The organism is Mycobacterium sp. Root135 (genome assembly GCF_001426545.1).
In the GTDB taxonomy this organism is placed as follows: Bacteria; Actinomycetota; Actinomycetes; order Mycobacteriales; family Mycobacteriaceae; genus Mycobacterium.
Genome location: NZ_LMEZ01000007.1, coordinates 56,265 through 171,607 on the forward strand (window position 1 = coordinate 56,265; position 115,343 = coordinate 171,607).

Annotated in this window: 105 protein-coding genes, 1 tRNA gene, 1 pseudogene and 2 riboswitches (2 of these 109 cut by a window edge); of the genes and pseudogenes, 51 read left to right on the forward strand and 56 right to left on the reverse strand. The window is 67.5% G+C overall.

The features are described 5' to 3' along the window. On the reverse strand, positions 1-920 hold the 5' portion of the coding sequence (locus ASD37_RS20540; protein WP_056555746.1) for a serine/threonine-protein kinase. Its footprint begins 232 nt before the window's first position; the window shows 920 of its 1,152 coding nt (coding positions 1-920); the start codon lies at positions 918-920; the stop codon falls past the left edge of the window. Between the two features lie 97 nt (positions 921-1,017). Next, positions 1,018-1,223, forward strand: a riboswitch (cobalamin riboswitch). 128 nt (positions 1,224-1,351) lie between these two features. On the opposite strand from ASD37_RS20540, the gene metE reads away from it, so the two are divergent. Then, the gene (gene metE / locus ASD37_RS20545) at positions 1,352-3,622 is read left to right on the forward strand and encodes a 5-methyltetrahydropteroyltriglutamate--homocysteine S-methyltransferase (protein ID WP_056555749.1); all 2,271 of its coding nucleotides are present in this window, start codon (positions 1,352-1,354) and stop codon (positions 3,620-3,622) included. Positions 3,623-4,090: 468 nt separating this feature from the next. Here metE and ASD37_RS20550 read toward each other — a convergent pair whose 3' ends face one another. From ASD37_RS20550 to prpD, 3 genes are read right to left on the reverse strand one after another with little or no spacing between them, the layout of a single operon-like run. After that, the gene (locus tag ASD37_RS20550) at positions 4,091-5,224 is read right to left on the reverse strand and encodes a bifunctional 2-methylcitrate synthase/citrate synthase (protein WP_056555753.1); all 1,134 of its coding nucleotides are present in this window, start codon (positions 5,222-5,224) and stop codon (positions 4,091-4,093) included. After that, the gene (prpB, locus tag ASD37_RS20555; RefSeq protein ID WP_056555757.1) at positions 5,221-6,138 is read right to left on the reverse strand and encodes a methylisocitrate lyase; all 918 of its coding nucleotides are present in this window, start codon (positions 6,136-6,138) and stop codon (positions 5,221-5,223) included. The genes ASD37_RS20550 and prpB overlap by 4 nt, the downstream gene beginning before the upstream one ends. Then, a complete protein-coding gene (gene prpD / locus ASD37_RS20560; protein WP_056557405.1) occupies positions 6,135-7,640 on the reverse strand; it encodes a 2-methylcitrate dehydratase PrpD in 1,506 nt (501 codons plus the stop codon). Before prpD ends, prpB begins: the two co-directional genes overlap by 4 nt. A gap of 84 nt (positions 7,641-7,724) precedes the next feature. Here prpD and ASD37_RS20565 point away from each other — a divergent pair, with 84 nt between their 5' ends. Then, positions 7,725-9,200: a short-chain fatty acyl-CoA regulator family protein gene (locus tag ASD37_RS20565; protein WP_056555760.1), complete on the forward strand. Its 1,476-nt coding sequence runs from the start codon at positions 7,725-7,727 to the stop codon at positions 9,198-9,200. Here the strand turns inward: ASD37_RS20565 and ASD37_RS20570 are convergent. From ASD37_RS20570 to ASD37_RS20590, 5 genes are all read right to left on the reverse strand, one after another. After that, a complete protein-coding gene (locus ASD37_RS20570; RefSeq protein ID WP_056555763.1) occupies positions 9,176-10,069 on the reverse strand; it encodes a mycobacterial-type methylenetetrahydrofolate reductase in 894 nt (297 codons plus the stop codon). The genes ASD37_RS20565 and ASD37_RS20570 overlap by 25 nt on opposite strands. Before the next feature lie 141 nt (positions 10,070-10,210). Further along, positions 10,211-10,340: riboswitch (cobalamin riboswitch) on the reverse strand. Then, entirely contained in the window at positions 10,341-11,894 is a 1,554-nt protein-coding gene (locus ASD37_RS20575; RefSeq protein WP_056555766.1) for a succinic semialdehyde dehydrogenase, read from the reverse strand. It lies immediately after the preceding riboswitch. Positions 11,895-11,931: 37 nt separating this feature from the next. Continuing rightward, entirely contained in the window at positions 11,932-12,783 is an 852-nt protein-coding gene (locus ASD37_RS20580) for an SDR family NAD(P)-dependent oxidoreductase (protein ID WP_056555769.1), read from the reverse strand. Further along, positions 12,780-13,610 carry an SDR family oxidoreductase gene (locus ASD37_RS20585; RefSeq protein WP_056555773.1) on the reverse strand — a complete coding sequence of 277 codons (831 nt, stop codon included), beginning with the start codon at positions 13,608-13,610 and terminating at the stop codon, positions 12,780-12,782. The genes ASD37_RS20580 and ASD37_RS20585 overlap by 4 nt, the downstream gene beginning before the upstream one ends. Then, positions 13,607-14,311 (reverse strand): GMC oxidoreductase, encoded by a 705-nt coding sequence (locus tag ASD37_RS20590; protein WP_056555776.1) that lies wholly within the window; start codon positions 14,309-14,311, stop codon positions 13,607-13,609. The genes ASD37_RS20585 and ASD37_RS20590 overlap by 4 nt, the downstream gene beginning before the upstream one ends. Positions 14,312-14,370: 59 nt before the next feature. Here ASD37_RS20590 and ASD37_RS20595 point away from each other — a divergent pair, with 59 nt between their 5' ends. Both ASD37_RS20595 and pknB read left to right on the forward strand, forming a co-directional pair. Next, positions 14,371-15,432 carry an AraC family transcriptional regulator gene (locus tag ASD37_RS20595; protein WP_056555779.1) on the forward strand — a complete coding sequence of 354 codons (1,062 nt, stop codon included), beginning with the start codon at positions 14,371-14,373 and terminating at the stop codon, positions 15,430-15,432. A 49-nt stretch (positions 15,433-15,481) separates the two neighbouring features. Then, positions 15,482-17,305, forward strand: coding sequence for a Stk1 family PASTA domain-containing Ser/Thr kinase (gene pknB, locus ASD37_RS20600; protein ID WP_056555782.1), 1,824 nt, complete (start codon positions 15,482-15,484; stop codon positions 17,303-17,305). Positions 17,306-17,318: 13 nt separating this feature from the next. Here pknB and ASD37_RS20605 read toward each other — a convergent pair whose 3' ends face one another. Further along, positions 17,319-18,800: an APC family permease gene (locus tag ASD37_RS20605; protein ID WP_056555786.1), complete on the reverse strand. Its 1,482-nt coding sequence runs from the start codon at positions 18,798-18,800 to the stop codon at positions 17,319-17,321. Between the two features lie 225 nt (positions 18,801-19,025). On the opposite strand from ASD37_RS20605, the gene ASD37_RS20610 reads away from it, so the two are divergent. The 3 genes from ASD37_RS20610 to ASD37_RS20620 all read left to right on the forward strand — a co-directional run bounded on the left by ASD37_RS20610 (position 19,026) and on the right by ASD37_RS20620 (position 22,658). Further along, positions 19,026-21,428 carry an excinuclease ABC subunit UvrA gene (locus tag ASD37_RS20610; RefSeq protein ID WP_235568519.1) on the forward strand — a complete coding sequence of 801 codons (2,403 nt, stop codon included), beginning with the start codon at positions 19,026-19,028 and terminating at the stop codon, positions 21,426-21,428. 153 nt (positions 21,429-21,581) lie between these two features. Continuing rightward, a complete protein-coding gene (locus ASD37_RS20615) occupies positions 21,582-22,388 on the forward strand; it encodes a DUF4239 domain-containing protein (protein WP_056555793.1) in 807 nt (268 codons plus the stop codon). 102 nt (positions 22,389-22,490) lie between these two features. After that, positions 22,491-22,658 (forward strand): hypothetical protein, encoded by a 168-nt coding sequence (locus tag ASD37_RS20620; protein ID WP_156720998.1) that lies wholly within the window; start codon positions 22,491-22,493, stop codon positions 22,656-22,658. Between the two features lie 5 nt (positions 22,659-22,663). Here ASD37_RS20620 and ASD37_RS20625 read toward each other — a convergent pair whose 3' ends face one another. Continuing rightward, a complete protein-coding gene (locus ASD37_RS20625) occupies positions 22,664-23,155 on the reverse strand; it encodes a MarR family winged helix-turn-helix transcriptional regulator (RefSeq protein WP_056555800.1) in 492 nt (163 codons plus the stop codon). Positions 23,156-23,333: 178 nt separating this feature from the next. Here ASD37_RS20625 and ASD37_RS20630 point away from each other — a divergent pair, with 178 nt between their 5' ends. Both ASD37_RS20630 and ASD37_RS20635 read left to right on the forward strand, forming a co-directional pair. Beyond that, a complete protein-coding gene (locus ASD37_RS20630; RefSeq protein ID WP_056555803.1) occupies positions 23,334-25,367 on the forward strand; it encodes a toprim domain-containing protein in 2,034 nt (677 codons plus the stop codon). Positions 25,368-25,375: 8 nt separating this feature from the next. Continuing rightward, positions 25,376-27,514 (forward strand): DNA gyrase subunit A, encoded by a 2,139-nt coding sequence (locus ASD37_RS20635; RefSeq protein WP_056555806.1) that lies wholly within the window; start codon positions 25,376-25,378, stop codon positions 27,512-27,514. A gap of 20 nt (positions 27,515-27,534) precedes the next feature. Here the strand turns inward: ASD37_RS20635 and ASD37_RS20640 are convergent, their stop codons facing one another. Next, positions 27,535-28,347 carry an IclR family transcriptional regulator gene (locus ASD37_RS20640; RefSeq protein ID WP_056555809.1) on the reverse strand — a complete coding sequence of 271 codons (813 nt, stop codon included), beginning with the start codon at positions 28,345-28,347 and terminating at the stop codon, positions 27,535-27,537. Between the two features lie 43 nt (positions 28,348-28,390). After that, positions 28,391-29,620, reverse strand: a complete 1,230-nt coding sequence (locus ASD37_RS20645) for a M24 family metallopeptidase (RefSeq protein WP_056555812.1) — start codon at positions 29,618-29,620, stop codon at positions 28,391-28,393. Positions 29,621-29,859: 239 nt separating this feature from the next. Here ASD37_RS20645 and ASD37_RS20650 point away from each other — a divergent pair, with 239 nt between their 5' ends. Continuing rightward, complete coding sequence (locus tag ASD37_RS20650; RefSeq protein WP_082570305.1) at positions 29,860-31,365, forward strand: cytosine permease; 1,506 nt, start codon at positions 29,860-29,862, stop codon at positions 31,363-31,365. After that, a complete protein-coding gene (locus ASD37_RS20655; RefSeq protein ID WP_056555815.1) occupies positions 31,362-32,285 on the forward strand; it encodes a polysaccharide deacetylase in 924 nt (307 codons plus the stop codon). Before ASD37_RS20650 ends, ASD37_RS20655 begins: the two co-directional genes overlap by 4 nt. A 15-nt stretch (positions 32,286-32,300) precedes the next feature. Here the strand turns inward: ASD37_RS20655 and ASD37_RS20660 are convergent, their stop codons facing one another. From ASD37_RS20660 to ASD37_RS20670, 3 genes are read right to left on the reverse strand one after another with little or no spacing between them, the layout of a single operon-like run. Then, positions 32,301-33,680, reverse strand: coding sequence for an MFS transporter (locus ASD37_RS20660; RefSeq protein ID WP_056555818.1), 1,380 nt, complete (start codon positions 33,678-33,680; stop codon positions 32,301-32,303). Between the two features lie 32 nt (positions 33,681-33,712). Further along, on the reverse strand, positions 33,713-34,450 hold the full coding sequence (locus ASD37_RS20665; RefSeq protein ID WP_056555821.1) for an enoyl-CoA hydratase/isomerase family protein: 738 nt from the start codon (positions 34,448-34,450) through the stop codon (positions 33,713-33,715). A gap of 1 nt (position 34,451) precedes the next feature. After that, a complete protein-coding gene (locus tag ASD37_RS20670) occupies positions 34,452-35,987 on the reverse strand; it encodes an aldehyde dehydrogenase (RefSeq protein ID WP_056555824.1) in 1,536 nt (511 codons plus the stop codon). Between the two features lie 125 nt (positions 35,988-36,112). Here ASD37_RS20670 and ASD37_RS20675 point away from each other — a divergent pair, with 125 nt between their 5' ends. Then, on the forward strand, positions 36,113-36,808 hold the full coding sequence (locus tag ASD37_RS20675; RefSeq protein ID WP_082570306.1) for a GntR family transcriptional regulator: 696 nt from the start codon (positions 36,113-36,115) through the stop codon (positions 36,806-36,808). A gap of 127 nt (positions 36,809-36,935) precedes the next feature. Here the strand turns inward: ASD37_RS20675 and ASD37_RS20680 are convergent, their stop codons facing one another. Next, entirely contained in the window at positions 36,936-37,256 is a 321-nt protein-coding gene (locus ASD37_RS20680) for an EthD family reductase (protein ID WP_056555828.1), read from the reverse strand. Between the two features lie 372 nt (positions 37,257-37,628). On the opposite strand from ASD37_RS20680, the gene ASD37_RS20685 reads away from it, so the two are divergent. Next, a complete protein-coding gene (locus ASD37_RS20685; protein ID WP_200959953.1) occupies positions 37,629-38,207 on the forward strand; it encodes a DUF2165 domain-containing protein in 579 nt (192 codons plus the stop codon). 88 nt (positions 38,208-38,295) lie between these two features. On the opposite strand, the gene ASD37_RS20690 is transcribed toward ASD37_RS20685, so the two are convergent. The 4 genes from ASD37_RS20690 to ASD37_RS20705 all read right to left on the reverse strand — a co-directional run bounded on the left by ASD37_RS20690 (position 38,296) and on the right by ASD37_RS20705 (position 42,318). Continuing rightward, entirely contained in the window at positions 38,296-39,027 is a 732-nt protein-coding gene (locus ASD37_RS20690) for an alpha/beta fold hydrolase (protein ID WP_056555832.1), read from the reverse strand. 46 nt (positions 39,028-39,073) lie between these two features. Next, complete coding sequence (locus ASD37_RS20695) at positions 39,074-39,916, reverse strand: alpha/beta hydrolase (RefSeq protein ID WP_056555835.1); 843 nt, start codon at positions 39,914-39,916, stop codon at positions 39,074-39,076. Between the two features lie 214 nt (positions 39,917-40,130). After that, positions 40,131-41,090 carry a helix-turn-helix domain-containing protein gene (locus tag ASD37_RS20700; RefSeq protein WP_056555838.1) on the reverse strand — a complete coding sequence of 320 codons (960 nt, stop codon included), beginning with the start codon at positions 41,088-41,090 and terminating at the stop codon, positions 40,131-40,133. Between the two features lie 403 nt (positions 41,091-41,493). Beyond that, on the reverse strand, positions 41,494-42,318 hold the full coding sequence (locus tag ASD37_RS20705) for a TIGR03619 family F420-dependent LLM class oxidoreductase (RefSeq protein WP_056555841.1): 825 nt from the start codon (positions 42,316-42,318) through the stop codon (positions 41,494-41,496). A 91-nt stretch (positions 42,319-42,409) separates the two neighbouring features. On the opposite strand from ASD37_RS20705, the gene ASD37_RS20710 reads away from it, so the two are divergent. Further along, positions 42,410-42,817, forward strand: a complete 408-nt coding sequence (locus ASD37_RS20710; protein WP_235568490.1) for a MerR family transcriptional regulator — start codon at positions 42,410-42,412, stop codon at positions 42,815-42,817. Between the two features lie 20 nt (positions 42,818-42,837). Here the strand turns inward: ASD37_RS20710 and ASD37_RS20715 are convergent, their stop codons facing one another. The 7 genes from ASD37_RS20715 to ASD37_RS20745 are packed head-to-tail and all read right to left on the reverse strand — an operon-like array spanning position 42,838 to position 47,863. After that, entirely contained in the window at positions 42,838-43,173 is a 336-nt protein-coding gene (locus ASD37_RS20715; RefSeq protein WP_156720999.1) for a hypothetical protein, read from the reverse strand. A 26-nt stretch (positions 43,174-43,199) separates the two neighbouring features. After that, positions 43,200-44,243, reverse strand: a complete 1,044-nt coding sequence (locus tag ASD37_RS20720) for an LLM class flavin-dependent oxidoreductase (RefSeq protein WP_056555844.1) — start codon at positions 44,241-44,243, stop codon at positions 43,200-43,202. Then, a complete protein-coding gene (locus tag ASD37_RS20725) occupies positions 44,243-44,467 on the reverse strand; it encodes a tautomerase family protein (RefSeq protein WP_056555846.1) in 225 nt (74 codons plus the stop codon). Before ASD37_RS20725 ends, ASD37_RS20720 begins: the two co-directional genes overlap by 1 nt. 1 nt (position 44,468) lies before the next feature. After that, positions 44,469-45,962, reverse strand: a complete 1,494-nt coding sequence (locus ASD37_RS20730; RefSeq protein WP_235568491.1) for an aldehyde dehydrogenase — start codon at positions 45,960-45,962, stop codon at positions 44,469-44,471. Continuing rightward, on the reverse strand, positions 45,949-46,680 hold the full coding sequence (locus ASD37_RS20735) for an alpha/beta fold hydrolase (RefSeq protein ID WP_056555848.1): 732 nt from the start codon (positions 46,678-46,680) through the stop codon (positions 45,949-45,951). The genes ASD37_RS20730 and ASD37_RS20735 overlap by 14 nt, the downstream gene beginning before the upstream one ends. Before the next feature lie 14 nt (positions 46,681-46,694). Beyond that, on the reverse strand, positions 46,695-47,246 hold the full coding sequence (locus tag ASD37_RS20740) for an amino acid synthesis family protein (RefSeq protein WP_056555850.1): 552 nt from the start codon (positions 47,244-47,246) through the stop codon (positions 46,695-46,697). Beyond that, positions 47,243-47,863, reverse strand: a complete 621-nt coding sequence (locus ASD37_RS20745; RefSeq protein WP_056555853.1) for an amino acid synthesis family protein — start codon at positions 47,861-47,863, stop codon at positions 47,243-47,245. Before ASD37_RS20745 ends, ASD37_RS20740 begins: the two co-directional genes overlap by 4 nt. 276 nt (positions 47,864-48,139) lie before the next feature. Between ASD37_RS20745 and ASD37_RS20750 the strand changes: the two genes are divergently transcribed. The 14 genes from ASD37_RS20750 to ASD37_RS20815 all read left to right on the forward strand — a co-directional run bounded on the left by ASD37_RS20750 (position 48,140) and on the right by ASD37_RS20815 (position 62,135). Continuing rightward, positions 48,140-49,810: a BCCT family transporter gene (locus ASD37_RS20750; protein WP_082570362.1), complete on the forward strand. Its 1,671-nt coding sequence runs from the start codon at positions 48,140-48,142 to the stop codon at positions 49,808-49,810. Continuing rightward, positions 49,803-50,231, forward strand: coding sequence for an ester cyclase (locus ASD37_RS20755; protein WP_056555855.1), 429 nt, complete (start codon positions 49,803-49,805; stop codon positions 50,229-50,231). Before ASD37_RS20750 ends, ASD37_RS20755 begins: the two co-directional genes overlap by 8 nt. Beyond that, positions 50,231-50,734: a flavin reductase family protein gene (locus ASD37_RS20760; RefSeq protein ID WP_056555858.1), complete on the forward strand. Its 504-nt coding sequence runs from the start codon at positions 50,231-50,233 to the stop codon at positions 50,732-50,734. Before ASD37_RS20755 ends, ASD37_RS20760 begins: the two co-directional genes overlap by 1 nt. Before the next feature lie 18 nt (positions 50,735-50,752). Beyond that, positions 50,753-51,418 (forward strand): GntR family transcriptional regulator, encoded by a 666-nt coding sequence (locus ASD37_RS20765; RefSeq protein ID WP_142271049.1) that lies wholly within the window; start codon positions 50,753-50,755, stop codon positions 51,416-51,418. 178 nt (positions 51,419-51,596) lie between these two features. Continuing rightward, positions 51,597-53,015, forward strand: a complete 1,419-nt coding sequence (locus ASD37_RS20770) for an APC family permease (protein WP_156721000.1) — start codon at positions 51,597-51,599, stop codon at positions 53,013-53,015. After that, the gene (locus ASD37_RS20775; RefSeq protein WP_056555864.1) at positions 53,012-53,872 is read left to right on the forward strand and encodes a universal stress protein; all 861 of its coding nucleotides are present in this window, start codon (positions 53,012-53,014) and stop codon (positions 53,870-53,872) included. Before ASD37_RS20770 ends, ASD37_RS20775 begins: the two co-directional genes overlap by 4 nt. 17 nt (positions 53,873-53,889) lie before the next feature. Next, the gene (locus tag ASD37_RS20780) at positions 53,890-54,294 is read left to right on the forward strand and encodes a (2Fe-2S) ferredoxin domain-containing protein (protein WP_235568492.1); all 405 of its coding nucleotides are present in this window, start codon (positions 53,890-53,892) and stop codon (positions 54,292-54,294) included. Between the two features lie 76 nt (positions 54,295-54,370). Continuing rightward, positions 54,371-55,156: a TetR/AcrR family transcriptional regulator gene (locus ASD37_RS20785; RefSeq protein WP_162253293.1), complete on the forward strand. Its 786-nt coding sequence runs from the start codon at positions 54,371-54,373 to the stop codon at positions 55,154-55,156. Between the two features lie 56 nt (positions 55,157-55,212). After that, on the forward strand, positions 55,213-56,070 hold the full coding sequence (locus tag ASD37_RS20790; protein ID WP_162253294.1) for an alpha/beta fold hydrolase: 858 nt from the start codon (positions 55,213-55,215) through the stop codon (positions 56,068-56,070). A 179-nt stretch (positions 56,071-56,249) separates the two neighbouring features. Beyond that, on the forward strand, positions 56,250-57,101 hold the full coding sequence (locus ASD37_RS20795) for a transketolase (protein WP_056555873.1): 852 nt from the start codon (positions 56,250-56,252) through the stop codon (positions 57,099-57,101). Beyond that, complete coding sequence (locus ASD37_RS20800; RefSeq protein ID WP_056555877.1) at positions 57,098-58,093, forward strand: transketolase family protein; 996 nt, start codon at positions 57,098-57,100, stop codon at positions 58,091-58,093. Before ASD37_RS20795 ends, ASD37_RS20800 begins: the two co-directional genes overlap by 4 nt. Next, on the forward strand, positions 58,086-58,895 hold the full coding sequence (locus ASD37_RS20805; RefSeq protein ID WP_056555880.1) for an SDR family NAD(P)-dependent oxidoreductase: 810 nt from the start codon (positions 58,086-58,088) through the stop codon (positions 58,893-58,895). The genes ASD37_RS20800 and ASD37_RS20805 overlap by 8 nt, the downstream gene beginning before the upstream one ends. Next, positions 58,892-59,890: an alpha/beta fold hydrolase gene (locus ASD37_RS20810; protein ID WP_056555881.1), complete on the forward strand. Its 999-nt coding sequence runs from the start codon at positions 58,892-58,894 to the stop codon at positions 59,888-59,890. The genes ASD37_RS20805 and ASD37_RS20810 overlap by 4 nt, the downstream gene beginning before the upstream one ends. A 607-nt stretch (positions 59,891-60,497) precedes the next feature. Continuing rightward, the gene (locus ASD37_RS20815) at positions 60,498-62,135 is read left to right on the forward strand and encodes a 3'-5' exonuclease (RefSeq protein ID WP_056555883.1); all 1,638 of its coding nucleotides are present in this window, start codon (positions 60,498-60,500) and stop codon (positions 62,133-62,135) included. A 143-nt stretch (positions 62,136-62,278) separates the two neighbouring features. On the opposite strand, the gene ASD37_RS20820 is transcribed toward ASD37_RS20815, so the two are convergent. From ASD37_RS20820 to ASD37_RS20850, 7 genes and pseudogenes are all read right to left on the reverse strand, one after another. Beyond that, positions 62,279-62,809 (reverse strand): hypothetical protein, encoded by a 531-nt coding sequence (locus ASD37_RS20820; RefSeq protein WP_056555885.1) that lies wholly within the window; start codon positions 62,807-62,809, stop codon positions 62,279-62,281. Between the two features lie 694 nt (positions 62,810-63,503). Further along, on the reverse strand, positions 63,504-64,535 hold the full coding sequence (locus tag ASD37_RS31585; RefSeq protein ID WP_156721001.1) for a hypothetical protein: 1,032 nt from the start codon (positions 64,533-64,535) through the stop codon (positions 63,504-63,506). A gap of 252 nt (positions 64,536-64,787) precedes the next feature. Beyond that, a tRNA-Met gene (locus ASD37_RS20830) sits at positions 64,788-64,861 on the reverse strand. 51 nt (positions 64,862-64,912) lie between these two features. Further along, a complete protein-coding gene (locus ASD37_RS20835) occupies positions 64,913-66,271 on the reverse strand; it encodes an FAD-binding oxidoreductase (protein WP_156721002.1) in 1,359 nt (452 codons plus the stop codon). A gap of 90 nt (positions 66,272-66,361) precedes the next feature. Further along, positions 66,362-69,787, reverse strand: a pseudogene (locus tag ASD37_RS20840) (BTAD domain-containing putative transcriptional regulator). A 29-nt stretch (positions 69,788-69,816) separates the two neighbouring features. Next, positions 69,817-72,825 carry a UPF0182 family protein gene (locus tag ASD37_RS20845; protein ID WP_056555892.1) on the reverse strand — a complete coding sequence of 1,003 codons (3,009 nt, stop codon included), beginning with the start codon at positions 72,823-72,825 and terminating at the stop codon, positions 69,817-69,819. Between the two features lie 74 nt (positions 72,826-72,899). Beyond that, positions 72,900-73,922 (reverse strand): PDZ domain-containing protein, encoded by a 1,023-nt coding sequence (locus tag ASD37_RS20850; RefSeq protein ID WP_056557420.1) that lies wholly within the window; start codon positions 73,920-73,922, stop codon positions 72,900-72,902. A gap of 103 nt (positions 73,923-74,025) precedes the next feature. On the opposite strand from ASD37_RS20850, the gene ASD37_RS20855 reads away from it, so the two are divergent. Both ASD37_RS20855 and ASD37_RS20860 read left to right on the forward strand, forming a co-directional pair. Beyond that, positions 74,026-75,402, forward strand: coding sequence for a zinc-dependent metalloprotease (locus ASD37_RS20855; RefSeq protein ID WP_056557422.1), 1,377 nt, complete (start codon positions 74,026-74,028; stop codon positions 75,400-75,402). 35 nt (positions 75,403-75,437) lie between these two features. After that, a complete protein-coding gene (locus tag ASD37_RS20860) occupies positions 75,438-76,280 on the forward strand; it encodes a hypothetical protein (RefSeq protein WP_056555894.1) in 843 nt (280 codons plus the stop codon). Here ASD37_RS20860 and ASD37_RS20865 read toward each other — a convergent pair. Genes ASD37_RS20865 through rpmB form a run of 3 tightly spaced genes read right to left on the reverse strand, consistent with a single transcriptional unit; the run spans position 76,259 to position 77,266 of the window. Then, the gene (locus ASD37_RS20865; RefSeq protein WP_156721003.1) at positions 76,259-76,663 is read right to left on the reverse strand and encodes a hypothetical protein; all 405 of its coding nucleotides are present in this window, start codon (positions 76,661-76,663) and stop codon (positions 76,259-76,261) included. The genes ASD37_RS20860 and ASD37_RS20865 overlap by 22 nt on opposite strands. Further along, positions 76,644-77,030: a hypothetical protein gene (locus ASD37_RS31105; protein WP_082570311.1), complete on the reverse strand. Its 387-nt coding sequence runs from the start codon at positions 77,028-77,030 to the stop codon at positions 76,644-76,646. Before ASD37_RS31105 ends, ASD37_RS20865 begins: the two co-directional genes overlap by 20 nt. Then, positions 77,030-77,266: a 50S ribosomal protein L28 gene (gene rpmB / locus ASD37_RS20875; RefSeq protein ID WP_056557427.1), complete on the reverse strand. Its 237-nt coding sequence runs from the start codon at positions 77,264-77,266 to the stop codon at positions 77,030-77,032. Before rpmB ends, ASD37_RS31105 begins: the two co-directional genes overlap by 1 nt. 117 nt (positions 77,267-77,383) lie before the next feature. Here rpmB and mrf point away from each other — a divergent pair, with 117 nt between their 5' ends. Together mrf and ASD37_RS20885 are read left to right on the forward strand one after the other, a co-directional pair. After that, positions 77,384-78,580 (forward strand): ribosome hibernation factor-recruiting GTPase MRF, encoded by a 1,197-nt coding sequence (gene mrf, locus ASD37_RS20880; RefSeq protein ID WP_056557428.1) that lies wholly within the window; start codon positions 77,384-77,386, stop codon positions 78,578-78,580. 39 nt (positions 78,581-78,619) lie between these two features. Beyond that, positions 78,620-79,960 carry an AarF/ABC1/UbiB kinase family protein gene (locus ASD37_RS20885; RefSeq protein ID WP_056555898.1) on the forward strand — a complete coding sequence of 447 codons (1,341 nt, stop codon included), beginning with the start codon at positions 78,620-78,622 and terminating at the stop codon, positions 79,958-79,960. Between the two features lie 37 nt (positions 79,961-79,997). On the opposite strand, the gene ASD37_RS20890 is transcribed toward ASD37_RS20885, so the two are convergent. Then, positions 79,998-80,285: a WhiB family transcriptional regulator gene (locus ASD37_RS20890; protein WP_056555900.1), complete on the reverse strand. Its 288-nt coding sequence runs from the start codon at positions 80,283-80,285 to the stop codon at positions 79,998-80,000. A gap of 432 nt (positions 80,286-80,717) precedes the next feature. After that, positions 80,718-82,850, reverse strand: a complete 2,133-nt coding sequence (locus ASD37_RS20900) for an ATP-dependent DNA helicase UvrD2 (protein ID WP_162253295.1) — start codon at positions 82,848-82,850, stop codon at positions 80,718-80,720. 124 nt (positions 82,851-82,974) lie between these two features. Here ASD37_RS20900 and ASD37_RS20905 point away from each other — a divergent pair, with 124 nt between their 5' ends. After that, positions 82,975-83,226 (forward strand): mycoredoxin, encoded by a 252-nt coding sequence (locus tag ASD37_RS20905; protein WP_056555906.1) that lies wholly within the window; start codon positions 82,975-82,977, stop codon positions 83,224-83,226. A gap of 1 nt (position 83,227) precedes the next feature. Here the strand turns inward: ASD37_RS20905 and nudC are convergent, their stop codons facing one another. Further along, complete coding sequence (nudC, locus tag ASD37_RS20910; RefSeq protein WP_056555908.1) at positions 83,228-84,160, reverse strand: NAD(+) diphosphatase; 933 nt, start codon at positions 84,158-84,160, stop codon at positions 83,228-83,230. A gap of 11 nt (positions 84,161-84,171) precedes the next feature. Next, positions 84,172-85,251, reverse strand: a complete 1,080-nt coding sequence (locus ASD37_RS20915) for a TrkA family potassium uptake protein (RefSeq protein WP_056557430.1) — start codon at positions 85,249-85,251, stop codon at positions 84,172-84,174. Between the two features lie 45 nt (positions 85,252-85,296). Here ASD37_RS20915 and ASD37_RS20920 point away from each other — a divergent pair, with 45 nt between their 5' ends. Then, positions 85,297-85,698 (forward strand): hypothetical protein, encoded by a 402-nt coding sequence (locus ASD37_RS20920; RefSeq protein WP_056555910.1) that lies wholly within the window; start codon positions 85,297-85,299, stop codon positions 85,696-85,698. On the opposite strand, the gene ASD37_RS20925 is transcribed toward ASD37_RS20920, so the two are convergent. After that, complete coding sequence (locus ASD37_RS20925; protein ID WP_082570363.1) at positions 85,670-88,957, reverse strand: ATP-dependent helicase; 3,288 nt, start codon at positions 88,955-88,957, stop codon at positions 85,670-85,672. The two genes, ASD37_RS20920 and ASD37_RS20925, sit on opposite strands and share 29 nt — an antisense overlap. Then, a complete protein-coding gene (locus tag ASD37_RS20930) occupies positions 88,954-92,064 on the reverse strand; it encodes an ATP-dependent DNA helicase (RefSeq protein ID WP_056555913.1) in 3,111 nt (1,036 codons plus the stop codon). Before ASD37_RS20930 ends, ASD37_RS20925 begins: the two co-directional genes overlap by 4 nt. A 63-nt stretch (positions 92,065-92,127) precedes the next feature. On the opposite strand from ASD37_RS20930, the gene ASD37_RS20935 reads away from it, so the two are divergent. Beyond that, positions 92,128-92,910 carry an alpha/beta fold hydrolase gene (locus ASD37_RS20935; protein WP_056555916.1) on the forward strand — a complete coding sequence of 261 codons (783 nt, stop codon included), beginning with the start codon at positions 92,128-92,130 and terminating at the stop codon, positions 92,908-92,910. Positions 92,911-92,913: 3 nt separating this feature from the next. Continuing rightward, entirely contained in the window at positions 92,914-93,210 is a 297-nt protein-coding gene (locus ASD37_RS20940) for an MGMT family protein (protein ID WP_056555920.1), read from the forward strand. 9 nt (positions 93,211-93,219) lie between these two features. On the opposite strand, the gene ASD37_RS20945 is transcribed toward ASD37_RS20940, so the two are convergent. The 3 genes from ASD37_RS20945 to ASD37_RS20955 form a co-directional block, all read right to left on the reverse strand. Next, a complete protein-coding gene (locus ASD37_RS20945) occupies positions 93,220-94,074 on the reverse strand; it encodes a TIGR02569 family protein (protein ID WP_056555923.1) in 855 nt (284 codons plus the stop codon). A gap of 36 nt (positions 94,075-94,110) precedes the next feature. Continuing rightward, positions 94,111-95,289 carry an adenylyltransferase/sulfurtransferase MoeZ gene (gene moeZ, locus ASD37_RS20950; RefSeq protein WP_056557434.1) on the reverse strand — a complete coding sequence of 393 codons (1,179 nt, stop codon included), beginning with the start codon at positions 95,287-95,289 and terminating at the stop codon, positions 94,111-94,113. 154 nt (positions 95,290-95,443) lie between these two features. Next, a complete protein-coding gene (locus ASD37_RS20955; protein ID WP_056555926.1) occupies positions 95,444-96,505 on the reverse strand; it encodes a DUF3152 domain-containing protein in 1,062 nt (353 codons plus the stop codon). A 179-nt stretch (positions 96,506-96,684) separates the two neighbouring features. Here ASD37_RS20955 and ASD37_RS20960 point away from each other — a divergent pair, with 179 nt between their 5' ends. Further along, on the forward strand, positions 96,685-97,362 hold the full coding sequence (locus tag ASD37_RS20960; protein ID WP_056557437.1) for a TetR/AcrR family transcriptional regulator: 678 nt from the start codon (positions 96,685-96,687) through the stop codon (positions 97,360-97,362). Here ASD37_RS20960 and ASD37_RS20965 read toward each other — a convergent pair. Further along, positions 97,359-97,619, reverse strand: a complete 261-nt coding sequence (locus tag ASD37_RS20965; RefSeq protein ID WP_056555929.1) for a DUF3107 domain-containing protein — start codon at positions 97,617-97,619, stop codon at positions 97,359-97,361. The two genes, ASD37_RS20960 and ASD37_RS20965, sit on opposite strands and share 4 nt — an antisense overlap. A gap of 243 nt (positions 97,620-97,862) precedes the next feature. Between ASD37_RS20965 and ASD37_RS20970 the strand changes: the two genes are divergently transcribed. Further along, positions 97,863-98,783 (forward strand): hypothetical protein, encoded by a 921-nt coding sequence (locus ASD37_RS20970; RefSeq protein ID WP_056555932.1) that lies wholly within the window; start codon positions 97,863-97,865, stop codon positions 98,781-98,783. 17 nt (positions 98,784-98,800) lie between these two features. Here the strand turns inward: ASD37_RS20970 and ASD37_RS20975 are convergent, their stop codons facing one another. Next, complete coding sequence (locus ASD37_RS20975) at positions 98,801-99,493, reverse strand: ferritin-like fold-containing protein (RefSeq protein ID WP_056555936.1); 693 nt, start codon at positions 99,491-99,493, stop codon at positions 98,801-98,803. A gap of 237 nt (positions 99,494-99,730) precedes the next feature. Between ASD37_RS20975 and ASD37_RS20980 the strand changes: the two genes are divergently transcribed. Continuing rightward, positions 99,731-101,332 carry a DEAD/DEAH box helicase gene (locus ASD37_RS20980; RefSeq protein ID WP_082570313.1) on the forward strand — a complete coding sequence of 534 codons (1,602 nt, stop codon included), beginning with the start codon at positions 99,731-99,733 and terminating at the stop codon, positions 101,330-101,332. Between the two features lie 21 nt (positions 101,333-101,353). Beyond that, positions 101,354-102,589, forward strand: coding sequence for a PQQ-binding-like beta-propeller repeat protein (locus ASD37_RS20985; protein WP_235568493.1), 1,236 nt, complete (start codon positions 101,354-101,356; stop codon positions 102,587-102,589). On the opposite strand, the gene ASD37_RS20990 is transcribed toward ASD37_RS20985, so the two are convergent. Further along, complete coding sequence (locus ASD37_RS20990; RefSeq protein ID WP_056555942.1) at positions 102,590-103,384, reverse strand: ParA family protein; 795 nt, start codon at positions 103,382-103,384, stop codon at positions 102,590-102,592. It lies immediately after the preceding gene. A gap of 84 nt (positions 103,385-103,468) precedes the next feature. Here ASD37_RS20990 and ASD37_RS20995 point away from each other — a divergent pair, with 84 nt between their 5' ends. The 3 genes from ASD37_RS20995 to ASD37_RS21005 are packed head-to-tail and all read left to right on the forward strand — an operon-like array spanning position 103,469 to position 105,677. Next, positions 103,469-104,080 carry an acid phosphatase gene (locus ASD37_RS20995; RefSeq protein ID WP_056555946.1) on the forward strand — a complete coding sequence of 204 codons (612 nt, stop codon included), beginning with the start codon at positions 103,469-103,471 and terminating at the stop codon, positions 104,078-104,080. Positions 104,081-104,097: 17 nt separating this feature from the next. Continuing rightward, the gene (locus tag ASD37_RS21000) at positions 104,098-105,168 is read left to right on the forward strand and encodes an isochorismate synthase MenF (protein ID WP_056557440.1); all 1,071 of its coding nucleotides are present in this window, start codon (positions 104,098-104,100) and stop codon (positions 105,166-105,168) included. Beyond that, the gene (locus ASD37_RS21005) at positions 105,165-105,677 is read left to right on the forward strand and encodes a GNAT family N-acetyltransferase (protein ID WP_056555948.1); all 513 of its coding nucleotides are present in this window, start codon (positions 105,165-105,167) and stop codon (positions 105,675-105,677) included. Before ASD37_RS21000 ends, ASD37_RS21005 begins: the two co-directional genes overlap by 4 nt. Here ASD37_RS21005 and ASD37_RS21010 read toward each other — a convergent pair. Next, a complete protein-coding gene (locus tag ASD37_RS21010; protein WP_056555951.1) occupies positions 105,659-106,051 on the reverse strand; it encodes a hypothetical protein in 393 nt (130 codons plus the stop codon). The genes ASD37_RS21005 and ASD37_RS21010 overlap by 19 nt on opposite strands. A gap of 53 nt (positions 106,052-106,104) precedes the next feature. On the opposite strand from ASD37_RS21010, the gene ASD37_RS21015 reads away from it, so the two are divergent. Both ASD37_RS21015 and whiB1 read left to right on the forward strand, forming a co-directional pair. Next, entirely contained in the window at positions 106,105-107,064 is a 960-nt protein-coding gene (locus ASD37_RS21015; RefSeq protein ID WP_056557442.1) for a diacylglycerol kinase family protein, read from the forward strand. Positions 107,065-107,321: 257 nt separating this feature from the next. After that, entirely contained in the window at positions 107,322-107,576 is a 255-nt protein-coding gene (gene whiB1, locus ASD37_RS31110) for a transcriptional regulator WhiB1 (protein ID WP_079923542.1), read from the forward strand. A 103-nt stretch (positions 107,577-107,679) separates the two neighbouring features. Here the strand turns inward: whiB1 and ASD37_RS21020 are convergent, their stop codons facing one another. Together ASD37_RS21020 and ASD37_RS21025 are read right to left on the reverse strand one after the other, a co-directional pair. Continuing rightward, positions 107,680-109,179 carry a sensor histidine kinase gene (locus tag ASD37_RS21020; protein WP_056555954.1) on the reverse strand — a complete coding sequence of 500 codons (1,500 nt, stop codon included), beginning with the start codon at positions 109,177-109,179 and terminating at the stop codon, positions 107,680-107,682. Between the two features lie 26 nt (positions 109,180-109,205). Next, on the reverse strand, positions 109,206-109,421 hold the full coding sequence (locus ASD37_RS21025; protein ID WP_056557444.1) for a biotin/lipoyl-binding carrier protein: 216 nt from the start codon (positions 109,419-109,421) through the stop codon (positions 109,206-109,208). Between the two features lie 123 nt (positions 109,422-109,544). Here ASD37_RS21025 and ASD37_RS32750 point away from each other — a divergent pair, with 123 nt between their 5' ends. Beyond that, a complete protein-coding gene (locus ASD37_RS32750) occupies positions 109,545-109,637 on the forward strand; it encodes a 50S ribosomal protein bL37 (protein ID WP_142271271.1) in 93 nt (30 codons plus the stop codon). Here ASD37_RS32750 and rsrA read toward each other — a convergent pair. Both rsrA and ASD37_RS21035 read right to left on the reverse strand, forming a co-directional pair. Beyond that, on the reverse strand, positions 109,634-109,897 hold the full coding sequence (gene rsrA / locus ASD37_RS21030; RefSeq protein ID WP_200959972.1) for a mycothiol system anti-sigma-R factor: 264 nt from the start codon (positions 109,895-109,897) through the stop codon (positions 109,634-109,636). The genes ASD37_RS32750 and rsrA overlap by 4 nt on opposite strands. Before the next feature lie 44 nt (positions 109,898-109,941). Further along, complete coding sequence (locus ASD37_RS21035) at positions 109,942-110,589, reverse strand: sigma-70 family RNA polymerase sigma factor (protein ID WP_162253305.1); 648 nt, start codon at positions 110,587-110,589, stop codon at positions 109,942-109,944. Between the two features lie 213 nt (positions 110,590-110,802). Between ASD37_RS21035 and ASD37_RS21040 the strand changes: the two genes are divergently transcribed. From ASD37_RS21040 to ASD37_RS21050, 3 genes are read left to right on the forward strand one after another with little or no spacing between them, the layout of a single operon-like run. Further along, the gene (locus ASD37_RS21040; RefSeq protein WP_156721004.1) at positions 110,803-111,297 is read left to right on the forward strand and encodes a YbaK/EbsC family protein; all 495 of its coding nucleotides are present in this window, start codon (positions 110,803-110,805) and stop codon (positions 111,295-111,297) included. A gap of 9 nt (positions 111,298-111,306) precedes the next feature. Next, the gene (locus tag ASD37_RS21045) at positions 111,307-112,152 is read left to right on the forward strand and encodes an NAD(P)-dependent oxidoreductase (protein WP_056555965.1); all 846 of its coding nucleotides are present in this window, start codon (positions 111,307-111,309) and stop codon (positions 112,150-112,152) included. Further along, positions 112,152-112,919 (forward strand): class I SAM-dependent methyltransferase, encoded by a 768-nt coding sequence (locus ASD37_RS21050; protein WP_056557446.1) that lies wholly within the window; start codon positions 112,152-112,154, stop codon positions 112,917-112,919. The genes ASD37_RS21045 and ASD37_RS21050 overlap by 1 nt, the downstream gene beginning before the upstream one ends. On the opposite strand, the gene ASD37_RS21055 is transcribed toward ASD37_RS21050, so the two are convergent. Beyond that, complete coding sequence (locus ASD37_RS21055; protein WP_200959955.1) at positions 112,916-113,686, reverse strand: SOS response-associated peptidase; 771 nt, start codon at positions 113,684-113,686, stop codon at positions 112,916-112,918. The two genes, ASD37_RS21050 and ASD37_RS21055, sit on opposite strands and share 4 nt — an antisense overlap. A 45-nt stretch (positions 113,687-113,731) precedes the next feature. On the opposite strand from ASD37_RS21055, the gene aroA reads away from it, so the two are divergent. Beyond that, positions 113,732-115,036 (forward strand): 3-phosphoshikimate 1-carboxyvinyltransferase, encoded by a 1,305-nt coding sequence (gene aroA, locus ASD37_RS21060; RefSeq protein WP_370073073.1) that lies wholly within the window; start codon positions 113,732-113,734, stop codon positions 115,034-115,036. Positions 115,037-115,052: 16 nt separating this feature from the next. Then, on the forward strand, positions 115,053-115,343 hold the 5' portion of the coding sequence (gene rsgA, locus ASD37_RS21065) for a ribosome small subunit-dependent GTPase A (protein WP_056555974.1). Its footprint extends 690 nt past the window's final position; 291 of the gene's 981 nt are visible here — the first part of the coding sequence; the start codon lies at positions 115,053-115,055; its stop codon lies off the right edge, out of view.

Sequence of the window (115,343 nt, forward strand, 5' to 3'; positions counted from 1 at the left end):
ACCCCGATCGTCGTCAGGATGGTCCGCCGCCGCGTCCACGATCGCGCGGGGCGCGCCGGGTACCCGCTCGACACGACCGGAGCGAACGGGGCAGTAAACACCCGCGTCACGGGCCGCGGCCCCGCCAGGGCCGCTCGCATCTGATCGGCACTGGTGAAACGCGCACGCGGATCGTGTGCGATGGCGCGTTCGATCACGGCGGCGAGGGCGGGGTCGACGCCGATTACCGACGTGAGCGGCACGTGCTGACCGTTCAGGATCGCAAAGGCAAGCGCCTGAACGTCGTTCTGCGGGAACGGCACCCGCCCGGCAACCAGCTCGTAGCCGACCACGCCCACCGCGTACAGGTCGTCGGCCACCGATGACGGTGCCCCGGTCAAGCGCTGGGGACTCGCGTACGCCATGGTCCCGACCAGTTGACCCGTGGCGGTATGCCCGGCGTCACCGGTCTTGGCGATGCCGAAGTCGGCGACCTTGACGCCTCCCCCAGGACCGGAGGTCAGGATGTTGGCTGGCTTGATGTCGCGGTGGACGACGCCGGCGGCGTGCGCGACCGACAGCGCGGCGAGGACCTCGTCGAGAATCGTGCGCACCCGCATCGGCGGTAGCGGACCCCGCGCGATCTCGTCCAGAAGGGTGCTTCCCGGCAGCCGCTCCATCACGATGTACGGGGTGCCGCCGTGGTGTCCGTAGTCGTGCACGGCAACGATGTTGGGGTGCGAGAGGCGCGCCGCGGCACGGGCCTCATCCTCGAACCGGGCCCGCGCGTCTACCTGGGCACCGAGCGCGGGATGCAGCAGTTTCACGGCGACCGCGCGACCCAGCCTGGTGTCCCAGCCGTCGCGGACCTCGGCCATCCCGCCGACGCCGAGCACGCCCCTGAGCTCATAACGCCCGCCCAGCCCGTCACTGCCGGCCACGAGACCAACGATAGCCTGGCGCGGACGACCCGATGAGGCAGGCGCGTACTCTGATCCACGCAACTGGTCTGTCGGTCACCTCCTCGTTCGCGAGGGAGCGTCCGGCATCGAGTGCGGCATGCCGAAAGGCGTACGGCACGAGAGGGAACCCGGTGAGATTCCGGGACTGTCCCGCAGCGGTGAGCAGGAACGACCGCCGTCATCAGCACTGGCCCGTCATGGGCTGGGAAGCGACGGCCAGTAGGAGCACGAATACGTGCGCGCCTGTGAGTCCGAAGACCTGCCAGGTGTACCGAGCGCGCCGCGTTCGGTGGTTCATCGCCTCGTGGAATGGGCGGCGGCCGAAGCGCAGCACTCGTAGTGACGAATGCTGCCATCGGTTCGACGCCCACTGGTGATGGCCATCCCGCCGTATCACGTAGGACGTCGACATGACCGCAACACCATTCACCGCAACCATTCTCGGATCGCCCCGCATCGGACCCCGCCGGGAGCTCAAACGGGCGACCGAGAGCTACTGGGCTGGCCGGACCGCCCGGTCGGAACTCGAATCCGTCGCCGCCGGGCTTCGCCACGACACGTGGAAGGCGCTGTCGGAGGCCGGAATCGACTCGGTTCCCGTCAACACCTTCTCCTACTACGACCAGATTCTCGACACCGCCGTCCTGCTCGGCGCGCTGCCGCCGCGGGTCGCCGGCATCGAAGACGACCTCGCCAGGTACTTCGCGGCCGCCCGCGGGACCGACGACATCCAGCCACTCGAGATGACCAAGTGGTTCGACACGAACTATCACTACCTCGTACCCGAGATCGGGCCCGAGACCCGATTCGCCTTGAACCCCGACAAGGTACTTGGTGAGCTGAAAGAAGCTCAGGCTCAGGGTATTCCCGCTCGTCCGGTCGTCGTCGGACCGCTGACGTTCCTGGCCCTGAGCAAGGGCGTCGACGGTGCCGCCGCTCCGATGTCGCGGCTCGACGAGGTCGTCGGGCTCTACGCGGATCTGCTCGGCGCGCTTGCCGACGCGGGTGCGGAGTGGGTACAGATCGACGAGCCCGTCTTGGTCACCGACATCGTGGACAACGGCGCCGAACTCGCCGAACGCACCTACGGTCTCCTCGGTGGTCTCCAGAACCGGCCGGCGATCTTCGTCGCCACCTACTTCGGCGCACCGAACGGGTCGCTGGCCGCACTGGCCCGTACTCCGATCGAGGCCGTCGGCGTCGACCTGGTGGCCGGCGGCAGCCACGCCGTGGGCGCCGTTCCCGAGCTCGCAGGCAAGACAGTGGTCGCGGGTGTGGTCGACGGCCGGAACGTCTGGCGCACCGACCTCGACGCCGCGCTGAGGACGTTGGAAGGTCTGCGCGAATCCGTAGGCGCTCTCGCGGTGTCGACGTCGTGCTCGACCCTGCACGTCCCCTACACCCTCGACGCGGAACCCGACGCGGACGTGGCGCTTCGCAGCTGGCTGGCCTTCGGCGTCGAGAAGGTAACCGAAGTGGTCGGGCTGGCACGAGGTCTGCGCGACGGACGCGATTCCGTCGCCGACGCGATCACCGCGTCCAACGAGGCCGTCGCGTCACGTCGTGCCGATGCGCGGCTCGACAACGGCGACGTGCGGGCGCGTCTCTCGTCGATCGCCGCTGCCGGCATGACGCGGGGTCCCGCCGAAGCCAGGCGTGAGGCTCAGAACGACCGGCTGCACCTACCTGTGTTGCCGACGACGACCATCGGGTCCTACCCACAGACCACCACGATCCGCAAGGCGCGGGCCGCTTTACGGGCCGGCGACATCGACCAGGTCGAGTACACCAAGGACATGCGTGCCGAGATCGCCTCGGTCATCAGGTTGCAAGAAGAGCTCGGCCTCGACGTCCTCGTCCACGGTGAGCCCGAGCGCAACGACATGGTGCAGTACTTCGCCGAACAACTCGACGGCTTCCTTGCCACCCAAAACGGATGGGTGCAGTCCTACGGAAGCCGATGCGTCCGGCCCCCGATTCTGTTCGGGGACGTCAGCCGGCCGCACCCGATGACCGTCGAGTGGGCTACCTACGCGCAGTCGCTGACCCGAAAGCCGGTCAAGGGCATGCTGACTGGGCCGGTGACGATCTTGGCGTGGTCATTCGTCCGCGACGATCAGCCGTTGGCCGACACCGCAAATCAGATCGCGTTGGCCATTCGCGACGAGACCGTGGACCTCCAGACCGCGGGCATTTCGATCATCCAGGTCGACGAACCCGCCCTGCGCGAACTGCTTCCGTTGCGGTCCAAGGACAAGGACGACTACCTGTCGTGGGCGGTCGGCGCCTTCAAGCTGGCCACCTCCGGGGTGGCCAACTCCACGCAGATCCACACCCACCTGTGCTACTCCGAATTCGGTGAGGTGATCGGCGCCATCGCCGACCTGGACGCCGACGTCACGTCCATCGAAGCGGCACGTTCGCACATGGAGGTGCTCGACGATCTCAACGCGATCGGCTTCGGCAACAGCGTGGGCCCCGGCGTGTACGACATCCACTCCCCGCGCGTGCCGGCCACCGCGGAGATAGTCGAGTCCCTGCGCGCCGCACTGAAAGCCGTTCCCGGCGAGCGGCTCTGGGTGAATCCCGATTGCGGGTTGAAGACCCGCGGCACCGAGGAAGTGACGGCATCCCTGCGCAACCTCGTCGCCGCGGCCCACCAGGTACGCGTCCGGGGCTAAGCAGTTCAGCCCGGGGCGCGCAATTGGCGCGCCCCGGGCTCCCGTCCGTGAGCAACCGCACCGATCTCCTACCAACCGATGGGATCTACGACGGTGGCATTGGACCAGACCAAGCCGACGGTCACCGTCTGCCGCGGATGCTGCTGCGGCACGACGAAGAAGCACCCGATGACCGACCACGGCGCCAGGCTGGCTGACCTGCGAAGGCTCGTCGAGGGCATCGGACCGTGCGAACGCTCCAATGTCGTGGTGGTTTCTCCGTCTGGACGCGGGCATAGGGCCGGCGGCCGACCCACGTGGCCCGGCTTCGTCCTGGACGCACGCACCGAAGCCGACATCGTCAATTGGCTTCGTTACGGTGGGCCAGGTCTTGCACCGCGGCCAGAAGCACTTACCCCGCATCGCTTTCGACCGGGATCGTCGAAGGCGACGAGCTCCCGCCTGGACTAACGCGTCACGGTCACGCGCTCAGACAAGGGCGCGCTGGGGTTGGCCGGAGTACTCGCTGAGCGGCCTGATCAACGCGTTGGACGCGGCCTGCTCCATGATGTGTGCCGTCCATCCGGTGATCCGGCTCATCACGAAGATCGGGGTGAAACTCGGGATGTCGAAGCCCATCAGGTAGTACGCGGGACCGGTCGGAAAGTCGAGATTGGGCTTGATTCCGGTGGCTTGGGCCATCCCGTCTTCGAGTACCTCGTAGATGTCGAGCCAGTCTCGCCCGTCACGGACGGCGGCGAGGCGTTCCAGCGCCGCCTTCATGGCGGGCACCCGGGAGTCACCGTTCTTGTAGACGCGATGACCGAAGCCCATGACCTTCTCCTTGCGAGAGATCTTGCCGTCCAACCAGTCCGACGCCCGGTCTGCGCAACCGATGTCGATCATGTCGTGCATGACCGCCTCGTTGGCACCGCCGTGCAACGATCCCTTCAACGCGCCGATGGCTGCGGTGACCGCGCTGTAGATGTCGGACTGGGTCGACGTCACGACCCGGGCTGCGAAGGTCGACGCGTTGAAGCCGTGCTCGGCGTATAGCGTCATCGACTGTTCGAACACGTCGACGACGACGGGCTCCGGGACCTGACCGAAGCACATGTTCAGGAAGTTCTGCGCATACCCGAGTTGGCCGTCGGGTGCGATCGGTGCCAAGCCGCGGCGACGGCGCATGTCGGCCGCGACTATCGTCGGGAGCGCCGCAAACATGCGGAGGGACTTGGCGTAGTTCGCGGCCTCGGTGCTGTCGTCCTCGTCGGGGTCCTCGGCCCCCAGATAGCTGATCACCGTACGCACCACGTCCATGGGGTGACAGTTGTCGGGCAGCTTGGCGAGCAGGGAGTGCATCGAACGGTTGAGTCCGCGGCTGGCGCGTTCCCGCGCGCAAAACTGCTGCAACTGAACGTCGGTCGGCAACTCGCCGTGCCACAGCAGATAGGCGACCTGCTCGAAGCAGCACTCCCCGGCAAGGTCTTGGACCGGGTAGCCGCGATAAGTCAACGAGTTGGTCTCGGCCACCACCTTGGAGATCGCCGTGGTGTCGACGACGACACCTGCCAAACCCTTGAAGATGCGCGGCTTCTCGGCCGCCGCGGCGATGAGCGTCATGGTGTCACTCCCTGCAGTGCGAAATCGTAGACGTCGGAGTCGAACTGGTTGTAGTCCTGATACCGGAGCAACTCGTAGAGTCTGCTGCGGTGCTGCATCTGATCGATGAGGCCGGCTTGCATTCCCGCCGAGTCGATCTCGCGGAGTCCGAGCTCGACGGCGAGCATGGCCAGCCGCAACGTGCTGACCGGATAGATCACCACGTTGTAGCCGATGTCCGAGAGTTGCTTGGTGGTAAGGAGTTCGGACTTGCCAAACTCGGTCATGTTGGCCAGCAGCGGTGAGTCGACCGCCGCCCTGAATCGTTCGAAGTCGGCCGGCCCTGCCAGCGCCTCGGTGAAGATCATGTCGGCCCCCGCGTCGGCGTAGGCGCGAGCCCGTTCGACGGCCGCCGGCACCCCCTCGATGCCTGCAGCGTCGGTCCGCGCGCAGATGACGAAGTTCGGGTCCCGCCGGGCAGACACCGCCGCACGCAGCCGCTTGACCATGTCGTCGGTGGGCACGACGGCCTTGCCGTCCAGATGACCGCAACGCTTCGGGTTGACCTGGTCTTCCAGATGACACCCGGCCAGGCCGGCGTCCTCCAAGAGTGTGACGGTGCGCGCCGCGCTCATCGGCTCCCCGAAGCCGGTGTCGGCGTCGATCAGCGTGGGCAGGTCGGTGACCGACGCAATCTGCGCGCCCCGGCCAGACACCTCGGTGAGCGTCGTCAGCCCGATGTCGGGGAGCCCCAGGTCCGCCGACAGAACGGCACCGGAGACGTACACACCCTCGAACCCGATGTCGGCGACCAGCTTGGCGACCAACGGCGAGAATGCTCCCGGGAAGCGTTGCAGCTGACCCGATTCGAGCTTTCTACGAAAGTCGGCGCGTTTCTCGGCGGCCGAGGAGGCTGCCGCGAACAGGCCCGTCACCGGAAGATACCCGACGGCACCGTAGGGGCCTTGTCGAGCACACGCGGGTCGACCCTGACGTTGAGCGTGCCGAGGGCACCCGGTTTGAGGCTGCTTGCGTCGCATGCGGCGGACAGGAACCGTCGCCGTTCCTCGGCGTCGACGACACCGTCGGCCAACTCGGTGAACTTCGCGACGTACTGATCGCGTCCGAACGGTCTGGCGCCCAGCGGGTGGGCGTCGGCGACGGCGAGCTCGTCGACGACGGTCTCACCATTCGTCAACGTCACGACCGCCCTGGCGCCAAAGGCCTTCTCGCCGGGGTCCGTCGAGTGGTAGCGACGCGTCCACTCGGCGTCCTCGACGGTGGAGACCTTGCGCCACAGCGCGACCGTGTCGGCTCGGTGGGCACGTTCGGGGTCGTAGGACGACTCGTGATGCCAGGTGCCGTCCTGCAGCGCGACCGCGAAGATGTACATCACCGAGTGGTCGAGCGTCTCGCGGGACGCGTCGGGGTCGAACTTCTGCGGGTCGTTGGACCCGGTGCCGATCACGACATGGGTGTGATTGCTGGTGTGGAGCACCACCGAGTCGACCTGCTCGAGATCGCCGATGCGGCTGCGCATTCGGCGCGCCAGGTCGACGAGTGCCTGGCTCTGGTACTCCGCGGAGTGCTCCTTGGTGTAACTGTCCAGGATGGCGCGCTTGGGCTCGCCGGGGGCGGGCAGCGGCACCCGGTAGGTGTGCTCGGGTCCGGCGAGCAACCACGCGATCACACCGTCCTCGCCTTCCCAGATCGGTGCCGGCGCGCCCTCGCCCCGCATGGCGCGGTCGACGGCCTCGATCGCCACCTTGCCCGCCCACGCCGGCGCGAACGCCTTCCAGCTGGAGATCTGCCCCTTGCGCGACTGGCGCGTCGCGGTGGTCAGGTGCAGCGCCTGACCGATCGCGGAGTAGATGGTCTCCGGGTCGAGTCGCAGCATCGTCCCGAGGCCTGCTGCCACCGACGGGCCGAGGTGCGCGACGTGGTCGATCTTGTGCTGGTGCAAGCAGATTCCACGGGCCAGGTCGATCTGCACCTCGTAGGCCGTGGCGATGCCGCGAATCAGGTCTGAGCCACGGATGCCCAGCTGTTGTGCGACGGCGACCAAGGCCGGGATGTTGTCCCCGGGATGCGAGTACTCGGCGGCCAGGAAGGTGTCGTGGAAGTCGAGTTCGCGGACGGCGACCCCGTTGGCCCACGCCGCCCACTCGGCCGACACGGTGCCCTCGACGCCGAAGACGTTGGCGCCGTTGCGGGTCCGGTGGGCCAGGGCTTGAGCCCGAGCCACGGTGACCGGCCGTCGGATCACCGATGCCGCCGACACGGCGGCGTTGTCGATGATGCGGTTGACGACCATCGCCTCGGTTTCCGGTGGTACCGGCACCGGATCGGCCGCGACCTGGGCGATCTTCCAGGCCAGGTGTGCGGAGCGGGGGAATTCGTCGGCGCTGCGCCGTGTCATGACGTCGTGTTCGAGCATGATCCGCACGGTACGCAGCACCGCTGGGGACCGAAACCCCCTGTAACTGCGTAATCCAGTGTCCTTAGCCGACCCATCTTGCGAATGTTGTGTAAGCCGCTGGCGGTAGAGTTTCGATCGGTGGCTAAGACGTTCGCGGGAGCCCGCCTGAGACGGTTGCGGGATGAAAAGGGCCTCACACAGGTCGCGCTGGCACGCGCCTTGGGCCTGTCGACCAGTTACGTCAACCAGCTCGAGAACGACCAGCGACCGATCACCGTTTCGGTGCTGCTGGCTCTCGTCGACCGTTTCGACCTGCCGACTCACTATTTCGCCGCCGACGCCGACGCCAGGCTGGTGTCCGATCTGCGCGACGTCCTCGACGACGGCACCGTCACCGTCGCCCAGATCGAAGAGCTGGTGGCCCGGATGCCGGACGTCGGGCAGACGATGGTCAACCTTCACCGTCGTCTGCACGATGCCACGGCCCAACTCGAGACGGTTCACGGCCGGGCCAACCAGGACGCACCGGCGACGGGACAAAAGCCGATGCCGTTCGAAGAGGTCCGAGACTTCTTCTACGACCGTCGCAACTACGTCGACGAACTCGACCACGCCGCAGAGGAACTCTTTGCCACCCATCGGCTGCGCGTCGGTGGTCTCGACGAGCGACTCTCGTCGTTGATGACCGAGCAGTTCGGCATCACCGTCGTGATCGACGACGGTGATGCGCTGGGGCCCAACGTGAAACGGCGCTACCAACCGGCCAGCGCCACCCTCTTCGTCGCACGGTGGCTTCTGCCGGGCCAGCGGGCATTCCAGCTCGCCACCCAACTTGCGATGCTCCTGCACTCCGACCTGATCGACGCGATCGTCGCCACCGACGGCCAGCTGAGCTCCGAGGCGCGTGAGGTGGCACGAATCGGACTGGCGAACTACTTCGCCGGGGCGCTGCTGCTCCCCTACCGGCAATTCCTCTCGGCCGCAGAAGAGTTGCGATACGACGTCGACCAGCTGGCTCGGCACTTCGGCGTCGGGTTCGAGACCATCTGCCATCGACTCTCGACGCTTCAGCGCCCGGATGCCCGCGGGGTCCCGTTCATCTTCGTCCGCACCGACAGCGCCGGGAACATCTCGAAGCGGCAGTCAGCCACGGCCTTTCACTTCTCACGGGTGGGAGGCAACTGTCCGCTCTGGGTGGTTCACCATGCGTTCTCCCGACCGGGGCAATTCCTCACCCAGGTGGCGCAAATGCCCGACGGTCGTGAGTACTTCTGGATCGCCAAGACCTCGTCGTCGACGCCGAGCACGTATCTCGGCACACCGAAGAGCTTTGCGATCGGGCTGGGCTGCGACCTGGCCCACGCCGATAAGCTCGTGTACTCCGTCGGCGTCGACCTGACGGCCGCCGACGCCGCGGTGCCGATCGGTGCGGGATGTCGGATCTGTGACCGTCCCGCGTGCCCGCAGCGGGCGTTTCCCTACGTCGGCCGACCGGTGCACGTCGACCCGCAGAGCAGCAGCAACCTGCCGTATCCGCCGCGGGTGCCTCCCGTTCATGGTGTCGTCGGCGACCAGTAGGCAAGCATCTCGGCGAAAGTGTCAAATGCTGCGGTGTTTACGCCGTAAGTCGCTTCCAGGTGAACGCTCAGCGGGAAGTCGAGATCGGCGACGCCGTCAACGACCCGCTTGTACAAGTCGACGGTCAGCCGGCGGCGTGTCACCGGCTCCGAAGCCGCCAGGGTCCTGACGAAGTCTTGCTCTGCCGCGACGGCCGCGTTACCCGGATCTTGGATGAGCCAGTTGATCAGGCCAACGCGCTCTTCGAGTTTCGGCACGAACCCGAACGACAGCAGAATTTCCGGACGGTGTTCGGTGCGCTCGGCGAAGTCCTTGAGAAAGGTCACGATTGCGTCGGAGTACAGAAGCTGAGTCATGCCGTAGGTGGCACCCTTCGCGCATTTGAACTCGAACCTGCCGCGCTCGCCCTCGCGGGTGGGGATGAGGATGACGCCCCGGTTTTCGACCACCCCGTCGTACAGCGACAGCGCATCCGTCGGCGCGACGCCACACCCCTCGCCGTCGCTCATCGTGCGGGGCACCCCGACGAAGGCGATGCCCTCCATCCCAATCTCCCCGAGTTCGGCGACGCGCCGATCGAGCGCGGGTTCGTCGAGGAACGCGGTCACCTGGGTGCACAGGCCCTTGACGTCGGGCAGTTCCGAGCTGACGACGGACCAGAAGCCGACGACGTCCAACTTCGGTTTCATCTCCACGGGCCGACCGTCGTCCTCCTCGATCATGCCGGGAATCATCACGTGCCGGATTGCGCCCTCGAGACCCGACTCGACGGACGCCTTGAGCACCTTGTGGACTTCGTCGAATGCATGCTCGCGGCCACGTTCGGCATTCGGTGGTACGAGTTCGAGCGCGATGGTACGAAGTGTCATGGGGCCGTTCCCCATTGGACGACGGCGGCAAACCAGGCCGGGTCGCACAGCGTCTGCTGCGGGACTCTCGGACCGGGCGGGTACGGCGACTCCGAAATGAGCATGGTGGCACAACTCCCTCTGGGATCTCGCGTCCCAAGTGCGGATGACATGCGCCTGGCTCAGTATCTGACTCACTCACCCGTCAGTCGGGTGGGCTCACAGTGGCGCGACCGCTCTGGATTCTCACCAGATTCCTGTCGCCAGGCGCAGCCCGACAATAGCCGACGTGTCAGCGGCCGGGGATGTACTGCAGCGCCTTGACGAACGGCGGCATGATCTTCGCCCAGAGCTTCGGCGGAAGTCCGCGTGGCCCACCGAGATTGAGGATGCGGGTGGTGGCGATGGTCTGGGGTTCGGTGTACTTGACCAGACCTTCGGGTCCGTGACGACGGCCCATCCCCGACACGCCCATGCCACCCATCGGGGCGGCGGTGCTGCCCCACGTGGGTGCGTATCCCTCGTCGACGTTGACCGTGCCCGCATGGATTCGCGCGGCGATCTGCTCACCGTCGCTCTTGGTGGCGGCCCAGACGCTGGCGTTCAGCCCGTATTCGGTGTCGTTGGCGCGGGCGACGGCCTCGTCGACGTTGGCCACCGGGTAGATCGAGACGAGCGGCCCGAAGGTCTCCTCGCGGTAGCACTCGGCGTCTTCGGGCACGTTGGTGAGCACGGTCGGCTCGAAGAACAGCGGGCCAAGGTCGGGGCGCGCGGTGCCGCCCGCAATCACGGTCGCGCCCTTCACGACGGCGTCGTCGACGTGGGCGGACACCGCCTTCACCTGCTCCTCGGAGATCAGGCTGCCCATCTCGACGCCGAAGCCGTAGCCGCCGCGGAACGTCATCTTGCGGACGCGCTCGCCGAACACGCGGATGAACTCCTCAGCGATCGACTGTTCGACGTAGATGCGCTCGATGGAGATGCAGAGCTGCCCGGAATTGGCGAAGCACGCGCGCACGGCGGCGTCGGCGACCTCGCGCAGGTTGGCGCCCGCGGCCACGATCATCGGGTTCTTGCCGCCGAGTTCGGCCGAGAAGCCGATCAGCCGGCGCCCGGCCTGCTCGGCGAGCAGCTGCCCCGTCGCGGTGGACCCGGTGAACATCAGGTACTCGGTGTTCTCGACCAGGGCCGTGCCCACCACAGAACCCGGCCCGGGGACGACGGCGAACAGGTCGCGTGGCAGGCCCGCGTCATACAGCAGTTCCACGCACGCCAGCGCGCAGTAGGGGGTCTGGCTGTCGGGCTTGAGCACCACGGCGTTGCCGGCGAGCAGCGCCGCGATCGCGTCGGACACCGCCAGCGTCATCGGGTAGTTCCACGGCGAGATCACGCCGACCACGCCCTTGGGCTGGTACCGCACCACGGTCTTGGTGAGGCCGGGCAGCATGCCCGTCACCCGCTGCGGGCGCAGCAGCTTCGGTGCGACGCGCGCGTAATGGCGCGCCGTCATCGCGATGTCGAGGATCTCCTCCTGGGCGGCGTTGCGCGACTTGCCGGTCTCGGCCTGCGCCATGTCCATCAGAGAGTCGAGGTTCTTCAGCACCAGGTCGCGGTAGCGGTGGAAGACGGCGGCCCGCTCGGTGACGGGCCGGGCCGCCCACTCCTTCTGCGCCACCCGGGCCCGCGCGATCGCATCCTTGGCGTCCTGCGCGGTGCCGATCGGGATCTCCGCCAGCTTCTGGCCGGTGAACACCTCGAGGACGGCGCGGGTGGGGCGCTCGGATGCATCCGGGATGGCGACCAGGTCGGCGAGACGCGCAAACGTGGCGGCGGACGGTGCAGGCATGATGACTCCTCAGACGATGGATCGTGGTGATCGGCAGTCACCGCAGTTCTACCCGATTCAACAGGTCGGCAAAGATGCGGTCACGGGTGAGGGTGCGGTCGACGAGTGGATTGATCAGGCCGCGCAGGGCGAACATCGGGGCCCACCGCCGCGGGACCTGAATGCTGGGCGAGCGCCGCTCGATGCCCCGCACGACGGCACTCGCCACCGTGTCGGGTGAGACCGGCCGAAGCAACGGCGCGGGGAACGCACGCGACACCAGTTGCGTTGCGAGGTCGTCAGCACCGAACGCCACGTTCGCAATGGGCGTCGCTACCCAGCCGGGATACAGCACGCCAGCGCTCGCACCGCGGGCGGCCAACTCGACTCGCAGCGCCCGGCCAATTTGTTCGACGGCGGCCTTGGATGCGGCGTACGGGACGTTTGCCACACCATTGACGTAGGCATACGTCGAGGAGGTGACCAGAACGTGGCCGCGGCTGTCGAGAATTCCAGGCAGCGCAGCCCGGACCGTGTTCCACACCCCGCCGAGGTTCACCGCGATCACCCGCTCGAAGACACCCTCGGGCACCGTGTTGGCGGTGTACGCCGTGTCACCGCTGGAGATGCCCGCATTGGCGAAGGCGACGTCCACGCGAGCGAAGCGGGCCCGCACTCTGGTGAAGACGTCGTCCATCGCCGCCTTGTCGGTGACGTCGGCGCAGAGGGCCAAGGTTCGGGCCGGGCCGAGACGCTCAGCCACCGCGTCCACCGAGTCCTGGGTGACGTCGACCAGGACGACACGCGCGCCGCGCTGGTGCAGCGCCGTCGCGACCGCCGATCCAATTCCACCGGCCGCGCCGGTGATGACGACGACGGCGTCGCTCAGGTTGACGCGTGCCGCCGTCACGGTGCGGACCGTTCGGAACCCATGTACACGCGGGCGATCCGCCTGCGGGCCACGGCGTCGGAGAGTCGCGGCAAGAGCCGGTTGGCAAGCACGGCGGCGCGGGTGCGCCGGCCAGGAATGATCATGCGGCGCCCGGCGGCAATACCCGAGATGGTTTCGGCGGCAACCTGTTCCACCGAGAGTTTGGGGATGGTCAAGGTGTGCTCCCGATTCTCGGGTGTGCGACGGGTGTCGAGGGCGTCAACCATAGGTGAGTCGAATTCCCCAGGGCAGACGAGAACGACGCGGACGCCGCGGGGTTCGAGTTCGTAGGCGAGTGATCGCGTGTAGCCGACGATGGCGTGCTTGCTCGAACCGTAAGCGGTGTAACCGAATACACCGATCAGGCCGGCCACCGACGAGACGTTGACGATCGTCCCCGGACTGTCTCCGAACGTCGCGAGGGCGGCGGTGCACGCGTTGACGGTTCCGAAGAGGTTGACGTCCATCACGGCGCGGTAGTCCTCGATGGTGAGCTGCTCGGCGTGGCCCTCGACGAGGATGCCCGCCGAATTGATCAGCGTGTCGATGGCGCCGGCCTTCGCCGCGAGTTTCTCGAACGCGGTACGGGTGGCTGCCGCGTCGACGACGTCGAGGACGAGGGTGCGGACGTTCGCGCCGGGCGTTTGGTGCCGCAGTCCGGCCGCAGCCCCGGCGAGCCGGGGCTCGTTGCGCGCGACGAGCGTCACCGCGACGCCCTGCGGCACGAGCTGCCGTGCGATCTCGAGGCCGAGCCCCGACGAGCCGCCGGTGATGACGCAGTGGTGCCATGGCGGGACGCGCTTCACGACGGCTCTCCTGACTTTGGCGGAACGTGGCTGATCGCTTCCTCGGCCATCGCCGTGATCGTCAGGCTTGGGTTCACTCCCACGTTGGCGGGCATCGTCGAGCCGTCGGTGATGAGGAGGTTCTGATAACCGAAGGCACGCCGGTAGCGGTCCACGACGCCGTCGTCCGCCGACGCTCCGATGACGGCGCCGCCGAGGATGTGCGCCGTGGTCGGTGCACCCAACAGCGACTCGGAGATCGACGACTGCGGGTACCCGCCGATGATGCGGGCCGCCCGCTGCGCCACTTCGTTCGCGATCGGCAGATAGCTGCTCGGCACGGGACCGTGGGAGGGCTCGGTGACCAGCCGCCTACCGAAGCGGGCGGGCCGCAACCGTAGCGACGAGTCCACGCTCTGCATGACGGTGAAGATGACGCTCCGCCGCGACCAGCCCCGGGTGCGGAGGGGGTTGAGCCAGCGCCGTGGGCGACTCACGATCTGCCAGAGGAACTTCCATGGCCGACCCCGGCCACCGGTGAGGGGCCCGAAGATCAGGCCGAGTGGGTCGCCGCCCAGTCCGTAGGTGTTGTTGGTGAAGTGGGTCTGCTCGTCGGGGTGCACGCTGGAGGTGATGGCGATGTCGGCGATCAGGTCGGCGTCCCGGCGCAGTGTGGTGGCGGCGACGATGGCTTCGCTGTTGGTGCGGACGACGTCGCGCACAGGTGCACAGCGGACCTAGAGTTACTAGTTTCGGCAACAATGCCGACGAAGGGGGTCGCGTGGTCGAGTGGGACGTACCGCGCTCCTGTTCGGGCGCCGTGGTGATGGTCGAACTCGGCCTCGAGCGCGGATTGCCCGTCGACGTCGCCCTGCGCAACACCGGATTGACCATGACCCAGCTCGCCGACGGCGCCTACGACATCTCCGCCCGCCAGGAGTTCACCGTGGTGAGCAACGTGGTCGACGGTCTTGGCGACCCGCCCGGTCTCGGCGTGGAAGCCGGCATGCGGTTCCAACTGCCGCTGTACGGGACGTTCGCGTTCGCCCTCATCAGCAGTGCAACCATCCGGTCCGCGGTCGACACCATGATGCGCTCGATGAGTCTGACCTTTGCCTTCAGCAGCGTCACCCGTACCGCGTCCGGTGGAGGAACCCGATTCGTCTTCACCGCGGCAGGGATTCCCGAACGCCTGCAACGGTTCGTGGTCGAGCGGGACGTGGCGGGTACCCGCCGGTTGCAATGCGAGGCGTTTCCGGAGGCGCCTCCCCTGCCGGTTGACTTCGCCTTCCCGGCACCGGCCGCCGAACACGCCGATCGATACGAGGTGGCTTTCGGCGTCCGACCGCGTTTCGATGCTCCGCAGACGGCCATCACAGCGTCGGACGCCTTCCTCGATCTGACCATGCCGCATGCCAACAAGCAGGTCCGCGAACTCGCACTGGTGCAGTGCGACCGCCTGCTCGAGCACCGCAGGCCGCGCCGCGGGACGGGCCGACTCGTTCGGGACGCTCTGGTCCGCAACATCGGTGATCCGCCGACCGCGCGGGCCGTCGCCAGGGAACTCGACATCGGCGAGAGGACGCTTCGACATCGGCTGGCGGCCGAGGGAACCTCATACCGGGCGCTCGTCAACGAGGTGCGCGAGCGCCTGGCCGAGGAGTTCCTGGCCAACGGGATGGCCGTGTCGGAAATTGCCCACCGACTGGGTTACGCCGAGGTATCCAGCCTCTCGCAGGCCTTTCGGCGGTGGAAGGGCGTCGGGCCGCGCGACTATCGTCTGCTGAGGGCAGACCACCCGCCGACGGGTACGAATTCACCCGCAGCGGACCGGTCGTCGTAGGATTCCATCGCCCGGCGACCGCCACGGCAACCACAGGACAGATAGCCCAATGACCACCCCTCAGCGATTGTCCGGCCGCTACGAACTCGGGGAAATCCTCGGCTTCGGTGGCATGTCGGAGGTTCATCTCGCCCGTGACGTGCGGCTTCACCGCGACGTCGCGGTCAAGGTGCTGCGCGCAGACCTGGCCAGGGACCCCACGTTCTTCCTGCGCTTTCGGCGTGAGGCGCAAAACGCCGCCGGGCTGAATCACCCCGCGATCGTCGCGGTGTACGACAGCGGCGAGGCCGACACCCCCGACGGCCCGTTGCCGTACATCGTGATGGAGTACGTCGACGGCGTCACACTGCGCGACGTCATCCACGACAACGGTCCCGTCGAACCCCGCCGAGCCATCGAGATCATCGCCGACGCCTGCCAGGCCCTCAACTACAGCCACCAGAACGGCATCATCCACCGCGACGTCAAACCCGCCAACATCATGATCGACAACGCGGGTGCGGTGAAGGTGATGGACTTCGGCATCGCCCGCGCGCTGCACGACGACGGCGCGAAGCTCACCCAGACCTCCGCGGTCATCGGCACCGCGCAGTACCTGTCGCCGGAACAGGCCAGCGGCGAGACCGTCGACGCCCGCTCCGACGTGTACTCACTGGGCTGCGTGTTCTACGAATTGCTCACCGGCGAACCACCTTTCGTCGGCGACTCCCCCGTCGCCGTGGCCTACCAGCACGTCCGCAAGGACCCGCCGCCCCCGTCGCGCCGCAACCCGGCGTTGTCGCCCGAGCTGGACGCCGTGGTGCTCAAGTCGCTGGCCAAGAACCCCGCCAACCGCTATCAGACCGCCGCCGAGATGCGCAGCGACCTGATCCGCGTTCGCGACGGTCAAGCCCCCGTCGCGCCGAAGGTCTACACCGACAAGGACCACGCCGACCTCGCCTCGACCGCACCCGGCCACCGCCGGGTTGCCCGCGGCGGCAGCAGGCCGGGCCGACGGTGGCTGGCCGTGGGAGCGGTCCTCGCCGTGCTCGCGCTGGTGGTCACCGTGGCCGTCAACGTGTTCGTCGGAGACCGCCAACGCATCCCCGACCTCCACGGTCAGGGGCAGGCCGACGCCCAGGTGTCGCTGCAGAACCTCGGCTTCAAGACCATCGTCAACCCCGAGTCCAGTTCGACGGTCCAACGCGGCCTCGTCATCAGCACCGAGCCCGGAGCCGACGCGACCGCGCGGGCCGACGACACCATCGCCATCAACGTCTCGAGCGGGCCTGAGCAACGCCAGGTTCCCGACGTCGCAGGTCTGAGTCCGGTAGCCGCCACCAACAGGCTGAAGGAGAAGGGATTCGGCGACGTCGGGCGGACCGAGGCGGCCAACCCCACCGTGCCAAAGGGGGCTGTTTACGGCACCACTCCCGCCGTGGGCACGACGGCCGCGGTGACCGACGAGATCACCATCCTCATCAGTACGGGTCCCGGTTCCGTGTCACTGCCCGACATGGTGGGGCAGCCATTCGAGGCGGCGAAGGCCAACCTGGGCATCGCGGGCTTCACGAAGATTCTCAAGGTGGAGGTGGACGGGCTCCCACCGGTCGACCAGGTGGTGGCCATGGACCCACCGGCCGGCACCGAACTCGCCGTCGACCAGCCGGTGACCCTGAAGGTCTCCGAGGGCAATCAAGTCTCGATGCCCGAACTGGTCGGGAAGGTGTACGCCGACGTCCTGCAGACGCTGGCCGCCGCCGGCATCACCAGTTTGCCCACGAATGGGCCTGCCATCGACTCTGGAGCAGACGGCAGGGTCGTCCAACAGGATCCCCCGGCCAACGCCCCCGTGAACCGCGACGGCACGATCACCGTCAACTACGGGTCCTGACCGAGCCCCCCGGCTAGTTGGCGACGGAGGTGACCGGAGTCGGTTCCTCGCCGGGCTCGTGGTCGAGTACCTCGCGGTGGAAGATCATCAGGTACGCGAAGTAGACGCCACCGGCGGCGATGAGACCGATGACGATGAGCACCGACGTCGACGCGTCTCCCGGCGTGACGAGCGCGAACAGGGCAATCGCCACCCAAATCAACGCGGCGACGGCGACCGGCATCTCGAACCGTCCCAGACTGAATCCGCCCTCCTTGTGGTCTAGGTTCTTGCGCACCGCCAGGTAGAGGATCACCGTCGCGCCGTAGATCAACGCCGGAAGGATCGTCGACCCGATGATGAGCTGCAAAAGGGCCTGCCCGGGCAACGCCAGCATCAGCACGACACCCACGACCAGGATCAGAATCGTTGCCGCGATAGGTGTTTGAGTTTTGGGGTTCACGCGCCGCATCAGCGCGTGCGCGGGGAAGCGCTCGTCGCGTGCCATGGCGAACACCTGCCGCGAGCACGCCGCCATCACCACCATCCCGGCGCCGAACATCGCAAAGGCCAAACAGGCCAGCAGAATTCGCTCCGATATCGGGCCGAGCTGACTGCGAATGATCGCCGCGACCGGCGAACCGCTCGCCGTCACGGCCGGGATGTCCTTGATGGCGACGGTGAGCGCGATCAGGAAGACCAGACCCAACACCGCGGCCGCGACGACCGACGCCACGATCGCGCGCGGCACGCTGCGAAACGGATCCTTGGCCTCCTCGGCGAGGTTCGCTGCCGAGTCGAAGCCCACCAACGTGGTCAGACCCATGATCATTCCGGCCGTCAACCCGCCGCCGATGGCGAAGTAGGTGGGGTCGGCGGCGGTGACTCCCCGGGACGTCAGGTTCTCCAGGGTGCCGCTGCCGGTGAACACCATCACCGCTGCCAGCGCGATCACCAGCACCGCGACGATGGCGAGTTCGACGCCGACCGCCCCGGAGGTGATCAGCCCGAGCAGACGCGTGGAGGCGATCACCAGCACCGCCTGGACGACGAGGATCACCACGGTGAGCACCCGAGCCGTGTCCTCGTCACTTCCCATGCCCAGCAACGGCATCAACGCTTGGCTGGCCAGGGCGTTGTCGATGGCCACCACCGCGATCGCCAGGAACCAGAAGGTCAACCAGCCGAACAGCCAGCCCACCTTGGGGCTCGCCAGCCGCGACGCCCACTGGTAGGACGACCCGGTGAGTGCGATGCGCGCCGCGAACTGCGCGACCACCAGGGCCACCAGCGTCTGTCCCACCGAGGCGACGACCCACAGCCAGATGCCCACCGGCCCTGCGGTACCCAGCACGACGCCGTAGGTGCCGAAGATGCCGACCGCCACCGAGATGAAGGCGAAGGAGATTGCGAATACCTGGAAGCCGCCCAGGGTGCGTTTCAGCTCGGCGGCATAGCCACCGTCGCCGGATTCACCGGTGTTGACCGCGGGGCCCGCCACCTCGTCTGCCGTCATGGCCGACCTCTCTGAAGACACTCGCAGCGCCGCGCGCTGATGGCTCATTGTGAGGCACGCGACGCACTATTCGGCGCCATTGGACACCACTGGAATAAGCTTCCGCCGTTCGTCCGATGCAAGGGGTGCGCAGTGTCCAGCCAGGAGCGGCCAACCACGATCGAGGTGCGGGGCGCTCGCGTTCACAACCTCGTCAACGTCGACGTCGACGTGCCCCTGAACCAAATGGTCGCCATCGCAGGGGTTTCCGGCTCCGGCAAGTCGTCGCTGGCGATGGGCGTGCTCTACGCCGAAGGGTCCCGCCGGTACGTCGAAGCACTCTCGACCTACACCCGGCGCAGGATGTCGCACGCCACCAAGGCCACCGTCGACGAGGTCCGACACGTCCCCGCGGCGCTTGCCCTGCGACAGCGACCGGGCGTTCCCGGGGCGCGCAGCACGTTCGGCACCTCGACGGAGCTCCTCAACGTCCTTCGCCTGCTGTTCTCCCGCCTGAGCGAGCACCTCTGCCCCAACGGCCACCGTCAGAAGCCGACGATCGACGTGGCGGCCGGCCTCGACCTCACCTGCCCGGTCTGCGGCGTCACGTTCACCCCGCCGGGTGCCGAGGCACTGGCGTTCAACTCCGACGGGGCGTGCCCGACCTGCGGCGGCCTCGGGGTGGTCCGCGAGATCGACGACGCCCTGCTGGTGCCCGACCCTTCGAAGTCCATCTCCGACGGCGCGGTGGCGCCCTGGAAGATGATGGGGCTCACCGTCATGCCGCAGATGGTCGGCGAACTCGGCGTCCGCACCGACGTGCCGTACCGCGACCTCACCGACGCCGAGCGCGACGTCGTGCTGCACGGCCCCGCCGACAAGCACCTCATCACGGTTCCGTCGAAGAGCGGCAAGCTGTTCGAGGTCAACTTCACCTACCGCAACGCCCGCCTCGCCGTGCAGGAGGCACTCGACAAGGCCGCCAGCGAGGGCGGTCTCAACCGGGTCAACAAGTTCGTCCACACCGGGACCTGCCCCACGTGCCACGGCACCAGGCTCAGCGAGCAGGCCCTGGCCCCGCAGGTCATGGGACTCAACCTGGCCGAAGCCACCGCTCAGATGCTCGACGACGTAATCGCCTGGGCGCCAAGGGTAGTGGACACATTACCGAGTGACATGCGCTTGATGGCGACCGCGATCGTCACGCAGTTGCTCGAGATGGCGGGGCGCCTCGTCGAACTCGGCCTCGGCTATCTCGGTCTTGACCGCCCCAGCGCCACGCTGTCCACCGGTGAGCGGCAACGAGTTCAGCTGGCCCGCGCCGTGCGCAATCAGACCACCGGCGTGCTGTACGTCCTCGACGAACCGTCCATCGGGCTGCACCCGTCCAACATCGACGGGCTCAACGGCGTCATCCGGGACCTGTTGCGGGACGGCAACTCCGTGGTGCTGGTCGACCACGACGTTCAGGTCCTTCGCGAAGCGGACTGGTTCATCGAGATCGGACCGGGATCCGGTAGCGAGGGCGGCACCGTCCTCGCCGAAGGCACGCTGGCCGATCTGGTGGCCAACCCGTCGTCGCTGATCGCCGGATTTCTCGACGGCTCCGAGCCGATTCGCGTGCGCGACACCGTGGCGTCCGAGAAGCTGTTCGACCACGGTCGGATCCGGCTGTCCACCCGCCCTCTGCACACGGTGCACGCCCTCGACGTCGAAATCCCCAAGGGCAGACTCACCGCCGTCACCGGGGTGTCCGGGTCGGGCAAGACCACCATGGTCTTGGAGAGTCTGGTGCCGGCTCTGCAGACCGCCGCGGCCGGCGAACCGCTGCCGGGACACGTTGCGGCCGTGGAATCCTCGGGTGTCGAGCGCGTCAACGTCGTCGACGCCACCCCCATCGGCACCAACGTGCGGTCCACCGTCGCGACCTACAGCGGTGTGCTCGACGACCTTCGGCGCGCGTACGCCGCCCTCGAGGAGTCGACGCGGCGTGGCCTGACAACGTCGGACTTCTCCTACAACACCGGATCCCTGCGGTGCCCGCGGTGCGAGGGCACCGGCCAGATCTCACTCGACGTCCAGTTCCTCCCCGACGTCGAGATCGACTGCCCGGTGTGCGACGGCACCCGGTACGACCCGGCGGCGAAGGACATTCGGCGGCCGGGTGGCCTGTCGCTGCCCGAAATGCTTTGCCTCACCGTCAAAGGGGCCCTGCGGGAGACCGAGGACCTGCCGAAGGTGCAGAAGAAGCTGCGGACCCTGGTCGACCTCGGCCTTGGCTACCTGACCCTCGGCGAGGACACCCCGGCGTTGTCCGGCGGTGAGGCCCAACGGCTCAAGCTCGCAACCGAACTCGGCCGCAAGCAATCCGATGCACTGTTCGTGCTCGACGAGCCCAGCGTCGGCCTACATCCCCTCGACGTCCGGGTCCTGCTTGGGGTGATCGACCGCCTCGGCGCGAAGGGCGCCACCGTCGTCGTCATCGAACACGACCTCGACATGATCGCCAACGCCGACTACGTCGTCGACATGGGACCCGGCGGTGGCGCCGAGGGCGGAACCGTCGTGGCCACCGGCACGCCGGCCGAGATAGCCGGGTCCGCGGCGAGCGTCACCGGGCGCTATCTCAGCCCCACCATGTCTCAGTAGCGTGTTACCGCACCCAAAGGGCCGTTCATCCCCGACAATCGGCAGGCGGTGATTCGCAGTGATCCACCGCCCTAACTGATGGGTGTGCGTGGACCACATGCGGCAAGTCGAACGAGTGGAACATCCGGCGGTCAATCGGGTGGGACTCGGCCCGTGTTGAGCTGGCTGGCGGCGGGGGCGCTCATCACCGTGGTGACGGTCGCCGTCGTGGTGAAGCTGCTGGCGCGCAGGCGTGCACCGGACCCCGGGTGGTTCATCGACAGCACCCGCGCCGCAGGAGCACTCACGGTGATCGGCACCATGTTCGCGGTGCTGCTGGCGTTCACCATCTTCTATGCGCTGCAGAACTACCAGCGGGCCCGCGACGGCGGCACCATGGAGGCCATCTCGGTCACCGAACTGCACAACGTGGCCGACGTGCTCGAAGGACACGCTGGATCACGACTGCACGGCGACCTGATCTGCTACTCGCGAGCCGTGGTCGACCAGGAGTGGCCGGCCATGCAGCGCGGCGAATCGTCTCCCGCCGTGCAACATTGGGTCGACACGATGGTCACCGACTTCGCGGCCTTGAATCCGACCAACGCGCGGCAGGAAGCGGCCTACAGCCAGTGGTTCGACCAGCAGGCGCAGCGCCGCGACGGCCGCCGCGCCCGCGCCGCCGAGTCTGCCGCCTCGGTGCCGCCGCCGCTGTGGATCGTGCTCGGCATCGGGGCGACGGCCATCCTCAGCTACATGTGCGTGCAGGCCGACCGCCGCGAAAGTGCCGTCATCCAAGCCGTTCCCATCGCGTTCGTGTCGGCGTTGGTGACCTCGGCGCTGCTCGTCGTGGCGTTCCTCGACCATCCGTACGACAGTTGGTCGGGCAGTATCCAACCCGACCAGATGCGGGTGACGTTGCACCTCATCGACGACGGGCACGACGCGCCCTGCGATGCGCGGGGTGACCCGAAGGCTTAGGACCGCGCGGCACGGAGGAATCTCGTCAACGGATCCGGCCGTGGCCGTATGGATTCCGTCAAGACGCTGGCAACGGCTGCCCGGCAACGGTGCGATGGTTGCATGAGTGCTTATGCCGAGCCGGCTTCGTGGAGCGATCTGTTTCAGCTGTTGGCCATGTTGTCCGTCCCGGGCAGCGTCTTCATGACCGCGAGATACCTCAACCGCCGCGGCGAGCGACGAGATCGACGCGTCGACGCCACGCACCAGTCCGTGACCGCGCCTCGCTGACCCTTTCAGCCGTTGGCGCGACGCTTGCGCGGCGCGGCCGACCGGGGCGGCCGCGACCGCATGTGGTCACGCGCGTTCTCCATCATGTCCCCGAGGGTGCGCACATCGCCTTCGTCGAGGGAGTCGAAGAGCATCTCACGCACGACCTCGACGTGGCCGGGCAGGACCTTCGCGACGCGGGCGCGGCCCTCGTCGGTGACGTCGACGACGGTGGCGCGCTGGTCGTCCGGGGACGTCGCGCGCGTGATGAGGCCTTCCTTCTCCAGAAGCCCGGCCTGATGTGTGAGCCCCGAGCGGCTGTAGACCACGCCGTCGGCCAGGTCGGTCATGGTCAACGGACGGTCGGCGTCGGCGAGTTTGGCCAGGATCTCGAACTGGACGTAGCTCAAGCCGCCCTCGGCCTGCAGCTGCTGACGCACCGCGTACTGCAACAGGCTCACCGTCTCCGTCAAGGCGAAGTAGGCCCGCATCTGGGCGGGGTCGAGGGCATCGGCCATGTGCCTCAGCATAATGCTTTGACCTCGAAGTTCCCCTGAGTCCGGGGCCCTACTGCCCCGCAATGTCCGGCCGTCGGGGGTATGAGTCTGCTCATACGCCGCCGCGGTTGCACGACGATGTCCGATCGGCCGTCTACGATTCCTGCGGCACACCCAAGAACGATGGAAGGGGCGCGCAGTGAGTTACACCGCCGCCGACATCACCGAGCTCGACGATGTCCAACACACACGCCTGCGGCCGGCGGTCAACCTCGGTCTGGACGTGCTCAACACCGCGCTGCGCGAGCTGGTGGACAACGCGATCGAAGAGGTCGCCGACCCCGGCAACGGTGGGTCGACGGTCACCATCACCCTGCACGCCGACGGCTCGGTCAGCGTCGCCGACGACGGCCGCGGCCTTCCCGTCGACTCCGACCCGGTCAACGGCAAGAACGGCATCGTCAAGACGCTGGGCACCGCGCGGGCGGGCGGCAAGTTCTCCGCACACGTCGACGCAGCCAGCACGGGCGCCGGCCTGAACGGAATCGGCGCGGCCGCAGCGGTTTTCATCTCCGCGCGCACCGACGTGACGGTGCGCCGGGCCGGAAAGACCTACCTGCAGAGCTTCGGCGGCGGCTACCCGGGAACGTTCGACGGCAAGGACTTCGACGCCGACGCCCCCTTCACCCGCGTCGACGCCCAGAAGCTGCGCGGCGCCGGCAATCGCCAACCCGACGCCCACGGCACCACCGTGCGCATCCTGTTCGACGCGACCGTGGTGCCGGACTCGACGGTCGACGTCAACGAAGTCTTGCTCAGGGCGCACGCGGCGGCCAGGATGTCCCCTGGCGTGCACCTGCTCGTCGTCGACGAGGGCTGGCCCGGCGACGACGTCCGGCCCGAACTGCTCGAACCGTTCCATGGCCCGTGGGGCACCGACACCCTGCTCGACCTGATGTGCGTCGCGGCGGGCACTCCGGTGCCTGGCGTGCGCGCCGTGGTTGAGGGTCGCGGCGAGTACACCACCGGCCGCGGCGCGACCCCGTTCCGCTGGTCCCTGACCGCAGGCCCCGCCGAACCGGCCACCGTCGCCGCGTTCTGCAACACCGTGCGCACCCCCGGCGGCGGATCGCATTTGACCGCAGCGGTGAAGGGCCTGTCCGAAGCGCTGGCCGATCGCGCGTCCCGCATCCGCGACCTGGGCCTGGCGAAGGGCGAAGACGGCCCGGAGGCACAGGACTTCGCGGCGGTGACCGCCCTGGCCGTCGACACTCGAGCACCCGACGTGGCCTGGGACTCCCAAGCCAAGACCGCGGTGTCGTCGCGCTCGCTGAACATCGCGATGACCCCGGACGTGGCGCGCAGCGTCACCATCTGGGCCGCCAACCCCGGCAACGGCGACGCCGTGTCGCGGTGGACCCAACTGGCGCTGGAAGCAGCCCGGGCGCGGCGCAGCGCCGAAGGCGCGAAGGCCCGCTCGCGGGCGGCATCCAAGGCCAAGGGCCTCGGAACCAACCTGTCGCTGCCGACCAAGCTGCTGCCCAGCCGGGAAACCGGACGGGGATCGGGCGCCGAGCTGTTCCTGTGCGAGGGCGACTCGGCGCTGAGCACCATCAAAGCGGCCCGCGACGCCACCTTTCAGGCCGCCTTCCCGCTGAAGGGCAAGCCGCCCAACGTCTACGGGTTCACGCTGAACAAGGCGCGGGTGAAAGACGAGTTCGACTCGATCGAACGCATCCTGGGCTGCGGCGTGCGGGACAACTGCGATCCCGAGTCCTGCCGCTACGACCGGATCCTGTTCGCCTCCGACGCCGACCCCGACGGCGGCAACATCAACTCCAGCCTCATCTCGATGTTCCTGGACTTCTACCGGCCGCTCGTCAAGGCCGGCATGGTCTACGTGACGTTGCCGCCGCTGTTCGTGGTCAAGGACGGCCAGGAGCGGATCTACTGCCAGGACGAGTCCGAGCGCGATGCCGCGGTAGCTCAGCTGAAGGCCACCTCCAAGCGCAAGGTGGAGGTGCAGCGCAACAAGGGCCTCGGCGAGATGGACGCCGACGACTTCTGGAACACCGTGCTGGATCCGGTGCGGCGCACCGTGATTCGGGTGCACCTCGACGAGGGAGATCCGAAACTGCACCACACGCTGTTCGGCGGACCGCCGGAGGGCCGGCGCACGTGGATGGCCGATGCCGCCTCCCGCGTCGACACCCTTGCGCTTGACCTCAGCTAGGAGAACACGTGACCGCCACCCTTGACGTTCCCGACCAAAATCCGGATCTGGTGCTCCAGCAGAGCGCCGACGACTACTGGAACCACTACCAGCTGACCTTCGCGCTCTACAGCGTCAGCGACCGCGCCATCCCGTCCGCGTTCGACGGGCTCAAGCCGGGCCAGCGCCGACTGCTCTATCAGATGCACGACTCCCGACTGCTGCCCGGCAACAAGCCGCAGAAGTCCTCCAAGGTCTGCTCGGCCGTCACCGGCAACCTGCACCCACACGGCGGCGCGTCGATGTACGGGGCGGCGGCGCTCATGGCCGCCGAGTTCCAGCGCGTGAAAGTCATTGACGGACAGGGCGCCTTCCCCCGCATCCAAGGTGACATCCCCGCCGCCGATCGCTACACCGAGATGCGGCTGTCGGCACCCGGTGCCGCACTGACCGCCGAACTCAACGACCATGCGGTGCCCATGGTCCCGACCTTCGACGGGGAATGGGTCGAGCCGACGGTGCTGCCCGCGCAGTGGCCGGTGCTGCTCTGCAACGGTGCCGTCGGCATCGCCGAGGGCTGGGCCACCAAGGTGCCGGCCCACAATCCGCGCGAGATCATGGCCGCCTGCCGGGCACTGTTGAAGACCCCGAACATGACCGACGACAGATTGATGAAACTCATCCCCGGCCCCGACTGGGGCTGTGGTTCCACCGTGGTGGGCACGGCCGGACTGCGGGAGTACATCACCACCGGGCGCGGGCAGCTCACGGTCCGCGGGACGGTGTCGGTGGACGGGAAGAACGTCGTCGTCACCGAACTGCCGCCCGGGGTCGCGAGTAACACCGTCCAAGAACGCATCCGAGCGCTGGTCGAGTCGGGCGAGATGCCGGGTGTCGCCGACATGTCCGACCTGACCGACCGCCGCAACGGGCTGCGCATCGTGGTCACCGCCAAACGTGGCCACAGTGCCGAGACGATTCGCGACCAGCTGCTCGCCCTGACACCGCTGGAGTCGACGTTCGCGGCGAGCCTGGTCGCGCTCGACGAGGACCGGGTTCCGCGCTGGTGGACGGTGCGTGAGCTGATCGGCGCCTTCCTGCACCTGCGCGATTCAGTGGTGTTGCGGCGCAGCGAGTACCGGCTGGACAAGGTCACCGACCGGCGCCACCTGGTGACCGGCCTGATGACCATCCACCTCGACATCGACGCCGCGGTGGCGGTCATTCGAAACTCCGACACCGTCGACGAGGCCCGCCAGGGCCTGCAAGAGCGTTTCGGGATCGACGCCGTCCAGGCCGATTACGTTCTGGCGCTGCAACTTCGGCGTCTGACGAAACTCGACGTGATCGAGCTGCAGGCCGAAGCGGAGAAGCTGGACGCCGAGTTCGCCGAGCTGACCGAGTTGGTGGGCAACCCCGATGCGCGCCGGGTGGTGATCGACAAGGAGCTCGTCGAGACCGCCAAGCTGTTCAAGGGCCCGGAGTTCGACCGACGTACGGTGCTGGACTTGGAAGCGGTGCCGGTGACGTCCAGTTCGGACGAGGACGGCGCCCGCGAGCGCAAGGTCAACACCGCGTGGCGACTCGACGACCGCGGCGTCTTCTCCGACAGCCACGGCGAACTGCTGACCTCAGGGCTCGGCTGGGCCGTCTGGACCGACGGACGAATCAAGTTCACCACCGGTGGCGGTCTGCCGTACAAGATCCGCGACATCCCGGTGGCACCGGACATCAACGGGCTGCTGCGATCCGGGGTCATGGCACCCGGCTCCCACCTGGCGTTGGTGACGCGCCGCGGGAAGGTGCTGCGCATCGACCCCGCCGCGGTGAATCCGCAGGGCGCGGCGGGCAACGGCGTGGCGGGCGTGAAGCTGGCCGCCGACGGCGACGAGGTGATCGCGGCCCTGCCGCTCACGTGCCAAAACGACGAGGCCATCCTGTCGATCTCCGAAAAGGGTTGGAAGGTAACCGAAGTCGCCGACATCCCGGTGAAGGGCCGCGGCGGCGCCGGTGTCGGCTTCCACCCGTTCATCGCCGGGGAGTCGGCTCTGATGGCAGCCGCGGTCTCGTCGACCGGATTCATGCGCGGCACCAGGGCCGTCCGGGCCGAGAAGCGGGCCAAGGCGTCGACCAAGGGATCCGGCGCGGACGTGACGCCTACGGGGTGACGGGGTAGGGCGGGTTGAGGTCAGTCGCTTGCGGGCGCCGGCGCGCCGAGGCGCAGCGAGACCCGACGGGCCGCGTCGGCGACGGCGCCCCCCAATTGGTCGAGCATTCCGCCGGGAACCCGGAACCGGGGCGCCGAGAGCATGACCGCGGCGACGAGGACACCGCGGTGGTCGTGCACCGGCGCGGCGATCCCGACCTCCTCGAGCGAGGTTCGTCCGTCGTTGACGGCGTAGCCGCGTCGACGCGCCCCGTCCAGCTCGTCGAGATAGGCCTCGACGGCGTCCGCACCGTCCGGACCGACGATCTGCCGTCGCTCGAACAGCCGACGTATGTCGGCCGCGGGCATCTCCGAGAGGAACACCTGCACCGATGAGCTCTGGTGGGTGTCGTATCGAGTCCCCACCGGGGCGGTGTGCTTGACCTGCTTGGGGCTCTGCACCTCCTCCACGACGACGGACTCGTGTCCGTTCCAGATCACCAATGCCGTCGTCTCCCCCGTGCGCTTGGTGAGCTCCTCCAGTTCGGGTTGGGCGATTCGGCGCACGTCGAGGTTGGCCAGCAGGGGCCCGGTGAGCGCAATGAGGCCGAGCCCCAGCCGAAACCGCCCGGTGGCGGCGTCGCGTTCGACGTAGCCGGCCCGTTCCAGCGTGGCGAGCATGCGCGAAACACTGCTCTTGTGCAGCTCCACCTTGCGCGCGATCTCGGTAACCCCCAGCACGGGTTCGGCGATCGAGAAGGACTCCAGCACGCGAAGCCCGTTGAGCAACACCGACGTCGACGGCCGTGCGTCGCCGAGGTCCTGTGCGAGTTCGTCCACGTCGTCGACGCTCATGATCGCCTGCCCTCCTGCTGCACCGGGATGCCCGCGGTCATCCTCACACGGTGGTGTCACCGATGATGTTGTGTTCGGGGCCGAACGGGAACTTGGTGATGTTCTCGGCCCCGTCCTCGCCGACGACGAGGATGTCGTGTTCACGGTATCCGCCTGCGCCGGGCTGACCCTCGGGGACCATGATCATCGGCTCCATCGACACCACCATGCCGGGTTGCAGCACGGTGTCGACGTCCTCGCGCAGCTCGAGGCCTGCCTCACGACCGAAGTAGTGACAGAGCACGCCGAACGAGTGTCCGTAGCCGAACGTCCGGTTGGGCATGAGCCCCTCCGCGTCGTAGATCTCGTTCAGCTCGGCGGCAATGTCCTTGCAGACCGCTCCCGGCTTGATGAGCTCCAGACCGCGGCGATGCACCTTGACGTTGACTTCCCACAGCCGGAGGTGCTCGGGCGAGGGCTGACCGTAGAACAACGTGCGTTCCAGCGCCGTGTAGTAGCCGGCGATCATCGGAAAACAGTTGAGCGAGAGGATGTCTCCCCGCTGCACTTGGCGGCTGGTGGCCCAGTTGTGGGCACCGTCGGTGTTGACTCCGGACTGAAACCACACCCAGGTGTCACGCAGTTCGGCGTGCGGAAAGGTCAGCGCGATCTCGCGAATCATCGCGTTGGATCCGGCGATGGCCACCTCGTACTCGGGCACTCCCTCGGTGATCGCGGCACGGATCGCCTCACCGCCGAGGTCACCGATGCGGGCGCCGTGTTTGATCAGTTCGATTTCTTCGTCGGACTTGAACATTCGCAGTCGCATCGTCGGCCCGGCGACGTCGACGGGCTGCATCGCAGGCAGTACCGAGGCCAGGCGGGCCAGCATGTCGGGGGTGACGTGGTCGTTCTCGACGCCCAGACGGCCCCCGGTAATGCCCTGCCCGGTGAGCACCTGTTGCACGGCGTACTCGAAGTTGTCACGTCGCCAGTCGGTGTAGACGACGTTGTCGCCGAAGCTGCGCCGCCACGGCATGCCGGCGTCGATGTTGGCCGACACGGTGGTCGCGGAATCCGGTGTGACGACCAAGGCGTAGGGACGGCCGAAGGCGGTGTACAGGAAGTCCGAGTAGTAGTTCACGTTGTGGTAGCTGGTGAACACCACCGCGTCGAGACCGTCGCCCGCCATGTGCTTGCGCAGGGCGAGCATGCGCCGTTCCATCTCGGCCGGACTGAAGGTGGGAACGGCCTTCTCTCCGTTGGGAATGTTCTTCAGTCGTTCGAGATTCATGGGGCGTCCCTTCGCATTTCCGCCCACCAGCCGGAGTGGCCGATGTCGTGTTGCACACATTGCAACAGTGATGCTCTCCTGTCAACGACCAATTTCAGTCCAACCGTTTCGGGCTCGTAAAATCAGGCGCTTGACGTATGGCGTACATCACAATAACGTCTTTCAGAGCGACGCAGTTGCGCTCGTAGCAACAGACTGACGATGCACGACTCAACGCACCATTCCGTGAAGGAGCTCACGTGACGAAGGCACATCAGCCACCAACCCGCGCCGCCCAGCCCGGGTCGACGCACCCCGTCGTCGACATCCACCAGATCGAAGAGGTGTTGCAACCCGTTCCCGAGGACGTGCGCACCACCAAGGTCTCGGGACAGTTCTGGATCTGGGCCGGGGCCAACATCGCGCCGATCAACTGGGTCCTCGGTGCGCTTGGCATCGGCCTTGGCCTTGGCCTCCGCGACACGCTCATCGTGCTGATCGCGGGAAATGCCGTGGGGATGGCACTCTTCGGGGTTTTCGTCCTGATCGGACAGAAGACCGGGGTGACGGGAATGGTACTGTCCCGGGCCGCCTTTGGTCGCCGCGGCGCATATCTGCCCGCGGCGATCCAGGCCACCCTCGCGGTCGGCTGGTGCGCCGTCAACACCTGGGTCATCCTGGACCTCGTCATGGCATTGTTGGGCAAGCTCGGCCTCGTCGACCCGGAGGCGGCCAACATCGCGGCGAAGATCGCGGTGGCGACGGTCATCATGGCGGTCCAGGTCACGGTCGCGTGGTTCGGCTACCGCACGATCGCCGCCTTCGAGCGCTGGACCGTCCCACCCACCCTGGCCGTGCTGGTCGTGATGTCGATCGTCGCGTGGTTCCACCTCGACATCGACTGGTCCTACGCCGGGCCCGCCGGCGCCGAGCTGCACGGAGCCGCCCGCATCGCCGCCATGTCGGCGGTGATGACGGTGATCGGGATCGGTTGGGGCATCACGTGGTTCACCTATGCGTGCGACTATTCGCGTTTCGTCAGCACCACGGTGCCGCGCCGCAAGCTGTACCTGGCGAGCACTCTTGGCCAGTACGTCCCGGTGGTCTGGCTCGGCGTGCTCGGGGCCAGCTTGGCGACGACGAACGGCTCGGTCGACCCCGGCGCGCTAATCGTGTCCAACTTCGGCGCTCTCGCAATCCCGGTGCTGTTCCTGGTGATTCACGGACCGATCGCCACCAACATCCTCAACATCTACACGTTCTCGGTCGCGACCCAGGCCCTGGACGTCAAGTTGCAGCGTCGGACACTGAACGTGATCGTGGGCGTCTTCGCGCTCGCGGCGGTCGTCTTCTTCATCCTGCAGTCCAGTCTCGCCACGGTGCTCAGCACCTGGCTCGGCGCGATAGTCGGCTGGATCGCCAGCTGGGCGGGCATCATGTTGGTGCACTACTTCGTCGTCGAAAAGAGACACCTCGATGCCCACAGGCTGTTCGACCCCGTCGGCAGCCGACGACTGCCGGACGTCAACTGGGCGACCTTGGCGTGCTTCGTCTTCGGCATCGTGGCCACGTGGATGTTCATGTACGGGCCGATCGACGTGATGCAGGGCTACGGATCCCGCGCACTTGGCGGACTGGACTTGTCGTGGCTCGTCGGCGGTCTCGCGGCGGCAGGGTCCTACGCGGTCGTCGGACCACGGACCCAACGTCAGTACCGAGTCGAAGTGCCCTCCCCCGCCGACGCATCCGAGATGAGGAATGCATGACCACACCGTCTGAGGGGTTGACCTGGCCTGAGGGTCGTCGTGCCGCCGCGGCGTTCACCTTCGACGTCGACGCCGAATCCTGTGTGCTGGCGCACGACCCGACCTCGGCGGTCCGGATGTCGCTGATGAGCCATCAGGCCTACGGCCCGAAGGTGGCGGTGCCAAGGCTGCTGCGCGTACTCGAACGGCAAGGCGTTCACGCGACGTTCTTCGTGCCAGGATTCACCGCGGAGTGTTACCCGGACACCGTCCGCGCCATCGTCGACGGTGGTCACGAAATCGGCCATCACGGCTACCTGCACGAGCAGATGCAGGGCGTCGACGCCGACACCGAGGCCCGTTATCTCGACCGCGGCTTGGAGGCGTTGGATTCCGTCGCGGGGATACGTCCGGTCGGATATCGCGCCCCGTGGTGGGAAATGAACTGGCACACACCGCGACTGCTTGCCGAACGCGGATTCGTGTACGACTCAAGCCTGCTCGACGGCGACAAGCCGTATCGCTTCGCGGTCGAACCGGACGCCACCGACACCCTGATCGAGATCCCCGTGGACTGGACGCTCGACGACTGGGAGCAGTACGCCTGCTATCCGGGGGTGATCGGCAACGGATCCATCGAGAGCCCCGTCAAGGTGCTCGAGATGTGGACGCTGGAGGCCGAGGCCCACCACCTCGAGGGCGGATGCTTCGTGCTGACCAACCATCCCTTCATCTCCGGGCGTCCGTCCAAGGCCGTGGCGCTGGAGCGGCTGATCGAGACCGTCAAGGCGATGGACGGCATGTGGGTGACCACCCTCGGCGAGATCGCGGAGCACGCCAGGAAGGCGTGCGACGAGACCGTCGTGCACACCAGATTCGAGGTGCCGACGTTCCCGGACGTGCGCGTCCGCCGGATGCCGCCGGCCGGCTCGGCGCACTAGAGCCGGGCTGGCACTTCAGCTCTCGGTGCGCCCCGACACCGTCGCCGCACCCGAGCCGCGGACCGTGGCGTCTGGCGTGGGAATCTCGCCGTGGACGAACTGCCCGTGGGTCTCGGGCAGTCGCATCAACCCGATCAACGAGACCACGATCAGAGCGGACACCACCGTGGTTGCCATCGCGATGCTCCCACCGAACCAGCTGGTGGCGATCAGCCCGGCGACGAGCGGGCCGGCAGCGGTGCACAGTCTGCCAATGCTGTTGGTCACGGCCATTGCCGACGCTCGCACCGAGGGACCGAACAATTCGGGGAAGTACACGGCGTTTCCGCTGAGGACGCCGAACACGCCGAACCCGACGACCGGGAGCATCCACATGTACATGGTGAACGTGTGCCCGAAGGGATACAGGATGCATACCGACACCAGACCGACCGTGATGCTCATGAGGTAGGTCCGCTTGCGGCCAATCCTCTCGGCGATGAATCCCCAAGTGGTGTAACCGATTATCCCGCCGACGTTGAGCATCGCAGTGCCCCAGGCGACTGCCGTGACGGCTCCGGCCCCGCTGACGCCGTCGGCGGCCACCACCTCGCGAATGTTCTGTGGCGTCCAGGTGGTCACCCCCCAGAAGGCGAAGAGTGCTCCGATGCAGATCAATGTGCATGCCAGTGTGGTGGGAAGGAGTGGCCGGGTGAACAGACGTGTCAGCACGAATCTGTCGGCCTCGTCGCGCGCCGCACCGGCGACGCGTTGCGCCTTGCGCTCCTTGCGGGCCGCCTTGACGGCAACCATCGTCTCGGGCTCGTGGACGTTGCGGCGGATGTACAGCACCAGCAACGCGGGAAGAAGGCCAAAGGCCATGACCCAACGCCAGCCCAGATGACCGGCGAGGCTGTACACGAGAGCGGCCAGCAAGGCGCCCCAGGCCAGGCCCGACATCATGATGCCACTGGCCTTGGCGCGGTGCCTGCTCGTCGACCAGGCCTCCGCCACCAGCGCGGCGCCGATGGGGAGTTCGACGCCCGAACCGATGCCTGCGACGAATCGGAACACCAGGAAGAGTTCGTAATTGGGGACGACAACGGCCACTGCGGTGAAGACCGAGTACAACAGCACGCCGGCGATGAGGACCCGTACTCGACCGACGTAGTCCGCAACCACGCCAAGGGTTATCGCCCCCAAGGCCCAACCGACGAGAAATACGGTGACCGCAAGGCCACTGTGGAATGTCGACGGCCTCCCGATCAGATCGGCCGTTGCCGGCCCGACGACCTGGGTGAACAGGCTGTAGTCGAAGCCGTCCAAAGCCCAGCCCAACGTCGTGGCTGCCAGGACGGACCATTGGTACCGACTGATGTCGCGGTGCCAGGGTTGGGTGGACTTGCTGACGGTCACTAAAGGCTCCTTTGCCCGATGTTGCGACGTGGTCAGGGCACGAGGGGCGTGGATGCCGCGGCAGTGCCCTCGTGCCGGCGAAGCGCACCGACGGTGAGGCGATGGATGCTCGTCTCCAGAGCCTGGTTCTCGTCGAGCGCGTTGAACGTGCGGATCATCGACTTGATCTCGGCGTGGATGCGCGGATTGCGGGCCCGCAGAGTGCTGATTCGCCGGGTGACAGCTTCGGTGAGCGCGTCGGCGTCGGCGACGACTTCGTTGACCAACCCGAGTCGTTCTGCTCGGTCCGCCGAGATCCGCTCACCTGTCGAGGTGAGCCAGAACGCATCTCGGTCGCCCACCATCCGTGGAAGCCACGCCAGAACCAATGCTGGCGCGAGATCTATTCCTACCTCGGGGAACCAGAAGGCGGAGTCCCTCATGGCGATCGACACGTCGCAGGCGGCGATGAGACCTACCCCGAATCCAGCCGCGTCGCCGTGCACCTCGGCGATCGAGACCAACCGGCTTTCCCGTAGGGCCCGGTGAAGCCCAGCCAGTATTTGCGTCTCGGCGACGAGGTCTGCGGGATCGGTGCCCGCACGGTCGCGACCACCGCAGAACATTCCACCCACGGCCCGCAGACGCAGGATGTGCGCGTCGACCGGCGGATCATTCGCCAACTTCATTAGCTCCGAGCACATTTCGACACTCATGAGGTTGTCCGGAGACCGGTCGATCACCACGTCGACAATCCCGTCACGGCATTCGGAGATCGTGAGACCCGTCATTTCAGTTCAACCGATCCGTCGCGACGCCGCCGTACCAGTCGACGTCGTCGGCGGCGATGCGGACGGTGACGGCACGCACGTTGGTGAAGTCGTTGAAGGACTCCCACCCACCTTCCCGGCCGACGCCGCTTTCTCGCACGCCGCCCCACGGGGACGACGGGTCCAGTCGGTGATGGTCGTTGATCCAGACCATGCCGGTCTCCAACTGGCCGGCGACCCGGTGCGCGCGGGCCACGTCGCGGGTCCAAATCGCCGAGCCCAGCCCGAAGTCGGAGTCGTTCGCCATGGCGATCGCCTCGGCCTCGTCGTCGAAGGGAATGGCGACGACGACGGGACCGAAGATCTCTTCGCGAGCGATCCGCATGTCGTTGGACACGTCGGCGAGGACCGTCGGCTCGATGAAGAACCCGCCGGGAAGCCCGGGCACCGTGGCCGCGCGCCCACCGGTGACCAATCGTGCGCCGTCGGCGACGGCGGCGTCGACGTGCCCCAGGATGCGCTGTCGCGCCCGCTCGGAGATCACGGGCCCCAGCTGTGTGGCAGCGTCGGCTGGATCGCCGATGCGGATCGACGCCGCGACCTTGGCGAGTCCCTCGACGACGTCGTCGTAGATGGTTCGCTGGATGAGCAGTCGACTTCCGGCGATGCACGTTTGCCCCGCGCCGACGAAACCGCCGAATGCCGCGCCGCGCGCCGCGACGTCGACCGGCGTGTCGTCGAAGATCAACACCGGAGACTTGCCGCCCAGCTCGAGTGTGGCCTTGGCGAACCGTTTGGCCGTCGCGACGGCGATGGTGCGCCCCGGCTCGGTACCGCCCGTGAAGACGGCCTTCTTGACCAAGGGATGCTCGGTCAGAGCGGCGCCAGCGGTGGGCCCGAGACCGGTCGTCACGTTGAGGACGCCGGCGGGAATGCCTGCCTCGAGGGCGATCTGACCGATCATCAACGCGGTCAACGGCGTCTGCTCGGAGGGCTTCAGCACCACGGTGTTGCCCGTCGCGAGTGCAGGCGCCAGGCTCTTGGACGCGATCATCAAGGGGTGGTTGAACGACGCGAGAATCGCCACGACACCGAGCGGAAAGCGCGTGGTGTACGAGTGGTAGTCACCGCGTAGGGGCACGACCGACGTGCGATCGGCCAGCAGAAGTGCCGCGTTGTAGCGGTACCACTCGGCAAGCCGGTTGATCTGGGCCTTGGTCTCGGTGATCGGTCGACCGTTGTTGAGGGTCTCCAGCCGGTAGAGCGCGTCCATGTTCGCTTCGATCCCGTCGGCGAAGCGGTGGATCAACCGCGCTCTGTCCTGGATCGCCATGGTCCGCCACGGCCCATGGCGGAACGCCGTGTGGGCAGCGGTGACCGCGTCGTCGATGTCGCCCCGGCTTGCGCTGGCGACCTCGACGATCACTTCGCCGGTGGCGGGATTGGTCACGGCGATGGGCTCGGCGTGCCCGTCGACCACGCGCCCGTCGATGAGCAAGCCGGTGGGTCCAGAGAAGGCGCCTGCGGTGCCCGCGGCCTCATTGTGCGTAACCGTCATCTCATCCTTCGTATACGAGTCGTGCTTTTGGTATACCGCGACGGTACAGACGTGTGATGCACGTCGCAAGGGGATACAAGGTGGGTTCGTTAGACTCACGTCGAGTTGGGAAGCGAAGGGGGATCATGACGGTCGAGTCAGCGGCGACGCGGGTTGCCGCCGACCTGCGGCAACGGGTCCTCAGCGGCGACCTTCGCCCGGGCACCCGTCTCTCCCAGCAGCAGATCGCCACCGAGTACGGGGTCAGTCGCATGCCGGCACGCGACGCCCTACAGACCCTCGCCAACGAGGGACTCTTCGACGTCAGCGCAGCCTCGGCGGTGGTCCGCCGACTGTCCATCGGCGAACTGCAGGAACTCTACGAACTACGCGGGGCGGTCGAACCGATGTTGACACGCCTCGCCGTGCCCAACGTGGGGCGGGCCGAGCTCACTCAGATGGCCGCCCTGCTGAACAAAATGGATTCCGGGTGCACACCCACCGAATGGCTGCAACACAATTCGGCGTTCCACGCCCTGGTGTTCACCCGGGCCAACCGTCCGACGATGATTCACCTCACCGAGCAGTTGCGCCGACTCACCGACCGCTACCTGTACTTGCACGTCGGGGTGTTCGGCGACCAAGCGCACCTCCACGAAGAGCACCACCAGATCTTCGACGCAGTCAGTCGAGGCGACGCCAACGCGGCGGCGGACCTGACCAGTGCCCATCTGGCGACGTCCCACGAGTTCATCCTGCGGTTCCTGCTCGACAGCGAGCTGACCTCAGCCGACCACATCGGGAGCCATCCGCTCGTCTCGTTCGGAACGTCGGAAAGCTAACGGAGCCAAGGGTAAATCCTTCAGCGGCCTATGTCGGTGGTACGACGACTCCGGTGCCGGGTCAGGGTCGGCCCGGCACCGTCGTCATGTCATGGTTCGCCCGATCGCGCGTCAGCGAATCGTTGGCTCAGCCTCGTGCAACTTCAACATCGGACATCAGAATGCGCACACCACCGGTGGCGAGTCGAAACAGCGCTTGGATGAAGGCCCCGGCCTCGGGCGTCGTCACGGCGAGGCTCGCGGCGTCATAGTCGGCGAAGTACAAATCAATCATCCGGTAAGCCGGTGTCGGCGTTCCATCCTCCTTCGGCCACACCTTCGAGGCCTCGAGGCGAACGTACCCGGGAATCTTGCGGGCGGCCTCCAGTTGTTGGGCCACGTAGGCGGTTTCAAAGGCACCGGGATCGACGGGATTGTCGTAGATGACGGTGAGCTTGGTTTCGGACACGTGAATCTCGCATTTCTGTAGGGGACTACGAGAAGGTATGGGCATACCCTCTCAAATGTCTAGCCCGTTACTGTGAAACCCCTGTCTTGCAGTCGATTTCAGCGCTGCTTCATGGAACGACAGGAGACATCGGGTGCCAGAGCCTATTCATCCTGTGCCAAAAGGTGCCACAGCCTACGACTTTCGGGATTTGGTTTGTATGTTCTAGTTGCGACGCCGCGAAGCAACTGGCCGCCACCGCCGACGGCACATCGACACTTCAGGAGGACGCGATGACGTACCCGTTGGTCCTCGACCAAGTTCTGCACCAATTGACCTCGTCAGCAGGGGAATTGGATTCCTGAGTATCGCCGCCGGACCATGGGACGCGCAGTGAGCGTGATCAGGCCGCCGCGTTGGACGGCACTTGGATCGCTGCCCGTCGTCATCGGTGTATTCGTAGTCCTCAATGCCGCCTACATCTTGCTCGTCGCGATTGGCAACCTCACCGACTTCGCAACCAACCAGGCCTTCGTGCACCACGTGTTGGCGATGGACACCACGAACTTTGGCGCCGACCCGGGTACCGAACTCGACCCGAATGTGATGTGGCGCGCGATATCTGCGTCGCCACCGCAGAACGCCGCGTACGTCTGCATCATCGTCTGGGAATCACTGGCGGGCATTGTGCTACTTGCTGCAACCGCCGCTTGGTTCATCGATCGCGGCACCTGCCACACCCGCGCGCGAGCTCTGTCCACGATCGGCCTGTTGATGATCATCTCGCTGTTCGTCGGCGGTTTCGTCGACGTCGGTGGCGAATGGTTCCAGATGTGGAGATCGACCAGATGGAACGGCTCGGACACCGCTTTTCGCATCGTGGTGCTGGCATCACTGCCGTTGATTCTGATTCACCTACCGGTGACGACTTGCCGGTGTCCGGCGGCTGAACAGTTGCGCGACGACTCGTAGCCAGGCCCCTGCCAGCCCCCATGGACGATACGAACCGCATCCTGGGTCCGTCCTCTCCTTGGCGATGAACGAGGTCTCCGTTCGTGTTTCAGTCCCGACCGGCGAGCTCCAACTTCACCGCCAGTAGCGCCGGGTTGGTGTAGAGGACCTCATGCGACCCTGCCATGGTCACCAATCTAAAAAGCCCGAGCCTGCGGGCATTGACGAGCCAGCCAACCCGCGGATCTCCCGGCGGAAGGGAACAATCGTCGAGGCAATGAACATAGCTGCGGGGCACAGTCATCAGCTCGTAGAACGCCTTCATGTCTAGCTTTTCGACAACCGGGCCAAGCGGTTCGGGAGTCAGCATGCTGTAGATCTCCTGAGCCCGTTCCAAGTTGGCGTCGCCGATGAATGCGTCTCGAAAAACTTCGAAGGGCAGCATGACAGTGTTGTCTCCCGACTGCTCGGCGAGTTTGCGGAACAACTCTTGATACGCGACGGGTGCGTTATCCAACACGCTTGTTCCGTCTTCGGGGATGAAAGCGTTCAGAAACACCAGTCGCCGCACCTTTTCGGGTGTCTTCGCAGCGAGCCGGGCAACGACGCTACCCGCAAAGCTGTGCCCGACCAGAACGAAGTTGGTAAGGCCGTGTTGGCCGATGTAGTCGGCGACGGACGCGACACAGTCATCGTGACTGACATCGCGATCGGCGCCTGCTCCGTGTCCCGCCATGGTCGGGCAATGGACCTGGTGTCCCCGTTGCCGTAGGCGCTCAGCGACATCTGCCCATGCGCTTCCGTCATCCCATGAGCTGTGCACGAGAACGTACGTAGACATCTTGATTCCAATCGTTCTTGAAGGGTGCAGGTTTGAATGCTGCCCTTCAGTGCACGGACGCGATCGCGGAGTCGATGACCTGTGTGACGGCCTCGGGGTGCGAGACCAGGGTCAGGTGCGAACCGCCGTCGAAGTGCGTGACCTGTGAGTGTGCCCGTTCGGCCATGGCGGACTCCGAGCTCGGGGTGATGACCTGGTCGCCGCTGCTGATGAAGTACCAGGACGGAATGTCCTTCCACGCAGCACTCTTCGACGGTGCGAACAATGCGGCTGTGGAGGCCGCCCGCTGGCTGGCCCAGGCTCGGGCGGCGAGGTCGGGCGGAAGGTCGTTGCCGAAGTGCTGCAGGAAGATGTCCTTCTTCAGGTAGAGCTCGGCTGCTCCGTCGGGCGCCCCAGGGGAAGGAACGGGATCGAACAGTTCGCCTTGAGGTCTGGCCAGCACCGAGTCGGCTCCGCTGAGCGCCGCAGTCGTTTCACCCACGTCGGGAGCTGCCGCGTCGACGTAGACCAGCGCCTTGACGTTGGGATTGCCGGCGGCGGCGTTCGTGATGACCGATCCGCCGTAGGAATGCCCGACCAGCACGATCGGGCCGCTGAGCGTGGCGAGGAAGTCCTTCACCGATTCGGTGTCGGTATCCAGGTTCTGCAAGGGATTGGCAATCGCGCGGGCGTCATATCCCTGCTGCTGCAACGCCGCGACTTCGCCACCCCAGCTCGACGCGTCGGCGAAGGCGCCGTGGACCAGGACGACGGTGGGCCGCACGCCGCTGGGCGCCGGTGCGGCGGGTTCTGCCACGGCGACGGCCGACGGCCCTACCGCGGCACACGTCATTGCAGCTGCACTCGCGAGTGCCGCCTTGGCGAGGATCTTCCGAGTATGTCGAATCATGTCGATGTCCAATCTGTTTGAGCCGTGATCGGCCAGAATCCTTGGCTGCGAGCCAGTTGAGTACGACTCCGGCGTGGCGTCCATCCAGCGCCGAGCCATGGCGAAGCGCTTGACTGCGACCCTAGGTCGAACTGGGCACGCCAAAACCGTTGGCGGATCGGTCATGCACACGGTGCACGAGTGTCGGCACACGGTGAGGCACGGGCGGTAGTGCTCAGGCGGGAAGCTGGCGGGACAGTTGTCGCCACTCGCCGGGGGACACACCGAAGGACGTTCGGAACATTCGCGCAAAACTGGAGGCATCGGTGAATCCCCACCGCCGGGCCACCACGGATACGGGATCGTGCAGGAATGCCGCGGCGAGTTCGCGCCGTGCTCCTTCGAGTCGCCGCGTTCGGATCCAGTCCCCCAGCGAAATGCCTTCGGCTGCCAGGATTCGGTACAGCTGCCGCACCGATATGTGGTGTTCGGCGGCGATGCGTCCGGGTGCGAGGTCGGGGTCCCGTACGTGCGAGTGGACGTACTCCATGATCCTCACGAAGAGTGTGGCTTGCAATGCGTCTCGGCCCAAGTCGACGGCGTCGAGGTGGGTCGTGATGACCGCTCGAAGCAAGTCGACGCCGGGCTCGCTGACCACGTCGCCGCCCGGGCGGTCAAACGCCTCCGGCGAGGTGGCCAGTCGGTCGAAGTAGGTGACCGCCATGTCGGAAATCGGGTGTTCTGGACATAGTCGGATGGCGCCAACTTGTCTGATGACGTCGACAGGCAACGCCAGTCGATCCAGGGGTATCCGAAACTTGTGTTGGGTCAAGCCGTCGTCGTCGGCGATCACGAATGGACTGGTTGAGTCCCATACGGCGAGATCGCCTGGGCGCAAGGTGATTTGACGACCGCGCTGGTCGACGACGCAGGATCCTGTTTTCTGAAGACCCAGGAAGAGGCTCGGCCTGAAGTCGTCGCGGGGCAACGCCCTGTACTGCACTTTGACGGCAGACGTGGTCACCGACCACACGGTCAGCTCGGTCAGGTCGGTGATCTCCACACTCGCCGAAGCCGGGCCGCGATCAGGCGAGAAGTCGATTTCGAGCGGGGCGAGCGTCCGCGCGACAGTGGCACGTACCGCTTCTTCGCGATCGGCCTCCGGGACGTCCCTGGTCTCGAATCTGATCGTCACCGCGCCGCCCTCAGGCCAACGAGCAGACCCAGACCTCGGGCATGGGTGTCGTAATGCAACGCGCACCCCTCAGCCTGGTTCGACGACGACAATCCTCACATTTTGCCATCGACAGCTGCGGAAATGAACAGCAAGGGACAAACCGCCGGAAGAGCCGAACACCTCCGTGGCACGTTGGCGTGCCGCGTCCACGTCGGTCGTGGCGCCTTCTTGGTCGAGTCCGCCCGCGCCGGGGCAGCGAAATCCCCGTGTGGACAGGATGAGTCAACTCTGCCGAGAGCTTCGTCGACTCACGCCACGGACGGCGGATTGGCACACACGCCTCTGACAACAGACCGATAGCCGGGTCTCAGCGGGGACCCCCAGATAAACGGTGCGACGGCGAGTTGGCTCTCTGCGTCGCTCAAGGCCGGTGACCGGCCTGCCAACGATCCATCAGTTCGGTCATGGGCGCGGACGTCTGCGCGCTGGGCCCGAAGTGAATGGTCACCTCGTCGGCGCCCGCCGATTCGTAGGCGTGCAGCCGATCGAGTAATTCCGCGACGCTCTCGCGGCTACTTTCCCGGGAAAGCATGATGCCAGCGGAGATCCGGCGCGGTGCCGATAGCCGATCCAATTCCTCACGCCTGGTTCGGAATTCCTCCGCGGTGAGCCCGAAGGCCTGCCAGCGGTCGGCAACGCGCGCGGCCCGGCGGAACGCCGGTCCGGTCATGCCGCCAACCATGACGGGAACCGGCGCTGTCGGCCGGGGTTCGAAAACCCCCGCGGCCGACCCGAAGAAGCGGTTCTCCTGGGGCGTTTCACCCCGGTGCAGCGCGTGAATCAGGTCGATCGTCTCGTCGGTCCGCGCTCCTCGCTCGGCGAAGGGAACACCCACGGCGTCGAACTCGCTCGTGTCCCAGCCGACGCCCACACCGAACACGACTCGCCCGGGTGCCAGACGCTCCAGCGTGGCGAGCTGTTTGGCCAGCAGCACCGGCTCCCGCAGCGGGACGATGATCACCGTCGTCCCCAGCGTCACCCGGTTGGTCACCGCGGCCACGTGGGACAGCAGCATCAGGGCCTCGTACACGCCGCCGTAGACGTCGCCGTATGGCTCCGGCGGCAGCAGGTGATCGGGCACCCACACTCCGGCGTAACCCAACTCCTCCGCCAAGCGGGCTTGCGCGACGATCGACGCGGGCTCGACGCCGGCCTCGTCGTTGGACAGCGCGACACTTAGTTTCATTCCGCGGCAATTTCGTTCGCAGTGGACGGATCCCCGCGAAGCGGGTTGCACTGATCTGCTCTCATGACCCGAATGCTAAAGTCTGACATCTATGTCAAGGTCAAGTCCCGCGTCACGTTCGGCGTCGACGGCCATCTCCATCGGCGAGCTCTCACAGCGCTCGGGTGCCTCTCCGCGGATGCTGCGCTATTACGAGCAACAGGGCTTGTTGAACCCCGTCCGCGGGGACAACGGCTACCGCCGATATTGCCCGGACGACGTGACCACGGTGGCCCAGATCCGTGGGCTGCTCGACGCCGGCCTCCCGACCGACGCCATCCGTCAGATCCTCCCGTGCGCGCACGGGAGCGAGCCGACGATCGACCCGTGCCCCGAAATCCTGAGCGCGTTGGCTCACGAGAAGGAACGTCTCGACGAGCGCATCCGACACCTGTCGACCAGCCGCGACACGTTGGATCGCTATCTCACCGCCACACATGCGGCGCTGCAGCGGGATTGAGCTCGTCCTTCGAGGCGTGTTTAGGACGCCTTGAGGCCCGGCGCCAACTCGTCGAGCATCAAGTCGGCAACCTGGTGCTCCGACCGGGTCAGCAGAACCACGCCGTCGGCGATCCCGAGCCGCTGCACGTCGGAGATCAGGCCGGCGAGGCCGCGCGGCGTGCCGACGTAGCGCACCGACTCCCTCTCTTGGTCCCCCAGTCCGCGCAGCGCCGCCTTGGCGTCGCGGTCGATGTGCACCTCGACGTCGAGGAACACCTCCGGCGCCGCTTCGCCACGCTCCTGGGCTTGGGCGCGGATCGCTTGGGACTTCCGAGCCGCGTCGCGAAGGTCGACCGCCGAAATGCGTACGGGCATGGCTACTCCTGAGGTGAGGTCGGCGATCACTGGAACGCCGGGACGACTTCCTTGATGAACAATTCGAGTGACCGGCGCTTCTCGTCGTGCGACAGGCTGTTGTCGCACCAGAAGCTGAACTCGTCGATGCCGAGCTGCTGGTAGTAGCGGAGCCGCTCGATGACTTGGTCCGGTGTGCCGATCATCGCGGTGCGGTGCAGAGACTCCAGCTCGAACTCGGGCCGACCCTCGAACTTGGATTCGGGGCTGGGGTCCAGGAACCCGTCCACGGGCGTCGACTTGTTGCCGAACCATGCGTCGAACGTGCGGTAGAACTTCGAGATTCCCTCGGCGGCGGGGCGCCATCCGTCGGGGTCCTCGGCGGCGTGCACGTGGGTGTGGCGCAGCACCATGATCTCGGGCCTGGGCACCTCGGGGTGGTCGGCTACCGCCGTGTCGAACTTGCGCTTGAGGTCGGCGACTTCCTCGTCGCCCTTCATCAGCGGGGTGACCATCACGTTGCAGCCGGACTTGACCGCGAAGTCGTGTGAGTCGGGGTCGCGGGCGGCGACCCACATGGGCGGCGACGGCTCCTGGATCGGCTTCGGCACGCTGGTCGAGGTCGGGAACTGCCAGATCTCCCCGTCGTGGGCGTAGTCGCCCTGCCACAGTTTGCGCACCGCGGGAACCAGCTCGCGGAGGTGCTTCCCACCGTCGGTCGCGGGCAGGCCGCCTGCCATCCGGTCGAACTCGAATTGGTATGCGCCCCGGGCTAATCCGATCTCGGCGCGGCCGTTGCTGATGACGTCGAGCAGGGCGCACTCGCCGGCGGCACGGATCGGATTCCAGAACGGCGCGATGATGGTGCCCGCACCGAGCCTGATGGTGGTGGTCTTGCCGGCCAGGTAGGCGAGCAGCGGCATGGGGTTGGGCGAGATGGTGTACTCCATGCTGTGGTGCTCACCGATCCAGATGGTGCCGAAGCCGCCGGCCTCGGCCATCAGGGTGAGCTCCGCGAGGTTCTCGAAGAGCTCACGGTGGCTGACCTGGTCGTCCCACCGCTCCATGTGGGCGAATAGCGAGAATCTCATCAATGCTCCCTGACTTGTTGGCTGGCGGAATTCTGGGCGTCCATCTCGGACAAGGTGAGATCACCCGTGGCCCAGTGCGTTCGGGGCACCTCGCGGACGATGACGCGGATGTGCTCGGACTTGGTGTCGACGGTGCGTAGCACCGCTTCGTGCACTTCCCGCATCATGGCGCGGACCTGATCGGCGGACCGACCTTCGGCGAGGGTCACTTCGACGAGCGGCATGTCAGCTCCTCAGCACGAACGGGTCGGGGACGGGACCTTCGTCGGTGTTGATCCAGACGCTCTTGAGCCGCGTGTACTCCCGAATGGTCTCGGTGCCGTGCTCGACGCCGACGCCGCTGCTCTTGAAACCCTGCCGCGGCGACATCGGGGACATCGCCCGGTAAGTGTTGACCCAGATCGTGCCCGCCTCGAGTCGTCCCGCAACCCGATGCGCGCGAGCCAGATTCGAGGTCCACACGCCGGCCGCGAGGCCGTACTCGGTGTCGTTGGCGAGCCGGATGACCTCGTCTTCGGTGTCGAACGGCATGATCGCCGCGACGGGCCCGAAGATCTCCTCGCGGACCACCCGCATGTCGTTGGTCACGTCGACCAGAACGGTCGGTTCGTAGAAGTAGCCGCCCAGTCCGCCGTCGGTGGCCTGACCGCCGGTCAGCACCCGGGCGCCCTCGGAGCGACCGAGGTCGACGTAGGAGGCGACCTTGTCGCGCTGATCCTCGAAGGCCAGCGGGCCCAGTTCGGTCGTCTCGTCGAGCGGGTCGCCGATGCGGATGCTGCGGGCGCGCTCCGTGACACGTTCGAGCAGCTCGTCGTACACCGAGCGGTGGGCGAACACGCGGCTGCCTGCGATGCACGTCTGTCCGGCGGCGGCGAAGATGCCCGCCACGACTCCCGTTGCGGCATTGGCGACGTCGGCGTCGTCGAAGACGATGTTCGGCGACTTGCCGCCGAGTTCGAGGGTGGAGCCGATGAACCGGCCCGCTGCCGACGACGCGATCCGTGACCCGGTCGCCGTGCTGCCGGTGAACGAGATCTTCGCCAGGGCGGGGTGGTCGACGAGCGGCTGGCCCGCCTCGACGCCAAAACCGGTCACCACGTTGACCGCGCCGGGCGGGAATCCCGCCTCGATTGCGAGCTCGGCCAACCGCAGCACGGTGGCCGAGGTGTACTCCGACGGCTTGATCACTACGGTGTTGCCGGCGCACAGCGCCGGGGCCAGCTTGCTGGTGGTCAGCGTCAGCGGCGAGTTCCACGGGGTGATGGCGCCGACGACGCCCAGCGGCTCCCGGGTGGTGTAGTTGAGCACCCGGCGATCCGAGGTGGGGATGACGTCGCCATTGATCTTGTCGGCCAAGCCGGCGTAATAGTAGTAGTACTCGGGCAGCGTCGTGAGCTGACCGCGCATCTCGCGCAACAGCTTTCCGTTGTCCAGCGATTCAGAGCGGGCCAGCTCCTCGGCGTTCTCGGCGACCAGGTCACCGAGGCGGCGCAGCAGATGTCCCCGCTTGGTCTGACTCAGATCGCGCCATCGCGGGTCCTCGAAGGCCCGGCGTGCGGAGCGGACGGCAGCGTCGACGTCGACGGCGTTGCCGCGTGCCGCCTCGTAGAGCACCTCGCAGTTGGCCGGGTTGGTACTCGCGAAGTACTGACCCGAATCGGGTTCGGCCGGCTTGCCGTCGATGAAGTGCTGCAGGGTTTTCCGCTCAGACACGGGCATACCTTCCAAGGAATGTGGACAGGATTCGGACGAGTTCGGCCGGCCGTTCGACCGGCAGCATGTGACGGGCGTCGGGTACGACGACTGCCTCGCAATTCGGGATCGCGGCGGCGAGCCTGCGGGTCATCTCCGGAGTGGAGCCGGGGTCGCACTCACCGGTCACGGCCAACGCAGGCACGCCGATGCGGCCCAGGTTCGGCCCCAGTTCGGCATCCGCGGTTGCGAACACCCGGTAGCTGTTGACGAAGCTGTCGGGGTCGTTGGCGAGCAACGTGCGCTCCGTGCGAGCGATCAGCTCCGCGTCGACGTCGGTGCCGTCATACCAACGACGAAGGGACGCTTCGGTACTGGCACGCACGTCGGTGTCGGCGGTGCGCAGCCGCTCCAGCACAGCGGCCCGCTCCGCCGGTGTGCGCAGGCACACCGAACTCACCGAGGTGAGCGTCGCGACGAGTTCGGGACGGTGGATCGCCAGGTGCTGCGCCACCATCGCGCCCAGCGAGAAGCCGACCAGGTGCGCGCCGTCGGGGATGTCGGCGGCCACCCCCTCGGCCAGATCGGCCAGCGTCACCCCGGGGCCGACGGGCGGTCGGGCACCATGGCCGGGCAGATCGGGGGTGACCACCCGAACGTCGTCGCCCAACAGGGCGGCCACCGGCTCCCACACGGAGTGGTCGAGGCCTACTCCGTGCAGGAACACGAGCGTCGGGGTGATCACCAGGATCTCCTGCGCTACTGCTCGGTGGACAGCGGCGCGAGGCGCTGCTGCGGACGGCCCTGGGCGGCGGCGGCCAACGCGACGACGATCTCGTCGGCGTGCGGCGCGTCGGCGATGCGAACCTCGACCGTCTGGTGGTGAGACCGGATGGTCGCGTCGGTGATGTGCTTGAGCGGGATGTCGAACAGGACGCCGGCGGGGCCACGCTTCTCGACCGCGGGCAGCAGCGTCGTGGCGTTGGCGGCCTTGCGGAAGTGGTCACCGAACTTGAGCGTGTGGATCAGTCCGGAACCGTGTTCGATCTCGCCGTCGAGGCCCACGATCGCGGCCTTGCCGTAGGCCTCGGCGGTCTCACCGAGTGCGTCGAGGACCTGCGGCGCCAGCAGCGAGCCGAGATCGGATGCGGTCGCGTCGATGCCGGGGTTGAGATCCTCTACGAAACCTTGACCGGCCCAGGGGTTCTCGATGACCGCCGCGACGATGGCAACGCGCGCGGGCGGGTTGACCTCCCGGCCGCCCTCGGTGCGAATCTCCTCGACGATGGTGACGATCTTGCGGATCTTCATGACAGCACACTCTCCAGACTCTTGACGGTAACTGCAGGATCAGTCTTGCGGTCCCCGATGCGGGGATGTGGCCGCGGGCCGGTGGAGCCGGCGGCGACGATCACCAGCTCGTCGGCCCGGGGCGCGTCGGAGATGCGGGTGGTGATCGTTTGATAGTGACTGCGGGTTGCGGCCTGGGTCTTGTGCCACAGCGGGACGACCAGCGCCTCCCCTGCCTCTGCACGGGTGTCGGCGAAGCAGATGATCGACTCACCGTCGAGAAACTCGCGCATTAGGTTTCCGAAGTACGGGGTGTGGATCAGGGCCCCTCCGTGCTCGATCTCCCCCGCCGTTCCGACGACCGCGGCCTTGCCGAACGCCTCGACGGCGTCGACTCCGCCCAGCGCGTCGACCAGCTTCGCGGTGAGCAGTCTGGCCAGCGCCGGCGCGATCCGCTCGACCTCGGCCGACAGATCGCGGCCCGCTCCGGTGCCCACCCACGGGTTGGAGATGACGGCGGCCACGCTGGCCTGGCTGGCCGGCCGGGCAGGCCGCTCCCCGCCCTCGGTGACGACGAGCTCGCGGTAGACCACCACCTTCCGGAGGCCCAAGTGTCGCGTCGGATCATCCTGTTGCATGCAACAGACGCTAAGTCATGCCGAGCCCCCGGTCAAGAGCCCCCGGGCCATACCCGTCGCCCCAATGGGGCGGGTTACCTCGAAGTTAAGTAATCGTTGCAGCTAGAACCATCCGTAGCTGTATGTCTCCTGCGAGCGGGGCCACACCGCCCAAAACGCGGACCAAGTATGTTGGCGAGCTCCATTGACATTCGCTTGTGATGGTGGTTACTTTCTGTTGCATACAAGCGGTCCCCGGCAGAGTCGCCGACCCACATGCCACGACGAGGAGTGCTCATGCCGAATGAACTCACCACCGAGCCGACACCCGTCGGCGTGGCAGAGATAGAAGAACCAGGCCCCACCCCGGTGCTCGACGAGGCCTCGGACCTGCCAGAGATCGACTCTCCGTCCCGCTCGAGCGGCCGCCTTGGCTCGGTGTTCTGGACATCGGTCGGCGTCTCGGCCGTGTTCGTCGTCTGGGCGGTGTTCTTCACCGAGAACCTGAGCACCGTGACGACGGCGTCCCTCAACTGGGTGACGGGCACGTTCGGGTGGCTCTACTTGGTGGTCTCACTGGGGATCCTGATCTTCCTGGTGTTCCTTGCCTTCAGCCCGTTCGGGGATACGCGGCTCGGCAAGGACGACGACCGGCCGGAGTTCGGCACGATCACCTGGCTTGCCATGATCCTCAGCGCCGTCATGGGCATCGGCCTGGTCTCCTACGGTGTGGCAGAGCCGATTTCGCATCTCGCGACACCACCACACGGACTCGCCGCTCCGAACACGCCGGAAGCCGCGGTCCGTGCGCTGCAGTACTCCTACTTCGACTGGGGCCTGCACGCCTGGGCGATCTTCGCGGTCTTCGGGTTGGCGATCGCATACTCGACGTACCGCAAGGGCCGTCGCACGTTGGTCAGCCAGCTGTTCGTCCCGCTGCTCGGTGACCGCGTGAACGGGCCGATCGGCAAGACCATCGACGTCCTCGCGGTCTTCGCGACGCTCTTCGGCACCACCACGTCCCTGGGTCTCGGTGCGCTGCAGGTCAACAACGGCCTGGCGTCGCTGTTCGGGATCCCCGTCACCAACGTCACGCAGGTGCTGATCATCGCGGCCGTCACAGTCGTGTTCACGATGTCCGCGGTGACCGGTGTCAGCAAGGGCATCAAGTTCCTCAGCCAGGGCAGCGTGGTGCTCGCCGTCGCACTGTTCGTGTTCATGCTCGTCGTCGGGCCGACGGTCTTCATCGCCAATCTCTACATCGAGGCCCTGGGCACCTGGGCGACCGACTTCTTCCGGATGAGTTTGCAGGGCACCGCATTCGGTGGCCTCGAGTGGATGCAATGGTGGACCTACTTCATGCTGGCCTGGTGGGTGTCGTGGGGCGCCTTCGTCGGCGTCTTCCTGGCCCGTATCTCCAAGGGTCGCACCATCCGCGGCTTCATCATGGGCGTGCTGGTCGTCCCCAGCGTCGTCTTCTTCAGCTGGTTCACCGTCTTCGGCGGCACCGCCATCCACGTCGACATGTTCGAGGGCGGCGACATCGCACAGCGCACCGCTAAGGACATCAACAGCGCGTTCTTCGCCACCCTCGAACACTTCCCGCTGTCGACGGTGACGTCCGCGATCGCCATCCTGCTGGTGGTCATGTTCTTCGTATCCGGCGCCGACGCCAACACGTTCGTGCTCGGAATGATGACCAGCGACGGGCATTTGGCGCCACGCCGCTGGGTGCTGATCCTCTGGGGTGCGCTCACCGGGTTGACCGCGGTCGCCCTGATGCTGGGCGGCGGGCTCAACGCGCTGCAGAACACCGTCATCGTCGCGTCACTGCCGTTCCTGATCATCATCGCCGGCCTCGCGGTCTCGTTCTGGATGGAACTGATCGCCGACCGCCGGGCCAGCCTCACCACCAGGAACGCCGCCGCGTTCCTCAAGACCCCCTTGGAAGGAAAGCACGATGTCTGACAACGACACTCGCCGCAACCGCATCAACGACGCCTGGGTGGCCGCCTGGGACCGCGGGGAGGTGGACGCACTCGACGGCTTGCTCAGCGCGGACTACCAACGCGTCAGCGGAACCGGAACCGCGCAGGGCCTGACCGAATTCAAGGCGTCCATCGTGGCGACCCGGTCAGCCTTCCCCGACCTGCTCACCGTGGTCGACGAGATCGTCGTCGAGGGTGACAGCGCCGCCATCCGGTGGCACAGCACCGGAAGCCACGAGCACTCGTTCCTCGGAGTTCCCGCGACCCGACGCCAGGTCAACGTCAGCGGCGCGACGTTCGCGCGCTTCGACGGCGACTCCATCGCCGAGGAATTCGTCACCTGGGATCCGCGCACGCTGCTCACCGCGCTCGGCATCATCTCCGTCGGTCAGGACAGCTGATGGCCGTCACCCAGGTGCAGCCCGATCTCGACGTGATGAAGCAGGTCAACCGGCAGTTCGTCACCGGCGTCACCGTCGTCACCGCCATGGACGACGGCACCCCGCGCGGACTGGCGGTCAACGCCTTCGCCAGCATCTCCCTGGACCCGGCGACAGTGATGGTCGCGGTGCAACACACCTCGTCGACGCACGACTGTCTGTTCCGGGCGGACCATCTGGCGATCAACATCCTGTCCACCGACCAGCTCGACGTCGTCAACCGGTTCGCCGTGAAGTCCGACGACAAGTTCGCCGGACTGGATTGGGACGCCGGGCCTTTCGGCAGCCCGCTGATCGCGCGTAGCGCGGCGGTGATGGAAGTGCAGATTCGCGAGCGGCTCCGGGCCAGCACACACACCGTCTTCATGTGCCGAGTGGTACACGCCGAGGTGAGCAACCGGCATCCGATGGTCTACAGCGCGGGTAAGTTCTTCGATGGCGGTACTCTCACCGACCTTGTCTGACGTGACCAAGAGGATGGCGTGAACGCGAAGAACGGCAACGGCTCGATTCAGGGTCGGCTGATCTCCGAAGTCCGGCGCCGCATCATCGCCGGTGAGATCTCGCCGGGGGTCAACATCTCCGAAATCGCGATCGCCGAGGAATTCGGCGTCAGCCGCACCCCCGTCCGAGAGACCTTCAAACAACTGCAGACCGAGGGACTCGTCGAAATCCGGCCCAGGGTCGGCACATTCGTGACGACGCCGTCGCGGCGTGAGATCACCGAGCTCTTCGAGATGAAGGAATTGCTGGAGGGTGCAGCGGCACGGCTGCTGGCCCAGCGCGGCCGCGTGCCCGAAGTCGAACTGCTCGAAGAGAACCTCCGGCAAGCCGACCAAGCGGTGGCCGCCGACGACAAGGCTCGCTACGCCGAACTCGTCGAAGAGTTTCACAACCTGCTCATCGCCGGCGCCGACAACAACAAGCTCGAAGCGCACTACCGGACGTTGATGAATCAGCTCGCCTACGCCCGACTGGTCAACACGTCGTTGAGCCAGCCCGGCAGGCCGCTGCAGTCCGACCGCGAACACCACCACGTGCTGGACCTCATCGTCGCCAAGGACGGTGACAGCGCCGAACGCGTGATGCGCGAGCACGTGCGGGCCAGCCGGCAGGCTCTGCTCGCCGGGCTCGAATCCGCGATCTGAGGGCTGAGGGCGTCGTTTCGGCGCCACCGAGGAGGGCTTCGGTCCGCCCCGTAATTCGGAATGTCGTCCGAAACGTTCGGCCAGCGTCCCCAAGTGGATAGGGTGTCCGTCTGGGAACCCGACCGCCACCCCCGGGGGCGACGCGGGATCTTCCCGATGGCCGACGAAAGGTTCTCGCGTGCAACAGAACACGGCACCAGCCGCTACGTCTCACCTATCGCGATCACTTGGACTTTGGGCGATCGTCGGGCTCGGCCTCGGCTACATGACCCCGATGACCGTCTTCGACACGTTCGGCATCGTGTCGGAGGAGACGAACGGCGTCGTTCCGCTCGCCTACATCGTCGCGCTCGTCGCCATGGTGTTCACCGCGCTCAGCTACGGACGGATGACCCGCGTCTTCCCCTCGGCGGGGTCGGCCTTCACGTATGCATCGGAGGTCATCCACCCCAACGTCGGCTTCCTCGTCGGGTGGTCCTCGTTGCTCGACTACCTGCTGCTGCCGATGGTCAACGCGGTCATCGGGCGGATCTACTTCGAATCGTTCTTCCCCGACGCTCCGTCCTGGATCTTCGTCCTCGTCTACGTGGCAATCGTCACCGCGCTCAACTGCTGGAGCATCAAGGGCACGTCGAACATCAACGGAGTGCTCGTCGTCTTCCAGACGGTGCTCATCGGCGCGTTCGTCGTCCTGACGTATCTGTCGTTGTCGCGCGGCCTTGGCCAGGGCACCGCGCTGACGCTCGAACCGCTCTATCACGCCGGCGTGGACATGGGGGCAGTCATCGCCGGCGCCACCGTGGTGTGCTTCTCGTTCATCGGGTTCGACGCGATCACGATGTACAGCGAAGAGGCGAAGACGCCCAACACCGTCCCCAAGGCGATCGTCCTGGCCCTCCTCATCGGCGGCGCGATCTTCCTGCTCGGTGCGTGGTTCGCCCAGAGCGCCTTCCCCACGCTCGACGGCTTCGAGGTCACCGACGACACCCTGCCGGAGCTCGCGCTGAAGGTGGGCGGAGAGTTCTTCAAGATCCTGTTCGTCTCGGCTGCGTTGGCGGCCATGTTCGCGTCGAGCCTGTCCTCGCACGCCAGCGTCTCCCGCATGATCTACGTGATGGCCCGCAATCAGACGGGGCGCATCCCACGCTTCCTGTCCTACATCCACCCGAGGTTTCTCACCCCGCTGCACGCCGTGCTGATCGTCGGGGCCGTGTCGCTGCTCGCATTCAGGTTCACGCTCGAATTCGTGTCGGCGATGATCAATTTCGGCGCCCTCATCGCCTTCACCGTCGTCAACCTGACCGTGCTCCTGTACTTCGCCGTGCACCTGAAGAAGCGGCACACGCCGGTCGAGATCTTCACCAACATCGTGCTACCCGTCATCGGCATGTCCCTGACGGTGGTGCTGTGGCTGAACCTGCACTTCGATGCCCTTCTCTACGGCGCCATTTGGTTCGTCATAGGCCTCGTACTGCTGGTGTACGTCACCCGCGGGTTGCGCAAGCCGCTCACGATGAAGATCGAAGAGGAGACCCTGTCCGAGGAGGGCACGCCCATCGAGCACGTCGAGCACCGCAGGAAGGGTGGAAGCAAATGAAGCTCGTCGTCGGCTATCTCGCGACCGCCGGTGGGGCCGACGCAGTGTCACTCGGCGTCCGACTGGCCCGCACCCTTGGCGCCGAACTGGAACTGCGAATGGTGCTGTCCCCCGACGACGTGACCACCCCTCGCGTGACGGCAGACAGGTTTCACGAAGTGCTCGCCGGACAGGGCTCGGCATGGCTCGACGAGGCCATGCGCCTGGTGCCCGAGGACGTCACAGCCGCGGCGGAGGTGGTCATCGGAGAGTCGGTCGCCCAAGCGCTTGGCGACGAAGCACTCAAGCTCGGTGCCGAGGCCCTCGTGGTCGGTGGATCCGGCGGCGGTCTGGCCGGCAGCTTGGCGCTCGGCTCATTCGTGGACGACCTGCTGCACTCCGCGCCCGTGCCGGTCGCAGTGGCGCCGCGAGGTACCCGACACTCCGAGGTACAGCGCATCCAGCGCGTCACCTGCGCGGTCGGGGATCGCCCCGGCGCGGCTCGGTTGATCGACACCGCGGTGTCGGCGAGCCGGGCCACCGGCGCACCTCTACGACTGGTCTCGCTGGTGGCGCTCGACGAGCACGGCGAGAAGGGCCTCGAGGCTGCTCGCGAACATGCCTACGCCACACTGGAATCCGTGAAATCGGCACTACCGGAGGGCGCCGCCGTCACCGCGGTCGTCGCCGACGGCGACACGGTAGAGGCAGCCGTCGAGGGACTCGATTGGGAGCCCGGCGATCTGCTGATGCTCGGGTCGAGTCGACTGGCCCCGCCTCGTCGACTGTTCATCGGTTCGACGGCCGCCAGGATCCTGCGTGTCCTTCAAGTTCCGATCGTCGTGACGCCGGGCGAGGACGCCAACCCGTCCACGTGACCGCTGGGACGAGGGTCGTGACGGAGCTGCCGTCGACGTCGAGCAGAATCGACACCATGGCCCTCGACCGAACCCGGCCCACCGTCACCGTGTGTCGGGGATGCTGCTGCGGCACCGCGAAGAAGCACCCCGACACCGACCACGAATCCCAGCTCGGCATGCTGCGCGAACTGATGCAGGACGTGGCCGATCTGCGGGTCACCGACTGCCTCGGACCGTGCGAGCGTTCGAACGTCCTCGTCGTCACACCGTCGGAGGGTGGACATCAACGCGGCGGACGATCGACCTGGCTTGGCTATGTCTTCAACGAAGAGGCGGGATCGGACATCGCCGGCTGGCTGCGCGACGGTGGGCCCGGATTGGCCGACTTCCCACGAAGCCTGCGGCGGTACCGATTCGAGAGACTGAGAAAGCGTCGCTGACGGCAAGGATGCTCCCGCCGCAGGACCTCGATTCACGTCGCTGGCGCCACAGACCGGCTGCGGCATACTCGTCACTGTGACGGGTGCGCGCACCGGAGTGTGCGAATGGTGCGGGGAGCGGTTCGAGGCGAGGAGCGGGCGCGGTCCGGTCGGCCGCTACTGCCGACCGTCGCACCGGCAGCGGGCCTGGGAGGCGCGCCGGGCGTCCCGCTGGCCCAGCGCCACCTCGCCGTCCGACGCCGAACACGCCAGGGCGCTCGATGAGGCGAAATCCTCAGTGCCACAGGGCAAGCGCAAGGTCACCCCCCGACGCCCGTCGGGTCGCGAGGCCATCGTCGGGTCGCTAGTCTCGGCGGCCACCGAGGAGTTCGCGGCTGTCGGGTTCCGCGGCGCGTCGATCCGTTCGATCGCGGGGCGCGCCAACGTCAACCACGGCATGATCAGCCGGTACTTCGGGTCGAAGGGTCAGCTGCTGCACGCTGCGTTGAGCGCGCTGGCCGAGGAGAACGCCAAGCACCTGCGAGCCAACGACGACTTCGACGCCTACCTGTCGAGGCGGTCGTTCCAGTTGGAGACGCAGATCGTCGGGCGGCTGATCCTCGAAGGCGTCGAGCCGACGCTGCTGCCGACGTCGCTGCCGGTCTACGACTTGCTGGGCCCGGCCATCGCCGGTCGGCACGGGCTCTCGGCCGAAGAGGGCCGGATCGCCGTCGCCGCCCGCAGCGCCCTCACGCTGGGTTGGGCGCTGTTCGGCTCGTGGATCGGATCTGCCTCGGGGCTGTCGCCGGACGGGCAGCAGCGGCTGCAGGCGAGCATCGGCGAGCAGATCCGCCGCCTCGGCGTCGAGACCGGTGATTGTTGACTCCAACCGACTGCACCCGGTTGTATCCACTGGTGATGATGCCCAAGGGAACTACGGTGACGAGAACGTCAATCGATGCGGCGGGACTGACGTTCGAGGCCCTGGCCTCAGGAACGGACGGCGAGCCGGTGATCCTGCTGCACGGCATGCCGGAGACCTCGGCGATGTGGATTCCGGCCATGAATCTGCTTGCCCGCCACGGCTATCGGTGGCTCGCCTTCGACCAGCGGGGCTACAGCCCCGGCGCTCGGCCAGACGACGTCGCCGCCTACGACCACCGGCACCTGGGGCAGGACGTCCTCGACGTCGCCGACGCCGCGGGATTCGACCGCTTCCACCTGATCGGCCACGACTGGGGGGCGGCCGCGGGCTGGTGCGCGGTCGACCTCGACGGTGGGGAGCGGATCGCCTCCTACGTCAGCCTGTCCATCCCGCACTATCGCGGCTTCGCCGAGGCCACGCGCGACGATCCGGCGGTTCAGGCCTACCGGGACTTCCTCGGTGCCGTCCAGGCCCCGGGGCAGATCGTCGAATCGTTCTGGTCGGCAGACGCGTTCGCCCAGCTGCGCGACGTGTGGACCGCGCACTACGAGGAACTCGTCGAGCAGTACCTCGCCGTCCTCGGGCAGGACGGCGCACTCACCGCTGCGCTCAACTGGTACCGCGCGACGAACGGGCACATGACCGTGCTCGACGGGACGTCGCTGGAGTTCGCGCCGGTTTCCCTGCCGACGATGCTCGTGTGGGGCAACCGCGACCCCTACGTCAGTCGGATGGCCGTCGACGTCGGTCGTGGATACGTCGTGGGCCCGCACGAGTTCGTCGAACTGGACGCCGGGCACTGGCTCGTCCAGGAGGAGCCCGAACTGGTCGGGGTGCTGCTACAGCGGCACCTGAGCCGGCATCCCCTATAGCTGAGGTGGCGCGTAACCCGTCACAGTGACGAGAAAAGTGGTTGATTCCGTCGGCGGCCTCGCCTACTACAGACGAATTAGATTGTTGCTTACCGTTTTACGGAGAGACTTGCCTCCCGAGCGCCGCGGATCACCACGGGTTGTTGACGCCCACCGACTGCAACCGGTTGTATGCACCCATGGTGGAACACACGATCCTCGCGGCGCATCCCGCGCGCGACGCCGCCGACCTTCGCGCCGTAGCGCGCCGGCTGCGACTCCACGCGCTGTGTGCCGCCCGCGGCAAGGGCGAGGCCTACATCGGTCAGGCGCTGCAATCGGCCGAATTGTTCGCGGTGCTGTACTTCCGGGAACTGAACTGGTCACCCAGCACGCAGAACGACGAAGCACGGGACCGCCTCCTGCTGTCGGTCGGGCACTACGGACTGGCGCACTACGCGGCGATGGCCGAACACGGCCTGCTCACGGAGGGCGACCTGCGCACCTACGGCGCCGACGGCAGCGCGCTCACCCTCGGCGCCGAGCCCGGTGACGTGCCAGGGATGGAGTTCGCCGGAGGGTCACTGGGCCAGGGACTCGGCGTCGCAGGCGGACTCGCGTGGGGGCTGCGGTACCGCGGCAATTCGGCGAGGGTGTTCGACTACATGTCCGACGGGGAGACACAAGAGGGGTCGACGTGGGAGGCCGCGATGTTCGCCGGCGCCCGCGGGCTGTCCAACCTCACCGCCATCGTCGACGTCAACCGCACCCAGGCCGACGGCGACCTCGTCCTCGAAGTCGAACCGCTCGCCGACAAGTTCCGGGCCTTCGGATGGTGGGCCCGCGACGTCGACGGCAACGACGTCGACGCCCTCCTCGACGCCTTCGCCGCCGCCGATCGGGACGCGGGTGCACGACCCCGCGCGCTGATCGCACACACCCGCCTCGCGCAGGGTGCACCCAGCCTGCAGAACCGGCCCCACGCCCACTTCGTCCGCATGAGCACCGACGAATGGGCAACGGCGCAACGCGAGATCGAGGAGGGTCTGTGAACCAGCACACCGGTGCGGCAGCCGCGATGGGGCTGCGGACCAAGGCCGGACCGTGGGGTCAGGCCCTGCTGGACGCCGCCGCCGAGCGCGACGACATCGTCGCAGTGTCCGCAGACCTGAAGAAGTACACCGACCTGACGGCCTTCGCCAAGTGCTACCCCGACCGCTACGTCGAGGTAGGGATGGCCGAACAGAATCTCGTGATGACCGCCGCCGGGTTGGCGCGCGCCGGATTGACTGTCGTCGCAACGACGTTCGCGGCCTTCCTGGCCCGCCGTGCGCTCGACTTCGCGATCATGCAGATCGCGCTCCCCCGGGCCAATGTCAAGCTCATCGGGGCCACCCCGGGCATCTCGGCGACGTTCGGGCCGTCGCACACCGCCATCGACGACCTCGCGATCTGGCGGGCCGTGCCGAACATGATCGTCATCGACCCCGCCGATCCGGCCGAAGCGGCGGAGGCACTCACGGCGGCCCTGGACTACGACGGGCCGGTCTATCTTCGGCAACCGTTCAACCGGGCGTCCGCGAGACGCACCGTGGAGATGCCGCCGTTCGAGCTGGGCAAGGCGGTCCTCCTGCGGGACGGTGCCGACGTCGGCATCGTCGCCAGCGGCGACCGCGTCGGCGAGGCGCTCATCGCCGCTGACGTCCTGGCCGCATCGGGCGTTCAAGCGGCCGTCCTGCGGGTCAGCACCCTGAAGCCCTTCGACGGTGACGCGGTCGCCGACCTGGCCGCCCGCACCGGCCGACTGGTCACCGCGGAGAACCACTCGGTCGTCGGCGGCCTGTTCTCGGCGGTCGCCGAGGCCCTGGCGCTCCGTGGGGCCGCCGTCCCAGTCAGGCCGGTGGGCGTGCCGGATGTGTTCCCGCCCTTCGGATCTCCGGAATATACCGCCGACCTCCTGGGCATGAGCAGCCGTCACATCGTCGAGGCGGCGCTCGTCGTGACGGGCGTCGAGGGACAACCGAAGGAGACAGCCCGTGGATGAGACTCGGCACCAAGGCAAGGTGGCCGTCGTGACCGGCGGCGGTCACGGCATCGGCGCCGCCACCGTGCGAAGGTTCCTCGCCGAGGGGGCGACGGTGCTCGCGTGCGACGTGAACCCCAAGGGCCTGACCCGGCTCACCGACGAGTTCGGCGACACCCGGCTCGCCACCCGCATCACCGACGTCTCCGACGAGCAGCAGGTCACCGACATGATCGAGCACGCGGTGGAGCGGTTCGGCCAGCTCGACGTCCTGGTCAACAACGCCGGTGCGATCACCATGGGCACGGTCGTGGACGTCGATCCCACCGACTGGCGCCGCATCATGGCGGTCGACCTCGACTCCGTCTACTACGGCTCCCGCGCCGCCATCCCTCACCTGGCCGTCACCCGCGGCAACATCGTCAACACCGCGTCGATCTCTGGCCTCGGCGGGAACTACGGTCTTGTCGCCTACTGCACGGCCAAGGGTGCGGTGGTCAACCTGACCCGCAACATGGCAATCGACCACGCGCGCCAGGGTATTCGCGTCAACGCCGTATGCCCCGGACCAGTGAACAGCCACCCCGGCGGGATGATGGACCACCCGAACATGAAGCCGGTGTACGAACGGAACATCCCGATGGGCCGGGTGGGGATGCCCGACGAGATCGCCAGCGTCATTGCCTTCCTCGCATCTGACGACGCCAGCTTCATCACCGGCGCCAACCTCGTCGCCGACGGTGGGCTCACCGCGCACACCGGTGAACCCAACTTCCAGGAGCTGTACGCCGACGAGTTCCACGCCCGGCAGAAGCCGCGATGACGTTGAGCGAGAACCAGTTCGAGCACGCCGACCTGACCGTCAACGGAATCAGCCTGCACACGGTCTCGGCAGGCGAAGGCCCGCTGGTCGTCTTCTGCCATGGCTTCCCCGAGTCGTGGTACTCGTGGCGCCATCAGCTGCCCGCGGTGGCGGCGGCCGGCTTCCGGGCGGTGGCCCTCGACATGCGTGGCTACGGCCGCAGCGACGCGCCCGCCGACGTCGCCGCCTACTCCCTGTCGCACCTTGTTGCCGACGTGGTGGGCGTCGTGAACGCGGTCGGCGCGACGGATGCCGTCGTCGTCGGCCACGACTGGGGAGCGCCGGTGGCGTGGTACTGCGCACTGATGCGACCCGACGTCTTCCGGGCCGTCGCCGCCCTGAGCGTCCCGTACCAGGCACCGACGGGCTGTCTGCCCGACGGACTGACGGTCGGTGACGTGATGCGCGCCAGGGCATCCGACGCCGACTACTACCGGCTGTACTTCCAGGAGCCCGGCGTCGCGGACGCCGAGATCGACGCCGATCTCGAGTCCTTCCTCCGCGGCTTCCTCTACCGCATCAGCGGCGACGTCGTGACCGACGGCGTGCGTGAGTCCGGCTGGGACGGATACTTCCCGCGCGGCGGGACCTTCATCCAGCAGCTGCCGGCGCCCGCCACCCTGCCCAGCTGGATCACCGAGGACGACATCCGGATCTGGGTCGCCGAACTCTCCCGCAACGGCATCCGCGGTGGCCTCAACTGGTACCGCAACCTCGATGCGATGCCTGCCATCCTCGCGCCGTTCCTCGGCTCGGCGATCCGGCAACCCGCCCTCTACCTCGCCGGTGAACACGACCTCATCGGTGGCAACACGGCGAAGGCTCTGGACCGGATGCACGCCGAGGTGCCGGGTCTGCGGGACATGCGGATCTACCCCGGAGCGGGGCACTGGCTACCGCAGGAACGGCCGAACGAGGTCAACGCGGCACTGGTGGACTTCCTGCGCTCGCTGTAGCGCGCTCGACACGCTGCACTTATGAGGGCAGTACTCAAATCCGGCAGCGACCACCCGCCCTGCGCTAATCTCGCAGCACTCACGAAGGAAGCCCCGAGTTCGCCCCCATCCAACTTTGCCGAATACGTGGGCGCCCGTCCAACTCGACGCTGCAACACCGACCGCCAGGGCTACGCGGCCAAGCCGCCTTGGTAGCCCAAATGGCGCTGGGCGGACGCCGCGCTTGGGGCTCGAAAGCCAGCATCGACCCACTTTCAGCGGCGAGCAGCTACTCGGCGTCTGAGCCGCGCCACAGCAGGCCAGTAGCACTTTGTGCCTGCCCGGCACGGCGCCACGCGCGGTGGACCCATTCAATTCGGTCGGCCGAGCTGACGTTCAAAAATCCGTTCACAAACGGCATGAAAACGGCCCCCGGAGAGATCCGGTTCTTAATTCAGCCTGCCCGCGCAGGGGTTTGAAGGCGTCGATGGGACTTCAAGACGCCGTTCGATCAACCCAAATCCGGCCTGCCAGTCATTGCCCTGCAGTACCGTCTCACCGTCGAGCCAGCATGGGAGCTGGTTGATCCTTGGGGGTTTCAATGCAAGGTTTTGGCACTCTTGTCGCCGTGCTCGTCGTGGTCGGTCTGTTCATCAAGTACTGGTGGGTTCTCGCGATCGTTGGAGCAATTACGGCCGCGGCCTACTTCCTCAATAAGCACTCGAAAGAGAAGACCGCAGCCCCGCTGCCTTCCGAGCAGTCCGCCGGACGGCCTGTGACGCAGACGCGGCGGCGACAGGCTTATTTCGCCGCTCCGCAGTCGAGCCCGCCGGCATCCTCGCGGGTGAAGGGCATTCAGCAAGCAGTACTGACCAGACGCACCACGGGATACCCCACCTCGAACGCCGTGTTCACTGCGATCGATCTCGAAACCACCGGCTTGGACCCCGACGTCGACCGCATCGTCGAAATCGGCATGGTCAAGTTCGCCGCAGATGGCACGGTCATCGACGAATTCGCCACTCTGGTAAACAATCCTGGCTCACCACGCGAGGCGCGTGACGTCCATCAAATCGACGACGCCGACCTCATCGGCGCGCCTCAAACCATCGACGCGCTTCGTGAAGCGTTCGCCTTTATGGCCGGAACAGTTCTGGTCGCGCACAACTTCGAGTTCGAGGAAGGATTCTTGACTGCAGCCGCGCGCCGCGACAAGCTCGCGCTCCCAGCGACCATCGGTGTGTGCACGTTGCAGGCCTCTCGACGGCAACTCGACGGTCGCGCCTTCAGCCTGACGGTGATGTACAAGACGGCCACAGGCGAGTTCCCCACCAACAAGCACACTGCCTTGGGCGACGCGAGATCCATTCGCGAGATCGTGCTCTGGCTTCTCCGCAGTTCGCCCCAACCCTTGAACTTCAGCATCGCCCCACCGACGGTGGTAGCGACAATCGCTCCATGTCGGTGCAAGATCCGATGCCGGCCAGTGCCTTTGGCCGGTTCTTCGGTCGCGGAGCTTCTGGCTTCATTCCCCCAGTCGTCCCGGAATCGCGAGGGCGATCCCATCGAAGTCGAGAAATATCTGGCGCTGCTCGCGGAATCCGTTGAAGACGGACTACTGACCTACGAAGAGGCGGGCTCCCTCACCAAGCAAGCCTGCCATACGCAACTGACCGGCAACCAGCTCCGCGATCTACATCGACAAGCCTGGGACACAACGTTCTTCGATGAACGGGACGTCGACTGGACAGTGTTGTCGCCGGTTCGGCGTCGAGAAATGTTCTTACTCGCCGATGCACTTGGACTGTCCCAGCTCGCTACTGAGCTGCACCAAGCGATCGACGCGTGTTCAGAACCCGAGCCCGCGTCCGAAGCCCGATATCTGCGCAGCCTTCGTGTCGCGGTAGTCGGCGATGGCGCGGACTTCGAGCTGCTGCGCAAACGCGCAGAGTCTTACGGTGCAAAGTTAGCGGTCAACGTCACGAAGACGGTGGTGTGGATGGCGACCGAGACGCCGGATGCGGTCGACGCGAAGCACAACTCGGCACGCAAACTCGGCGTACCAATGCTCCCGATCGAGAAAGCGTCGGTCCGGCTCGACGCCGCGATCCGCGACGCTGAACTGAAGGCTTTCGAACGGCAGCGCGAAATCGATGAAAACCTCGCGCGACAGCGGGAATACGCAGCCGAGCGCGAGGCCTACTGGCGACCGACGTGGAGGCCGATCGAACTAGACCGAGATCCTGGCTTCGTGACGGAGTGGTGACTAAACCTCAGGCATTCCAAGCGCGAACTAGATAGAGAACTATGAGATAGTCTGCGGTGCAGCATATTTCGCATTCGCCGAGCATTGCCGAAATTTGACCACTTGACGATCTGCTGACGGATCGAAACGACTTAGAGCTTTCGCTACGCGTGTTTTCGCAGGGTGCGTCCGAACAATCGGTGGAACTTTAGGAGCTCGTCGAGGTGCCGCTGGGTCGCATCAACAAAGGCCTGTTCATGCTCCGACAGACCATTCAGATCGACGAGATCGGGCCCGATATTCATCTGCCTATCAACAGAAATCGAATCCGCCAGCCATGCGTCGTGACAAGCTTCTCCGGCTATCCGGCGCAATTGTTCAACGAGCGTGGCATAGGCGCCGCCGACGGCGGCCGACTCCCCGGCAGTCCACATCTGGTAGTAAGACAATTTCGCTTGAATCGCACGCATTTCCTCCGAGAGACGTACCCGCTCTGCACTGGGCTCGTCGGCGCGTCGGCGACGAATCGCATACGGCATCTCCTTATATCGGACAACTGCCTCAAAGGCCTCGGCGAAGGTGCTTCGCAGCCTCGCCCGTTCCTCTTCGAGGCTCTTGCGTCGTGCCAGCGCGAGGTTAAGCGTGGCACTTAGCAATGCCGCCAGGACTGCGCTAGAAAAGATCGCCGTAACCAAGACGTCGCCACCTCCAGCATTCAGGTTGGTTTGCGGTATAGGTGCTGTAGCTGGAGTGGTCACTGTAGATGTCGAGACGTCCGACTGATTCGTACCGGAAGTAGTTTCTGCCACGGACGGCGGTTCCGACGATGGCTTTGATACCTGCGCACCGGAGCCGGAAGGCGGACTCGGAGACGCGACGGTCCCCGTCGTCTGCGAAGGGTTTGTCATGCCGGAGCCTCGTCGTGAGGATCGTGTGGATGCTCCTCGCCGAGCCATTCGTCAGTTTCTCGCCACCACGCCTCTTTGAAAAGATGCTCGGCGGCCATACCGAACAACACTAGAAGACCATCGTCCGGGACCCACTTACGATCGCTAGGATCTGACGGATACCAGATACAAAGCCGTGTACGCCCTCTTGTCGCGTAGCGGTGAGGTGAGTCGTCGTATCCCGAGGGGCCGTCAGCGAAAATGTGTGGGCTCAGGGGATTCTTGTGCTCAAATTCTATTGTCACCAAGCGACTTTCGTAACCCGGAATCGCAACTTGCGCGCAGTAGCGCGTCCTCGTTCCGTGAGCACCTCGAAGGTGCGTCGAGCGTAGATCTGAGTAAGCGCGCCGTGCACCGGCTTCGATGCGAGCGCGCCTCGGCATGTCCTGGAGCCAGGACCATGGCCGCGCTGGCGCTCCCCGACGACTCAAGCCCGCCTTCCTCAATCACCAAAAGATCGCGGCGATTTTAGGGACGCTCCACCAACAGTCGTGAGCGCACCAAATGCATTGACCCCAAGCGGCTTACCAGATTTCAGCCGCGCCGCCGTGCGAGCCTTAGTGGATTCCGTCGCGGTAGCCGCGACGAAATCAGGCCAGAGCTGCTGAAGGTTGCTTCGTACGATGCTCTCGGTCTGATCGTTGTCGAGCGCGGCTTGAAGCCGGTCAGCGGCGAAGGAGAGCCGAGCCACTGCGTACTCCCGATCCGCAACCTTGATCGGCGCTGAGACTCCGGCTGGATCGGGAGTCAGACGCAAAGCGAGATCCCGGGATCCTCGTCTCCACAGTGACATCAACGCTTGTGGCTCGCTATCCCCCGAGTCGACGAACATCAGCGCTAGTGCCTCGATATTGAAGGAACATAGGGGCGGCGTTGATCGTTTATTTTCGGCCTTCGCTAGACGGATAGCGCGGGCGCGAGTTACCCGTAACGATTTGGGCTCGCCAGTCAACAATTGCGTGTGCTTTTCGGGATGCGCCGGATCCCAGCGATGCTCCTCCGTGTTGGGAATCCAGAGGCCGTTAGCCTGACGCTCGAGACCGACGATCAGGTCTACGGTTGGATCCTCGCCGCTACTGAACGGTTGATTTATCTCGACGAAGATCGCTCGCTTCGTCACCGACAGCTGCGCTTGCGGATACTCGTCGACGATCTGCGGCGTTACGTGTTCCAGTACCCGCGCAACGATTCCAGAGGGTCCAACGTGAGAGGTCGAGTCTGGACCAAAGGCGAAGTGACTCCTGCGGTCTAGGACAATCCCGCAATCGGCGTCCAGCCCCTTGTCACGGTGATGAATCGGGCAGTTGGCAGTGCCGTGCGCGAGCGACCCCGAGTTATACGCCCGCAGCACACCGCGAAAGGAGCTTGCGGCGGTCTTTACAGCCTCACGGCGATTACGGGCCTCTTTGAGTACAAGGTCTTCGGGGGCTAGTTGCTTGCGGACGTCATCGAGGATCTGCGCCGTGTAACCCATAAGCAGCCTTCCGCTTGCACATCTCTACGGCGGGCAGCCCTCCGAACGGCACGTTCGGTCGACTTACACCGTCGTAAGAAATCTACTCGCGCCCACCGACAGGTTTACGGACACGGACGATCGTGGAGCCTGGCGCGAATTCGCCAAGCCCTCGCAGAGAGCCTGAGACGAACGGAATCGTTAGCTTTGCGAATGTTCCCAAATGGCATAAAATCGGCTCCCGGAGAGATCTCCGGGAGCCGATTTACCTAGTAGCGGGGACAGGATTCGAACCTGCGACCTCTGGGTTATGAGCCCAGCGAGCTACCGAGCTGCTCCACCCCGCGTCGGGTGAACACAAGGTTACCGAGCAGGCCCCATACCTCCAAATCGGGTGGTCAGCGCATTACGGAGGCCGGATCATGGCGTTCGGCGAGGGCCCTGAGCCAGTGCAGCGCGTCGTCGTTGTAGCAGCGTGCGGGACGGCCCGGGTCGTTCGAGGCCGCGAAGTTCGGCAGCTGCCCTCCCGTGGCCCACGGCGCCACCGCGGCGACCAGTTCGGCCGCGTGCCCGGCGACCGCGTCGGCAACCGGCGGGGCGAGCACGCCGATCACCGACAGCGAGTACGCGGCGTTGCGATGGCAGAACGCGCTGCGGTGCCGCGGCTCCCGCGCCAACTCCCCACCGAGGAGCCGTAGTTCGACGAGGGTCTGCGGTGACTGCGACCCCGGCCCACACGCGGCGAGGATCGCCTCGACCGTCTCGGCGGTCAGCTCGCGGAGCAGCGCGTGGTCCTCGTGGGCGGGCATCGGGTCCACCGGATCGGTATGCACCGCGCCAATCGCCGCGTATGGCAGCACCCCGACGGCGTCGATCAGCACCGGTGCGACCTCGCGCATCGGCTGCAGCAGCCGCTGCGCCTCCGCGACGTCCCCCACCGCGGTGTAGCGCACCGCCACCGTCATCCGGCCCGCCAGCGGCTCCGGAACCCCCGGCAACGGCGGCAGCTGCTGGATGCAGATCGACGTGTTGACGGTGTCGGGCAGGTCGGCCGTCCAGCGCTGCCACTTCCCCAACACCTCTGCGGCATACGAACCGTCGAAAAATAGTGCGCCACCGAAGAATTCGCTGATCGGCAGCAAATCGATCTCCACGGCGGTGACGACGCCCAGCATCGACTTGCCGCCCCGCACACCCCAAAACAGGTCGGCGTGCTCCTCGGGCGTGACGCGCAGGACCTCACCAGCACCGGTCACCAGCTCGACGGCCCGCACGTGGTCCGACGACAGTCCGACGGTGCGCACCAGCGGGCCGATGCCTCCCCCGGTGAGGAAGCCGACGACGCCCACCCCGGGCGCCGACCCGCACAACGGCGCCAGCCCGTGCGGCGTGGCCGCGTCCAGCACGGTCTGCCACCGCACGCCGGCCCCCACCCGAGCCGTTCGCGCGACCGGATCCACGACGCATTCCGACAGCCCCGCCGTCAGCACGAGCACCGTGTCGCCACCGATCGGCACGGCACCGTGACCGGTGGCCTGTACCGCCACCCTGAGCCCTCGCTCACCGGCGAACCGCATCACCTCCGCCACGTGGCTCGCCGTGGCCGCCAGGACGACCGCAGCGGGGCGCACGGGCACCGTCACGTTCCACGGCGTCGCCCGGTCGTACACGCGCTCTCCAGGCAGCGCGACGGGCGCACTGACGTAACTGCGCAGCAGTTCCATGGCGTCGGGGTCGGTCACGGTCAGGGAATTCATCGGGGTTCCTTTCAGCGGGGACGTTGTCGTCGGCTGAAGGATCACGCAGGGCGCTTGGAGATTTCTTGCGGTCTCGACTCCAAGAAGTGTTCAAGTGAGTTTCAGCGCGGCGGCTTCCACCGCGAGCATGCCGAGGCACCGGGCGTCGGCCGCGACCTCGGCCGCCATGGCACGCCGCTGCTCGTCGGACTCGCTCAACTCCGCCGCCAACAGGGCGCACCGCACCAACGTCGGTGCCGCACCGGTCCGTTCGGCGACGGCGCGGGCCCTCGTCAGGTCGGCCCCGGCCTGGTCACGGTCACCGGCCAGCAGACGCAGTCGTGCCGTCGCCAGGGCCACCGGCCCCACGACGCCGATCTGACCGAGGACGGCGATCCGGTTGCCAAATGGGTGCAGTTCGTCCAGCAGCGGTCCGGCGTAGCGCGTCAGCCCGTTGTCCGCGGCGAGGTGGGCGAGCAACACGAGGTGGCCCAGCGTCGTCCACACGTGCGGCCTCGTCCGCGTGGCCAGCCACTCCGAGAGCAACGTCTCCGCGGCGTCCGGGACGTCCGGCCCGTCGGCGACGGTCAGCAGGGCGGTCTTGACCAAATCCACCATGGTCTGCCCACCGGTCTCGGGCGTGGCAGCCACCGCCAACCACTGTGGGTCGATCGGACCGCCCGTCTCCCGCAGCAGCGACACCGCCGCCATCAAACCGCTGCCCGCGCCGTACAATTCGGTCTGTTCGTGGACGTGGGCGGCGATGCCGTGGTGCCGCTCGGCTTCGGCGAAGTCGCCGCGCCACACCGCGAGCACCGCCTCCATCCACCGCAACTGGGCGCGGAGCACCGGCAGCGTGAGCGCCTCGCTGCCCTCGATGCCCATCGCCAGTCGGCGGGCCGCCGCGTCGACGTCGCCCAGGTTCATCTCGGCCATCGTGCACACCGAATTCGAGATCACCCGGTCCTCGCGGGAGCGGTTGTGCCGCAGGCCGTTCAGTTGCTCCGCCCAGACGAGCGTGCGTTCGCTGGCGGTCGCCACCCCGGAGTAGGTGATCAAGCGTCCCGTCAACACGTCGGCCAGGACGTCGGGATCGCCGGTCGACTCGGCGAGCTGTTCGGCCCGGTCCAGATGAGCCGCAGCCACTTCGGTGCGCGGGTCGTAGCAGTGCCCCACCGCGAGGGCGGCCAGCACCCGCGCGCCTGCGGCGGCATCCCGATCGGCGACACGCGCCGCGTCCTCCAGCACCCCGACGAGGTCACCGGGGTCCTCCCCCGGCGCGAGCCACGGCCAGGCGCCGCTGGCCCGCAGCAGCGTGCTGGCCACCAGGCCCGCGGTCGTCGTCCGCCCCGCCCGAAGCGCTTCCGTCAGGTACCGCTCGACGGTCGTCAGGACCAATCATCCTCTGCCGGCGCGGGAATGGGCCTCCAGCATCGCCACGGTCAGCGCGTCCCGCTGCGCCTCGTCGCGGGCCGCGGCGGGTATCCGGTCGTAGGCGTCCAGCGCCGCTTGCCACCACGTCGCCGCGATGTCGGAGCTCCATCGCTCCGTCGCGTCCTCGGCCGCGCGGCGACACGCCTCGACCACGACGTCGGGTTCCACCAACGGCTGCGCCGCCACCAGATGCAGTGCCCGCCGCGTCAATGCGTCGGCCCCGACCCCGTCGGCCAGCACCTCGGCGACCGTGGCGTGCAGGCGTTGTCGGCGAAGTGCCGGCATGCTCGCGACGAGCTGCTCGCGCAGAAGACCGTGCGCGAAGGCGTATCCGTCGCCGGTGTGCGACGGCACGACGATGCGTTCGTCGGCCGCCTCGTCGAGATGGTCCGCAAGCACGTCGACGTCCAGGCGGGTCGCCTTTGCGAGCACCGCCACGTCGACGTCGTCCCCGATGACCGCCGCGGTGCGCAGCATCTGCAGCACCGCCGGGTCCAATCCGGCGAAGCGTCGGTCCAGCACCGACTTCACGGCGACGGGAATCTCGTTGCCCTGACGCTCGTCTCGCGGCAACCGCGCGTATTCGCACACGAAGAACGGGTTGCCTCCGGTCCGCTCGGCGAGGGTGGCCGCCTCGGCCGCGGTGACCGCCTCGTCGGCGACCTGAGTGGCCAGGGTGGCGACGTCGTGTGACGACAGGGCGGGCACCTCGACGTGACGGTTGTGCGCGCCGCGGGCGACGGTGCCCAGCAGGCGCGTCAGCTCAGGGGTGGGCTCGCCGTCGCGGACGGTCAGCACCATGGCGACGGGATGGTCGCGCAGCGCCCCGGCGACGTATGCCAGGCAGCCCGTCGACGCCGAGTCCGCCCACTGCACGTCGTCGACGACGACGGCTTGCACGTCCGGCGCCGCCTCGAGCAAACCCTGAACCCGTTCGTAGACACGGAATCTCGCCGTGTCCGGATCCGCGTCGTCCGGCACCTGCAGCACCTCGTCGGCGTCGGCGCCGAGCGCGCGCACCAGCTGACGCATCGGCCACCACGGCGGCGTCGCCGACTCGTCGGGACAGCTGATCCACACGACCCGGCCACCAGCCTCGGCGACCCGACCCGCCACCTCCTCGGCCAGGCGGGTCTTCCCGATCCCCGGCGGCCCGGACAGCACCAGCCAACGGGTGGCTCCCCCGCCCACGTCGGCGAGAAGGTCTGCGACCGTGCCCAACTCGCGATGCCTGCCGACAAGGAGGGCCCGTTGCGGTGGCCCGGCGGGTTCGGTCGCCGGCACGGCGGGCACCGTCGGCGTGGCCACCTCGGCGGCTCCGGTCCACTCGGGGTGCCGCGGCCACGCGGCGAGCTCCGGCGCCTGCCGCAGGATGGCCGTCTGCAGCTCGCGCAGCTCGGGTCCTGGCTGCAGCCCGAGCTCGGCGTCGAGGGTGCGGACGTGGCGCGTGTAGGTCTCCAACGCATCCGAGGTGCGGCCGCAACGGTAGAGCGCCAGGACGTGCAACCAGCAGGCCCGGTCGGACAGCGGATCCGCCGCACTCAACTGCGCGGCCGACGCCAGCGCGAGGGGCGTCCGACCCAGCGCCAGCAGCGCACTGATGCGGTAGTCCAGGCAGTCCCTTCGCATCTCCTCGGCCGCCGTCGCATCCGGACCCACCCATGGCTGATCCCGGAGATCCTCGAGAAAGGGACCGCGCCACAACGACATTGCGGCGTCGGCCTGCTCGAGCGCCACGGTCCAGTCGTGCGACTCCACCGCCGCAGCCGCGCGACCCACCGTCGAGGTGAAGACCGTCAGGTCGACGTCGTCCTGTCCGACGGTGAGGTAGTACCCCGGCGACTGCCGAACGATAGGCGAGGCGAGGCGCCCCGTCGCCGCGCCGTCGCGAAGGGCCCGACGCAGATTCGACACGTACGCCTGCAGGCTCGCCGTCGCACTACCCGGGGCGTCGTCACCCCACACCGCGTCGGTCAGCCGGTCGACCGAGACGACACGACCCCGCGCCAGCAGCAGCACCGCCAGCACGGCACGCTGCTTCGGCGGGCCGACGTCGACCCGGACCTCGGACTCCTCGCGCACCACCTGAAGTGGCCCGAGCAACCGATACCGCACCGGAGGAACCTAGGGGTCTACTTCGCCTCGCGGTACTTGGCCATGGCGTCGTCCAGATTCTGCAGCGCCTGACCGTACTCCGCGAAGTTGCCACCCTGCTGCGCGCTTTGCATGGCATCCAAGGCCGTCTGAACCCCTTGCAGGGCAGCGGCCTTCGCCGCCGACAGCTGCGTCGGCCCGCTGGGCACGGCCGCCGCCGGGGCGGGCACCTGGGGAACCCCGCCCTGCTGGTTGGCCGGCGGGGTGACCGGAGGCTGACCCGGAGTCGGGTTCGCCACGGGCGCCGGTTGACCGTTCGGAAGCTCCGTCGGGGCCGGACCCGTTGCCGTCGCTCCCGCGCCGGCACCGAACAGCTCGTCGAGCGCGTCGCTGACCGTCGGGCCGTAGCCGACCTTGTCGTTGTACATCATCGCCACACGAATCAGGCGGGGGTACGACGACGCCGCGTCACTGGCACCCGGCGACGCGTAAACCGGTGCGACGTAGAGCAAACCGCCCTGAGCCACCGGCAACGTCAACAAATTGCCCCAACGGATGCGGTTCTGATTGTCGCGGCCGATGACGCCGAGGTCCTGGCTGACCGCGGTGTCGGTGCTAATCGCGTTGAACGCCAACTTCGGACCGTTCACCTGGCCAGGAATGGTCAGCACGGTGATCTTGCCGTAGGTCGCCGGATCGGAACTCGCGCTGATGTACGCCGCCAAGAAGTCACGACGGAATCTGTTCATCGCGCTCGTCAGCTGGAACGACGCCGAACTGTCGTTGGACGCAATGTCCTTCGCCACGATGTAGTACGGCGGCTGGAAACTGCTGGCCGTCGGGTTCGGGTCGAGCGGCACGTCCCAGAAGTCCGACGTCGAGAAGAACGTCACCGGATCGTTGACGTGGTACTTCGCCAGAAGCGCCCGCTGCACCTTGAACAGGTCCTCCGGGTACCGCAGGTGCTCCTGCAGCTCCGGTGAGATGTCGGACTTCGGCTTGACCGTGCCGGGGAAGACCGCCTCCCACGCCTTGAGCACGGGATCGGTCTCGTCCTGCGCATAGAGCGTCACGGTGCCGTCGTACGCGTCGACGGTGGCCTTCACCGAGTTGCGGATGTAGGACACCTGCTTGTCCAGCGCCAGCCGGTTGAGTGCAACCTCGTTCGAGTCGGCCGTCGCAGAGGACAGCGACGTCAACTCCGAGTACGGGATGTTGTCGAGGGTCGTGTACCCGTCGACGATCCAAACCATCTTCTTGTTCACGATGGCCGGGTACACGCTGGTGTCGGTGGTCAGCCACGGGGCGACCGCCTCGACGCGCTTGGCCGGATCCCGGTTGAAGAGGATCTTGCTGTTCTCACCGATCACGTTGGAGAACAAGAAGTTCCGCTCGGCGTACTTCGCCGCGAACACGCTGCGGGAGAGCCAGCTGCCGACCGGCACGCCACCACTGCCGCCATAGGTGTAATTCTTCGTCTCGGTGTTGGTCTCGTAGTCGTACTCGCGGTCGGTGCCGTTCTTGCCGACGATCGCGTAGTCCTCGGCCGTGTTGGCGATGACCGGGCCGTAGTAGATGCGCGGCTGATCCAGCGGCGCGGGTCCCGGCGACACCACGCTGCCGTTGGCGCCGACGACGCTCGCCAGGAACTCGGGGTAACCGCCGTTCTGGTTCGGGTCGTTAGCGACGCCACGGACCGTGTTGGCGGGCGAGGCGATGAAGCCGTTGCCGTGGGTGTAGACGGTATGACGGTTGATCCAGTCGCGCTGGTTCTCGATCAACCTGTCGGGGTTGAGTTCCCGAGCCGCGACGACGTAGTCACGAAGGTTCCCCTTGGCGTCGTAGCGGTCGATCGACAGCTGCTCAGGGAACGAGTAGAAGTTCTTGCCCTGCTGGAACTGGGTGAACGCCGGGCTGACGATGGTCGGGTCGAGGAGTCGAATGTTCGACGTCGTCGCCCGGTCCGAGGCGACCTGCTGGGCGGTGGTCGCCGCGTCGCCGCTGTAGTCGCGGTAGGTGACGTTCTGGTCGGTGAGGCCGTAGGCCTGCCTGGTCGCGGTGATGCTGCGACTGATGTATTCGCTTTCCTTCTGCGCGGCATTGGGTTTGACGCTGAACTGCTCGACGATCAGCGGCCAGCCCGCACCGACGATCAACGAGCTCAGCAGCAGCAGAACGACGCCGATGGCGGGAATCCGCAGATCGCGGAGCACGACCGCGGAGAAGACCGCGACCGCGCAGATCAAGGCGATTGCCAGAAGGATCAGCTTGGCGGGCAGCACCGCGTTGATGTCGGTGTAGCCGGCGCCGGTGAACGGCTTGCCGCCGCGCGTGTGGCTGAGGAGCTCGTAGCGGTCCAACCAGTAGGCGAACGCCTTGAGCAGCACCATCGTGCCGACCAGCGTGACCAGTTGAATGCGAGCGGAGCGACTCAGCGCGCCCGTCCGCCCCGCCAGCCGAATGCCACCGAACAGATAGTGCCCCAGCAGGTTCGCCACCAACGCGAGGAACGTCGCGACGAACAGGACGTTCAGCACCAGCCGATAGAACGGCAGGTCGAACGCGTAGAACCCGAGGTCCATGCCGAACTGGGGGTCGGTGACGCCGAACTCGCCGCCGTGCATGAACAACTGCACCTGAACCCAGTAGGTCTGCCCCACCAGCCCCGCGAGCAGACCGATGAAGATGGGAACGCCGATGCCGAAGAGCCGCAGTCGCGCCATCACCGAGGTGCGGTAGCGCGCCACCGGGTCGTTGGGACCCACGGTGGGAACGAAGACCGGGCGGTTCCGATAGGCGAGCGCCATCCCGGCGAACACCACGCCGCCGATGAGCAGCGCCGTCACCACGAACACGATCAGCCGGGTCATCAGGGTCGTGGTGAACACCGACCGGTACCCGAGCTCGCCGAACCACAGCCAGTCGACGTAGGTGTCGATCAGGCGCGGGCCAATCAGCAGCAATAGCACCGCCGCAAGGGCGAACCCGATCAGAAACCGGCTACGCCGCGTCAGCTTCGGCATTCGCGCCGCAGGCCGCATCCCCACTCGTCAACTCCAAACGGTCGTCACGCCGCGATTCGGCGTGCCCCAACTCTACGCATCCGTCCCAAAGCGTCCTCTCAGCAATGGGGTGGTTCGCCACCGGAGGAATAGGACTTCAATGCGTCGACCGCACCGGTCAGGTTCTCCACCTTGATCAGCTGCAGACCGTCCTCGTGGGCCGAGTTGGCCTCGTCGCAGTTCTCCGCGGGCACCATGAAGACCGTCGCCCCGGCTTCCTTGGCCGCGTAGATCTTGTGGGTGATGCCGCCGATCGGGCCCACCTTGCCGTCGCCGGTGATCGTTCCGGTCCCGGCGACGAACTTGCCGCCGTTGAGATCGCCGGTCGTCAGCTTGTCGACGACCGCGAGGCTGAACATCAAGCCCGCCGACGGGCCGCCGATGTTGGCCAGGTTGAAGTCGATGGTGAACGGCGCCCACGGCGCGTCGACCACGCCGACGCCGAGGAATCCGTAGTCGCGGTCGGGGTTCTTGCCCAACGTGATCGTCTCGGTGCCGATGTCACCACCCTTGCGGCGGTAGTCGACCACCAGCTGGTCGCCGGGCTTGGTCGCCTTGAGGATCGCGGTGAACTCCTCGAGGTTGGCCACCGGCTTGTCGTCGACCAGGTCGATGGCGTCGCCGTCCTCCAACTTCCCGGCCGACGGGCCCTTGTCGGTGACGCCCTGCACGGTGACGGCCCTGGGGTACTTCAGGTAGCCCAGCGCCGCGTACTCTGCGCTGTCCTCCGACTGCTTGAAGTCGCCTGCGTTCTCCTTGTCGATGTCGTCCTTGCTCTTGTCCGGCGGATAGACCAGGTCGCGGGGCACCAGCTGCTCGGTGCCCGACATCCACAGGCGCAACGCCTGCCCGAGGGTCAGACCGTCACTCTGACTGACCGTCGTCATGTTCAGGTTGCCCGAGGTGGGCTTCACCTCGGTGCCCTTGATGTCGACGACCTCTTTGCCCTCGACCTCGCCGAGGGTGTTGAACGTCGGCCCCGGCCCGAGACTCACGAACGGCACCGTCACCGCCGACAGCAGCAGACCGAATGCGACGATCGGCACCAACGCCACCACCAGCGTCATCATGCGCCTGTTCAATCCACCCATCACGGAGCCCACAGTAGGGGTCCGTCCTGTCCTGTTCACTCTCGGCGTGACCGCGACCCCACGCCGAGCGCGTCCGGTGAGTACCGTGGACGCCATGCCTGACCAGCCTTTCGGCTTCTCTGCCTCCGACGGTAAGGGTGACGACCCCGACCGCGACGACCGCAAGAAGGACCCGAACCCCGGGTCGCCGCAGGATCCGTTCGGATTCGGCGGCGGCGACTTCGACATGAACAACCTCGGGCAGATCTTCTCCAAGCTCGGTGAGATGTTCAGCGGCGCAGGCAACCCCATGGCCGGTGGTTCGGGGGCGGGACCGGTCAACTACGACCTGGCGCGTCAGCTCGCGTCCAGTTCGATCGGGTTCGTCAAGCCGGTGCCCGAGCAGACCAGCGCGGCGGTGGCCGACGCGGTGCGACTGGCCGACACGTGGCTCGACGGCGTCACTCCCCTACCCGCGGGCACGACGAGCTCCGTCGCGTGGACGCCCAGCGACTGGGTCGACAACACCCTCGCCACCTGGAAGCGGTTGTGCGACCCGGTCGCCGAGCAGATGTCCACGGTGTGGGCGTCGGCGTTGCCCGAGGAGGCCAAGGCGATGGCCGGCCCACTGATGGCGATGATGACGCAGATGGGCGGCATGGCCTTCGGATCGCAGCTCGGCCAGGCCCTCGGCACGCTGTCGCGAGAGGTGTTGACCTCCACCGACATTGGCCTTCCGCTTGGCCCCAAGGGCGTGGCAGCCCTGATGCCCGAGGCCATCGAGTTGCTGGCCGAAGGCCTCGAGCAGCCTCGCAGCGAGATCATGATGTTCCTCGCGGCGCGCGAGGCGGCGCACCACCGCCTGTTCAGTCACGTGCCGTGGCTCTCGACGCAGCTGCTCAACGCCGTCGAGGCCTTTGCCCGCGGCATGAAGGTCGACATGAGCGGCATCGAGGACTTCGCGCAGGGCTTCAACCCCGCCTCGCTCACCGACCCGACGGCGATGGAACAGCTGCTCAACCAGGGCATCTTCGAGCCGAAGTCGACGCCCGAGCAGATCGCGGCGCTGGAACGCCTCGAGACGCTGCTTGCCCTCATCGAGGGCTGGGTGCAGACCGTGGTGACCGACGCCCTCGGCGACCGCATTCCGGGGACCGTGGCGCTCAGCGAGACGTTGCGTCGCCGACGCGCCACCGGCGGGCCCGCCGAACAGACGTTCGCGACGCTGGTCGGTCTGGAACTGCGGCCCCGCAAGCTGCGCGAGGCCGCGGTGCTGTGGGAGCGACTGACTCAGGCGGTCGGCGCCGACGCTCGCGACGCGGTGTGGCAGCACCCCGACCTGCTGCCGGGCGCCGACGACCTCGACGAACCCGCGGGCTTCATCGACCGCATCGTCGGCGGTGACACCAGCGGCATCGACCAGGCGATCGCCGACCTCGAGAAGGACTTCAACGACGACAAGGGCCCCGACGCTGGGCCTGTGGATAACTAAAGCGCCGCACCCCGCGCGCGTGGCACAGTCGGCGCATGTCGAGCCACACGCTCAATCCGGTGATGCCGGTGCTCGTCAGGCCCGACGGCGCCGTGCAGGTGGGCTGGGACCCCCGGCGCGCCATGCTCGTCGAGCCACCCGACGGGTTGTCGGCCGCCGCACTGGCTGACCTGCTGCGCGCGATGCAGTCCGGGGTGACCGCAGGGGAACTGTGCGCGCTGGCGGTGAACCGGGGCATCACCGACGTCACGGCGATGACCGATCTGATCGGCTCCCTCGTCGACGAAGGGCTCGCGACGACGACGCCACCGCGCACGCGGTCGGCCTCCATCCGCATCCACGGCCGAGGCCCACTGTCGGATCTTCTCGCGAGCGCGTTGCGCTGTTCGGGGGCGCGCGTGCGGCAGAGCAGGCTCAACCATGCGGGCGTCAGACCCGGGACGACGGACCTGGTGGTGCTGTCGGACTTTCTGGTCGCCGACCCGCACCTACTCCGCGAGCTGCACCAGGCCCGGATCCCGCATCTGCCGGTGTGCGTGCGCGACGGCACGGGGTTGGTCGGTCCCCTGGTGATCCCCGGGGTGACCAGCTGCCTCGGGTGCGCCGATCTGTACCGCAGTGACCGCGACGCGGCGTGGCCCGCGGTCGCCGCCCAGCTGCGCGACGCCGTCGGCAGCGCCGACCGGGCCACGATGCTCGGCACCGCCGCGTTGGCCCTGAGCCAGGTGGACCGCGTCATCGCGGCCGTGCGCGAATCCGACGACCCGAGCCGGGCCGGCGATCCACCGCCCACGCTGGACACGACGTTGGAATTCGACGTGCGCACCGGGTCGACGACCAGCAGGCGATGGTCACGTCACCCGCTGTGCGAGTGTTGAACTCTCCCTCGCTTTCCGACGGCGAAGGTGCCGACGACGTCGGCGAACCGCTTGACGTCCGAAAGGCGTTCGGCTCCAAGCGAATTCGCCACCAGCCACCGGGTATCCGACCGGACCAGCCGCAGCACGGGCACCGGCACGGCGAAGACGCGGGTGCTCGACTGGACGTCGGCGACGATGTCGACCTGGATCGGCTCGCCGTCGACGCGGACGACCGTGACCGTGCACGATTCCTTCGTCACGCGGATCCGGCCCACGTCGGCCTCACCGCCCGCGCCGATCTGAATGATCCCGTCCAGAAGGGGCACGCTGAGTTCGATCGTTCCGAGCGCCATCTCGTCGAGACGGTCGGAGGGGAACGTCTCAGTTGTGGCTTCCGACATGGCTTCTCGTGTCCCACCGCACGCTGAGCGGGGCGTTCCAGTCACCGCGCTCGATCCAACGGCACACGGCACGGACCTCCTTCGCACCCTCGACTGGGCCGAGCCACCGGGCCGGTCCCTCTGGTCGACGATCCGCTCCACACGGTTGCACCACCACGGTGACCCCGCCCGGGGCGGATCCGGTGCAGGCCTGCCGCTCCAACAGGCACCCGGTGGTGACGAGCATCCCGTGGGGGCAGCTGCGGACCGTCGCCTTCAGGGCGTCGAGTGCGGCCGACCCTCCGTCCGATGCGCACGCCGTACAGACGACGACGGTAAAGGGATTCCTCGTCGTCGCGACCTTCCGACGGATGTCGTTGCGCGCCATCAGATCCGCTGCCCCGAGGCGCGTAACCGGCCGATCACCGCTTCGATTCCGTCACGGTCGATCACCTTGATGCCCTTGGCGCTGACTCGTAGCGTGACGCGCCGCCCCTCTGACGGCAAATAGTAGGTCTTGCGTTGAATGTTGGGCGACCAACGCCTGCGGGTGCGACGCCCCGAGTGGGACACCGCGTTGCCGAAACTTGGTGCGCGGCCGGTGATCTGACAATGAGCGGACAACGGAACCCTCTCCTTCGACGGCATTCCTTAACGACAATGATTTTCGACAAGCGCCGTCTCGGACTGTACCGTCATCACCAGTTAATGACAATCGTTTCCAACAAGAAGGAGGATTTGGTGCGCACACCCGTGCTGCTGACCGCCGGCCAGGGCGACACCGACGCCGTCACCGGCACGCTGATGCGGCGGCCGGGGACCCTCGTCGTCGCGCACAGATTCGACGGGCACGTGGTGCGACGCACTCTCGCGATGCTCGTGCACGGCGTCCTCGACACCTCGGAGACGGCGCTCGAGCTGGCCCACGGCTGCGTCGCCTGCACCGTCCGCAACGACCTGCTGGTGCTGCTGCGTAGGTTGCACCGCCGCGACGACGTCGACCGGATCGTGGTCCACCTCGCGCCGTGGCTGGAACCCGAGCCGATCTGCTGGGCGATCAACCACGTCAAGGTCAGCGTCGGCCCCGGGTACCTGGACGGACCCGCCGCCCGCGACGTCGACGTCCACGCCGTCATCACCTGCGTGGACGCCGAACGCTGGCTGCCACGGGCCCTCGGCGAAGACGAACTCGACGACGGCCGGACCGTCGCCCAAGTCGTCGTCGGCCAAGCCGAATTCGCCGACGTCCTCGTCCCGTCACACCCCGAAGCCACCACGTTGGCCGTGCTGCGCCGCCTCGCCCCCCGCGCCCGCATCACCGTCGGAACAGACCACGTCGAGATGGCTCTGGCACACCTGGAGCCCGATGCCCGCCGCGGTCGCAGCGACTCACCACACGGACCCTTGCTCGCCGGCCAGCCGCCGCTCGGCGGTGACGGCGCCGTCCAGCTCGTCGAGTTCTCCGCAGGGCGGCCATTCCACCCGCAGCGCCTGCACGCCGCCGTCGACCTGCTGCTCGACGGGGTGATCCGCACCAGAGGCAGGCTCTGGCTGGCCACCCAGTCGCGGCAGGCGATGTGGCTTCAGTCGGCGGGCGGCGGGCTCCGCGTCGACCCCGCCGGGACGTGGCTCGCCGCGATGACACCCTCCGAGCTGGCCTACGTCGACCCGGAACGCCGCGCACTCGCCGACCTGATCTGGTCCGAGGACCACGGCGACCGCCACACCTCGATGACGGTCCTGGCCTGCGGCGCCTCAGCCGACGACATCCGCAGCGCACTCCACGCGGCACTGCTGACCGACGACGAGATGGCCACACCCGCGCAATGGGCCGCCTACCCCGACCCGTTCGGCGAGTGGCACGAGGACCCCTGCGACGACCCGACCGAGCCGGCGACCGACGACGCCGCCTCCCACCGGCGGACCAGCGAGTCATGATTCCGTAGCCACGCTCGATGGTCCGTCCCCAGCTTCGTGATGGATGATGGTGGGGTGGCAGACATCAAGCGCGGACGAGCAGCCCGGAACGCCAAGCTCGCCAGCTTGCCGGTCGGCATCGCAGGCCGCGCAGCGCTGGGAATCGGCAAACGACTGACGGGCTCGTCCAAGGACGAAGTCAACGCCGAGATGATGGAGAAGGCCGCCAACCAGCTCTTCACCGTCCTCGGCGAACTCAAGGGCGGAGCGATGAAGGTCGGCCAAGCGCTGTCCGTCATGGAGGCCGCCGTACCCGAGCAGTTCGGCGAGCCATACCGCGAGGCGTTGACCAAACTGCAGAAGGACGCCCCGCCGCTGCCCGCGGCGAAGGTGCACCGCGTGCTCGACGCCCAACTCGGCACCAAGTGGCGCGAGCGGTTCACCTCCTTCGACGACACCCCCATCGCCTCGGCGAGCATCGGCCAGGTCCACAAGGCGGTCTGGTCCGACGGCCGCGAGGTGGCCGTCAAGATCCAATATCCGGGCGCCGACGAAGCCCTCCGCGCCGACCTGAAGACCATGAAGCGAATGGTCTCGGTCTTTCGGCAACTGGCTCCGGGAGCCGACGTCCAAGGCGTGGTCGACGAACTCATCGAACGCACCGAGATGGAACTCGACTACCGGCTTGAGGCGGCCAACCAACGCGCCTTCGCCAAGGGGTACCGCGACGACCCGCACTTCGTGGTTCCGGCGGTGGTCGCTAGCGCCCCGAAGGTCGTCGTCGCGGAGTGGATCGAAGGCATCCCGATGGCCCAGATCATCCGCACCGGCACACCGGAACAGCGTGACGTCATGGGAACGCGGCTCTTCGAACTGACCTACGGCGCACCGGGCCGGATCGAAATGATGCACGGCGACGCGCACCCCGGCAATTTCATGCTGCTGCCAGGGGACAAGATGGGGATCCTCGACTTCGGCGCCGTCGCACCGATGCCCGGTGGCCTACCCGTCGATCTCGGCCTCATGGTGCGCTACGCACTCGCCAAGGACTACGACAACCTGCTGCCCACCATGGAGAGGATCGGCTTCATCCAGAAGGGCCAAAAGGGTGAGCAGGTATCACCCCGCGAAATCGACGAAATGCTGCGCCAGTACGTCGAACCCGTGCAGGTCGACGAATTCCACTACACCCGCAAGTGGCTGCAGAAGATGGCCGCGGCCAACATGGACATCTCCGCCGACGCGATCAGGACCGCCCGCGCGATGGACCTGCCGGTCAACCTGGCCATCCCCATGCGCGTCATCGCATCAGTGGTCGCGATCTCGTGTCAGCTCGACGCCCACGTGCCTACCAAAGCCCTTGCGCTCGAACTCATTCCGGGTTTTGCAGAGGTTGCCTAGCTCCAGCAATACGTGGAGCTAGGCGACCTCGCGCCGGCTATGCGGCTGCCGGGTCGGCAACCGGCTTCCCGTCCTTGCGCGGCCGACCCCTCGGCCGCTTGCGCGCCACGATCGTGCCGCGGTCGATGATCTCACCGCCCCAAACTCCCCATGGCTCTTGACGTTCCAGCGCCTCGGCGAGGCACTGACGGCGAATCGGGCACTCGGCGCACAGCACCTTGGCCCGTTCGAGCTCCATCGGGTTCTCGGCGAACCACAGGTCTGGGTCGTTCAGATGGCAAGGTACTGCCGGGAACGATCGTTCGCGGCATGTCTGCGGGGACATGTCCGAATCACCTTCTTCCTGGTCCAAGTCGATCAGCTGACGTCTGATGGATCTGAGACCAGAAGTTCGGGTGTCCCCGAAAGCAATCTGGCCACGGATCCGGTGGTGTCGGGTCCGTGGCCAATGTGGCTTTCGTGGGTACCTAGGTGGTTCCCCGATTCACGGACGCGACAGTCGCGGCGGCGGCGCGTCGCTTGTACGCCGGAATGGCGCCATGCATCGCAACCGTCGAATGCCCGGCCGGCATGGCGGGCCCTGCGACAGCGAGGGGCGACGACGTGACGACAGCGTTGGCAATGGCTACGCCGGAGTTGTACTGGGTGAAATTCACGTGACTCCCCTCCCTTCGGATCGACTGGATTAGACGGTTATGAGACTAAACGCTGAGAGCGTAATTCGACAAGCAATTTTCTGACCTGCAGTTTTGCTCTTTCATCGGCGGGCCTGGACAAGGGCGAGCACGTCGGGCCCGAACTGTTCGAGCTTGCGGGCGCCGATGCCGGGAATCGCGACCAGTGCGGCCTCGTCGACCGGCAGGGTCTCGGCGATCGCGATCAGGGTGTTGTCGGTGAACACCACGTAGGCGGGCACCTTCATCTCCTTGGACGTGTCGAGGCGCCACTCCTTGAGCTGGGCCAGCAGTTCCTCGTCCAGATCGGACGGACACGTCTCGCACCGCCGCAACATGATCGACGCGGAACTGGTCAGGGCGCCGTTGCAGATCCTGCACCGAGGGGTGGCCCCGCGTTGCCGCCGAGGCTTGCTGGGCCCGTCGTCGGAGGTGGCCTGCGGGGCGACGCCGTTGAGGAAGCGCGACGGGCGCCTGCCCTGCCTGCCGCCCGGCGTCCGCGCCAAGGCCCAGCTCAGCGCCAAATGCACACGCGCTCTGGTGACTCCGACGTAGAGCAGGCGGCGCTCTTCCTCGACCTGCTCGCTGTCGGCCCCGCGGGCCAACGCATGCGAGATGGGCAGCGTGCCGTCGGCCAACCCGACGAGGAACACCGCGTCCCACTCCAAACCCTTCGCCGCATGCAGGGAGGCCAGCGTGACGCCCTGCACCACCGGCGGGTGACGCGCGTCGGCGCGCTGCCGCAACTCGGCCAGCAGTGACCGCGTGTCGAGCGACGGCCGCAGTGCCACCTCCTCCTCGACGAGTTCGACCAAGGCGGCCAACGCCTCCCACCGCTCGCGCGCCCGGACGCCTTGCGGCTCCTCTGCGGTGAGCCCCAACGGTTCCAGCAGCTCGCGGATCACCGGCGGCAGATCCGCCCCCACCGCGTCGATGCGTTCCGCGGCGCGCTGCAGCGCGGCGAGCGCCTGCCGGATCTCCTGACGGCTGAAGAAGCCCTCGCCGCCGCGCACCTGGAACGCCACCCCTGCCGCGGTCAGTGCCTCCTCGTACACCTCCGACTGCGCGTTGATGCGGTACAGCACCGCAATCTCGGCGGCGGCGGTGCCGTCGTGAATGAGCTTCTTGATGGCCTTCGCGACGGCGGTGGCCTCGGCGACCTCGTCGGTGTGCTCGTTGAACGTCGGCGTGGGCCCTGGATCGCGCTGACCGATCAGGTGGAGCTTGCTGCCCGCCATGCGACCGCGCGCCATCGAGATGACGCGGTTGGCCAGCGACACGACCTGAGGCGTCGACCGGTAGTCGCGCTCGAGGCGGACCACCGCCGCCTCGGGAAAGCGGCGTGAGAAGTCGAGCAGATACCCAGGAGTGGCACCGGTGAACGAGTAGATGGTCTGGTTGGCGTCACCGACGACGGTCAGATCGTCGCGGTCGCCGAGCCAGGCGTTGAGCACGCGCTGCTGCAACGGCGTGACGTCCTGATACTCGTCGACGACGAAGCAGCGATACCGGTCACGGAACTCCTGCGCCACCGCCGCGTCGCTCTCGATGGCGGCGGCGGTGTGCAACAGCAGGTCATCAAAATCAAGGAGCAGGACATCGCTATTTCGCGCCTTCATGGCCTCGTACCCCGCGTAGACCTTCGCGACCTTGGCCGCGTCCAACGGGATGTCCCGGCTGACCTTCGCGACGGCCGCCGGGTAGTCCTCGGGACTGATCAACGACGACTTGGCCCACTCGATCTCACCGGCGAGATCACGCACGTCGTCGGTGCTGGCCTGGATCGACGCTCGATTCGCGGCCTGCGCGACCACACCGAACTTGCTGTCGAGCAGCTCCCACCCGGTGTCACCGACCACCCGCGGCCAGAAGTACTGCAGCTGCCGCCGGGCCGCCGCGTGGAACGTCATGGCCTGCACCGCACCAGTGCCGACACCGTCGGCGCCTCGCTCGTCGAGCGATCGCAAGCGGCCCCGCATCTCCCCCGCGGCCCGCGACGTGAACGTCACCGCCAGCACCTGGCTGGGCGCCACGTGACCGGCGGCGACCAGGTACGCGATGCGCCGGGTAATGGTCCGCGTCTTGCCGGTGCCCGCACCCGCGAGCACGCAGACCGGCCCGCGCGGCGCCTGAACGGCCTCGCGTTGCTCGTCGTCGAGGTCCTTGATCAGACGGTCGAGCAATGTGGAGGCGGCCTCGGGAGCCTGGGACGGCATGACGTCCATCCTGTCAGGCACGGGTGACACGCGCTGCTCCGACGTCCCTCGGCGCAACCGCCCCTGGTTGGTGCAATGCCCAGGTTGGTGCAATACGAAGGGCTTCAGTAACGTTGACTGCGCTATGACTGGTAAAGACACGCAGCTGACCATGTACTCGACGACGTGGTGCGGCTACTGCGCACGACTCAAGACCGCTCTGAAGTCGGCGGGCATCGGCTATAACGAGATCGACATCGAGGCCGAGCCCAGCGCCGCCGAGTTCGTCGGATCGGTCAACGGCGGCAACCACGTCGTCCCTACGGTGAAATTCGCCGACGGGTCGACGCTGACCAACCCCAGTCTCAAGCAGGTTCAGGCCAAGCTCGCGGGCTGATTCAGTTCGCGTAAGCCCAGGATTCAATGATTTCCCGGGCAATCGAGATCGACCCCGGCAGCAGCAGCCGCGACGTCGAGTCGCTGCTCCAGTCCCCCTCGGTCAGCGCCTCGCGGACCTCGGCCCGGGTGAACCAACCCGCCTCGGCAATCTCGCCGTCGCTGAAGAAGAACTCCTGCTCGGGGTCGCCGATCGCGTGGAAGCCGACCATCAGCGACCGCGGGAACGGCCACGGCTGACTTCCCAGGTACGTCACGTTGGTCACGCTCAAGCCGATCTCCTCGGCCACCTCGCGCACCACGCACGACTCGAACGATTCGCCAGCCTCCACGAATCCCGCGATGAGTGAGAAGAGCCGCTCAGGCCACACGGTCTGACGCGCCAGCACCGCACGGTCATGCCCGTCGTGAATCAGGCAGATCACCGCGGGATCCATCCGGGGAAACTCTTCGCGACCGGTGACGGGGTCGACGCGCGCCCAGCCCGCCTTGGAACTCTTGGTGGGTGAGCCGTCGACGGCGCTGAAACGTGCGCTCTCGTGCCAATTCAGCAGCGCCGTGGCGGTGGCGACGAGCTGAGAGCTGGTGTCGTCGAACACCAAGCCCGCGCGGCGCAGGTCGAGCACCTCGGTTTCGGCGTGCGGATCCTCCGGCGGTTCCAGCGCACCGCGGACCGCCCACACGTGAACGCCGTCGGGCATCCGACCCAGGAACACCGCGTGTTCGTCCGGCGTCGCGGAATGCTTCGAGGCGCGTCCCAGAACCACCCGACCGCCGGAGATCAGCACCTGGTTGCGTTGGTCGACCTTCAGCAGCAGGGCGTCGCTCCACCCGGCCAGCGCGGCGTCTAGGTCGGAGCGCAGTTCGTCGGCGCGGTCCGCGCCCACCCTCGACAGCAGGGGGATGTTGCGAAGCGTGAACCCGCCAGGTGACATCCCGGGACCCGTCACCGGTCGGCGTCCGCGTTGCGGATGTACAGCAATCGGTCGCCGAGCTCCATGGCATCGGCCTCCGGTGCGTCCACCCGCACCAGGCTGCCCCCTCGGACCACCCCAAGCACGATGTCGGGCAGGTGACGAGCGGACCCGCCCACCTCCTTGGCGGTCACGTCCCGCTCGGAGATGGCGAAACCGGCGTCGGGGGTGAGCAGATCCTCGATGAGTTCCACGACGGTCGGGGTGTTGGCCGCCATGCCGAGCAGTCGGCCCGCGGTCTCCGAGGACACCACGACCGAGTTCGCCCCAGACTGAAGCAGCAGATGCTGGTTCTCGGACTCCCGGATCGACGCGATGATCTTGGCGTTCGGCGCCAGCTCGCGCGCGGTCAGCGTGACGAGGACGGCGGTCGGATCGCTGTTGGTCGCGACGACGATTGCCTTGGCGTGCTGGGCTCCGGCGAGCCGGAGCACGTCGGCGCGGTTGGCGTCGCCGTGCATCGTCACCAAACCTGCCTTGTCAGCGCGGTCCAGCGCGGCGCGGTCGGTGTCGACGACCACGATCTCACCGCTCTTGGCGCCGTCACCGATCATGGCCGAGACGGCCGTCTTGCCCTTGGTGCCGTAACCGACGACGACGATGTGGTCGCGCACTCTTCTCCTCCATTGCTGAATCTTGAGGGTCTGACGCGAAGCCTCCGTCAGGGTTTCCACGGTCGTACCGATCAAGACGATCAGGAAGGCCACGCGCAGCGGCGTGATCACCAGGACGTTGATCAGGCGGGCCGACGGCGTGAACGGCGTGATGTCGCCGTATCCGGTGGTCGACAGCGACACGGTGGCGTAATAGAGACAGTCCAGGAACGAGAGCTCGTTGTCCTGCACGTCGCGATAGCCGTCGCGATCCAGGTAGACGATCAGCACCGCGGAGAACAGCGCCAGCAGCGCGTAGAACACCCGCATTGCGATCTTGCGCGCCGGGCTGACCGGCATCTCGGGGATACGGAGGGTTCCGACCAGAGCGTGGTCGGGCTGGGTGGTCAGCGTCTGGTCGAGCGCCTCCATCCGACGACGCAATCTACCTTTGGCCACGAGGGCCCATCTTCCGCCCAACTCGCCGCACAGCACAATGTAACCATGAGCTCACTCACCGCATCATCCGAGAACGCACCTAGCCAGGTCACGGCCCAGCGGATGGGCGCGATGCTCGTCGGCATGGGCGTGCTGCACTTCGTCGCGCCGAAGCCGTTCGACACCATCGTCCCGGCGGAATTGCCGGGCAGCGCGCGGTTCTACACGCTGGCCTCCGGCGTCGCCGAGGCCGCGACGGGCGCCTTGCTGATCGCCCCGCGCACGCGCCGTGTCGGTGCGATCGCCGCAATCGCGTTGTACGTCGGGGTGTTCCCCGCGAACCTCAATTCGGTGCGGGTGCTGTGGAACAAGGGCTGGCCCGCCCGGATCGGGACCATCGCCCGACTGCCGCTGCAGATCCCGATGATCACCCAGGCGCTCAAGGTGTACCGCACCGCTCCTCGGTAGCGGCGCCGAGCAGCCCGGCCAGCTCCTCGGCGTCGGGCAGGGTGTCGGGCGCCACCGTGCGACCGCTGCGCACGTAGTGGAATGCCGTACGCACAAAGTCGGGTGACACCCCGGCCGTCGCCGCCCACGCCAGCCGGTAGACGGCGAGCTGAATGGCGTTCTGCTGCAACGCCTCCTCGGTCGCCGGCGGATCGCCGGTCTTCCAGTCCACCACCGTCACCCCGCCGTCGTCGTCGGCGAACACCGCGTCGATTCTGCCGCGGACGACCGTGCCGCCGATGACCATGTCGAACGGCACCTCGACGTCGACCGGCGTCCTGGCCGCCCACGGCGACACCGCGAAGGCCGCCTGCAATTCGGCGAGACGCTCCGCCTCCGCCAGCCCCAACTCGCCGTCGACCGCACCCGGCAGGTCTTCGAGGTCGAACAGTCGCTCGGCGTGGAAGAACCTCTGCACCCAGTCGTGGAAGGCCGTGCCGAGCAACGCATGCGGGTCCGGACGAACCGGCACGCGACGCTGCAGCCGCCGCAGCGCACCGTCGGGATCGCGGGCGACGTCCACCAACGCGCTCACCGACAACTGCACGGGTAGCACCGGCGCCGGCCGCACCAGCGCCAACTCGCGTTCGGCGATCAGCGCGTCGACGTCGGCCGCCCAGCCGTCCAGGTCGCCCTCCTCGACCCCGTCCGAGGGCACCTGCGTCGACTGCTCCGACATGGCCCGTCCGACGAGGTCGACGCCACGGTCGACGAAGCCCCGATCGGCGCCAGCCGGGTCGACCGGCCACAGGCGCTCGACGACGTTGTCGCGCAACGGGTTCGACTCCCCCTCCGCAGGCGCAGCGGCCCAGTGCTCGACGACCCCGCATGGGTCCCCCGCGGCTGCGGCCTGGTCGATCACGTCCTTGATCTCGAGCAGGAAGTCCGACGGTCCGCGCGGCTTGGACTCCGTCGCGCCCCAGTGATGACCGGACAACAGCAGGGTGTCCTCGGCACGGGTGAGCGCCACGTACAACAGTCGTCGCTCCTCGTCGACCCGACGCTGGTCGAGGGTCTTGCGATGCGCGGCGATCTTGTCCGACAACGCCTTTCGGTCGTTGACGTCGGAGGTGTCGAGAACGGGCACGCCATGCTCGGAGACCTCGGCGCGGTCGCCCCGCAGCAGCGGCGGCAGGTCGCCGGCGTCGGTCAGCCAGGTCCGCGCCGTGCCGGTCGACGGGAACACCCGGGCGCTCAGGTGCGGAACGGCGACGACCTGCCACTCCAGTCCCTTGGCGGCGTGCACGGTGAGGATCTGGACGCGGTCCTTGGACACCGTGATCTCGGCCGGGGCCAGTCCGTTCTCCACCTCCATCGCGGCGTCGAGGAACGCGAGCAGTCCGGCGACCGACGCCGAGGGTCGCGCCGCAAACTCGGCGACGACGTCGGCGAACGCGTCGAGGTGTTCGGTGCCACACCACCCGGCCGAAACCGTCTGCGTGGCGCGAACTTCGGCGTCCACGCCCAGCATCCACCGGATCTCGGCGATCAGGTCGGGCAGCGGGTGGTGAAGTTGCGCGCGCAACGCGGTGAGCTCGCGACACAGCGCCACGATGCGGCCGTACCCCACCGGTGAATAGCGGTCCGGGTGGCCGGGATCGCAGATCGCGTCGGCCAGACACGCACTGTCAGCGTCGGGATTGGCGGAGGCGACGATGTGCGTCGTCGACGACCGGTCACCGGTGACCTTGCTTGCGGAGTCCAGCTCCACCGCCCGGCGCCAGAGCGCGGTGACGTCGGCGGCGCCCAACCGCCAGCGCGGCCCGGTGACCACACGGACCGCCGCCGACCCCGCCGTGGGGTCCGCGGTCAGCCGCAGCATCGCGACCACGTCGGCCACCTCGGGCACCGACAGCAAGCCCGACACCCCGACCACCTCGACGGGAACGCCGCGAGCGGTCAACGCGTCCGCGATGGGCGCCGCGTCGGCGTTGCGGCGCACCAGCACCGCAGTCGTCGGCACGTCATCGCCGGCGTCGACCGCCCCGTGGTACACCTCGGCGAGTTGGTCGGCGAGCCAATCCCTTTCGATGCTCACGTCGCTCTGCAGCGCGCACCGGACCGTGCCCGGCTGCGCGCCGGGGCGGGGCAGCAGTTCGCGGACGGCCACCGACCGGCGCCGCGCCTCCATCGAGACCGCGTTGGCCAGGTGCAGGGCGCTTGGTGGATTGCGCCAACTGGTGCGTAGCTCCAGCGTCGGCGCCGGCGAGCCGTCCGAGTGGCAGAAATCGGTGGTGAACCGAGGGAGGTTGGTCGCCGACGCGCCGCGCCAGCCGTAGATCGACTGGATCGGGTCACCAACCGCGGTCAGGGCGAGGTCGTCGTCCACGCCGCCGCCGAACAACGCCGACAGCGCCACGCGCTGGGCATGGCCCGTGTCCTGGTACTCGTCGAGCAGCACCACCCGGTAGCGCTGCCGCAGCTGCTCGCCGACCTGAGGGACCGTCGCGGCAAGTCGGGCGGCCGCCGCCATCTGCATGCCGAAGTCCATTACGTTCTCCGCGCGCATCCGCTCGTGCAGCGCGTCGATCATGGGCACGAGCAAGGTGCGTTCGGACTGCACGGTCAGCATCTTCAGCAGCGACTGGTTGGGACCCGTGTCGCGCTGCCGGGGACCGGCGGGCAGCGTGTGCACCAGCCGCTCCAGCTCCACGTGGGTGTCCCGCAGCTGATCGGTGTCGACTAGGTGCTCGGCCAGCTGGCCGGCCAACCGCAGCACCATCCCGGTGATGGTGGCCGGCGACTTCTCGGTGTCGAGTTCGGGATGGTCGCATACCACGCGAAAGGCCAACTGCCACAACTCGGTTGCGCCGATCAGTCGGGTCGACGGCTCGACCGGAAGCAGCAGTCCGTGCTCGCGCAGCAGCGTTCCTGCGAAGGCGTGATAGGTGCCGATCGCCGGATGCTCGTCGACCTCCGCCCGCTCACCGGGCACCAGACCCGCACCCGCGAGGCGCGCCAGCCGGGTGCGGACACGACGGAGAAGCTGACCCGCCGCCTTGCGGGTGAACGTCAGCCCGAGGACTTCGCCGGGGCGTGCGTACCCGTTGGCGACCAGCCACACCACGCGGGCAGCCATGGTCTCGGTCTTGCCCGCCCCCGCGCCCGCGATCACCACCAGCGGACCACGCGGCGCGGCGATCACCGCGGCTTGTTCCTCGGTGGGCGCGAAGATGCCGAGCGCGTCGGCCAATTCGGCCGGGCTGTAGCGATCGGTCACGACCGGCCTCCCAGCGCCGCCTGGGCCGGACACGTCGCCCGCACCGGACAGTGCACACACCCGTCGTTGACGCGCGCCACGAATTCGGGACCCTGTGTCGCGTCCGCGGCCTGCCGGATGCGATCCTGCCACTCGTCGTGCCCGTCGGCGGTCATCGAGTTCTGGTCGCGTTCGGCGGCCCCCGCCACCCCGATCTTGCCGAGGTAGACCAGCCGACCGCCCCCGGCCTGGTCACCTTGCGGCAGAACGCCTTCCGCGATGGCCAACTGGTACATCGCAAGCTGCGCGTGCTGCTGGGCGTCGTCCTTGCTGACCGGACTCTTGCCGGTCTTGACGTCCACCACGACGAGCCTGTCCTCGGCGTCGCGCTCCAACCTGTCGACCCGGCCACGGACCCGCACGCCCGGCGCGACGACACCCTCCACGTCCACTTCGGTGCCCACCTCGGTGAGCTCGTGACGGGTCTGGGCACGCCACTCGAGGAACGCCGTCAACATCGCCTGGTGGCGAGTCAGCTCGTTGGCCGCGAACCACGCGGCGTCGAAGGGAAGCTCGTCCCACACCGATTCGAGTTCGGCCAGCATCTGACCCTCCGACTTCTCCCCGTCCGACACCAGCGCGTGAACCAGCGTGCCGAGGGCCGACCGGACGTCGCGACCGTCGTCGCCCCCGTGCCGTTCCAGCAGCCACCGCAGGGGACAGTCCGACAGCGTCTGCAAGGTCGACGGTGACAGCGTCACGACGTGTTCGTCGCCCGACCACAGCGGCTGCTCGGTCGACATCGTCGTGGTGGCGTACCACTGCACCGGAGCCGACCCCGGCACTCCAACCTCGGCCAATCGCGCCAATTGCCTTGCCGCACAAGCACGCACGTCGTCTGCCACGATGCCATCCGGTGCGCAGACCACCGCCCGCAACCTGCCGACCACCGCCGCGGGGGCCAGGACGCGTGGCGCGCGCAGCGGCTCGGCGTCGGCGGCGGGCGACTCGGTTGCCAACGCGGCGAGTTCGTCGCAGAACGGGGACGGCATCATCGCATCGTCGCCCTCGTCGCCGTCAACTGCCGTCACCAAGACCCGCGAGCGCGCCCTGCCGAGTGCGGCGATCAGCAGCCTGCGCTCCTCGGCGAGCAGCGGGGCCCTGGTGGACGTGCCGTCGGCGATGCCGTCGAGGACGTCGACGAGTTGCTGGGTGCCCAGCACTCCCCCGCGCGGAACGACGTTGGGCCACAACCCTTCCTGCAGTCCTGCGACGACGACGAAGTCCCACTCCCGACCCAGCGACGCGTGGGCCGACAACAGCGCGACCGCCTCACCGTCACCGTCCGAATCGTCACCGCCGACCGGCAGCACCATCGACCGCACGTGGTCGACGAAACCCGTCGTCGACGCCCCGGTCGTGTGGGTGACGTACTGCTCCGCCACGTCGAACAGCGCGGTCACGCCGTCGAGGTCGCGGCCCGCCTGGATCCCCGACGTGCCGCCCCTCTCAGCGGCGGCCAGCCACCGCCGCTGCAAACCGGTCTGATGCCACGCCTGCCACAGCGTGAACCGGGGATCGAGCCCCTCGGCCTCGCTGCGGGTCGCGGCGGCCAGCACCTTGCGCACCAGCTTCAGCGCCCTGGCCAACTGGTCGGGCACGTCACCGGCGACGGGCCGGCGCAGGTCGAGGGCGTCGACCAGCAGATCGGCGAACTCCCGCGGTGGGCTACTCGCGTCCACCCGACGCAACGTGCGACGAAGTTGCCGCAGCGACACCGGGTCCACCCTGCCGATCGGACCGGTCAGCAGCGCCAGCGCCCGGTCGCCGTCCAGACCGTCGACGACCACGTCGAGCACCGTCAACAACGCGGCCACGGCGGGTTGTTCGACCAGCGGACCGATTGAACCCTGCTGTGCGACGGGCACGCCCGCCACCGTCAAGGCCCGCGCCAACCCCGCACCCACCCGCGGCACCGACCGGACGACGACCGCCATCTGTGACCATGGCACCCCGTCGACCAGATGCGCGCGGCGCAGCGCGTCGGCGATCACCGCCGCTTCGGCACGCTCGGAGGCGGCGATCCGCACGGCGACCGACCCCGCCCGGTCGTCGGCCGAGGTCAGGTGCCTGGCGTCGTCCACGCCGGGGAGCCGACTCGCGATGCCGGTGACGGCGCGCGCAATGGCGGTGGCGCACCGGTGGGACTCGCCGAGGACGATCGTCGGGTGATCACCCGCGCCGAGCAGGGCCGGGTCCGCACCGCGGTAGCCGAAAACCGACTCGTTCGGATCGCCGGCGAGGACGGCCAGCTCGGCACCGGCGGCCAGCAGCCGGACCAGCAGGGCGGCCTGCGGGTCCAGGTTCTGTGCGTCGTCGACCAGGAGCAGCCGGATCCTGGCGCGCTCGGCGGCCAGCAGGTCGGGGTCGGCGGCGAAGGCGTCCAGCGCCGCACCCACCAGCTCGGCGGCCCCAAGCGCAGGAACCGTGGCCTGCGGTGCTGCCATCCCGACCGCGGATCGCAGCAGCATCACCTGCTCGTACACCTGCGCGAACTGTCCCGCCGCCACCCACTCCGGGTGACCCGCACGCCGGCCGATGCGTTGCAGCACAGCCGGTTCCACGCCCCGCTCGGTGCAGCGCGCCAACAGGTCACGCAATTCGTTGGCGAACCCCACCGTGCCGAGAGCAGGCAAGAGGTGCCGTGGCCAGATCACCGACGCGTTGGGCCCATCCTCGAGGTCACCGGCGAGCAGCTCACGGATGATGCCGTCCTGCTCGGCGCTGGTGACCAACCGTGGTGGCGGGTCGCCGTTGCGCTGCGCCGCGAGCCGCAACACCGCGAAGGCGTAGGAGTGGATGGTGCGCACCATCGGTTCGCGCACCGCCGACGGGCCGTTCTCGAGCAGTGTGGCCGTCACCAAGGCGCGAGCCTTGGCGCTGAGCCGCGCCGAACCCGTCAACAGCAGAACGGATTCCGGTGCGACACCCGCCGCGATGCGCGTCGCCGCCGCGTCGACCAGAAGCGACGTCTTCCCCGTCCCCGGCCCGCCGACCAACCGCACGGTGCCACGCAGACCGGGATCGGTCAGCACGGTGGGCGACGGTGCGATGCGGGAAGCGGGCATGGAGACATGTCATCACGGGGGTACGACAACACCCGCTGACCGGCTGCTGGCAGCATCGACGCCGTGAACGACGTCTTGAGCGTGCGCCGCTTCGGCCCGCAGGAACCGCCTCGAATTCTGGCTCTCCACGGCTTGACCGGGCACGGGCAGCGCTGGGAGAACCTGGCAGTACAGCACCTCCCGGAGTACGCGATCCTGGCACCCGACCTGATCGGCCACGGCCGGTCGACGTGGGCGGCGCCATGGACGATCGACGCCAACGTCGAGGCACTCGCCGACCTGCTCGAGACCGACGCCGACGGGCCGGTCTGGGTGGTCGCCCACTCCTTCGGCGGCGCCGTCGCGCTGCGCCTCGCCGCGACCAGGCCCGACCTCGTCGCGGGGCTCGTGCTCCTGGACCCCGCGGTGGGCCTCGACGGCGGGTGGATGCGCGAGATCGCCGACGCCATGCTGGATTCCCCGGACTTCGCCGACCGCGACGAGGCGAGAGCGGACAAGGAGTCGGGGTCGTGGGGTGAGGTCGACGCGGCCGAGTTGGAGCGCGAACTCGACGAACACCTGATCACGTTGCCGAACGGCCGGGTCGGCTGGCGCATCGGCATCCCGGCGGTCATGTCCTACTGGAGCGAGCTGGCGCGACCCGTCGCCGTTCCCGCCAAGGGCACGCCGACGACGGTGGTCCGGGCGCTGAGAACCCACCCCCCGTACGTCACCGATCGACTCGTCTCGACGTTGCGCCACTACTTGGGGTCCGACTTCACCCTCGTCGATCTCGACTGCGATCACATGGTGCCGCTCGCCAGACCCGCCGAATCCGCGCAGCTGATCCGCGACCTGGTGGGCTGAGCGATCGCCGCCATCACCGACGAGCAGGTGGAGACCGTCCGCGCGCTGGTGGCCTCGATACCGGCCGGGAAGGTCTCGACCTACGGCGACATCGCCGCTGCCGCAGAGCTTCCCAGTCCCCGAATCGTCGCGTGGATCATGCGGACCGATTCGTCGGACCTGCCGTGGCACCGGGTGATCCGGGCGTCGGGGCGGCCAGCGCCACATCTGGAGACGCGCCAGCTCGAGCTGCTGCGCGCCGAGGGCGTGCTCGCCAAGGACGGCCGCGTCCCGCTTGCCGAGGTGCGGCACGCGTTCTGAGCGGGACGCCTACAGGATCAGGCGCACCAGGGCCGCGGTGCGCGCCAAGCCGGGGAACGCCGCCGCGGTCGAGCGCGGATGCAGCGCATGGACGGCCAACCGGAACATCAACGCGCGCAACAACATCTGCGGCCACTCGGGTAGCGGGGCCCATCGCTCGACGAGACCGTCGTCGGCCTCGCCCCATGCCAGTGCGTCGACGACGACGACCCCGGCCGCCCAGGACGCCGGCCGCCAGTAGGGCGTGATGTCGGTGATGCCGGGGGCGGCGGTCCCGGCGAAGAGCACCGTGCCGTACAGGTCGCCGTGGACGAGTTGGCTGGGGCTCCGCGTCGGTCGCCGCAACGCGGCCAGCTGGGCGATCAGCTCGATCGAGCGTTGCCCGTCGGAGCCGCCGGGGGCGACACGGGCACCGGGCGGCAGGCCGTGCAACGGACGGTCCTCCCACGCGGCGCGGTCGGCGGCGACGAACACGTCGACGTCGGACCACGGCACCGACGGGGGCTGCGTCAGGAACCGGGGGCGCTCCAGCTTCGCCGTCGCTTCGTGAAGGCGGACCGCGGCCGAGACGACCTCGTCGTGGCGGGGTTCCGGCGTTCCGGTGACGAACGTGTCGGCGCGCCAGCCGGCGACGACGTAGCGGCCGTCGGTGGAGCGGACGGGGCGGGCGAGGCGGACTCCGTCGACGAACAGCGTTTCGCGGACCTTCGCCGACCACCCCGCACGGGCATGCTCGGCGACCATCGACAGCACGACTTCGCCGCAGCGCCAGCCACCCTCCCAGCTCGAGCCGAGCGGTACGGGGCGAACACCCGTCAGGCCAAACGCCGCCAGGACGTGGTCGGGCGGCATGTCGGCACTCACAGGGTCAGCCTAAGGCGTGGTCCGGCCAACGAGCCGTCAGTACATCACCATGTCGGGTTCGAGTTGTCGCGCCCACGCCACGATTCCGCCCTGAAGGTGCACCGCATCGGCGAAACCCGCGCCCTTCACGGCCGCCAACACCTCGGCCGAGCGGATGCCGGTCTTGCAGTAGAGCACCGGCGTCCGGTCGTGCGGCAGCTTCGCCAGGCCGTCGCCGGCGTCGATCGTCGACTTTGGAATCAGCTCGGCGCCGTCGATGTGGTTGATGGCCCACTCCACGGGCTCGCGGACGTCGATCAACGCGATCCGCCGACCGGAGTCCAGCATGTCGCGCAGTTCGCGAGGCGTGACGGTGGAGTCGACGGACGCGTCGACCGCGGCCTCGGACACCACACCGCAAAATTCGTCGTAGTCGACCAGCGCGGTGATCGCTGGCGTCTCGGGGTCCTTGCGGATGCCGATGGTGCGGTAGGTCATGTCCAGCGCGTCGTAGATCATCAGTCGGCCGAGCAACGTCTCGCCGATGCCAGTGATCAGCTTGATCGCCTCGGTGCCCATCACCGACGCGATCGAGCCGCACAGGATGCCGAGCACGCCGCCCTCGGCGCACGACGGGACGGTGCCGGGGGGCGGCGGGTCTGGATACAGGTCGCGGTAGTTGAGGCCCCGCCCGTCGGGGGCGTTCTCCCAGAACACCGACACCTGGCCCTGGAAGCGGTAGATGGAACCCCAGACGTACGGCTTGCCCGCCAGCACCGCGGCGTCGTTGACCAGATAGCGGGTCGCGAAGTTGTCGGTGCCGTCGACGATCAGGTCGTACTGCTCGAACAGGTCGACGGCGTTGTCGGCTTCGAGCCGGATCTCGTGCAGCCGCACCGTCACCAGCGGGTTGATCTCGGCGATCGAGTCACGGGCGCTGTGGGCCTTGGGGCGGCCGACGTCGGACTGACCGTGGATGATCTGGCGCTGCAGGTTCGACTCGTCGACGACGTCGAACTCCACGATGCCGATGGTGCCCACGCCGGCGGCGGCCAGGTACAACAGGGCAGGCGAGCCCAGTCCGCCGGCACCGATCACCAGGACGCGCGCATTCTTGAGACGCTTCTGACCGTCGACGCCGAGGTCGGGCATGACCAGGTGACGGCTGTAGCGGGCGACCTCGTCGCGGGTGAGCTCTGACGCAGGCTCAACCAACGGTGGTAGCGAAGTGGACAACGGGCCGCCCCTCGAGTCGACGTGAAACCTCGTGACGATCACACCAGGCTCGTCGCCTCAACGGTAATCACTTTCGAGCGGGCGTGAGCGTGCCTGAACTTCGGAATTCGCCCGGCGTGTCGCCCGCAGACTCGCACGCTCGCGGGAAGGGGGGTCAGGCGATTGGGTAGGGCCAGGGGTTGAACCGACAGGTCTTGCCGTCAGCCTGGACCGACTCCGGATCGAAGCGCGCGTCGTCGTCGTTGCTGGTCGAGAACGTCTGCTGCATCATCACCGGGGCCAACGCACCGTTCTCGGCGCACGGCTCGTGCTTCTGATACCCGATGGCGTGACCGACCTCGTGGTTGATCAGGTACTGGCGGTAGGAACCGATGTCGCCCTGGAACGGGACGGCACCGCGCACCCAGCGCGCCTCGTTGACGAACACGCGGGACTGGTCGCTCAAATAGGCCGGGTTGTAGCAGGACGCCTCGAGCGGGATGTCGTACCCGCAGCCCTCGCGCACCGTCATCGGCGACGTCAGCGACACCCGGAAGTCCGGTGTCTGCGACGGATCGTCGATGCGGGTGAAGGCGATCTGGGCATCGTGGGTCCAGCTCTTTGGGTTGGCCAGGGTTTCGCTGACCATCCGGGCGAACGCCTCGTCGCCTCCGATGGCCGCGGTGTCGACGCCGTCCTCCACCTCGACGGTGTAGGTGAACGACTTGGTGGTGCCCACCCCTACCTTGGGCGTCGACCCGGGGACCAGGTGCCACGTCTTGGCGCCCGCCTCGGTGAACGGGCCGCCTTCGGGAAGGATTCCGGTCGGCAGATTCGCGTCGAACTGCGTCATGCCCTTCGGCGGGGCGCCGATGATCCCGGTGCCCGTGGCGCCGATGGTCGGCGGACCCTGGACGGGACCTTCGGCGACGACCGGCTTTGGCGCGGTGGTTCCGGTAACGGCCTGGTAGACCACCAGAACGGTGATGACGGCCAGGACCGGAAGGGCGTAAGCGCGCCACCCGTAGGTGGAGACGAAACGTCCCAGCCAGGACTGTTTACGCCAGCGCTGATGGTCGTCTCGGTTGGAGCGCACCCGCCCGCCGGCTTCGGCCAACGGGTCGCGCTGCGCGCGCAACGGTTCCCTGAACTCGTTGCGCAGCACGGGCTGACGGCCGCCACCTGCGAAATTCCCGTCGCTGCGCTCGCCCCCGCGACGCCCCGGGTCGTAGGTCACCGCACCAGAATGGCACAGCCATGCCGAGGAGAGGCTGTGGCGCGCCACCCGCCCACTGCCTCAGATGACACGCGGCCTCGGCCACCGGTAGTAGTGTCGGATCGATGACCAGCCGGATAAACGGCTCCCAACGGGGCGGCCCGCAACGGGCCGCAGTACCAAATCCTGACAGAGGAGTGGTGAGCGACATCGCCGAGAGGAAGGGTGCCCAGTCCGCAGGTGGCGACGGTTCGACCGGAGCGGCCACCAGCGGAAATCGGCGCGGAAATCGTCTGCCCCGCGACGAGCGACGTGGGCAACTTCTGGTCGCCGCCAGTGAGGTCTTCGTCGACCGTGGCTACCACGCCGCGGGCATGGACGAGATTGCCGACCGTGCGGGCGTCAGCAAACCGGTTCTGTATCAACACTTCTCGTCGAAGCTCGAGTTGTACCTGGCGGTCTTGGAACGCCACGTCGACAACCTGGTGACCGGTGTCCAGCAGGCGTTGCGCACCACCACCGACAACCGTCAGCGGCTCCGCGCCGCGGTGGGGGCGTTCTTCGACTTCATCGAGCACGACGGCCAGGGCTACCGGCTGATCTTCGAAAACGACTACGTGACCGAGCCGCAGGTGTCGGCTCAGGTCAAGGTGGCCACCGAGGCGTGCACCGACGCCGTGTTCGAACTGATCAGCAGCGATTCCGGGCTCGAAGCGCACCGGGCCAGGATGATCGCCGTGGGCCTGGTGTCGACGAGCGTGGACTGCGCGCGCTACTGGCTCAACTCCGACCGCCCCATCTCCAAGGAGGCCGCGGTCGACGGCACGGTGCAGTTCGCCTGGGGCGGACTGTCACACGTGCCGCTGACCCGCTTCTAGCTGAGCTTGTCGGCGACCGCCGCGGCCGTCGCTCCGATACCGAAGCCGACTCGCCTCGAGTCGGCGGCGCCGATCTCGACGTAGGCGATCCTGGTGTTCTGAATCAGGTAGCGACGACCCTTTTCGTCGGTCAGCGCGAGCACGCCCGAGTCCTTGCCGAGCGCCGCCGTCACCAGCTCCTCCACCTCAACAGGGGTGGACGCGCTTTGGAGCACCAGCTCGCGCGGACTGTCGGTGATGCCGATCTTGACCTCCACGTGAACCCTTCCCTTCGATGGTCTTTCCCTTGAGCAGGCTAGTGGACGGTGTGCTCAGCGCGCGCTTGCGGTGGCGGCACTTCGCGGACAGCGCAGCGCCGACCGGTTCGGCGCGGTACGTCACGGGCCGTGAGCCAACCGAGGCCGGACCGTGATCTGACCCCAGGCGCGTCAACCTCGTGCGTCACTTGAGCCTCGTTAGCATCGCCTGACAACCATGAAACGACTCACGGGATAGCGGTAATGGACAGGCCTTACGGAACGTATTCGAGGACTTCGAGGACATCGACGACGGCACGCAACGCCGGAGCGACCAGCACCCGTGGCCCTCGGCCGGGCGGGTTCACCGACGTCGAGACGGACATCGTCGACGGCGGCGCCGCGTACCGACGCCGGCCTGATTCCGGTTACGGCTCGTCATCCGGGTACGACTACCGATCCGGATACGGGTACGGCCAGCCGTCCGGCGGCAGCGGCGAGGTCCACGACTACGACTCCTATGACTCCTATGACGGCCATGACGACTACCTGGACGACGACGTCTACGAGTACGAAGAACCCATCGACCGGCGGTGGATCTGGGTCGCCGGGGTCGCAGCTGCGATCCTGCTAGTCGCCATCATCTGCACCGTGGTCATCCTCGGCGGAGGCGACAGCGGATCGGTGTCCAAGACGATCGCCGCACCGACACCCACCACGGCAGCCCAGGATGCGGCCCCCAGCTCGATCACGAAGGCCCCGTCGGTCGTCACGTCGGCGCCTCCCCCGCCGCCCGTCGCCTCACTGTCACCGGAGACCGTCACCACCGTCGCCCCGAGCCCACCCGTCGTCGCCGGACCACCAGCCGCAGCCGGACCGGCACCCGCCGAAGGTGCGCCTGTCCCGGCCGTCTCGCCACGCACCGTCACCTATCAGGTGACGGGCACCCGATCTCTGCTGGACCTGGTCACGGTGGTCTACACCGACGGCCAGGGCGCCCTTCAGACGCAGTTCAACGTCGCGCTGCCGTGGGTGCGATCCGTGACGCTCGATCCGGGCGTGGAGTTGACGTCGGTCACCGCGACCAGCCTGACCGGTCAGCTGAACTGCTCGGTCACCGATGCCAACGGCACCCCCCTTGTCGCCCAGAACAGCAACTCGATGATCGCCACCTGCACCAGGTAGCGACCCGACCCACGGCGTCAGGCGAGACCGAGCTCCCGGATCCTGGCGTTGTGGGTGTTCTGCAGGCGGTCGAAGAATTCGGTCAGCCGACCAATGCCCTCACCGCTGGACACGACGAAGTCGACCAGCTCGTCGTGCTCGGCGAGCACGTACTGCGCCTGCGTGATGGCCTCGCCGAGCAGCCGCCGCGACCACAGCGCAAGCCGATGGCGCTGCTTGTCGCTGGCGGTGACCGCGGCCTTGACCTCGGCGACGACGAACTGCGAGTGCCCCGTCTCCGACAGCACCGCGCGCACGACGTCGGCCGCGTCCTCGGGTAGCGCGTCGGAGATCTCGAGGTAGAAGTCGGCGGCCAGGGCGTCACCGATGTAGGTCTTCACCAACGCCTCGAGCCACGTGCTCGGCGTGGTGAGGCGGTGATAGTTCTCCAGCGCCGAGGCATACCTGGTCATCGCGGGGACGATGTCGACGCCGCGCTTGGCCAGCGCCTCACGAAGGATCTCGTAGTGGTTCATCTCGGCCGCCGCCATGCTGGCCATGTTGATCCGGCCCGCCAAGTTCGGCGCCATCCGCGCCTCGTCGGTGAGCCGGTAGAAGGCGGCCACCTCGCCGTAGGCCAGGAGTGCGAACAGCTGGTCGACGCCCGCATGCCGCGCCGGCGTGGGGGTCACCGTCTGCTCGGGCGAGGCCCCAGGCTGCGTCGGAGTCATGGGTCGACTCTAGACGGGCCAGGCACGCCGGTCGGCGCGGCGACCGCACCGGATTACCGGCCAGCTATCATGGATGACGGAAGCGGCACGTTTCTTACCCGCTGCTACCAAGAAATGTGCGTGCACGTGTCGGTCCGCTTCTCACCGAAGCCGAGGCCCCCAACGTTCCTTCGTCGAACTCGTGTGCGCGTGTGGACGCCGCGAGATTGACAAACGAAAGGTTACGTCGGCAAACGCATGACTTCACTCACCACAAACCCCAACGGCCCGGAATCCGACGCTGCGACCCCCGACATCGTCGTCGTCGTCGAAGCCCCCGAGGCAGCCCCCAAGACCACCACCTTCGCCGAACTCGGTGTGCGCGAGGAAATCGTGCGCGCGCTGGCCGAAGGCGGCATCGAACACACCTTCGCCATCCAGGAACTGACCCTCCCCCTCGCGCTGACCGGTAACGACCTCATCGGTCAGGCCCGCACCGGCATGGGCAAGACCTTCGCCTTCGGCGTACCGCTGCTGCACCGGATCGTCACCGACGAGACGCGGCCGCTCACCGGCATCCCCCGCGCACTCATCGTCGTGCCCACCCGCGAGCTGTGCATCCAGGTTTACGAAGACCTCGCCAACGCCGCGAAGTATCTCCGCGTCGGCGACCGAAAGATGGCCGTCACCTCCATCTACGGCGGCCGCCCCTACGAGTCGCAGATCGAAGCCCTCCAGCGCGGCGTCGACGTCGTCGTCGGCACCCCCGGCCGGCTGCTCGACCTCGCCCAGCAGGGCCACCTTCAGCTCGGCGGCCTCTCGGTGTTGGTACTCGACGAGGCCGACGAGATGCTCGACCTCGGCTTCCTTCCCGACATCGAGCGCATCCTCAAGCAAACCCCCGACGACCGGCAGGCGATGCTGTTCTCGGCGACGATGCCCGATCCGATCATCACGCTGGCGCGCACGTTCATGAACCAGCCGACGCACATTCGTGCCGAGGCACCGCACTCGAACGCCACCCACGACAGCACCGAGCAGTTCGCCTACCGCGCCCACGCCCTCGACAAGGTCGAAATGGTCGCGCGCATCCTCCAGGCCGACGGCCGCGGCGCGACGATGATCTTCACTCGCACCAAGCGCACCGCCCAGAAGGTCGCCGACGAACTCGCCGAACGCGGCTTCAAGGTCGGCGCCGTGCACGGCGACCTCGGCCAGGCCGCTCGCGAGAAGGCGCTCAAGGGCTTCCGCAACGGTGACGTGGACGTTCTCGTCGCCACCGACGTCGCCGCCCGCGGCATCGACATCGACGACATCACCCACGTGATCAACTACCAGATTCCCGAGGATGAGCAGGCCTACGTCCACCGCATCGGCCGCACCGGCCGCGCGGGCAAGACCGGCATCGCGGTCACCCTCGTCGACTGGGACGAGCTGCCCCGCTGGACGATGATCGACAAGGCCCTGGGCCTTGAGAACCCCGATCCCCTCGAGACGTACTCCAGCTCCCAGCATCTGTACGAAGAGATGAAGATCCCCGCCGAAGCCACCGGCTCGATCGGTCGCGGGCCGCGCTCCCCCGAGTCCAAGGACCGCCCCAAGCGCGAGTCCCGCGACGGTGAAACGCGCGAGAGCAGCAGTGATCGGCCCGCCCGCAACCGGGATCGTGACCGCACCCGGCAGCGCACCCGCGGCGCCGCCAAGTCGACGACAGAAACGGTCGAGACCACCGAGGCCGGCCAGTCCACCTCGGCGTCCGGCGACACCGAGACGGCACCCGCTGGCGACTCGACAGGCCCGGCCAAGCGTCGCCGCAGGCGCCGTCGTCCCAGCACGTCCGCGCCGACCACCGCCAGCTGACCGGACCCGATGGTTCAAGCAGTGAAGATCCCCCGGTCGCTGCGCTCCTGCCCGCCGGAACGCCGCACCAGGGGCGACCTGCTGGTGGCCGCTGCGATCGTCGTGGTCATCGCCGTTGCCGCAGGCTTGATCTGGTGGAGCAGTGACGCCAGGGCGACGCTGAGCAAGCCCGCCGCCGAGCCGGTCCCCGCGCTGAAGGCGGCACGCGACATCCCGACGTCACTGCGGGAAGCGTGGACGGCCGCCAGCCCGAAGACGAGCAGGCCCGTCGTCGCGGGCGGTTCCGTCGTCACCGGCGACGGGACCGAGGTCGACGGGCGAGACCCGGCCACCGGAAACGTGCTGTGGAGCTATGCCCGCGGGGTGCCGCTGTGCGGCGTCACCTACGTCTACAACGACGCCGTCGCGGTCTACCCCGACGACCGGGGCTGTGGACAGGTGACGACCATCGACGGGCAGACCGGGCGTCGGCACTACTCCCGGACCGCGTACGCCGATCCGGCCGTGACACTGTCCTCGGACGGATCCACGGTGTTGTCGGCCGGTGACAGCCGCATCGAGCTCTGGCGCTCCGACATGGTCCGGATGATCGGGTACGGCACGCTCGACGCCAGGATCAAGCCCGACGTGCCCGCCCAACCGCTCTGCGGCATGGTGTCCGCGGCCGCGAGTTCGACCGCGGTGTCGGTGCTGCAGAAGTGCCCCGGCCAGGCGGACCTGCGCCTCACCCTCCTCGTCCCCGCCGACCAGGAAGACGAACCCACCACCAAGATCGTCCAGCTGCCCGGTGTGCCCGCCGACTCCGACGCGCGCGTGATCGCCGTCTCCGACACCACGACGGCGGTCTACCTTCCGACGCCAACGCCCGTCGTCAACGTCGTCGACGACACGGGCACGACCATCTCCAGCACAGCGCTACCGGGGCCGGTGTCGTCTGGTGCCGTCGCGTCGCGCGCCGGTGACCTGGTCACGTGGTGGACCGGCGACGCCGTGATGGTCTTCGAGGCCAACGGCCTGAAGTACAAGTACACCGTGACACCGGTCAACGGGCAGGCCCCGGTCGGCCCCGCGACCCTGATGGCGGGACGGCTCCTGGTTCCCGTCACCTCCGGCTACGACGTCTTCAACCCCGAGACCGGCGCCGGCGAATCGCACATCGCCGTGCAGCGCCCGCCGAGTCAGAGTGCCGTCATCCCCAACGTCGCGGGCACCACCGTGCTCGAGCAACGCGGCGACACCCTCGTCGCATTGGCCTGACTACACCTCTGGGGTAAACGTCGGCAGCGCCTTGCCCGACTTCCAGTGCTTCAGCAGCGAGCCGGCAAGCTCGCGATAAGCCATGGCGCCCTTGTTCTTTCGACCCGCCAGCACCGAGGCGCCCGACGCGCTCGCCTCGGCGAAGCGCACCGTTCTCGGGATCGGCGGGGCGAGCACCGGCAACTGATAGCGGTCGACGACGTCGAGGATCACGTCGCGACTGTGGGTGGTCCGCGAGTCGTACAGGGTAGGTAGCGCGCCCAGCAGAACCAGGTCGGCATTGGTGATCTGCTGGACGTCGTCGACGGTCCGCAGGAACTGCCCGACGCCTCGGTGTGCGAGCGTCTCGCACTGCAGCGGCACGATGACGTCGTCGGCGGCGGTCAAGCCGTTGAGGGTCAGCACGCCCAGTGACGGCGGGCAGTCGACGATGACGACGTCAAACCGGTCACCGATCTTGGCCAGCGCCCGCTTCAAGGCGTACTCCCGCCCGGCCCGCATCAACAACATCGCCTCGGCACCGGCCAGGTCGATGTTGGCGGGCAGCAGCGTCATGCCCTCCGGCGTTTCGAGCAGCGCGGTGTCGGGCTCCACGTCACCAAGCAGCACCTCGTGGATGGACACCGCCAGCTTGTCGGGGTCGTGGCCGAGGGAGAACGTCAGCGATCCCTGTGGGTCGAGGTCGACGAGCAGCACGCGTCGGCCCTGCTCGGCCATCGCCGCGCCCAACGACGCCACCGTCGTCGTCTTGGCAACCCCGCCCTTTTGATTGGCGACTGCCAGTACTCGCGTCATATGTTCCCGTCGCTTCGCTCGCCCTAGATATGTGTTCATCCTGGCACGCGCAACCACGAAGGGCGCGTGCGGCACAATCGCGGTGTGAGTGTCGAGAGCTATCGCCTTCTGTTGCTGCGACACGGTGAGACCGAGTGGTCCAAGAGCGGCAAGCACACCGGACGCACCGATTTGGAACTCACCGACGAGGGCCGCCAGCAGGCCACCCTCGCCAGGGATGCCCTCGCCGACCTGCAACTGCGCGACCCGCTGGTGGTGTGCAGCCCGCGACATCGCGCACTGGTCACCGCCGAGCTGGCCGGCTTGAGCGTCGACGAGGTGAACCCGGTCCTGGCCGAGTGGGACTACGGCGACTACGAGGGACTGACCACCCCCGAGATCCGCGAGACCACCCCGGACTGGACGGTGTGGAAGTACGGCTGCCCCGGCGGCGAGAGCACCGACGCGGTCAGTGAACGCGCCGACCGTGCCGTGGCCCTCGCGCTGTCGCACATGGAGTCGCGCGACGTGGTGTTCGTCGGGCACGGACACTTCTCGCGGTCGGTCATGACTCGGTGGATTGAACTGCCGATCTCCGAGGGCATCAGGGTGTCCATGGCGGCCGCGTCGATCGCGGTCTGCGGGTTCGAACACGGTGTCCGGCAGATCACCGCGCTCGGCCTGACCGGGCATCCGAACCCCTGCCTGCCCGCGTGACGGAACCGACGTTCGTCATGGCCGGCCGCGACGGCGTCCTCGTCGCCGACGGCGTGGCCGCGTCGTATCCAGAGCTCGACGACGCGCGCGCGGCCCTGGCCGCTGGCGAATGCGCAATGATCGTGGGCGCCTTGCCCTTCGACGTCAACCGGCCGACGGCGCTGACGAGCCCGACCCAGCTTCGCCGCACCGACGCGTTGCCCGAATGGACCACCCCGACGATGCCCGCGGTCCGCATCACCGAGACAGTGCCCGCCCCCGAGGAACACCGCGCCCGCATCGCCACGGCACTCGAGCAGTTGCGGGACCCCGACTCTCCGCTCCACAAGGTGGTGCTCGCCCGGGCGCTGCACCTCGTCGCCGATGCCCCGCTCGACGCCCGCGCGATCATCCGACGACTCGCCGAAGACGCCTCGGCGACAACGTACTTCGTCGACCTGACCACGGCGGGCGAAGGTTACGCCGGTACCGCTCTCGTCGGCGCCAGCCCCGAATTGCTGGTGGCCCGCCGCGGCGACGTGGTGACCTGCAGGCCCTTCGCAGGGTCGGCGCCACGCTCGGCCGACCCCGAGACGGATCAAGCCAACGGAGCCGCACTGGCAGACTCCGCGAAGAACCTGCACGAACACCGACTGGTCGTCGACCAGATCCGCACGGCATTGCAGCCGCTGTGCGCCGACCTCGACGTCGCCCTCACCCCCGAGCTCAGCAGCACCTCGGCCGTCTGGCACCTGAACACTCCGATCACCGCCCGGTTGCGTGATTCGTCAACTACCGCACTGGATCTCGCGGTCGCGCTACACCCCACCGCGGCCGTCGGCGGAGTGCCCACCGCCGAGGCCGTCGACCTGATCGCCGAACTCGAAGGTGATCGTGGCTTCTACGCGGGCGCCGTCGGATGGTGCGACGAACGGGGTGACGGCACCTGGGTGGTGTCCATCCGCTGCGCCGAGCTGTCGGCCGACCGCCGCGTCGCCGTGGCCCGATCCGGCGGTGGCATCGTCGCCGAATCGGATCCGGATGACGAAGTCGCCGAGACCAATACGAAGTTCCGCACCATTCTGACCGCGTTGGGAGTGAGCACATGAGCGTGACCATCCGTCGGGCCCGACCCGGTGACGAGGTCGAACTGGTCGCCATGGTGCGCGAACTGGCCGATTTCGAGCACGCATTGGAAGAATGCACCGTCACCGAAAGTCAGTTGCACGAGGCGCTGTTCGGCGATCCGGCCACGGTCCAGGCGTACGTGGCCGAGGTCGACGGCGCGCCGGCTGCCATGGCGCTGTGGTTCTACAACTTCTCCACCTGGGACGGCGTCGCCGGCGTCTACCTGGAGGACCTCTTCGTCAGGCCCGGCTTCCGCCGGCACGGCTTGGCCCGCGCCCTGCTGTCGACGTTGGCCCGCGAATGCGTCGACAAGGGTTATTCCCGGCTGACCTGGGCCGTGCTCGACTGGAACTCCAATGCCATCGCCCTCTACGACTCCGTGGGCGGCAAGCCACAGACCGAGTGGATCACCTACCGGGTGACCGGTGACGAGTTGACGGCGCTCGCCGCGGGACCCGACGGTTCGACTCCTCAGTCGTCGTCGGACTGAGCCAGCCACTGCACAGCCGACGGGCTGAACAGCAGCGCCAATCCGGCCACGGCGACGACTGCAACGGGAATGCCGTAGGACCACTGCTGCGAGCCCACCGCGATGTACCACGCCACCGGCAGCAGCAGGAGCTGCGCGAAGACCGCAATCCCGCGACCCCACCGCCGCCCCGTCCACAGCGCCCACGCCGCGGTGAGCACCGCCGCGCCCATCACCACGTACCACAGCGCAGTGCCGTAGCCGCTGATCGACACCTCGTGGGCACCTTCGAGGGCACGGACGACGAACACCACCGCCACGACCACCAGAGCGAGGCCCTCCAACGCCACGAGGGCGGCCGCCTGACGAATGGTTGATGGCGAAGGCACGATCACATCGACGAGCGTAGAGCGCGCGACGGTGCGGCATGCCGATAGGGTTGAGCCCCGTGCGTGCCGTCCTGATAGTCAACCCCAACGCCACGTCGACCACTCCGGCGGGGCGTGATCTTCTGGCGCATGCGCTCGAGAGCCGCGTCAAGCTGACCGTCGCCCACACCAACCACCGCGGCCATGCGATCGAAATCGCAAGGGACGCTGCGCGAGACGGAACCGACGTGGTGATCGTCCACGGCGGCGACGGCACGGTCAACGAGGTGGTCAACGGGATCCTCGGCGACTGCGGTCAGACCCCACCCAAGAAGGGTCCCGCGATCTCGGTGGTGCCCGGCGGATCGGCCAACGTGTTCGCCCGCGCCCTTGGCATCAGCCCCGATCCCGTCGAGGCGACCAATCAACTCGTCGACCTCCTCGGCGCCTACCGTCGCGGCGTCAAGTGGCGCCGAATCGGGCTGATGGACTGCGGCGACAGGTGGGGCGTCTTCACCGCGGGCATGGGGGTCGACGGCGACGTCGTGGCCGCCGTGGAGGCGCAGCGGGAGAAGGGCCGCAAGGTCACCGCGTCGCGGTATATCAAGGTGGCCACCCGCGAACTGCTGGCCAGCGCCCGGCGCGAACCGTCGATGACGTTGGAGATCGCCGGCCGCGCCCCCGTGACCGGGGTGCACTTCGCCTTCGTGTCGAACTCGAGCCCGTGGACTTACGCCAACACCCGGCCGGTGTGGACCAACCCCGACACCAGCTTCGAGACGGGCCTCGGCGTCTTCGCGACGACCAGCATGAACGTGTGGGCGAATCTCGGGCTGGTGCGCCAGATGTTGGCGAAGAATCCACGCCTCGACGCCAAGCATTTGGTGCGCGACGACGACGTGCCATGGGTCCGCGTGACGGCCGACACGCCCGTTGGCTGTCAGATTGACGGAGATTACGTCGGCCAGCGCGAAAGGATGACGTTCACGTCGGTTCGGGATGCGCTCGGAGTGGTTGCGCCGCCGGCCAAAAAGCCCTGACCTGGCAAACCGCTGTGAAGTGCCACGAATTAGGGCGCAAGTGATGCGAGTGTAGTACAAACGTCAGGGGGGTCCGGCAACCCGGCCCCCTCTAACGATGCCAGTGAGATTGCCCACGTGTGAACGCGCCTCTATTGACATCTGTCCAGCCTGTGGAAGCATCGTTTGCAACAGTGCAGAAACATTTGGTGTGCACGCGTTAACAGCCGAAGAAAAGCTCGTGCGCCTTGCTGCGCACCGGAATAGGAGTAATAGAAATGGATTGGCGGCATAAAGCAGTCTGTCGTGACGAGGATCCGGAACTGTTCTTCCCGGTGGGAAACAGCGGCCCGGCACTCGCCCAGATTGCTGATGCAAAGATCGTCTGCAACCGGTGCCCGGTCACCACGGAGTGCCTGAGCTGGGCTTTGGAGTCCGGACAGGACGCCGGCGTCTGGGGCGGCATGAGCGAGGACGAGCGTCGCGCGCTCAAGCGTCGCAATGCACGGACCAAGGCTCGCACGGGCGTCTAGCCCACTCGATTCCTTTTGTTTACGGCCCCGGCTTTCGCCGGGGCCGTAAATTTTTGGCCAGGCGCGGTATTTCCAGGACTATTTCCGGAATGTGACGACGGTGTTACTGCGCCAGCCGACCGCGGCGGCCCACGGGCACCCGCAGGACGACGTCGGTTCCGCCGGTCGGCACGGCGTGCATACCCAGTGAACCGTCCAATTCGGCGGCCACCAGCGTCCGCACGATCTGCAGGCCCAGACTGTCCGACTTCTCCAAGCTGAACCCGTCGGGCAGCCCACGGCCGTCGTCGTGGACCACGACGTCGAGCCACCGGGCGGAGCGCTCCGCCCGGATCGTCACGCTGCCGTTCTCCGAGGTCGAGTCGTAGGCATGCTCGATCGCGTTCTGGACGAGCTCCGTGATGACCATGACCAGGGCAGTGGCCCGATCGGCGTCGAGGACGCCCAGATCGCCGACACGGTTGATCCTGACGGGTCTGCCCACCGACGCCACGTCGTTCATGATCGGCACGATGCGGTCCACGACCTCGTCGAGGTTGACTTCCTCGTCGACCGACATCGACAGGGCGTCGTGCACCAGGGCGATGGACGAGACCCGCCGCACCGATTCGATGAGCGCGTCTCGTCCCTCGGCGTTGTTGGTCCGCCTGGCCTGCAGGCGCAGCAGCGCGGCGACGGTCTGAAGGTTGTTCTTCACCCGGTGGTGAATCTCACGAATCGTCGCGTCCTTGGACAGCAACGCGCGATCGCGCCGTTTGACCTCCGTCACGTCGCGGATCAGCACGGCCGCCCCGGCCGCCTTGCCGTCCACCACCATCGGGATCGTCCGGAGCAACACCGCAGCTCCCCCGGCGTCTACCTCCATGCGCATGCTGGACCCACCGGAGAGCGAGTCACGGACGTGGTTGGCCAATTCCTGGGCCTCGAACGGGTCGGAGATCAGCGGGCGGGTGACAGTGACGAGGTTGTGCCCCTCGAGCTCTGCCTTGAGCCCCATGCGGTGGTACGCCGAGATCGCGTTCGGACTGGCGAAGCTGACCTGGCCCACTTCGTCGAGTCGAATGAAGCCGTCCCCGACCCGAGGACTCGACCGGGACATCGCGAGGTCGCCGATGTTGGGGAAGGTGCCCTCCGAGAGCATGTGCAGGATGTCGGCTGCGCAGTCCAGATAGGCACGCTCCAGCGGGCTGGCCTTGCGCCGGTCGGCCAAAGCGGTCTGGTGCGTGAGCACCGCGACCACCCGGTCGCCGTGCCGCACGGGGACGGCCTCGACGTCGAGCCACCGGCCTTCCGTCGAATCCGCCTGTCCCGCATCGCTTTCCCGGCCGATCAGGCCTGAGGCGAACGCGGTGACCACCACCGGCATGTCGGCCGCGGTGTTGACCGTACCGACGGCGTCGGCCAGCAGCGCGGTTGGCGCCGTGTTCGGCCGAACCTGCGCGACGCACACCAGCGAGCCGTCGTCGTGGTGCACCCACATGAGGTAGTCGGCGAACGACAGATCCGCCAGCAGTTGCCACTCGCCGACCAGTGCGTGCAAGTGGTCGACGGCGTTGCCGGGCAACATGGTGTGCTCGGCGAGCAGGTCACCGAGGGTCGACACGGGTGTTGCCTCTCGGTGTCGGGAACCTAGCTGATGACGGCGATGAGGTCGCCGGCCTGGATGACGTCGCCGACCTTGACGTTGACGTTGGTCACCTTTCCGGCCGCCTCGGCAAGTACCGGAATCTCCATCTTCATGGATTCCAGGAGGACGACGATGTCGCCCTCGTTGATGTCGTCGCCTTCGCTGACCACGACCTCGAGCACACTGGCCACGATCTCAGCGCGAACGTCCTCGGCCATCTTCACCCACTCGTCTCTAGAGCCGCCCCTGCGGTGTCTATCGAACCACACGCACGGGATTGGAATGCAGTGGCGCGAGCGTGAGACACTAACGGGCAAGCAATTGACTCATTGGAGGATGCCATGGCCAAGCGTGGCCGTAAGAAGCGTGACCGTAAGCACACCAAGGCCAACCACGGCAAGCGCCCCAACTGCGGTTCGAAGGCAGTTACCTAACCACGAATGATGGTGGTGCGGCTGATCTCCACTCGCAGCCGCGCCCGCAGTGAATCCGGCGCCTTATCGCCACTGCACTTGGTGGCGATGAGGCGCTTCACGCGTTCTTCGATGCCGTATTGCCGCAGGCAGGTCGGGCATTCCTCGAGATGATGGCGCAGCTTGTCACGCGTTTCCGTCGTGCACTCGCCGTCGAGCAGAGTCCACACCTCGGCGATCACCGACGCGCATTCCGGGTGCTTGGGGTCTACGGGACCCACCGGTGGACGGAACGTGTGCTCTTCGGGGCGTGAAAGGTCGTCGTTCACGAAGAAACCTCCTCGGGCTCGTCGATCTGTCCTCTGATGAAGCCGCGATCCCTCGCGACGTCCGCCAATAGCTCGCGGAGCTGTTTACGGCCACGATGCAGTCGAGACATCACCGTGCCGATGGGCGTGCCCATGATCTGGGCGATCTCCTTGTACGGAAAACCCTCCACGTCGGCGTAGTACACGGCCATCCGAAACTCCTCGGGCAGCGCCTGCAGCGCCGCCTTGATCTCGGTGTCCGGCAACGCCTCCATCGCCTCGACCTCAGCGGACCTCAAACCAGTCGACGTGTGCTGCGCGTTGGCCGCCAGCTGCCAGTCGGTGATCTCGTCCGTCGGGTACTCCGCGGGCTGCCGCTGCTTCTTGCGGTAGCTGTTGATGTAGGTGTTGGTCAGGATCCGGTACAGCCACGCCTTCAGGTTCGTTCCGGCGCGGAACGAACGAAAGCCGGCGTACGCCTTCACCATGGTCTCCTGAAGGAGATCCTCGGCGTCCGCTGGATTGCGAGTCATGCGCAACGCGCCGCCGTACAGCTGATCCAGCAGTGGAATGGCGTCCCGCTCGAAACGCGCCGTGAGTTCGGCGTCGGTCTCGATTACAGGCTCTTCGGCCGCGACTGGCGCTGCTCCGTCGAGATCGGTCATCTGGGTGGACACCGTCCCTTCTCTCGCGGCACCACCGAACAGAACCGGCTCGTAGACCGGCCGTTCCAGGCAAAGCGTTGGCACCGAGGTGTCTCCTAACTTCCGATCCTAGTGGCTCGTACCGACGGAGTCGCCTTCACAGCGCCCATCGCTGCACATCAACAGCGAAAGTGGCCGCGAATGTTCCCTAAGAAACCGCACTATCGTGATGCCGTGGCCCGCGCAGCAACCCCCGCGATAGCGGCGCTCGTTGCGGCAAACGTCCCGCACGACGTCCTGAGTTACCACCACGATCCCCAGAACGACGCCTTCGGCGACGAGGCCGTCGCCGCGCTGGCCGCCGCCGGGGTCGAGGTGTCCGCCGAGCAGGTGTTCAAGACATTGGTGATCGCGCTGCCGTCGGGCCTCGCCGTCGCCGTGCTCCCCGTTCCGTACAAGCTGTCGCTCAAGGCCGCCGCCGCCGCCCTCGGCGCACCGCGCGCCGACATGGCCGACCGCGCGGCCGCCGAGCGGTCCACCGGTTACGTGATCGGGGGCATCTCCCCCTTGGGCCAACGCAAGGCGCTGCCGACCGTCGTCGACGACTCGGTGTACGCCTGGGACCGCGTGCTGTGCAGCGCAGGCAAGCGCGGATTGCAGGTGGCACTGGCACCGGCGGATCTCGTGGGTCTCACCGGGGCGCTGACCGCCGACATCCTGGCTGTCTAGGGTGAAGGCATGTCGCTAGCGGGAAAGACCATGTTCATCTCCGGCGCGAGCCGAGGCATCGGGCTGGCGATCGCCAAGCGCGTCGCCGCCGACGGCGCCAACGTCGCCCTGGTCGCCAAGACCGCAGAACCCCATCCCAAGCTCGAGGGCACGATCTACACCGCCGCCAAGGAGATCGAGGAGGCAGGCGGTCACGCACTGCCGATCCTTGGCGACGTCCGTGACGGCGAGTCCGTGGAATCAGCCGTCGCGCAAGCGGTTTCGCAGTTCGGCGGCATCGACATCTGCGTGAACAACGCGTCGGCGATCAACCTGGGCTCGATCACCGAGGTACCGCTCAAGCGGTTCGACCTCATGAACGGGATCAACGTCAGGGGCACCTACGCCGTGTCGCAGGCCTGCATTCCGCACATGGTGGGCCGGGACAACCCCCACATCCTCACGCTGTCGCCGCCGATCCTGCTGGAGTCCAAGTGGCTCAAGCCGACGGCCTACATGATGGCCAAGTACGGCATGACGTTGTGCGCGCTCGGCATCGCCGAGGAGATGCGCGCCGACGGCATCGCCTCCAACACGCTGTGGCCGCGGACGCTGGTGGCCACAGCCGCCGTCCAGAACCTCCTCGGCGGCGCCGAGGCGATGAGCCGCGCCCGCAAGCCCGACGTCTACGCCGACGCCGCCTACGTGGTCTTCAACAAGCCGGCCCGCGAGTACACCGGAAACAGCGTGCTGTGCGAGGACGTCCTGGTCGACTCGGGCGTCACGGATCTGTCGGTGTACGACTGCGTCCCCGGCCCCGAACTCGGCGTCGACCTGTGGGTCGAGACGCCCAACCCGCCCGGGTACGGCGCCTGATGTGGGCCGGAGGCCGCTACGAGTCGGTGGCCGAACGCATCGCCGTCGTCGCCGGCGAAACAGTGGCGGCCGCGGAGCGCCGCCGACCGCTTGACGGCGCCGCGCTGGTGGACCTGGCCTGCGGCACCGGCAGCGCCGCGTTGGCGGCGGCCGGGCGCGGCGCGGTGGTCACCGGTGTCGACCTGACCCCTGAGCTGATCGCCATCGCCGAGAGCAAGGCACTCAGCGCTGGGCATGACATCACCTGGGTGGCCGCCGACGCGTCGGAGACGACCCTGCCCGACGCCGCGTTCGACACCGCGGTGTCCAACATGGGCGTCATCTTCGTCGAGCCGGGGCGGCAGGTCGAGGAGATCAGTCGGCTACTGAAACCCGGTGGGACGCTGGCTATTTCGGCGTGGGTTCGCAGCGCCGCCAACCCGTTCTTCGATCCGATCGTCGCGGTCCTCGGCGCGCCGCCCGACAGGGGGTTCACCCCCGACCAGTGGGGCGATCCCGCGATCGCGACCGAACGGCTCGCTGCCAACTTCACCGACGTCGAGATCGACGACGGGGCGCTCACCTGGGCGTTCGACACCCTGGACGCCGCGTGCAACTTTCTGGTGCACGAGTCACCGATGCACGTCGACCTCTTCGCTCGACTCGACGGCGACCAGCACGACCGCCTCCTGGCCGCGTTCACCGACGCGCTCACCCCGCACGTCGGCGACGACGGCGGCGTCCGCTTCGACGCGCCGTACGCGATCATCACCGCCAGTCGCCGCTAGAGCAGCGTCCCCTGCTCGGCCTGCGGCTCAGCGGGTTCGATCAGCTCGGGTCCGTTGTTGCGGACGCTGTTGACCAGCCGGGACACCTCGCGGACCGCGATGCGGTCCAGGTCGCCGTGACCTCTCAGCAGGCCTTCGTCCATCGGCGCGTCGGGATCCAGCCATCGGTCCCAGTCGCGCTCGCTGATGCTCAGCGGCATGCGGTCGTGAATCTCGGCCAGCTGGCCTGCCGACTCGGTGGTGATGATGGTGCACGTCAGCAGCGGCGGGGCGTCCTTCACCGGCCGCCACGTCGACCACAGGCCGCCCATGAACAACGGCTCGCCGTCCGCGCCGTGCATGAAGAACGGCGTCTTGACGCCCTTCTTGCCGCCGGCTCCCTCAGCGCCCGGACGCCACTCGTACCAGCCGTCCATCGGTACCAGGCACCGCTTGGTCTTGGCGGAGGCGCGGAACGCCGCCGAGGTGGTGACCGTCTCGGCGCGGGCGTTGATGAGCAGCGGCCCCTTGGTCTCGGGAGTGCCGTCGCCCTTGGCCTTCACCCAGGGCGGCACCAGTCCCCACCGCATCGAGCGCACCCGCCGGGTCGACTCGTCGTCGGGTTCGGCGTGCCGCTTGACCACCGAACTGATCGTCGTCGTCGGCGCAACGTTGAAGTTGGGCTGCGGCGGCTCCTTGGCCTCCGTCGCCGCAATGGTCTCGTCGATCGCCTTGATCTTCTCGGCCAGCAGCGCCGGATCGGTCGTCACCGCGAATCGCCCACACATGTATCCCATGGTGGCAGAAGGAGGCGACAAGGCAGGATGGACGGCATGACTGAGTACGGAGGTGGGTGGCAGGCGCCGTCGACCACGACGCCCATCCACGCGACCGTCGAGGTGCCGGGCTCCAAGTCCCAGACCAACCGCGCGCTGATCCTCGCCGCGCTGGCAAGCGCGCAGGGCACGTCGACCGTCAGCGGCGCGCTGCGCAGCCGCGACACCGACCTGATGATCGGTGCGCTGCGGACGCTGGGGCTCTCGCTCGACGGCGCCGGAACCGACCTGACGATCGGCGGGGCGATCTCGCCCGCGGCGGACGCCAGGATCGACTGCGGCCTCGCGGGGACCGTCCTGCGGTTCGTCCCGCCGCTCGCGGCACTCGGCAGCGAAGTCGTGACGTTCGACGGCGACGAGCAGGCCCGGTCGCGTCCGATCGCTCCCTTGCTCGACGGCTTGCGCGGTCTCGGCGTGCGCGTCGACGGTGACGCGATGCCGTTCCAGGTCCGCGGCGAGGGTGCCGTGGCCGGGGGCACCGTGCACATCGACGCCTCCTCGTCGTCGCAGTTCGTGTCGGGACTGCTGCTGTCGGGGGCCACGTTTCGGGACGGACTGACCGTCGTGCACACCGGCGAGTCCGTGCCGTCCGCGCCACATGTGGCAATGACGGTCACGATGCTGCGCGAGGCAGGCGTCTCGGTCGACGATGCGACACCCAACCGCTGGCTGATCCAACCAGGCCCCGTCGCCGCCCGGCACTGGGACGTCGAACCCGACCTGTCGAACGCGGTCCCGTTCCTGGCGGCCGCGATCGTGACCGCGGGCACCGTGCGCATCACCGGGTGGCCGCAGGTCAGCGTGCAACCCTCGACGAACATCCTCGACTTGCTCACCAAGGCGGGTGCGATTGTGCACCAGGGTGATTCACACCTCGACGTCAAGGGTTCCATCGACGGCTACCCGGGTTTCGACGTCAACCTGCACGAGGTCGGTGAGCTGGCACCGTCGTTCGCGGCGCTGGCAGCGTTGGCCGAGTCGGGTTCGGTGTCGCACCTCAGCGGCATCGCCCATCTGCGTGGCCACGAGACCGACCGGCTGGCGGCGCTGACGGCCGAGATCAACGGCCTCGGTGGACGCTGCGAGGAGACCGCCGACGGACTGACGATCACCGCCACCCAACTGCACGGCGGGGTGTGGCACTCCTACGCCGACCACCGGATGGCGACCGCGGGCGCCATCATCGGACTGCGGACACCGGGAGTCGAGGTCGAGGACATCGGCACCACCGCCAAGACGCTGCCCGACTTCCCGGGGATGTGGGCCGACATGTTGGCCGGGCAGGCACCCGAAACCCCTTGAGAGACACAGACATCTCTTGAACGAGAACGACTACGACGAATCCGACGTCCGGATACGCCCCGGCCGGAGTTCCCGGCCGCGTACCAAGACCCGCCCAGAGCACTTGGACGCCCAAGCGGCGATGGTCGTCACCGTAGACCGTGGACGGTGGGGCTGCGCGCTCGGTGGCGACCCACAACGCGTCGTCACCGCCATGCGGGCCAGGGAACTCGGCCGCACCCCGATCGTGGTCGGCGACGAGGTCGACGTCGTCGGCGACCTGTCCGGCCAGCCCGACACCCTTGCCAGGATCGTCCGACGCGGCGAG

What these genes read in the sequence shown, in the direction of transcription:
- metE (WP_056555749.1), top strand. Translation starts at nt 1,352, where the DNA reads ATGACCGCAACACCATTCACCGCAACCATTCTCGGATCGCCCCGCATC.
- ASD37_RS20550 (WP_056555753.1), bottom strand. Translation starts at nt 5,224, where the DNA reads ATGACGCTCATCGCCGCGGCGGCCGAGAAGCCGCGCATCTTCAAGGGT.
- prpD (WP_056557405.1), bottom strand. Translation starts at nt 7,640, where the DNA reads ATGCTCGAACACGACGTCATGACACGGCGCAGCGCCGACGAATTCCCC.
- ASD37_RS20565 (WP_056555760.1), top strand. Translation starts at nt 7,725, where the DNA reads ATGTTGTGTAAGCCGCTGGCGGTAGAGTTTCGATCGGTGGCTAAGACG.
- ASD37_RS20570 (WP_056555763.1), bottom strand. Translation starts at nt 10,069, where the DNA reads ATGACACTTCGTACCATCGCGCTCGAACTCGTACCACCGAATGCCGAA.
- ASD37_RS20575 (WP_056555766.1), bottom strand. Translation starts at nt 11,894, where the DNA reads ATGCCTGCACCGTCCGCCGCCACGTTTGCGCGTCTCGCCGACCTGGTC.
- pknB (WP_056555782.1), top strand. Translation starts at nt 15,482, where the DNA reads ATGACCACCCCTCAGCGATTGTCCGGCCGCTACGAACTCGGGGAAATC.
- ASD37_RS20605 (WP_056555786.1), bottom strand. Translation starts at nt 18,800, where the DNA reads ATGACGGCAGACGAGGTGGCGGGCCCCGCGGTCAACACCGGTGAATCC.
- ASD37_RS20610 (WP_235568519.1), top strand. Translation starts at nt 19,026, where the DNA reads ATGGTCGCCATCGCAGGGGTTTCCGGCTCCGGCAAGTCGTCGCTGGCG.
- ASD37_RS20620 (WP_156720998.1), top strand. Translation starts at nt 22,491, where the DNA reads ATGAGTGCTTATGCCGAGCCGGCTTCGTGGAGCGATCTGTTTCAGCTG.
- ASD37_RS20625 (WP_056555800.1), bottom strand. Translation starts at nt 23,155, where the DNA reads ATGGCCGATGCCCTCGACCCCGCCCAGATGCGGGCCTACTTCGCCTTG.
- ASD37_RS20640 (WP_056555809.1), bottom strand. Translation starts at nt 28,347, where the DNA reads ATGAGCGTCGACGACGTGGACGAACTCGCACAGGACCTCGGCGACGCA.
- ASD37_RS20645 (WP_056555812.1), bottom strand. Translation starts at nt 29,620, where the DNA reads ATGAATCTCGAACGACTGAAGAACATTCCCAACGGAGAGAAGGCCGTT.
- ASD37_RS20655 (WP_056555815.1), top strand. Translation starts at nt 31,362, where the DNA reads ATGACCACACCGTCTGAGGGGTTGACCTGGCCTGAGGGTCGTCGTGCC.
- ASD37_RS20665 (WP_056555821.1), bottom strand. Translation starts at nt 34,450, where the DNA reads ATGACGGGTCTCACGATCTCCGAATGCCGTGACGGGATTGTCGACGTG.
- ASD37_RS20670 (WP_056555824.1), bottom strand. Translation starts at nt 35,987, where the DNA reads ATGACGGTTACGCACAATGAGGCCGCGGGCACCGCAGGCGCCTTCTCT.
- ASD37_RS20675 (WP_082570306.1), top strand. Translation starts at nt 36,113, where the DNA reads ATGACGGTCGAGTCAGCGGCGACGCGGGTTGCCGCCGACCTGCGGCAA.
- ASD37_RS20690 (WP_056555832.1), bottom strand. Translation starts at nt 39,027, where the DNA reads ATGTCTACGTACGTTCTCGTGCACAGCTCATGGGATGACGGAAGCGCA.
- ASD37_RS20695 (WP_056555835.1), bottom strand. Translation starts at nt 39,916, where the DNA reads ATGATTCGACATACTCGGAAGATCCTCGCCAAGGCGGCACTCGCGAGT.
- ASD37_RS20705 (WP_056555841.1), bottom strand. Translation starts at nt 42,318, where the DNA reads ATGAAACTAAGTGTCGCGCTGTCCAACGACGAGGCCGGCGTCGAGCCC.
- ASD37_RS20710 (WP_235568490.1), top strand. Translation starts at nt 42,410, where the DNA reads ATGTCAAGGTCAAGTCCCGCGTCACGTTCGGCGTCGACGGCCATCTCC.
- ASD37_RS20715 (WP_156720999.1), bottom strand. Translation starts at nt 43,173, where the DNA reads ATGCCCGTACGCATTTCGGCGGTCGACCTTCGCGACGCGGCTCGGAAG.
- ASD37_RS20720 (WP_056555844.1), bottom strand. Translation starts at nt 44,243, where the DNA reads ATGAGATTCTCGCTATTCGCCCACATGGAGCGGTGGGACGACCAGGTC.
- ASD37_RS20725 (WP_056555846.1), bottom strand. Translation starts at nt 44,467, where the DNA reads ATGCCGCTCGTCGAAGTGACCCTCGCCGAAGGTCGGTCCGCCGATCAG.
- ASD37_RS20730 (WP_235568491.1), bottom strand. Translation starts at nt 45,962, where the DNA reads ATGCCCGTGTCTGAGCGGAAAACCCTGCAGCACTTCATCGACGGCAAG.
- ASD37_RS20740 (WP_056555850.1), bottom strand. Translation starts at nt 47,246, where the DNA reads ATGAAGATCCGCAAGATCGTCACCATCGTCGAGGAGATTCGCACCGAG.
- ASD37_RS20745 (WP_056555853.1), bottom strand. Translation starts at nt 47,863, where the DNA reads ATGCAACAGGATGATCCGACGCGACACTTGGGCCTCCGGAAGGTGGTG.
- ASD37_RS20750 (WP_082570362.1), top strand. Translation starts at nt 48,140, where the DNA reads ATGCCGAATGAACTCACCACCGAGCCGACACCCGTCGGCGTGGCAGAG.
- ASD37_RS20755 (WP_056555855.1), top strand. Translation starts at nt 49,803, where the DNA reads ATGTCTGACAACGACACTCGCCGCAACCGCATCAACGACGCCTGGGTG.
- ASD37_RS20760 (WP_056555858.1), top strand. Translation starts at nt 50,231, where the DNA reads ATGGCCGTCACCCAGGTGCAGCCCGATCTCGACGTGATGAAGCAGGTC.
- ASD37_RS20775 (WP_056555864.1), top strand. Translation starts at nt 53,012, where the DNA reads ATGAAGCTCGTCGTCGGCTATCTCGCGACCGCCGGTGGGGCCGACGCA.
- ASD37_RS20795 (WP_056555873.1), top strand. Translation starts at nt 56,250, where the DNA reads ATGGTGGAACACACGATCCTCGCGGCGCATCCCGCGCGCGACGCCGCC.
- ASD37_RS20810 (WP_056555881.1), top strand. Translation starts at nt 58,892, where the DNA reads ATGACGTTGAGCGAGAACCAGTTCGAGCACGCCGACCTGACCGTCAAC.
- ASD37_RS31585 (WP_156721001.1), bottom strand. Translation starts at nt 64,535, where the DNA reads ATGGGTTACACGGCGCAGATCCTCGATGACGTCCGCAAGCAACTAGCC.
- ASD37_RS20835 (WP_156721002.1), bottom strand. Translation starts at nt 66,271, where the DNA reads ATGAATTCCCTGACCGTGACCGACCCCGACGCCATGGAACTGCTGCGC.
- ASD37_RS20855 (WP_056557422.1), top strand. Translation starts at nt 74,026, where the DNA reads ATGCCTGACCAGCCTTTCGGCTTCTCTGCCTCCGACGGTAAGGGTGAC.
- ASD37_RS20860 (WP_056555894.1), top strand. Translation starts at nt 75,438, where the DNA reads ATGTCGAGCCACACGCTCAATCCGGTGATGCCGGTGCTCGTCAGGCCC.
- ASD37_RS20865 (WP_156721003.1), bottom strand. Translation starts at nt 76,663, where the DNA reads ATGTCGGAAGCCACAACTGAGACGTTCCCCTCCGACCGTCTCGACGAG.
- ASD37_RS31105 (WP_082570311.1), bottom strand. Translation starts at nt 77,030, where the DNA reads ATGGCGCGCAACGACATCCGTCGGAAGGTCGCGACGACGAGGAATCCC.
- ASD37_RS20885 (WP_056555898.1), top strand. Translation starts at nt 78,620, where the DNA reads ATGGATGATGGTGGGGTGGCAGACATCAAGCGCGGACGAGCAGCCCGG.
- ASD37_RS20890 (WP_056555900.1), bottom strand. Translation starts at nt 80,285, where the DNA reads ATGTCCCCGCAGACATGCCGCGAACGATCGTTCCCGGCAGTACCTTGC.
- ASD37_RS20900 (WP_162253295.1), bottom strand. Translation starts at nt 82,850, where the DNA reads ATGCCGTCCCAGGCTCCCGAGGCCGCCTCCACATTGCTCGACCGTCTG.
- ASD37_RS20905 (WP_056555906.1), top strand. Translation starts at nt 82,975, where the DNA reads ATGACTGGTAAAGACACGCAGCTGACCATGTACTCGACGACGTGGTGC.
- nudC (WP_056555908.1), bottom strand. Translation starts at nt 84,160, where the DNA reads ATGTCACCTGGCGGGTTCACGCTTCGCAACATCCCCCTGCTGTCGAGG.
- ASD37_RS20920 (WP_056555910.1), top strand. Translation starts at nt 85,297, where the DNA reads ATGAGCTCACTCACCGCATCATCCGAGAACGCACCTAGCCAGGTCACG.
- ASD37_RS20930 (WP_056555913.1), bottom strand. Translation starts at nt 92,064, where the DNA reads ATGCCCGCTTCCCGCATCGCACCGTCGCCCACCGTGCTGACCGATCCC.
- ASD37_RS20970 (WP_056555932.1), top strand. Translation starts at nt 97,863, where the DNA reads ATGGACAGGCCTTACGGAACGTATTCGAGGACTTCGAGGACATCGACG.
- ASD37_RS20975 (WP_056555936.1), bottom strand. Translation starts at nt 99,493, where the DNA reads ATGACTCCGACGCAGCCTGGGGCCTCGCCCGAGCAGACGGTGACCCCC.
- ASD37_RS20980 (WP_082570313.1), top strand. Translation starts at nt 99,731, where the DNA reads ATGACTTCACTCACCACAAACCCCAACGGCCCGGAATCCGACGCTGCG.
- ASD37_RS20990 (WP_056555942.1), bottom strand. Translation starts at nt 103,384, where the DNA reads ATGACGCGAGTACTGGCAGTCGCCAATCAAAAGGGCGGGGTTGCCAAG.
- ASD37_RS21000 (WP_056557440.1), top strand. Translation starts at nt 104,098, where the DNA reads ATGGCCGGCCGCGACGGCGTCCTCGTCGCCGACGGCGTGGCCGCGTCG.
- ASD37_RS21005 (WP_056555948.1), top strand. Translation starts at nt 105,165, where the DNA reads ATGAGCGTGACCATCCGTCGGGCCCGACCCGGTGACGAGGTCGAACTG.
- whiB1 (WP_079923542.1), top strand. Translation starts at nt 107,322, where the DNA reads ATGGATTGGCGGCATAAAGCAGTCTGTCGTGACGAGGATCCGGAACTG.
- ASD37_RS21025 (WP_056557444.1), bottom strand. Translation starts at nt 109,421, where the DNA reads ATGGCCGAGGACGTTCGCGCTGAGATCGTGGCCAGTGTGCTCGAGGTC.
- ASD37_RS32750 (WP_142271271.1), top strand. Translation starts at nt 109,545, where the DNA reads ATGGCCAAGCGTGGCCGTAAGAAGCGTGACCGTAAGCACACCAAGGCC.
- ASD37_RS21035 (WP_162253305.1), bottom strand. Translation starts at nt 110,589, where the DNA reads ATGACCGATCTCGACGGAGCAGCGCCAGTCGCGGCCGAAGAGCCTGTA.
- ASD37_RS21045 (WP_056555965.1), top strand. Translation starts at nt 111,307, where the DNA reads ATGTCGCTAGCGGGAAAGACCATGTTCATCTCCGGCGCGAGCCGAGGC.
- ASD37_RS21050 (WP_056557446.1), top strand. Translation starts at nt 112,152, where the DNA reads ATGTGGGCCGGAGGCCGCTACGAGTCGGTGGCCGAACGCATCGCCGTC.
- ASD37_RS21055 (WP_200959955.1), bottom strand. Translation starts at nt 113,686, where the DNA reads ATGTGTGGGCGATTCGCGGTGACGACCGATCCGGCGCTGCTGGCCGAG.
- aroA (WP_370073073.1), top strand. Translation starts at nt 113,732, where the DNA reads ATGACTGAGTACGGAGGTGGGTGGCAGGCGCCGTCGACCACGACGCCC.